This window comes from Flavobacterium endoglycinae (assembly GCF_017352115.1).
GTDB lineage: Bacteria > Bacteroidota > Bacteroidia > Flavobacteriales > Flavobacteriaceae > Flavobacterium > Flavobacterium endoglycinae.
The window spans coordinates 57,672-173,014 of sequence record NZ_CP071448.1; the positions used below are offsets into that span (position 1 = coordinate 57,672).

General features: G+C 35.2%; 97 protein-coding genes, 1 pseudogene and 1 riboswitch (2 of these 99 cut by a window edge). Of the genes and pseudogenes, 52 read left to right on the forward strand and 46 right to left on the reverse strand.

Annotation, left to right across the window (positions count from 1 at the left end):
• The 6 genes from J0383_RS00235 to J0383_RS00260 all read right to left on the reverse strand — a co-directional run.
• Positions 1–123, reverse strand: the 5' end (the start) of a protein-coding gene (locus tag J0383_RS00235; RefSeq protein ID WP_207296453.1) for a VOC family protein. 885 nt of this gene lie to the left of the window's left edge; only the first 123 of its 1,008 coding nucleotides appear in the window; its start codon is at positions 121–123; the stop codon falls past the left edge of the window.
• 82 nt (positions 124–205) lie between these two features.
• Positions 206–1,063, reverse strand: coding sequence for an SDR family oxidoreductase (locus J0383_RS00240; protein ID WP_207296454.1), 858 nt, complete (start codon positions 1,061–1,063; stop codon positions 206–208).
• A gap of 161 nt (positions 1,064–1,224) precedes the next feature.
• Entirely contained in the window at positions 1,225–1,803 is a 579-nt protein-coding gene (locus tag J0383_RS00245) for a Crp/Fnr family transcriptional regulator (RefSeq protein WP_207296455.1), read from the reverse strand.
• Positions 1,804–1,867: 64 nt separating this feature from the next.
• Positions 1,868–2,890: an LLM class flavin-dependent oxidoreductase gene (locus tag J0383_RS00250; RefSeq protein ID WP_207296456.1), complete on the reverse strand. Its 1,023-nt coding sequence runs from the start codon at positions 2,888–2,890 to the stop codon at positions 1,868–1,870.
• 48 nt (positions 2,891–2,938) lie between these two features.
• The gene (locus J0383_RS00255; protein WP_207296457.1) at positions 2,939–3,400 is read right to left on the reverse strand and encodes a MarR family winged helix-turn-helix transcriptional regulator; all 462 of its coding nucleotides are present in this window, start codon (positions 3,398–3,400) and stop codon (positions 2,939–2,941) included.
• Positions 3,401–3,475: 75 nt separating this feature from the next.
• The gene (locus tag J0383_RS00260; RefSeq protein WP_207296458.1) at positions 3,476–3,835 is read right to left on the reverse strand and encodes a VOC family protein; all 360 of its coding nucleotides are present in this window, start codon (positions 3,833–3,835) and stop codon (positions 3,476–3,478) included.
• Between the two features lie 213 nt (positions 3,836–4,048).
• Between J0383_RS00260 and J0383_RS00265 the strand changes: the two genes are divergently transcribed.
• The 4 genes from J0383_RS00265 (at position 4,049) to J0383_RS00280 (ending at position 6,109) form a co-directional block, all read left to right on the forward strand.
• The gene (locus J0383_RS00265) at positions 4,049–4,306 is read left to right on the forward strand and encodes a hypothetical protein (RefSeq protein ID WP_207296459.1); all 258 of its coding nucleotides are present in this window, start codon (positions 4,049–4,051) and stop codon (positions 4,304–4,306) included.
• Positions 4,307–4,488: 182 nt separating this feature from the next.
• On the forward strand, positions 4,489–5,490 hold the full coding sequence (locus J0383_RS00270) for an SDR family oxidoreductase (protein ID WP_317196718.1): 1,002 nt from the start codon (positions 4,489–4,491) through the stop codon (positions 5,488–5,490).
• A 23-nt stretch (positions 5,491–5,513) separates the two neighbouring features.
• Entirely contained in the window at positions 5,514–5,720 is a 207-nt protein-coding gene (locus J0383_RS00275; RefSeq protein WP_207296460.1) for a DUF2188 domain-containing protein, read from the forward strand.
• A gap of 23 nt (positions 5,721–5,743) precedes the next feature.
• On the forward strand, positions 5,744–6,109 hold the full coding sequence (locus J0383_RS00280) for a hypothetical protein (protein ID WP_207296461.1): 366 nt from the start codon (positions 5,744–5,746) through the stop codon (positions 6,107–6,109).
• Positions 6,110–6,211: 102 nt separating this feature from the next.
• Here J0383_RS00280 and J0383_RS00285 read toward each other — a convergent pair whose 3' ends face one another.
• The 3 genes from J0383_RS00285 to J0383_RS00295 form a co-directional block, all read right to left on the reverse strand.
• A complete protein-coding gene (locus tag J0383_RS00285) occupies positions 6,212–6,649 on the reverse strand; it encodes a hypothetical protein (RefSeq protein ID WP_207296462.1) in 438 nt (145 codons plus the stop codon).
• A gap of 50 nt (positions 6,650–6,699) precedes the next feature.
• The gene (locus tag J0383_RS00290; protein ID WP_207296463.1) at positions 6,700–6,990 is read right to left on the reverse strand and encodes a hypothetical protein; all 291 of its coding nucleotides are present in this window, start codon (positions 6,988–6,990) and stop codon (positions 6,700–6,702) included.
• Positions 6,991–7,109: 119 nt separating this feature from the next.
• Entirely contained in the window at positions 7,110–8,891 is a 1,782-nt protein-coding gene (locus J0383_RS00295; RefSeq protein WP_239023198.1) for a mechanosensitive ion channel family protein, read from the reverse strand.
• 349 nt (positions 8,892–9,240) lie between these two features.
• Between J0383_RS00295 and J0383_RS00300 the strand changes: the two genes are divergently transcribed.
• Positions 9,241–10,134 (forward strand): hypothetical protein, encoded by an 894-nt coding sequence (locus J0383_RS00300; protein WP_207296464.1) that lies wholly within the window; start codon positions 9,241–9,243, stop codon positions 10,132–10,134.
• A gap of 139 nt (positions 10,135–10,273) precedes the next feature.
• Here J0383_RS00300 and J0383_RS00305 read toward each other — a convergent pair whose 3' ends face one another.
• From J0383_RS00305 to J0383_RS00315, 3 genes are all read right to left on the reverse strand, one after another.
• Entirely contained in the window at positions 10,274–11,698 is a 1,425-nt protein-coding gene (locus J0383_RS00305) for a SusD/RagB family nutrient-binding outer membrane lipoprotein (protein ID WP_207296465.1), read from the reverse strand.
• Positions 11,699–11,710: 12 nt separating this feature from the next.
• The gene (locus tag J0383_RS00310) at positions 11,711–14,902 is read right to left on the reverse strand and encodes a SusC/RagA family TonB-linked outer membrane protein (protein ID WP_207296466.1); all 3,192 of its coding nucleotides are present in this window, start codon (positions 14,900–14,902) and stop codon (positions 11,711–11,713) included.
• A 685-nt stretch (positions 14,903–15,587) separates the two neighbouring features.
• Positions 15,588–18,527, reverse strand: coding sequence for an Ig-like domain-containing protein (locus J0383_RS00315; protein ID WP_207296467.1), 2,940 nt, complete (start codon positions 18,525–18,527; stop codon positions 15,588–15,590).
• Between the two features lie 588 nt (positions 18,528–19,115).
• Between J0383_RS00315 and gndA the strand changes: the two genes are divergently transcribed.
• From gndA to J0383_RS00335, 4 genes are all read left to right on the forward strand, one after another.
• On the forward strand, positions 19,116–20,525 hold the full coding sequence (gene gndA, locus J0383_RS00320; protein ID WP_207296468.1) for an NADP-dependent phosphogluconate dehydrogenase: 1,410 nt from the start codon (positions 19,116–19,118) through the stop codon (positions 20,523–20,525).
• A 30-nt stretch (positions 20,526–20,555) separates the two neighbouring features.
• Positions 20,556–22,085 (forward strand): glucose-6-phosphate dehydrogenase, encoded by a 1,530-nt coding sequence (gene zwf / locus J0383_RS00325; RefSeq protein WP_207296469.1) that lies wholly within the window; start codon positions 20,556–20,558, stop codon positions 22,083–22,085.
• Positions 22,069–22,785 carry a 6-phosphogluconolactonase gene (gene pgl, locus J0383_RS00330; RefSeq protein ID WP_207296470.1) on the forward strand — a complete coding sequence of 239 codons (717 nt, stop codon included), beginning with the start codon at positions 22,069–22,071 and terminating at the stop codon, positions 22,783–22,785. The genes zwf and pgl overlap by 17 nt, the downstream gene beginning before the upstream one ends.
• Before the next feature lie 90 nt (positions 22,786–22,875).
• On the forward strand, positions 22,876–23,424 hold the full coding sequence (locus J0383_RS00335) for a GNAT family N-acetyltransferase (RefSeq protein WP_207296471.1): 549 nt from the start codon (positions 22,876–22,878) through the stop codon (positions 23,422–23,424).
• A gap of 4 nt (positions 23,425–23,428) precedes the next feature.
• Here J0383_RS00335 and arr read toward each other — a convergent pair whose 3' ends face one another.
• From arr to J0383_RS00375, 8 genes are all read right to left on the reverse strand, one after another.
• On the reverse strand, positions 23,429–23,848 hold the full coding sequence (gene arr / locus J0383_RS00340) for an NAD(+)--rifampin ADP-ribosyltransferase (RefSeq protein WP_207296472.1): 420 nt from the start codon (positions 23,846–23,848) through the stop codon (positions 23,429–23,431).
• Between the two features lie 85 nt (positions 23,849–23,933).
• Entirely contained in the window at positions 23,934–24,389 is a 456-nt protein-coding gene (locus J0383_RS00345; RefSeq protein ID WP_207296473.1) for a hypothetical protein, read from the reverse strand.
• Between the two features lie 168 nt (positions 24,390–24,557).
• A complete protein-coding gene (locus tag J0383_RS00350; RefSeq protein WP_207296474.1) occupies positions 24,558–25,193 on the reverse strand; it encodes a hypothetical protein in 636 nt (211 codons plus the stop codon).
• 169 nt (positions 25,194–25,362) lie between these two features.
• Positions 25,363–26,583, reverse strand: coding sequence for a DUF763 domain-containing protein (locus J0383_RS00355; RefSeq protein WP_207296475.1), 1,221 nt, complete (start codon positions 26,581–26,583; stop codon positions 25,363–25,365).
• Between the two features lie 97 nt (positions 26,584–26,680).
• Entirely contained in the window at positions 26,681–26,875 is a 195-nt protein-coding gene (locus J0383_RS00360; RefSeq protein ID WP_207296476.1) for a hypothetical protein, read from the reverse strand.
• Between the two features lie 92 nt (positions 26,876–26,967).
• On the reverse strand, positions 26,968–27,306 hold the full coding sequence (locus J0383_RS00365) for a nuclear transport factor 2 family protein (protein WP_207296477.1): 339 nt from the start codon (positions 27,304–27,306) through the stop codon (positions 26,968–26,970).
• A 29-nt stretch (positions 27,307–27,335) separates the two neighbouring features.
• Complete coding sequence (locus J0383_RS00370; RefSeq protein ID WP_207296478.1) at positions 27,336–28,250, reverse strand: helix-turn-helix domain-containing protein; 915 nt, start codon at positions 28,248–28,250, stop codon at positions 27,336–27,338.
• Positions 28,251–28,293: 43 nt separating this feature from the next.
• Positions 28,294–29,100: an SDR family oxidoreductase gene (locus J0383_RS00375; RefSeq protein ID WP_207296479.1), complete on the reverse strand. Its 807-nt coding sequence runs from the start codon at positions 29,098–29,100 to the stop codon at positions 28,294–28,296.
• 183 nt (positions 29,101–29,283) lie between these two features.
• On the opposite strand from J0383_RS00375, the gene J0383_RS00380 reads away from it, so the two are divergent.
• Complete coding sequence (locus J0383_RS00380) at positions 29,284–30,708, forward strand: FAD-dependent oxidoreductase (protein WP_207296480.1); 1,425 nt, start codon at positions 29,284–29,286, stop codon at positions 30,706–30,708.
• 81 nt (positions 30,709–30,789) lie between these two features.
• Here the strand turns inward: J0383_RS00380 and J0383_RS00385 are convergent, their stop codons facing one another.
• On the reverse strand, positions 30,790–31,392 hold the full coding sequence (locus tag J0383_RS00385; RefSeq protein WP_207296481.1) for a murein L,D-transpeptidase catalytic domain-containing protein: 603 nt from the start codon (positions 31,390–31,392) through the stop codon (positions 30,790–30,792).
• 299 nt (positions 31,393–31,691) lie between these two features.
• Between J0383_RS00385 and J0383_RS00390 the strand changes: the two genes are divergently transcribed.
• Entirely contained in the window at positions 31,692–32,048 is a 357-nt protein-coding gene (locus J0383_RS00390; RefSeq protein ID WP_207296482.1) for a hypothetical protein, read from the forward strand.
• A gap of 46 nt (positions 32,049–32,094) precedes the next feature.
• Here J0383_RS00390 and J0383_RS00395 read toward each other — a convergent pair whose 3' ends face one another.
• The 6 genes from J0383_RS00395 to J0383_RS00420 form a co-directional block, all read right to left on the reverse strand.
• Positions 32,095–32,610, reverse strand: a complete 516-nt coding sequence (locus tag J0383_RS00395; RefSeq protein ID WP_207296483.1) for a PPC domain-containing DNA-binding protein — start codon at positions 32,608–32,610, stop codon at positions 32,095–32,097.
• A 41-nt stretch (positions 32,611–32,651) separates the two neighbouring features.
• Positions 32,652–33,272: an alpha/beta hydrolase gene (locus J0383_RS00400; protein ID WP_207296484.1), complete on the reverse strand. Its 621-nt coding sequence runs from the start codon at positions 33,270–33,272 to the stop codon at positions 32,652–32,654.
• 15 nt (positions 33,273–33,287) lie between these two features.
• Positions 33,288–33,578 (reverse strand): GNAT family N-acetyltransferase, encoded by a 291-nt coding sequence (locus J0383_RS00405; RefSeq protein ID WP_207296485.1) that lies wholly within the window; start codon positions 33,576–33,578, stop codon positions 33,288–33,290.
• Between the two features lie 12 nt (positions 33,579–33,590).
• Positions 33,591–34,529 carry a ring-cleaving dioxygenase gene (locus tag J0383_RS00410; RefSeq protein WP_207296486.1) on the reverse strand — a complete coding sequence of 313 codons (939 nt, stop codon included), beginning with the start codon at positions 34,527–34,529 and terminating at the stop codon, positions 33,591–33,593.
• Positions 34,530–34,696: 167 nt separating this feature from the next.
• Positions 34,697–35,149 (reverse strand): response regulator, encoded by a 453-nt coding sequence (locus J0383_RS00415; RefSeq protein ID WP_207296487.1) that lies wholly within the window; start codon positions 35,147–35,149, stop codon positions 34,697–34,699.
• A gap of 4 nt (positions 35,150–35,153) precedes the next feature.
• Positions 35,154–38,219 carry a PAS domain S-box protein gene (locus tag J0383_RS00420; RefSeq protein ID WP_207296488.1) on the reverse strand — a complete coding sequence of 1,022 codons (3,066 nt, stop codon included), beginning with the start codon at positions 38,217–38,219 and terminating at the stop codon, positions 35,154–35,156.
• A gap of 208 nt (positions 38,220–38,427) precedes the next feature.
• On the opposite strand from J0383_RS00420, the gene J0383_RS00425 reads away from it, so the two are divergent.
• Positions 38,428–39,306, forward strand: coding sequence for a diacylglycerol/lipid kinase family protein (locus J0383_RS00425; RefSeq protein WP_207296489.1), 879 nt, complete (start codon positions 38,428–38,430; stop codon positions 39,304–39,306).
• Between the two features lie 42 nt (positions 39,307–39,348).
• On the opposite strand, the gene J0383_RS00430 is transcribed toward J0383_RS00425, so the two are convergent.
• The 10 genes from J0383_RS00430 to J0383_RS00475 form a co-directional block, all read right to left on the reverse strand.
• Entirely contained in the window at positions 39,349–41,619 is a 2,271-nt protein-coding gene (locus tag J0383_RS00430; protein WP_207296490.1) for an ATP-binding protein, read from the reverse strand.
• Positions 41,619–42,212 (reverse strand): biliverdin-producing heme oxygenase, encoded by a 594-nt coding sequence (locus tag J0383_RS00435; RefSeq protein WP_207296491.1) that lies wholly within the window; start codon positions 42,210–42,212, stop codon positions 41,619–41,621. The genes J0383_RS00430 and J0383_RS00435 overlap by 1 nt, the downstream gene beginning before the upstream one ends.
• A gap of 85 nt (positions 42,213–42,297) precedes the next feature.
• Positions 42,298–43,728, reverse strand: a complete 1,431-nt coding sequence (locus J0383_RS00440) for a glycosyltransferase family 2 protein (RefSeq protein ID WP_207296492.1) — start codon at positions 43,726–43,728, stop codon at positions 42,298–42,300.
• Between the two features lie 11 nt (positions 43,729–43,739).
• Complete coding sequence (locus J0383_RS00445; RefSeq protein WP_207296493.1) at positions 43,740–44,561, reverse strand: hypothetical protein; 822 nt, start codon at positions 44,559–44,561, stop codon at positions 43,740–43,742.
• A 1-nt stretch (position 44,562) separates the two neighbouring features.
• Positions 44,563–45,777 (reverse strand): YaiO family outer membrane beta-barrel protein, encoded by a 1,215-nt coding sequence (locus J0383_RS00450; RefSeq protein WP_207296494.1) that lies wholly within the window; start codon positions 45,775–45,777, stop codon positions 44,563–44,565.
• Positions 45,774–46,139, reverse strand: a complete 366-nt coding sequence (locus J0383_RS00455; RefSeq protein ID WP_207296495.1) for a response regulator transcription factor — start codon at positions 46,137–46,139, stop codon at positions 45,774–45,776. The genes J0383_RS00450 and J0383_RS00455 overlap by 4 nt, the downstream gene beginning before the upstream one ends.
• Before the next feature lie 73 nt (positions 46,140–46,212).
• A complete protein-coding gene (locus J0383_RS00460) occupies positions 46,213–48,201 on the reverse strand; it encodes a GAF domain-containing hybrid sensor histidine kinase/response regulator (protein ID WP_207296496.1) in 1,989 nt (662 codons plus the stop codon).
• Between the two features lie 147 nt (positions 48,202–48,348).
• On the reverse strand, positions 48,349–48,987 hold the full coding sequence (locus tag J0383_RS00465; RefSeq protein ID WP_207296497.1) for an NAD(P)H-binding protein: 639 nt from the start codon (positions 48,985–48,987) through the stop codon (positions 48,349–48,351).
• A 117-nt stretch (positions 48,988–49,104) separates the two neighbouring features.
• Positions 49,105–51,384: a T9SS type A sorting domain-containing protein gene (locus J0383_RS00470; RefSeq protein WP_207296498.1), complete on the reverse strand. Its 2,280-nt coding sequence runs from the start codon at positions 51,382–51,384 to the stop codon at positions 49,105–49,107.
• Positions 51,385–51,411: 27 nt separating this feature from the next.
• Positions 51,412–52,608, reverse strand: a complete 1,197-nt coding sequence (locus tag J0383_RS00475) for a cell surface protein (protein WP_207296499.1) — start codon at positions 52,606–52,608, stop codon at positions 51,412–51,414.
• A gap of 311 nt (positions 52,609–52,919) precedes the next feature.
• Positions 52,920–53,126: riboswitch (cobalamin riboswitch) on the reverse strand.
• 268 nt (positions 53,127–53,394) lie between these two features.
• On the opposite strand from J0383_RS00475, the gene J0383_RS00480 reads away from it, so the two are divergent.
• Together J0383_RS00480 and J0383_RS00485 are read left to right on the forward strand one after the other, a co-directional pair.
• Positions 53,395–54,378, forward strand: a complete 984-nt coding sequence (locus J0383_RS00480; protein ID WP_207296500.1) for a hypothetical protein — start codon at positions 53,395–53,397, stop codon at positions 54,376–54,378.
• Between the two features lie 2 nt (positions 54,379–54,380).
• Positions 54,381–55,028 (forward strand): hypothetical protein, encoded by a 648-nt coding sequence (locus J0383_RS00485; protein ID WP_207296501.1) that lies wholly within the window; start codon positions 54,381–54,383, stop codon positions 55,026–55,028.
• Here the strand turns inward: J0383_RS00485 and J0383_RS00490 are convergent, their stop codons facing one another.
• Positions 55,029–56,210 carry a serine hydrolase domain-containing protein gene (locus J0383_RS00490; protein WP_207296502.1) on the reverse strand — a complete coding sequence of 394 codons (1,182 nt, stop codon included), beginning with the start codon at positions 56,208–56,210 and terminating at the stop codon, positions 55,029–55,031.
• A gap of 200 nt (positions 56,211–56,410) precedes the next feature.
• On the opposite strand from J0383_RS00490, the gene J0383_RS00495 reads away from it, so the two are divergent.
• From J0383_RS00495 to J0383_RS00535, 9 genes and pseudogenes are all read left to right on the forward strand, one after another.
• Complete coding sequence (locus J0383_RS00495) at positions 56,411–57,169, forward strand: response regulator transcription factor (protein WP_207296503.1); 759 nt, start codon at positions 56,411–56,413, stop codon at positions 57,167–57,169.
• A gap of 395 nt (positions 57,170–57,564) precedes the next feature.
• Positions 57,565–60,756, forward strand: a complete 3,192-nt coding sequence (locus J0383_RS00500; RefSeq protein ID WP_239023199.1) for an RHS repeat protein — start codon at positions 57,565–57,567, stop codon at positions 60,754–60,756.
• A gap of 13 nt (positions 60,757–60,769) precedes the next feature.
• Positions 60,770–64,255 carry a DUF6443 domain-containing protein gene (locus J0383_RS00505; RefSeq protein ID WP_239023200.1) on the forward strand — a complete coding sequence of 1,162 codons (3,486 nt, stop codon included), beginning with the start codon at positions 60,770–60,772 and terminating at the stop codon, positions 64,253–64,255.
• Positions 64,256–64,262: 7 nt separating this feature from the next.
• A complete protein-coding gene (locus J0383_RS00510; protein ID WP_207296505.1) occupies positions 64,263–64,832 on the forward strand; it encodes a hypothetical protein in 570 nt (189 codons plus the stop codon).
• Positions 64,833–65,168: 336 nt separating this feature from the next.
• Positions 65,169–65,453 (forward strand): annotated as a pseudogene (locus J0383_RS00515) (IS1/IS1595 family N-terminal zinc-binding domain-containing protein); the annotation flags it as partial.
• A gap of 140 nt (positions 65,454–65,593) precedes the next feature.
• Complete coding sequence (locus tag J0383_RS00520) at positions 65,594–65,845, forward strand: hypothetical protein (protein WP_207296506.1); 252 nt, start codon at positions 65,594–65,596, stop codon at positions 65,843–65,845.
• A 6-nt stretch (positions 65,846–65,851) separates the two neighbouring features.
• Entirely contained in the window at positions 65,852–66,490 is a 639-nt protein-coding gene (locus J0383_RS00525; protein WP_207296507.1) for a hypothetical protein, read from the forward strand.
• A 322-nt stretch (positions 66,491–66,812) separates the two neighbouring features.
• The gene (locus J0383_RS00530; protein WP_207296508.1) at positions 66,813–67,178 is read left to right on the forward strand and encodes a hypothetical protein; all 366 of its coding nucleotides are present in this window, start codon (positions 66,813–66,815) and stop codon (positions 67,176–67,178) included.
• A 10-nt stretch (positions 67,179–67,188) separates the two neighbouring features.
• Positions 67,189–67,728 carry a hypothetical protein gene (locus J0383_RS00535; protein ID WP_207296509.1) on the forward strand — a complete coding sequence of 180 codons (540 nt, stop codon included), beginning with the start codon at positions 67,189–67,191 and terminating at the stop codon, positions 67,726–67,728.
• A gap of 473 nt (positions 67,729–68,201) precedes the next feature.
• Here J0383_RS00535 and J0383_RS00540 read toward each other — a convergent pair whose 3' ends face one another.
• The 7 genes from J0383_RS00540 to J0383_RS00570 form a co-directional block, all read right to left on the reverse strand.
• Positions 68,202–70,019 (reverse strand): alkaline phosphatase, encoded by a 1,818-nt coding sequence (locus tag J0383_RS00540; protein WP_207296510.1) that lies wholly within the window; start codon positions 70,017–70,019, stop codon positions 68,202–68,204.
• Between the two features lie 195 nt (positions 70,020–70,214).
• On the reverse strand, positions 70,215–71,750 hold the full coding sequence (locus J0383_RS00545) for a RagB/SusD family nutrient uptake outer membrane protein (RefSeq protein ID WP_207296511.1): 1,536 nt from the start codon (positions 71,748–71,750) through the stop codon (positions 70,215–70,217).
• A gap of 19 nt (positions 71,751–71,769) precedes the next feature.
• A complete protein-coding gene (locus tag J0383_RS00550) occupies positions 71,770–75,066 on the reverse strand; it encodes a TonB-dependent receptor (RefSeq protein WP_239023201.1) in 3,297 nt (1,098 codons plus the stop codon).
• A gap of 137 nt (positions 75,067–75,203) precedes the next feature.
• Positions 75,204–76,124 (reverse strand): FecR family protein, encoded by a 921-nt coding sequence (locus J0383_RS00555; protein WP_207296513.1) that lies wholly within the window; start codon positions 76,122–76,124, stop codon positions 75,204–75,206.
• Positions 76,125–76,238: 114 nt separating this feature from the next.
• The gene (locus tag J0383_RS00560; RefSeq protein ID WP_207296514.1) at positions 76,239–76,796 is read right to left on the reverse strand and encodes an RNA polymerase sigma-70 factor; all 558 of its coding nucleotides are present in this window, start codon (positions 76,794–76,796) and stop codon (positions 76,239–76,241) included.
• A gap of 327 nt (positions 76,797–77,123) precedes the next feature.
• The gene (locus J0383_RS00565) at positions 77,124–77,939 is read right to left on the reverse strand and encodes a helix-turn-helix domain-containing protein (RefSeq protein ID WP_207296515.1); all 816 of its coding nucleotides are present in this window, start codon (positions 77,937–77,939) and stop codon (positions 77,124–77,126) included.
• A 202-nt stretch (positions 77,940–78,141) separates the two neighbouring features.
• Positions 78,142–79,134, reverse strand: a complete 993-nt coding sequence (locus J0383_RS00570; protein WP_207296516.1) for an SDR family NAD(P)-dependent oxidoreductase — start codon at positions 79,132–79,134, stop codon at positions 78,142–78,144.
• Between the two features lie 203 nt (positions 79,135–79,337).
• Between J0383_RS00570 and J0383_RS00575 the strand changes: the two genes are divergently transcribed.
• The 11 genes from J0383_RS00575 (at position 79,338) to J0383_RS00625 (ending at position 91,920) form a co-directional block, all read left to right on the forward strand.
• Positions 79,338–80,075, forward strand: coding sequence for a CPBP family glutamic-type intramembrane protease (locus J0383_RS00575; protein ID WP_207296517.1), 738 nt, complete (start codon positions 79,338–79,340; stop codon positions 80,073–80,075).
• A gap of 61 nt (positions 80,076–80,136) precedes the next feature.
• On the forward strand, positions 80,137–81,303 hold the full coding sequence (locus J0383_RS00580) for a sensor histidine kinase (protein WP_207296518.1): 1,167 nt from the start codon (positions 80,137–80,139) through the stop codon (positions 81,301–81,303).
• Positions 81,303–82,007 (forward strand): LytR/AlgR family response regulator transcription factor, encoded by a 705-nt coding sequence (locus tag J0383_RS00585; protein WP_207296519.1) that lies wholly within the window; start codon positions 81,303–81,305, stop codon positions 82,005–82,007. The genes J0383_RS00580 and J0383_RS00585 overlap by 1 nt, the downstream gene beginning before the upstream one ends.
• Positions 82,008–82,109: 102 nt before the next feature.
• On the forward strand, positions 82,110–82,703 hold the full coding sequence (locus J0383_RS00590; protein ID WP_207296520.1) for a hypothetical protein: 594 nt from the start codon (positions 82,110–82,112) through the stop codon (positions 82,701–82,703).
• A gap of 206 nt (positions 82,704–82,909) precedes the next feature.
• Positions 82,910–83,269 (forward strand): hypothetical protein, encoded by a 360-nt coding sequence (locus tag J0383_RS00595; RefSeq protein WP_207296521.1) that lies wholly within the window; start codon positions 82,910–82,912, stop codon positions 83,267–83,269.
• Positions 83,270–83,494: 225 nt separating this feature from the next.
• Positions 83,495–84,586 (forward strand): efflux RND transporter periplasmic adaptor subunit, encoded by a 1,092-nt coding sequence (locus J0383_RS00600; RefSeq protein ID WP_207296522.1) that lies wholly within the window; start codon positions 83,495–83,497, stop codon positions 84,584–84,586.
• Positions 84,587–84,635: 49 nt separating this feature from the next.
• Positions 84,636–87,752 carry an efflux RND transporter permease subunit gene (locus tag J0383_RS00605; protein WP_207296523.1) on the forward strand — a complete coding sequence of 1,039 codons (3,117 nt, stop codon included), beginning with the start codon at positions 84,636–84,638 and terminating at the stop codon, positions 87,750–87,752.
• Positions 87,753–88,002: 250 nt separating this feature from the next.
• Entirely contained in the window at positions 88,003–89,490 is a 1,488-nt protein-coding gene (locus tag J0383_RS00610; RefSeq protein ID WP_207296524.1) for a TolC family protein, read from the forward strand.
• 327 nt (positions 89,491–89,817) lie between these two features.
• On the forward strand, positions 89,818–90,378 hold the full coding sequence (locus J0383_RS00615; RefSeq protein ID WP_207296525.1) for a Crp/Fnr family transcriptional regulator: 561 nt from the start codon (positions 89,818–89,820) through the stop codon (positions 90,376–90,378).
• Between the two features lie 265 nt (positions 90,379–90,643).
• Positions 90,644–90,970, forward strand: a complete 327-nt coding sequence (locus J0383_RS00620) for a DMT family transporter (protein WP_207296526.1) — start codon at positions 90,644–90,646, stop codon at positions 90,968–90,970.
• Positions 90,971–91,473: 503 nt separating this feature from the next.
• Positions 91,474–91,920 (forward strand): GNAT family N-acetyltransferase, encoded by a 447-nt coding sequence (locus J0383_RS00625; RefSeq protein WP_207296527.1) that lies wholly within the window; start codon positions 91,474–91,476, stop codon positions 91,918–91,920.
• A 1-nt stretch (position 91,921) separates the two neighbouring features.
• Here the strand turns inward: J0383_RS00625 and J0383_RS00630 are convergent, their stop codons facing one another.
• Positions 91,922–92,785: a LysR family transcriptional regulator gene (locus J0383_RS00630; RefSeq protein ID WP_207296528.1), complete on the reverse strand. Its 864-nt coding sequence runs from the start codon at positions 92,783–92,785 to the stop codon at positions 91,922–91,924.
• A gap of 62 nt (positions 92,786–92,847) precedes the next feature.
• On the opposite strand from J0383_RS00630, the gene J0383_RS00635 reads away from it, so the two are divergent.
• The 18 genes from J0383_RS00635 to J0383_RS00720 all read left to right on the forward strand — a co-directional run.
• Positions 92,848–93,369 carry a GNAT family N-acetyltransferase gene (locus J0383_RS00635; protein WP_207296529.1) on the forward strand — a complete coding sequence of 174 codons (522 nt, stop codon included), beginning with the start codon at positions 92,848–92,850 and terminating at the stop codon, positions 93,367–93,369.
• Between the two features lies 1 nt (position 93,370).
• Positions 93,371–94,258 carry a DMT family transporter gene (locus tag J0383_RS00640; protein WP_207296530.1) on the forward strand — a complete coding sequence of 296 codons (888 nt, stop codon included), beginning with the start codon at positions 93,371–93,373 and terminating at the stop codon, positions 94,256–94,258.
• A 125-nt stretch (positions 94,259–94,383) separates the two neighbouring features.
• The gene (locus J0383_RS00645) at positions 94,384–95,250 is read left to right on the forward strand and encodes a helix-turn-helix transcriptional regulator (protein ID WP_207296531.1); all 867 of its coding nucleotides are present in this window, start codon (positions 94,384–94,386) and stop codon (positions 95,248–95,250) included.
• A gap of 562 nt (positions 95,251–95,812) precedes the next feature.
• Positions 95,813–96,382, forward strand: coding sequence for a Pvc16 family protein (locus J0383_RS00650; protein ID WP_207296532.1), 570 nt, complete (start codon positions 95,813–95,815; stop codon positions 96,380–96,382).
• Complete coding sequence (locus tag J0383_RS00655; RefSeq protein WP_207296533.1) at positions 96,379–97,212, forward strand: hypothetical protein; 834 nt, start codon at positions 96,379–96,381, stop codon at positions 97,210–97,212. Before J0383_RS00650 ends, J0383_RS00655 begins: the two co-directional genes overlap by 4 nt.
• Before the next feature lie 35 nt (positions 97,213–97,247).
• Positions 97,248–98,825, forward strand: coding sequence for a phage tail sheath family protein (locus J0383_RS00660; RefSeq protein WP_207296534.1), 1,578 nt, complete (start codon positions 97,248–97,250; stop codon positions 98,823–98,825).
• A gap of 50 nt (positions 98,826–98,875) precedes the next feature.
• Positions 98,876–99,346, forward strand: a complete 471-nt coding sequence (locus J0383_RS00665) for a phage tail protein (protein ID WP_163411038.1) — start codon at positions 98,876–98,878, stop codon at positions 99,344–99,346.
• Positions 99,333–99,803 (forward strand): phage tail protein, encoded by a 471-nt coding sequence (locus tag J0383_RS00670; protein ID WP_207296535.1) that lies wholly within the window; start codon positions 99,333–99,335, stop codon positions 99,801–99,803. The genes J0383_RS00665 and J0383_RS00670 overlap by 14 nt, the downstream gene beginning before the upstream one ends.
• Before the next feature lie 5 nt (positions 99,804–99,808).
• Entirely contained in the window at positions 99,809–99,979 is a 171-nt protein-coding gene (locus tag J0383_RS00675) for a DUF5908 family protein (RefSeq protein ID WP_207296536.1), read from the forward strand.
• Between the two features lie 11 nt (positions 99,980–99,990).
• Positions 99,991–100,668: a CIS tube protein gene (locus J0383_RS00680; protein ID WP_207296537.1), complete on the forward strand. Its 678-nt coding sequence runs from the start codon at positions 99,991–99,993 to the stop codon at positions 100,666–100,668.
• Positions 100,665–102,464 (forward strand): type VI secretion system tip protein VgrG, encoded by a 1,800-nt coding sequence (vgrG, locus tag J0383_RS00685; protein ID WP_207296538.1) that lies wholly within the window; start codon positions 100,665–100,667, stop codon positions 102,462–102,464. Before J0383_RS00680 ends, vgrG begins: the two co-directional genes overlap by 4 nt.
• Before the next feature lie 18 nt (positions 102,465–102,482).
• Positions 102,483–102,782, forward strand: coding sequence for a PAAR domain-containing protein (locus J0383_RS00690; RefSeq protein WP_207296539.1), 300 nt, complete (start codon positions 102,483–102,485; stop codon positions 102,780–102,782).
• Between the two features lie 19 nt (positions 102,783–102,801).
• The gene (locus J0383_RS00695) at positions 102,802–103,209 is read left to right on the forward strand and encodes a GPW/gp25 family protein (protein ID WP_239023202.1); all 408 of its coding nucleotides are present in this window, start codon (positions 102,802–102,804) and stop codon (positions 103,207–103,209) included.
• Positions 103,206–106,925, forward strand: coding sequence for a baseplate J/gp47 family protein (locus tag J0383_RS00700; protein ID WP_207296541.1), 3,720 nt, complete (start codon positions 103,206–103,208; stop codon positions 106,923–106,925). Before J0383_RS00695 ends, J0383_RS00700 begins: the two co-directional genes overlap by 4 nt.
• A 3-nt stretch (positions 106,926–106,928) precedes the next feature.
• Positions 106,929–109,661: a hypothetical protein gene (locus tag J0383_RS00705; RefSeq protein ID WP_207296542.1), complete on the forward strand. Its 2,733-nt coding sequence runs from the start codon at positions 106,929–106,931 to the stop codon at positions 109,659–109,661.
• Positions 109,648–113,358, forward strand: coding sequence for a contractile injection system tape measure protein (locus tag J0383_RS00710; protein WP_207296543.1), 3,711 nt, complete (start codon positions 109,648–109,650; stop codon positions 113,356–113,358). Before J0383_RS00705 ends, J0383_RS00710 begins: the two co-directional genes overlap by 14 nt.
• 53 nt (positions 113,359–113,411) lie before the next feature.
• Positions 113,412–115,316 carry a hypothetical protein gene (locus J0383_RS00715; protein ID WP_207296544.1) on the forward strand — a complete coding sequence of 635 codons (1,905 nt, stop codon included), beginning with the start codon at positions 113,412–113,414 and terminating at the stop codon, positions 115,314–115,316.
• 20 nt (positions 115,317–115,336) lie between these two features.
• A protein-coding gene (locus J0383_RS00720; RefSeq protein ID WP_207296545.1) for a hypothetical protein crosses the window boundary here: on the forward strand, positions 115,337–115,343 show its 5' end (the start). 827 nt of this gene lie beyond the right edge of the window; the window shows 7 of its 834 coding nt (coding positions 1–7); it begins with the start codon at positions 115,337–115,339; the stop codon falls past the right edge of the window.

Below are 115,343 nucleotides of genomic sequence, written 5' to 3' on the forward strand. Positions count from 1 at the left end.
GATAATTCGCGCATTAGTTTGTGCCACTGTTTTATCCGAAGCAGAAAATAGTATTAATAAATTAAGCATTGCTGCTGCTGAAGTTTGTACTTTTTTATTTGATTTTTTATGATTTATTTTCATGACTATATTTATTATTGTTATTGATATTCTTATTGATATTGATATTGATATTGATATTGATATTGATATTGTATTTTGATATTTAGTTAGTGTAAGCAGCTACCCATTTTGCTTTAATAGCAGCACGGGCCTCTATAAATTCTTTATCGGTTCCTTGTGCAATGGCATCAAGTGGAAAACGAAGTGGTCTCTCCCCTTTTTTCATGCTTACCAATTCTAAAATACCATCAGCAATGGTTTGCGGATTCATCTCGAACTGCGCCATTTTACCAAATAAGGCTGTGCCTAATGCATTGAATTTTTCGGTTGCTCCTTCTCCATATTCTTCTATAATTTCGGTTTTGTCGGCGTGAATTCCAGCTTTAGAACCGTTATTCATTTCTGTTGGATAAACTCCCGGCTGAATGCTTACGTTTTCAATTCCGTAATCTGCCAATTCATCTTGTAATCCTTCTGTAAAACTTTCAACAACCAATTTTGATGCGATGTACGGAACCATAAAAGGAAGTGTATGTCCGCTTGCCCCAGTTGTAATGTTAATCACGAGTCCGTTTCTTTCTTTTCTCATAGAAGGAAGAACCGCCTGATACATACGAAGTACGCTATAAACGTTTACATCGAACATTTTACGAACTTGATCAATCGAATAACCTTCTAAAAGACCAAAACCGCTCACGGCTGCGTTATTGATTAAAACATCAATTTTTCCGTATTTAATTACTACTTTTTCTATTGCTTTAGTAACTGATGCATCATCAGTAACATCAATATCTACTACTTCAATATTTTCGATTGCTTCTAATTCTTTCGCAGCAGCGGCATTTTTATCATTTGTATTGCGCATTCCTGCAATTACTGAATGACCTGCGTTTGCTAATGTTACAGCTGTTAATTTTCCAAAGCCTGTACTTGTTCCTGTAATGAAAATTGTTTTTGACATGATTTCTAATATTTAAATGTTTATAATGTTTGTTTCTTTTGAACATTACAAAGTTGCGACGAATGCAAAACCTGTACATTGATTAGAAATAAGTAAAAACTTGATATAGATCAAGAGTTTGGAAAAGGCATAAAAAAAGGAGCTTTTAAAGCTCCTATATATTATTTCTTTGCGGTTTGTTTCCGAATACGGCTCAGTGTTTCTGGTGTCATGCCTAAATATGAAGCGATCATAGTTTGCGGAATCCTAGATGCAAATCCTGGATATTTATTGATAAAGTTTAAGTATTTTTCTTCAGCAGTTAAAGTCAATGTGGCTTGAATTCTGTTTTGCGCTGCTATAAAACTCCTTTGCAGAATAGCATTGACTATATTATTAAAAGCTGGAATCTCTTTGCAAAGCAATTCAAAATTTTCATGAGTAAAAAGTACCAGTTCTGTATCTTCAATAGCATCAATATTAAAACGTGACGGCTGCTGCATCATTAAACTTTCACGATCACCTGTCCACCAATTTTCGATACTAAAGTTATTTACATGCTCTCCTCCTTTTTCATCAACTGTATAAGTTCTGAGGCAGCCTTGAGTGATAAAAGCATCATATTTCCAAATATCGCCTTCCTGCAATAAATATTGTCTTTTTCGGAGCTTTTTAATAATGGCAAATGATTGTATACGTTCTGATTCTGCTTGTGTCAGCTCGGCTTTTTCTTCTAGATACTTTTGGAAAATTTCATACATAAGAATGTAAAAGTATATAAAAGCCCTCTTATTTAAAAAGAGGGCTTTTATTTTTTCATAAAATTTATCGCCAGTCTAATTCAGGGGCAATATATTCTAAAATAGATGACAATACATGTACATTATAGTCAACACCTAACGTATTAGGAATCGTCAATAATAAAGTATCGGCTTCTTGAATGGCTTCGTCTTCTGCCAATTCTTTAATTAGTTGATCAGGTTCAGCGGCATAAGTTTTACCAAAAACAGCTCTTTTATCACGTTCTATATAACCAAAACTATCAGCTCCTTTTCCCTGCCCTCCAAAATAGTATTTATCTTCATCGTTGGTAATGGCAAAAATCGAACGGCTTACTGAAACTCTAGCTTCACGATCGTGTCCTGCTTTTTTCCATGCTTCCTTATACAATCTGATTTGTTCTGCTTGTTGTACATGAAAAGGTTTTCCGTTCTCATCGTACTTAAGAGTAGAACTTTGAAGATGCATTCCATTTTCTGCTGCCCATACGGCGGTGGCATTAGATGCTGCTCCCCACCAGATTCTTTCTCTTAATCCTTCAGAATGCGGCTCTATACGCAGTAATCCAGGTGGATTTGGAAACATTGGGTACGGATTTGGTTCTGCGAATCCTTCACCTTTCAATCCTTCTAAAAATGCTAATGCTTTTTGACGTCCCATATCGGCATCAGTTTGACCGTTTTCGGGTTCGTAACCAAAATAACTCCAGCCATCGATAACCTGTTCCGGCGATCCTCTGCTTATTCCAAGTTGTAAACGTCCTCCTGAAATCAAATCGGCTGCACCGGCATCTTCCAGCATGTACAATGGGTTTTCATACCTCATATCAATAACACCAGTTCCAATCTCAATTTTACTGGTTTTGGCTCCAATGGCAGACAGCAAAGGAAAAGGCGACGCAAGCTGTTGTGCAAAATGATGCACGCGATAATAAGCGCCGTCGATACCTATTTCTTCTGCTGCTACAGCCAAATCAATAGATTGAAGCAATGTATCTGCTGCTGTACGAGTCTGGTAAGAAGAATTATGTGACCAATGCCCAAATGATAAAAATCCTATTTTCTTCATATGGCTTATTTTTTAACTTTCTCAAAGATACGCCATAAGTATGGATATTTACTCTTCTTTATTCTGTTCAATCAAATTCACCATATTCTCATTAAACGAGCTTAGGTGGTTTCCTAAACCTGAAAAGAAATCTATATCGGCGTTTTCAATTGTGGTTAATGCTTTCTGCAGAACTTCAGATCCTGCTGGTGTTAGTTTGATTACTTTGGCTCTTGTATCGGTTGGATGTTCTTGTCTGCTTATAAATTCTTTTTCCTCCAAAGTTCGAAGTACTTTAGAAACCATCATTCTATCGGCATTTCCTTGATTGGCAATATCTATCTGGGTAACATTTTCATTTTCGCGTGAAAGCCAGCCCAAGGCAGCCAGCAGTACAAATTGCGTTTGTGTCAAATTTAACGGATCCAAAACTTTCTTTTGTTTGCGCTGCCACAATAATGTCATTTGTCCTAACAAATAACCAGGACTTTCATTGGGACTTTTAAACTTAAATTCTATTTTCTTTTCCATATTAATTTTGATGCATTTGCCTTGGATAAATATATAGCTTTACTTTTTATTATTAAACTTCTTGTATTTCAACTTTTATTTTGTTTCCAAAAATGTGAGTTTATAACCATCCAGATCTTTTACATGAAATGCTCTTCCAAATGGTGTTTCTATAATTGGTCCTGCAGTCGTTATACCATTTGCAATGTATTTTTCTTTTAGTTCGTCTACGTTTTCGGTAACCGCAAACCAGAGTGCTACACCAATTCCTAATTCTTTTCCTTTAATTGGTTCAAGCGGTGTGCGAATAGCAAAGCTTGCTTCTCCTTGATTATACTTAAATATACAAGCTTGCGGATTGGTATCGCCAATTTCAAAACCTAATTTTTGAGTGTAGAAGTCTTTTGATGCTTCTAGATTTTTTACTTGCAGTGATGCAAATGTTAACTGTTTCATCTTTATAAATTTTTTATTGTTGTCGCAAATATAGTATACACGACAACAATTTACAAATATTTTTAATGTATTTCAAATTGGGTATAAATGAAAATTTAGAAACTTCAGATGAAAATTATATAAGAAAGGTATTAAACAAAGAATATAAATTAGAGTTCCTTATCTAGAGAAAAATTTGACGCGAACACTACTATTAATTTAAACTGATTTTATATGATATCTGATAACTACTTTAATTTAGACCCACAGGAAAGCGATCTGACTTCATACGAAGAGCAGCTTTTGATAAACTACGATAATTATTTGGAGAGCAACAATGCAGATTCATTAGCCGCCAATCATTATGGACTAAAGCTTGATGATCTTCGAGAAGATTATCTTGATGATGATTATAATTCAGAATATGATGAAAATGATTGGGAAGAAGAAGATTATAATCTGATGGGAGATTATGATGAGAGTAAGCTCTAAAAAAAATACAGTAAAACATTTTAGCCAGTGCAATCACTGGCTTTTTTTTTATCCATAAAAGATGTAAGATATTCATTTTAAGGCGTATTATGTAAATCGAAAAACTAATCATATAAAACACTGGAAATCAATATCATTAATTTTAACTATTCAAAGAAAATATTAATTTAAGATTTGAAGTTATGGATGATAAAAACAAAATATCACGAAGAACTGCTTTAACAGGAATGGGAGCAATTTGTTTAACAACTGCTTTCACACCAGTCATTGGAGCTGATTTTTCTATGAAAGAAGAATGGTCTACACTCCCCGAAGATCCAACCACAAAATATCCCCGTCCGCCCTTTAAAGAACAATCGCAGCCTTGGCCGGGACTTGTTAGTAAAATGGATCCGCGTCCTGATCATGGAGAAAAGAGTTATAAAGGTTCTGGCAGATTAAAAGGCCGTAAAGCTTTAATAACTGGTGGTGACTCAGGTATGGGAAGAGCAGCAGCTATTGCCTATGCCAGAGAAGGTGCCGATGTAGCAATAAATTACTATCCTACTGAAGAGGAAGATGCAAAAGAAGTTATTCAGCTTATTAAAGCAGAAGGACGAAAAGCAGTAGCAATTCCGGGAGATTTAAGAGATGAAAATTTCTGCAAATCGTTAGTCGAACAAGCCGTAAAAGCGCTTGGAGGTCTGGATATTGTTATTAATAATGCTGCAAGACAGCAAACTCATGATTCAATTCTAGATATTTCGACAGAAGATTTTGATGCGACCATGAAAACAAATATTTATGCTCCTTTCTGGATTATAAAAGCAGCACTTCCTCATCTAAAGCCAGGTTCTTCGATAATAGGGACAAGTTCAGTTCAAGCTTATGCTCCTACTGAAGATTTGTACGATTATGCACAAACAAAAGCAGCAACTACCAATTATATTAAATCACTGGCCCGACAACTAGCTCCTAAAGGAATACGCGTAAACGGAGTGGCTCCTGGTCCTGTATGGACGGCGCTTCAGGTAAGCGGTGGTGCGACAATGGAAAAACTTAAGAATTTTGGTTCACAAACGCCTATGGGAAGACCCGGACAACCGGCAGAGCTTGCTTCCATTTATGTTCAGCTGGTAGCTGAAGATGCGAGTTATGCGACTGGACAAATCTATGGTTCCAGCGGTGGTGAAGGAAATCCTTAAATAACCCATTTAATTTTTAAGTCATGCCTTGGTATTCCGGAGATTATCCTCCCTCCTATAAAAATCAGCCGAAAGAAATTCGGGAAAAAGCTGTTGAAATAGCCAACGCCCTGCTTCAGGATGGCGCTGAAGAAGGAGTTGCAATTGCAACAGGATTGAAACAAGCTCGTGAATTACTTACAAGTCACAAAGAGAAAAACAGTAGAACAAACCATACAAAAAAGAATTAAGTATCACATTAAAACTAAATATTATGTCAAGAGAAAATTATGATAATTACGATCAGGAAGATTTTACTTATCAAGCAGCAGATCACGTTGCCGGAGATTCTATTAATTCAGAAACGATGGAAAAAAAAGATCCAGCAATTAATCAGCATCAAAACGAATCAGACAGACACAGTCATATACCACATCATGATGAGGATAGCATAAGTGAACATTCTGATGAAAAAGAAAATGACACTTCAGATCCTTTCTTTCAAAAAAATGCCTCTATAGCTCAAGATTTAGATGAGGATCTTAAAGATGAAGATGACGACGATGATTTTGACAATGATGCTAATAGAAGAACATTAGATGAGACAAAACCCGATGAAGACGAGGATGACGATTACTAATGTCACAAATTAATTATCGAATAAAAATAAATCCTGAAAGGAATCTAAATAGTTTCTTTTCAGGATTTATTTTTTAATGATCCGAATTGTATAGCATTGCATTTAATCAGCTGCATATTTATTATTCCAATACAACATCAATAAAAGGGTTACAATGATACAAGATGCTGTTCCTTCAAAAAACAATGAAAGACAATACGTGGTAACGGAAGGTTCTCCTCCAAACATAAACGCTTCAGATAAGGATTTTACATAACGGTCACCTCCTTTGGCATAACTGTAAATAAGAAGTGCCACAATACTTACAACTACTGCTGTAAATGAAGTAACCATAGCTGAAATGGCATTGGGTACAAATCCGTTTTTTCCTTCGGCAAGATTCATTTTCAAACTTCGGTTTACACCGTAGAAAATAAATAAAACATTGAGAAGCCTTAAATAAAATAAATTTGAAAGGTTTAATAGTTCCATTAGAAGGAAGAATAATGCTATCCCTACGAAGATCAAAAATCCATTAGTAATTTCTTTAGGTAATTTCATAATTATTATTTTTAATTCAACAATAAAAATCTAATTTCAACACTTAGAGATTACTTTTTAATGGAATCTGTTTTTATATTTTGATTCCCTTTTTGAAGCGACCCATCGGTACCCGATCCGGTTGAACCTTCGCCTGTAGCCCCTGTAGTTCCGTACTTGCCATGCTGCTCAGGATCTAAGGTTGCAGATGAATCAATAGATGGACCAATGGTATCGACAGACATATCTAATGTATCTTTCTGATTGGCATCGACAGTATTATTCTCATTCTTTTTACATGAAAATAGCGCTGTCGAAGCAAACAGCAGTATTACGATTCTTGTTTTCAAAAGTGTTTTCATAATCCAGTAGTTTGAGTTTATAAATTTTAAAAACAAAATTAAAACTCTGATTATCAAAACAGTTACAGGATTCCGTTAGTCAGTTACAGAAATCATAGATTTTACCTGTATTTTGTAATTTATTCTTCTTCTGGTTTATAACTGCCTTCCTCTGGATATTGTACACTGCCTTTTAATTCTTCAACACGTTTTGGGTCAAATTTTGGCAATTGCAATTCGTTGTTTTCTTTCCATTTTTTAACCGTTTCTGAAACTTCAGCTGCTTTTTCGGCTGAAAAAGGAGTATCCCGTGCCATATAAAGTGTTTGAGATGGATAAGCCAAAGCAGTACCACTTTTCTCGATTATGTCCATCATGCGCAGTAATAAATCTTCTTGTACTTCCTGTGATGTTTCAAAATTTATGGATTCAATGTAAGCTGTAATTTCAACCTTCAAAGCGTCGGTGGTAATTCCGGTAAAGCGTACTACTGGAGGTGAATTTAATACCGCTGGATGAGAATACAATAAAGACCTGAGTTCTATCAGCAGGTATCGCATTTGATCGGGTGTTGTTTCCATTCTGAAATTAAAAATGGGATTAAAAATAAAACGGTCGCGATGGGCAAAATTTTCGATTTTACTGGCAGAGAGCTGTCCGTTTGGAATCGTCACAATCGTTCGTGCTGAAGTGCGTAAAGTTGTCGAACGCATTCCTATAGATTCTACGGTTCCCTTAATATCATCTACACGGCAATAATCGCCTACTCTTAATGGCTGATCTGCAATAAGGCTCACACTTCCTACAAAATTTTCAATTGTTTTTTGTGCTCCCAATGCCAATGCGATACCTCCAATTCCCAGAGCTGCAAGCCCAGCAGTTACATCTACACCAATGATTCCAAGTATAGCAATAATACCTATGAATACAATTGCGACTTTAGTGGTACGGCTTAAAAACAAAATTGCCGAAACCGCAGAAATTCGTCCGCGTCTGTTCATTCTGCTTCTGGTAAACATGCTCACAAAATCGGTCATTCGCCAGAGCAGAATTAAAAAAGCAACAATTCCAATGGTGATGATGATAATACTAAAACGCTGTCTTACTACTATGGAAATTCCCATTCTCTGAGTAAAAGCTACAAACAAAATTACCGTCAGATACATCTGGACTGGTAATGTAAAAGCATCTATAATGGCATTTCCTTTTTCGGTATCTGCCTTCTTCCATAATTTTTGGAGTAGAAAAACAAACACAAAAATCAGCAGTCTTGACAGTAAATAAGAAACGATAGTCATTACCACAACTACGCCCCAATGTCCGATGGGTACATTTCCCAGTTTTTTTTCTTTTAAAACATTGGGAAGTACTCGGTCTAAAAATGTTTTTTCTCCTCTAATATCAGCAGATACAATCGATTCTATTGTTTCTGCCGAAAAAAGCCATAAAGGCGGCTGACTGTCATCTGACTGGTTTTCGACATAAAGCGGTATTGTAGTTTTGTCACTTGATATATTTCCGACCAAATCGACACCTGTTGCTAGATCATCGTCTATACGGCCGGTTTCTTTATTGCTGATAATGGAAGATGGCGATAAATTACCTCCCTGATCCAATAACTGCTGAAATGTTTTGGCGATTCTGATTCTCTCAGCGGTTTTGCGGTACGAACGTTTGCTTAAAACAAAATACTGGCTGGCGCGCAGGTAATTTTGATCGGCGAGTGCTTTAATAAATCCGTTAACTGTTCCCTGAGGCGTTCTTCTTCCCAAAGAATCATCAGGAGTTTTGGCTGGTTCTTCAGTTGTGGTTTTGGCTGATCCCAGCAGCTGGGCTTTCATATTGTGCGGCGTGATAAAACTGATCATCAACAATACAAATGGCAGTAAACGCTTAATTCCTAAAATCATAATTGCATTCATTTTTAATGATTCAATCTATTAAAAATAAGAAATATAGAAGAGAAAAGAAACCTTTACTCAGGAAATAATGAATTTAAAATTATCTAAATCTTCTCTATTTCCTTAAAGTTTCTGTATGGATGCAATTCACTTATACACAAAACCGACTCAGCGTATTAAAAAAAATTAGTACTCTTTTCTAGAAAATAAATAACGCAGCAAGTAGGGTAATTGATCTCATAGTTGTTTTACAATTGATCGCTAAAGAATAAAATGTAAAAACAAAGTATCCCCCTTAGAACTTGAAATATAAACTGCTGTTGCAGTGTACTATATTTTTTCACTTTTCAATAACCTAAATTAAATTACAATGAAATTACAACAAATCAAATTCGCTTTAGCTGCTGTTATCATGACTACCCTCTTTCAAAGCTGCAGCAGTGACAATAGTAATGAACCTACTCCAACCCCAGAAGCAAAAAAAGAAATCAACCTTGCTACGAGTACAACATTAGGAACCTATCTTACAGACAAAGATGGAAGATCTTTGTATTTTTTCTCTACTGATGCTAATGGCCAATCTTCTTGTACAGGAGGATGTGAAGTAGTCTGGCCGGTATTTTTTGTAGATAATTTAACTGCTGACAAATTAGGCGCGGGATTGACATTTTCTGATTTTGGTTCTATAACAACAGGATCTGGCAAAAAACAATTAACATACAAAGGCTGGCCCTTATATTATTATGCTCCAGTAACTTCAAGTGACGGATATGGTGGAGTAAATAGCCCTGAAGCTCCGGGTAAAACTACTGGAGACGGAGTGGGCGGTGTTTGGTTTATTGCAAAACCAGATTATTCTATAATGATTGTAAGAAGTCAGCTCGTGGGACATGACGGCAAAAACTACAAATCAGATTATACTGTTGGAGATGGATTAACGACTTATTTTACAGATGCAAAAGGAATTACGTTGTATACTTATAAAGGCGATAATTTCAATAAAAACAATTTTACAAAGGCTGATTTTTCAAACAATGGCGTATGGCCCATTTATGAAACCGATAAAATTGTAGTGCCATCTGCTCTTGACAAATCTAAATTTGCTGTTATTACTGTGTTTGGAAAAGCGCAAATTACTTACAATGGCTGGCCATTGTATTATTTCGGACAAGATGCGAGCGTAAGAGGAGCTAATAAAGGAATCAGTTTCCCAAGTCCTGGTGTTTGGCCTGTTCCAGTAAAAGATATCGTACCAGCAATATAAGTAACATTTTTTCTAAAATTTAGATCTAAAAATAGTAAAGTCTAGAAAAGCAGATATTTATTACTTAAAATTGAAAAGCCCTGTATCAATTTGATACAGGGCTTTTTGATGAAATTTTGTGCTAATTTAGAATAAGCGCTTATTTAGCATCAAACCATAATTTAGTTGTCAACAAGTCTTTTCCTTGAACAGCAATTGCAGCCTGATAACTAGTACCGTTCAATGATTGTTCTGTTCCAGGATAGAAAAAACGTGAAGGAATTTTTCCGTCTAAAACAGTTGCTGGACCTGCTGTTAAAACAGGATAATCAAGTCTTCTCCATTCTGTAAAAGCATCAAGACCTTGTCCGAAGAATGCAATCCATTTTTGTGTTCCAATTGATTTTGCATAATTGGTTGCATCATATTTTACAACTGCCTGATTAAGGTAATTCGCAATAACCGTTGGATCTGTGATTCCAAATTGATTAAACGATGCTATAATGGCGTTTCTATAATACTGCTCTGCATCTCCTGCAATATAACCACGTGCAGCAGCTTCGGCAAGATTGAAAAGCGTTTCAGAATAAGAAGCGATTACAGCAGGTGATGCTGATGTAAGGAAATAAGTTCCTGGTTTGGATGTTTTAGCAAATCCTTGGCTATTAGCATCACTGTTTGATAATCCGTTTGCTCCTCCAACATATTTACCTACACTTGCATCTGACGGCAATTGTGCGTAAACCGGTAAACGCGGATCTGAAAATTCATTTAATTTATCTACCATTGTTTTTGAAATACGGAAATCATCACGTGTTTCAAACCATGCAGAAGCTGGATTTTGCTGAGGTGAACTTGTATAAGTAAATTTAAAAGTATCACTGTTATTGCTTAAAACGCCAGCAGCATCATTTGTAGCCTCAATAGCCGCTTGTTTTGCTAAAGCAGGTTCTTTGTCTGAAATTCGTAAAGCAATACGCAGACGAAGTGAATTTACAAATCTTTTCCATTTTCCAATATCTCCTTTGTACACTAAATCTCCAGTTACAGCACCGTTTGAAGTATTTAATAAAGACTGTGCTTGTTTTAAATCTTCTAATAATCCTGTGTACACATCTTTTTGCGTGTCATAAGCCGGAGTTACTTTTTGACCTGCTTCTTTGTACGGAATATTTCCGTAAGCATCTGTCAAAAGTAAAAAGGTCCATGAACGTAATGTCAATGCAATACCTTTATAATTTGAATTGGCTTGTGCCTCTGGGAATTTCAGAATAGTGTTTAAATCTGTGATCAAAGTTGCATATCCCGTATTCCATAAAGAAGTAAACGAAGTATTCGATACATCATATCGGTCTGGTTCTGTATACTGAATTTTAGCCCAATGTTGTACAAACAACAAAGATGAGTTAAAGTTATTCGCATCTCCCCAGTATAAATCAGCACCTTGTTTTAAAGTCCCTGTTAAAAGATATGGAGCCAATGGTGTTTCGGTTGCATTTGGATTTTTATTAATATCATCCAGACTATCACTGCAAGAAGTCAGTGTTAGTGCAAACAGTGTTGTATATAATAGTTTTTTTAACATGATTTCTTGTTTTTAGAATTTAAGATTAACATTCAAACTGAAGTTTCTGGTAGTTGGAAGCGATAAACTTTCCAATCCTTGTGCGTTTCCAGTATTGAAAGCTGTTTCAGGATCAATATTTGGCGCATCTTTGTAAATAAATAATAAGTTACGTCCCGCTGCTGTAACACTCGCGGCTTGAAATCCAAGTTTATTAGCAAATTTCTTGTCGAAATTATACGTTAATTTTACTTCTCTTAATTTTACAAAAGTTGAGCTGTAGATGTATGCTTCACTAATATTGTATGATGCTTTGTAATATTCCTGCGCACTGATTACTTTGTTATTTGCAGTTCCATCAGCAAAGACACCATTAAAGATCATACCGTCATCATAAACCGTTACACCACTTGGAGGAGTTCCGCCTACAACCAATGTTTTCGGATTTGCAGTATTGTTTCCTGGATAATAGTAGCTTAATCCTCCATTTTCAGCACCACGACCCGGAAGAGTTTGTGCTAATACCCCTGTATAATTTCCTGTTCTGTTTGTTCCAGAAAACAACTCACCTCCTACACTTGCATCCACAAGGAACGAAAGTTCAAGGTTTTTGTACGTTATAGTATTCGTAATACCGGCTAAGTAATCAGGAGTGTAATGTCCTAAAACCTTTTTCTGCGGATCAGCTTTTGGTAATCCGTTTGCACCTACTACAATATTTCCGTTTTCATCACGCTGATACGCTGTTCCGTAAAGTGCACCATAAGCTTGTCCTACAGATGCCAACACATCAACACCTCCTGAAGAACCAATAGTATAGTTTTTAATTAATCCATCATAATCTAAAACTTCTACTTTACTTCTGTTTCTTGAGTAATTCAAGCCTACATTCCATTTGAAATCTTTACCTTGAACTGGAGTTCCATCTAATTGAACCTCAATACCACGGTTGTTGATTTTTCCAGCATTGATCAACTGAGAATTGTAACCGCTTGAAGCTGTTGTTTTGATTTCCAAAATCTGGTCAAAACTATTTGTGTTATAATAAGCTACATCAAAGTGAAGTCTGTTTTTAAAGAAAGAAGATTCAATACCAAACTCCGTAGAACGTGTAGTTTCTGGTTTTAAGTCTGGATTCAGTTTCTTTTGAGAAGAAGTCTGAATAGGATTTCCATCAAATGCTGTTTGGAAATTATAAATCGTAGACAATTGGTAAGGATCTGCATCATTTCCAACTTCAGACCAACCTCCGCGTAACTTTAAGAAATCAAGCGTGTTGCTTTTAATATTTAAAGCTTCAGATAAAATTAAACTACCATTAATCGATGGATAGAAATAAGAACGGTTATTGCTTGGCAATGTTGAAGACCAGTCATTACGAGCTGTTACGTTTAAGTAAGCATAATTTCTAAATCCTAATTGTGCCGATGCATAAACACTATACACTTTTAATCTTGATAATAAATTTGATGATGTTAATGGATCACGTGAATTGGTTAATGTATACAAATCCGGTACCGCTAAACGTGGTGCTTTTTGATAGTTATTGGCATCATTACGGCTGCGAACATTAAATCCTGCAAGTGCATCTAAAGAGAAATCTTCGCTTAATTTTTTATCATAATGAAAAATACCCTCTGTATTTCTTTCATTTACCGTGTAAGCATCTTCTGCATACGAACCATAAGGAGTTCCATTTGTACCGTATTTAATAGTGTACTTTCTTCTGTCATTGTAGTAATCAACGCCTGTACGGAATTTAAAATCAAGTCCTTCTGCTAATTTTGCTTCTAAATGGATATCTCCAATTAAACGGTTACGCTGCTGGCTTGTGGTATTATAATAGGCATTCCAGTATGGATTGCTGTAGTAGCTGTTGTTCCAGTTCACATTTCTGTTATTTCTAAGCTGATTGATATCAACTTGGCGTCCGAACCAAAGAAACTGAAGCATTACACCTGCAGCACGGTTACCTGATGGACCACCCGGAAGTGCAGGAGCATCTGTAACAATATAATTACCTGTTACTCCTACTTTGATTCTGTCTGAGATTTGGTAATTAGAATTAATCGTAAAGTTAGTTTTATTGACTTCACTGTTTGGTACTGTTCCTAATTGTTTTTGATTGTTTACACCTAAACGGAAATCTGATTTGTCGTTTGATTTCGCAACCGAAATACTGTTATCAAAAGTATATCCATTGTTAAAGAAGTCTTTTACGTTATCTGGATGTGCTACAAAAGGAACTGCTTCACCATTTGAATAGAATTGCGGAATAAGACGACCGTCCATTCTTGGTCCCCAGCTTTCGTCAACTCCGTCATTTACACCGCCTCCTTTACCATCTACATAGCTGAATCTTCCGTTAGAACCTTGCCCAAATGTATTTTGAAATCTAGGTAAAGTAGCTACTTGAGAAATTGTGATTCCGGTATTAAAGGTGATTCCCAATCCTTTTTGTCCTTTTCCTGATTTTGTAGTAATCAAAACTACACCATGCGCGGCACGAGAACCGTATAAAGCAGCTGCGTTTGGTCCTTTTAATACGTTTATCGATTCGATATCCTGCGGACTCAAATCGGCAATTGCGTTTTTAAAGTCACGAGTAGCTCCACCAACGCTTCCTAGTTGTGAGTTATCTACTGGAATTCCATCTACTACAAATAAAGGCTGATTGTTTCCTGCAATAGAAGTTTCTCCACGAATAACGATACGAGAAGATCCCATATCACCTTGTGAATTTGTAATACGAACCCCTGCCAATTTTCCGGTAAGGTTGTTCAAAATATTGGTTTCTTTCGTATTTTCTAAGTCTTTAGTTTTAAGTGACTGAGTAGTATATCCTAAAGATTTCTTTTCTTTTGAAATTCCTAATGCCGTAACTACAACTTCTGATAATAAATTCTGCTCTTCAGTTAAGTTGATTGTAACTGGATTTTCATTAGCAACAATTTCAGCTTTTTTATATCCTAAATAACTTACTATTAAAGTATATGGTAATTTTTGTCCCGTTTGGAAAAAGAACTTTCCATCAAAATCAGTAATAACTCCGTGTGTAGTTCCTTTTATATTTACAGAAGCCCCAATAATAGGCTCTTTTGTAACAGCATCAACTACGATTCCTTCCAGTTTGGACTGAATTAACGGTTTGGTTTCTTGTGCCTTAATCCCTATGGAAATCAAGAAAATACATAACCATGCATATCTATTTAATTTTTTTTTCATTACTTTGTTTTAGTTTAATAAATAAGGTGAGCCGAAAAGGATTTCTCCGTTCTCGCTTTCCTTATAGAGATGTATAATTTCTTTTAAGCTCCGCCATTTCTGCTGCAACAGAAATGGTTTTTTATTTGCTGCACATTCGTTTTTTCATTTTACTTTTATTTTGGATTATTATTTTGTGAATTAGTCATGAGATTTCTGCCCTATTGCTAAGGATGTGTCTTATTAAATTTTAAATGAAATTGTGATTGAAGAATTTAATAGCAGTGATCCATAAGGCATAATGAGCCCATCATTCCCCGCATGTTTAAAAATGAAGTATATGAAATAGTTTTTAACCTTTGCATTTTATTTAAATTCTACTAATTTGATAGAACAAAGGTAAATTAAAAATTTCAGTCCCAAAATTTTAAGAGAACTTTTTGCAAAAAAAATGTTAATCAAATCAGCAATCAAAAAACAAACACCTGAAAAACAACAACTTAAATAAAAGTATAATTTTAAAATCTATGTAAGATTTTTTTTAAAACGACGCAAATTGGATCATTTTGAAAGCCTTTTTTAATCCCAATAACAAGAAAAGAAGCATTAAAAAGAATGCGAAACGATCGCAAATCGTCGTTTTTTAAACAAAAAAAATGCTAAACATGACGTTTAGCATTTTCTATTTATTTTAATTTATGACCGATTATTTCACAATGAGTTTTTTCGAAATAGAAAAATCATTAGACTTGATCGTTACAACATATATTCCTGCCGCCAGATTGTGACTAATTTTTCCTGATTCCTGAAGCTGATTTACTAAAACCTTTCTTCCGTTAATATCAGTAACCGTAATTTCGGCTGTATCGCCTTGCTTTAATTCTGGCAGCGCCACATTAAACTCATTATTTACTGCTGGATTCGGGTAAATACTTACTGCTAAATTTTGAACTTCTGTCTCAACAGTACTTACTCTTTTTGACGCTGTTGTATTTTGAAACTGCCATTGTGCACTTTCCCAGTTATTTTGAGCTCCAATATATTGCGCAGAACCATTTAGATTTTCAATATGAATCATACTTCCTGTCTGCCATCTGTTTTTAATTCTTACCCAAGTTCCATCCACATTTTCAGTAGACCATTGTGCACTCCACCAACCTGTAGAACCTGCTGTACACTGCACTGCTCCATTCAAGTTTTCGATATGCATAATATCGCCAGTACCTACATTCTTAATGATAAAATAAGTAGCATCTACAGCCACTTTTTCCCATTTGTAATTGTTATTGGCCACAGTTGGTCCGTATCCAACATTCGCTCCTGCGTCGTATAAATAATTATTCGTCCATTTGTTTTTAATCGCAAAATAATTTCCAGAAGCTGTACTTACTGTAACAGCACATGTACTTGTTTTGTTTCCGTCAGCAGTAGTAACGGTAATGGTTGCTGTACCATTTGAAACTGCAGTTACCAAACCAGAAGAATTGACAGTTACTACTCCAGTATTATTTGAAGAATAACTAACTGATTTATTTGTTGCATTTGATGGAAGTACAGTCGGTGTCAATTGCTGTGTTCCTCCTACCGTTAACGACGCAGTCGACGGACTAAGACTTACACTAGTTACCGCAACATTTGAATTGTTTACGGTTATTGCAGATACAGCAGTTTTTGCACCATCCTGAGTCGTAACCGTAATAGTTGCTGATCCTGAAGCTACTGCCGTAACTAAACCAGATGAATTTACCGTTGCTACTCCCGTGTTGTTTGAACTGTACGAAACTGTCTTGTTTGTAGCATTGGCAGGTGTTACTGTAGGAGTTAACTGCTGAGTGCTTCCAACGCTTAATGTTACCGTACTTGGCGTAAGTGTTACACCTGTTACAGCTACATTTGATGTTGAGCAGTTACTGCTTTGCGTCCATGAAAACGTACCAATAGCACTAGTTTCTTCATTTGCCGCTGCATTACCGCCTCTGTTGGAATAATTCATATTACAATACGTTCCATTTCCGCTTGGAGAACCCGCAATTAATACAAAATATCCTCTTCCCCAGTTTCTATTTAAGGCATTATTGTTTGGATATTCTTTACCTGTTCCATTAACCGTTATGTCTTTAAATGAAAGATTATAAATTCCGTCTCCTGATCTTTTGCTGATTGAAATAGCATCATTTCTTGAATCTAAAATATCAAGATTGTATAGCTGAACATTTTTAACCTGAGATCCGGCATTAGTTGCACTAAAAATATCTACAGCTGCTACAGGATTATTGTATGTATCATTAAAAGTTCCGCAGGTGGTGATCGTGATATCGTGAATTTCGTGCATCCCATCATTATTAAATGGAGCACCAGGAAAATTATTACTAACTCTAATTCCTGCTTCTAAATTATCTTTGATAATCAAATTGTAGGCTTTGTTATTTTTTCCTCCATAAATAGCAAGACCACAAGCACGCCAGCAGTTTTCAGAAGTGTTGTATCTAAACGTATTATTAATACATTCTAATCCGTCTGCAGACCAAATTGCTTGATCGTCATCACCATTATTTCTAAAGTTACAGTGTTCTACAATAGCATTTGCAGTTCCTTTACAAAGGTTAATTCCATCAGCATAATTATTTCTAAAACGACAATGCGACATCGTAAATCCATCAGCAATTGCAGGTCCTCCCACATTGTATTGTGCAATCCAGGCGCCGCATTCAAAATGCTCTGCCCAGATATTTTTGATAGTAGATCCCGATGTAAAAACCCCATTTATCGCTTTATATGAATTACTTCTTGAAGCCGAATTGGTTGTTAAATACAAATCGCTGAATGAAATATTACTCGCATTTGCACGTAATCCGCCGTTTAAACTGCTTGTATTGGTAAAATTAATTTGCGTATACCACATTCCCGCTCCAATTAATGACGTATTAGCAGAACCAAAATACAATTCGCGGTTAACATTGATTACACCGCTTGGAATAAATATCTTTTTCCCGCCGTTGGCATCAATAAATGTCTGTAAGTCACTTCCGTTTCCAGTATACGTTACAGAACCTGCTGGAGCGGTAATAGCAGCAGGAACAGATTCCATTTCAGCAAAATCCACATGAATATTTCCTGATTCTCTTACTAATTTTAAAGTTCCTGATACTGCAATTTTTGATGGAAGCTTATAACGCACTTCGTCAAATCGCATTCTTGGATTTTGATTGGTAATTCCGTTGTTGTTAGGATTTCCATTACTCCACAAGTACTCCCAAGACCAAGTTGAAGTCAAAGTAAGAGTTGTAAGTTTAGTGCTTCCATTGTACACACCTAAAGTTCCGCTTTGTCCGTCTGGAACGCTGTAGCGAATTACAAGTCCGTCTGCTGCTTCAGTGAGTGTCCATTGCACAGTAGCATTTGTTGCAGACATATTAACACACTGCTGGTCTGAAGCTTCTGATTGTAAATCAGATTGTACATATGATTTTGAAGTGGTAGAAGCACCATTTGACAATTGGCCCAGATTTGCTTCATATCTTTTATACGGAGCATCATAATAACCTCTTTGTGCTTGTAAGTTTGAAGTGAAGAGTATTAAAAAAATCCACATTATGAGACAATATCTGTCTCGTTTAAAAAAAACATTGAGTAATTGACTTTTCATAATTTTTCGGTTTTTAAATTAGTTCTATCCTAAATAAGGGTGTAACGAAACTAATCCTAAAACAAAAAAATAAAAAAAGATGTGTTAAAAATCAAGATTCTTACAACGTTTTTGCTAATTTAAATCATTAATAATCAATATCTTAAACAAAACTACCGGATTACAAAATCAAGAATATGTTTAGATGAAAAATTACTGTTTTAAGACAAAATCAATGAGAATTTCCAAAAAAATAACTTTATATTTTACAATATTCTCTTTTAAAAACATCAATATTAAAAAATTCATTTTTATGAATTTAGCAATACCATAAATTAACCCTAATTCACTGGTGTTTCATAATATCCAAAAGCAAAAATAAACGTGTTTTTAACACATAAAAAAGTATCACAATAAACACTTAAAGACGACTATAAATCGCATCGTTTTTCATCATTTTTCTCTAACTTAGCACACTGCAATCTTATCATGTAAGATTAAAACAAACCTTGTTTTTTCGCAAAGAACTGAATGAAAACAGATTACTATATTTTTTCTTACAATCTTTTAGAAAAAGCATTTTTCTAATAATTTAGTTAATTAAAAACTATGAACAAATTTGATTTTGGAATTGTAGGACTCGGCGTAATGGGCCGTAACTTACTTTTAAATATTGCGAGCCATAACTTTGCGGCCGCAGGTTTAGACTTAGATACAGAAAAAGTCAACTCTCTTCAACAAGAAGCCGGTCCCGGCGATACTATCGAAGCTACTACAGATGTTAAACATTTCGTCGAACTTATCCAGCAGCCAAGAGCAATTATGCTTTTAGTTCCTGCAGGAAAACCAGTTGACAGCGCTATTGCCAGCTTATTACCGCATTTAGATAAGGGAGACATCATTATCGACGGTGGAAATACTTATTTTACTGATACTGACAGAAGATTTTTAGAATTATCTGAAAAAGGAATTCATTTCTTTGGAATGGGAATTTCTGGCGGCGAAAAAGGAGCTCGTTTTGGTCCTGCTATGATGCCAGGCGGCGATCAAAAAGCATATGAAAGACTTCGCCCAATTTTTGAAGCGATTGCAGCAAAAGTTGACGGTGAGCCTTGTGTGGAATATTTAGGAAATGGATCTGCTGGAAACTACGTAAAAATGGTTCACAACGGAATCGAATACGGAATCATGCAGTTAATCTCTGAGATTTATGACCTTATGAAAAGAGGTTATAATCTAGATGATGAAACAATTCAAAAAACTTTTGAAGAATGGAACCAAACTGATGATCTTAGATCGTATTTAATTGAAATCACTGGAAAAATCTTAAAACAAAAAGATGAAGACGGCACACAATTAATCAACAAAATCTCAGATTGGGCAAGATCTAAAGGCACAGGGAAATGGACTTCGCAAAACGCAATGGATTTACAAGTTCCAGTTCCAACAATCGACGCGGCAGTGAACATGCGCGACATGTCTAAAACAAAACCAGAACGAATTGAAGCGGCTAAAAAATTAGTTTGGAATGCTGATGAAACCAATGTTTCTCATAGCGAAGCTATTGCTTCTTTAAAATCGGCATTATTCTTTTCGATTGTGGTGACTTATGCTCAAGGTTTAGCACAGCTTCACACGGCTTCTAAAGAATACAACTACGGATTAAACCTAGAAACGGTTGCTAAAATCTGGCGTGGCGGATGTATCATTCGTGCTACCATTTTAGAAGATTTCAGAAAAGCGTATGTAGCAAAAACAGATTTGCCAAACTTGCTTTTAGATACCGTAATCGCTTCAAAACTAACAGAAAACCAATCAGGAATGAGAGCTGTTATTCAATTTGCAGTTCAAAAAGGATTACCAGTTTCAGGATTAATGAACTCGTTAGCGTATTTTGATGCGTATCGTTCTGCTAATCTTCCAACCAATTTAATTCAAGCACAGCGTGATTATTTTGGAGCACATACTTACGAGCGTATCGACAAAGAAGGTGTTTTCCACACGCAATGGGCTGAATAAACAATTAAAGCAACACAACTACACCACATAATGACTAAAAATAAACTAAAGAATCCAACGATTATAGTAATTTTTGGAGGAACTGGGGATTTAGCAAAAAGAAAGCTCTTCCCCGCTTTTCAAAATCTGTATCTTGACGGACGTATGTCTGAAAAGTTCCAGATTATTGCTCTTGGTAGAGCAGAAAAAACCAATGAAGATTTTCGCGCATATGTTTTAGAAAACCTTAATCTTTTCTCAAGAAAAAAAGGACTTTCCGATTCAGAAACTGAAAAATTTCTTTCACACATTACTTACCACAGCCTTGATATTGACAAAGAAGAATCGTATATCGGATTAAATGAGAAAATCAACAATTTTGATCTGGCTTTTGGCGAACGCGCTAACCGTCTTTTCTATCTTTCGATTACACCTTCTTTCATTTCAACAATTTCTAGCAATATCAAAAAAATTGGTCTTGCTGCCAATCCAAAACAGGATCGTATTATTATTGAAAAACCTTTTGGATACGACAAAGCTTCTGCAATTGAGCTGAATGAAATGCTTTCGCAGACTTTTAAAGAAGAGCAGATTTATAGAATCGATCACTATTTAGGAAAAGAAACAGTTCAGAATATTTTAGCTTTCCGTTTCGGAAATTCGATGTTTGAACCTTTATGGAGCCGTAATTTTATCGATTTTGTTCAGATTACTGTAGCAGAAGAAGTTGGCGTTGAGGAACGCGGCGGATTCTACGAAGGTGTTGGTGCCTTAAAAGATATGATTCAGAACCATTTGCTTCAAATTTTATGCATGACAGCAATGGAAGCACCAGCATCATTAAGTGCAGATGATATTCGTAACCGTAAAGCTGATGTATTAAAATCGATTCGCCGTATTAAACCAGAAGAAGTAGACCATTATATTGTAAGAGGCCAATACGATGCTGGAGAAATCAAAGGCGTTCCAGTTCCTGGTTACCGCCAAGATAAGGGCATTGCACCAGATTCTAATACCGAAACTTATGTGGCAATGAAAATCTATTTGGATAACTGGAGATGGCAGGGAATTCCTTTCTATTTGCGTTCAGGAAAAAGAATGGAAGAAAAACAATCTTCAATCATTATTCAGTTTAAACCTGTTCCGCATTCTTCATTTTCATATGGAAAAGAAGGAATGACACCAAACAGATTGATTATTAATATTCAACCTTCGATGGATATTAAACTGCAATTTATGACCAAAAAACCTGGTTTATCAATGTCTCTAAGACCAGCCGAAATGGTTTTTGATTATTTTGCATGTTCTACAATGTCACCAGAAGCCTACGAAACCTTAATCGCAGATGCATTATTAGGAGATCCTACTCTATTTATGCGCTGGGATCAGGTGGAAGAAGCTTGGGACGCAATTGATACCATTCAGCAAGTTTGGAAAACAACTGCTCCAAAGAATTTTCCAAATTACAAAGCAGGAAGCTGGGGACCTGAAGAAGCTGATGAATTATTAGCACGTCAAGGGCACAAATGGATTCCGAACACACAAACAAAAGAAGAACTTATAGATGATACAGATATATAATACTACAGACGAAATCAATACAACGGCGGCAGATCTTTTTGTGTCATCTGCTCAAAAGGCAATTGCCGAAAAAGGCAAATTTACCGCTGTACTAACAGGTGGTTCATCTCCTGCCGGTATTTACAAATTATTGGCGTCTGACGACTATAAAAACAAAATTGACTGGAATAAGGTATTTATTTTCTGGGGAGATGAACGCTGGGTCCCGCTTAACGACGATTTGAGCAATGCTAAAATGTCTTACAGCACTTTACTAAATCATGTTTCTATTCCGAAAGAAAATATCTTCGAGATGTACAAAGATGGCGTTACACCAGAAGAGTATGCCGTAACGTACGAACAGTCAATTAGAAAAGTTTTAGGTGAAGAAGGAAAATTCGACCTGATTTTATTAGGAATGGGAGATGACGGACATACAGCTTCTCTTTTTCCAGGTGAAGAAGTTTTAAAAGAAGAAACCAAATGGGTAGACGCTTATTTCCTTGCACCGCAAAACATGCACCGTATTACACTTACGGCTCCTTTAATTAATAAAGCAGAAAAAATTGTTGTCGTGGCTTTTGGAGAGAAAAAAGCACCTGCCTTGAAAGAAGTAACAAAAGGAGAATACAATCCAACTACATATCCGATGCAACTCATCAAACCAGTTTCTGGTGAGTTATTGTTTTTGGTAGACAAAGCTGCTGCTGGAAGTAACTAAGAATTTTTCCAGTTACTCAAATAAAAAAAGTTTATGCTCAAAGTATAAACTTTTTTTATTTTCATAATTTAACTCATTCAAATAATTAAAATGAAAGAACTCAAAATACAAACCTCAAGATTACAAATAAGACATCTCCGTATTTCTGATTTAGAAGATTTTCATATTTATCGTTCTAATCCTGAAGTCACCAAATATCAAGGTTTTGATGTTATGACTTCAAAAGAGGCTGAAGCTTTTATACAAGAAAATGCCATACACTATTTTGGAGAACCGGGACAATGGATTCAATACGCTATTGAAAACAATGAAACCAAAAAAATTATTGGCGATTGTGCTATAAAACTGGATTCTTACGATCCTCGAATTGCAGAAATTGGCATAACCATTTCGCATCTTGAACAACAGAAAGGATATGCAAAAGAAACTTTACTGGGAATTATGAAGTTCTTATTTGAAGAAAAAGATATTCATAGAATCGTTGAAATCGTTGATGCAGAAAACGAAGCTTCTATAAAATTACTCGAAAGTACCGGATTTAGACGCGAAGGTCATTTTATTGAGAATATCTTCTTTAAAGGAAAATGGGGAAGTGAATTTCAATATGCTATGCTGCAGAAAGAATGGAAAAAATTATAATTACTTAATTTATAATTTCTGCATCAGGATTTGCTTTGAGATTTGACAGTCTTTCCTGCCACATTTTATATTCTTCAGGAGTTAATCGTTTCCAGTCTGTTATTTCACCAATTATTTTTAAAGGCTCCTTACTTCGATACGATTTTGTGGGATTACCTGGAAATTTTTTATCAGTCACATTCGGATCATCTTCAAAACTTCCTGTGGGTTCTACAATATAAACACGTGGCGAACCTTTTCCGGATACAATTTCTGCCGCTAAACCTGCTCCATTCACCAGTGAAGTAAAATAGACATGATTCATAATAACATCACTATGATAATTCGATCTAAAGCCTGCTGTTAGAAAATCACCAATTTTTAAATCGGCCTTAGTGCCATGATAAAACGGTCCATTGTCTAAAATCGTTATGCTATTTCCCATAGATTATATTTCTTTGACTTGTATTAAAATAAAAAATCTCCAAAATCAATGACTTTGGAGATTTAAATTTATATTTCAAATGCTATTACATTTCGTTCAATTCGTTGAACTCGTGTAACGATTTCAATGTATTTTCGTAGAATAAGATAGCAGCGATAAGGTTACCTTTATCTGAATATGGCATCATTTTTCTTTGGAATTCTACTGTAGTATCTAAGAAAGTTGATGTACCTACTGCCTGAGCATCTAACACTTTTTTGTGTTCGTTATCGTCTGGAATACCTAAGTCTGCCATCGTAACACCCGGTTTTGTAACCAAAGCAATATAAGGAAGAGTCTTCACTAAAACTTTAATACGTTCAATGTATAATTCCAGAAGTTCTCCTTTTTGCATACCGCTTAATTCTTTTTGATCGTGGTATTTACGGATTAGAGCTGTTGTACTGATTATACTTCTTGGGGCATTTTTTGCCTGAGCTGATGCAGCTGCAGATATGATCAAGAAGAAAAGGACACTTAGTAAAGTAATTTTACTCTTCATTTTTTCTATTTGTAATTGGTTGTTAATGAAAACAAAAATATATAATTTATGTTAAATACCAACTTTATTATTTTCTTTTTTTCAAAAATATAATTTAACGGGTCTAATCTGCTAAAATCGATGTAATAAGAGGTGTTTTTAAAAGATTTATTAAATAATTACTGCTTTTTAGGATTTAATAATTCTAAAACGTCCTGGATATTTAATCCAAATACTCTTTTTATTTCCGTAATAGTCCATAAATTCTTCACAGATAAATACTGCATGTGCTGTTGACCACGCCACGACACCGCAGAATTCGCTTCCAGTTTCTCTTTTTAATTTCTGAATCTGCTTTCCTATTCTAAATCCTAGATATTTATATATTGTAGGTGTATAAACTGTGCCATCTTCTAAATCTTCTAAAGCTTTATCAAAAGTAGATTCTTTATCAATAATTTGTTTGTATTTAGCCATTACAGCATACGTTAAAACGGCATATTCTAATATTTTTTCGCTTTCGCAATTGTCTTTTATAAATACAAAACCTGCAGATACTCTGGCTTTTTCTAATTCCTCTTCTTTTAGATTAAAGGAAGCATTATTTTTAAGGGTGATTTTATAGAGACTATCATTTACCTTCTCGTTTACGAAAAGATTATCCAATCCGTAAACATTTAAAGCGGCTTTGATAAAAGCAATTGACGAACAATTGGTGCGTTCTCCTTGTTTAAAGCTTTCGAATATTTTATCTGCGCTTAGTTGTGAATAAGAATTGGTACAGGTAAAGAGTAAGAATAAAAAAAACGAAGTAACAGATTTCATTGTAATTGCATTTTATATTTGTTCTCGGAAATTTTGAGAATGTAATAGATTATACAAATCTATAAAAATCAAATCATATTTTTTTTCTGCTTTTTAACTTTTCTAAAATTTTTATAATCGATACTAAAGGTGATTTCGATCTTTTTGAATTTGTAAATACATTTATGCTTTAAAATAACTCAAGCTGGTTATTGGGTGGCTTAGGCTTATCCTTAGGAGGTTTTGCATCTCCAAATACCGTTCGACCGCCGTATAAGTGAGATTCTCTGCGTTCTTTCTCAATTAAAGCGTCAAAATTGGAATTGGGTGTAAAGCTTTCTTCTGCCCTTCTTGAGATTTCAGATAATTTTTGAATAGCGCTTATTTTATCACTATTTCCAATTTTAGCACGGTTAATGGCTTTCTGCAAAGTAGAAATCGTTTCGTCATAAATCTTTAAGGGAACAGGAAACGGGTGACCATCTTTTCCTCCGTGGGCAAATGAAAAACGGGCAGGATCTTCAAATCGGGTTGGAGTTCCGTAAATTATTTCACTTACCAAGGCCAGCGATTGTAAAGCTCTTGGTCCCATACCTTTTAAAAGCAGAAGCTCTTCAAAATCTTCTGGTTTATTTTCATGAGTTGTCCAAAGCATCGCTCCCAGCCTTTTCATATTCACATCTTCCATCCTTACATCATGATGCGCAGGCATAGACAGATACTGCATTTCTTTTATGATTTTTACTGGAGATTCTTTTACCAATTCCAAAATACCTTCTCTCGATTTGGAAGCAGCCTGAGCGGTAAGATTCAAAATAGAACCTTGATTTTCACCATAAATAAAAGTATGTGGCTCGTTTATAAATGATTGTAAATCTGGAGAATGCCAGTGATATCTTCTCGCTGTTTTAGAATTAGGATTCATTCCCTGCTGAATAACAGCCCATTGTCCTTTATTATCGACAATAAAATTATGCTGATACAATTGAAATCCATCTTGAATGGCCGTGTTGTCTACTTTAGCCGTTAACCTGCTGCAGTTTGCCAGATTAATTCCGTCAAGTCCTGTTTTTTCACCTACAAATAAAAGCTCTTGAGGCGTTGCAGTTGAATGTTTTCCTTTGCCTCCGCAGATGTAAATACCCAGTTCTTTAGAATGCGGATTTACTGATTTTTTTAAAGCTCCAAGTACCGAAGTTGTAATTCCTGAAGAATGCCAATCCATTCCCATTACTGCACCAAAACTCTGAAACCAAAACGGATTGCTTAATTTACTGATTACTTCAGATGTAGAAAATTCCATAGCAATCGTTTCTACTATGGCCAAACCCAATTTTGACATTCGTTCAGAAAGCCACAACGGAACTTGTCCGTAATGAAGAGGAAGATCTGCTGTACCTGAACGTTTCATGTATTAGATTTTTTTTGTTATGCAAAAATACGCAAAATACCATCGAAAAACGGTTTACTAAAAAACGTCTTAAATAGAAATCTAAGACGTTTTTTATTTACTTTTTTTCTTCGTTATTCATTTTATCATCGAAATCTGGGTCTTCACCTTTAAACTTCTTTGTATCGGCATCATAATTTTCATCATTTGTTAAGACTTCATCATGATCTCTATATTGGTGTTTTCTGGTATCACTTCGATGATCGGCACCATTCTTATTGGTGTTTTTCGGGATTTGATTATTTGATTCCATAATTTCTATTTTTTAATGTTTAGTAAAATTAGCTGAAACCCAGATTTTTTTAATTACATAATCCTTTATAAAAATTATAAAATAATGATTGATTAATGAATTAAATCAGCTTTGGCGAAACTGATTTTCTCATCTTTAAATCTTAAATCGAAAATTCCTCCCAGTTTTCCTTCAGAGAAATCTCCTGTAAATTCGACTTCTATATGAAGGCTTTCTTCATCTGTCTTGTGGAAATGAACTAATTTGGTATGCGTGTTATAACCTATAAAGTAACTCTCGAAATAATCTTTTATCTCTTTGTGTCCTGTAAATTTTCTGCCTACTGAAGGATCATCCAAAACAGCATCTTCATGATAAAATTGGAGGTACTTTTCGGTATCAAATGCATTTCCTGCTTCAATCCAATCCTTAATAAAAATATCTATGTTCATTGTAATTTTTGTTTGTTTTAATTGAAAGTCTAATTCAGAAGACTTTTTTTATAATCTGAAGGCGATAAGGCGGTTTTACTTTTAAAAAGTTTAGTAAACGACTGCGGATGTTCAAAACCTAATTGATAGGCTATTTCTGCAATTGTCATTTCGTCTTTGGTTAGATATTCCCTCGCCTTTTCTATTACTTTTTCATGTATAAACTGCTGTGTATTTAAACCAATCAGGTTTCGCAGCATATCGCTTAAATAACGTGGCGTGACATTCAAAATTTCGGCAAGCGAATTAACGGTTGGTAATCCTTTCAGCACTGTTTTTTCTTCCTTAAAATAATCTTCAAGCAGTTTTTCCAATTTGGTCAGCATATCATGGTTTACCACTTTTCTGGTTATAAACTGTCGGTCGTAAAAGCGGTTGGCATAATTAAGCAATACTTCAATCTGAGAAATAATAACATCCTGACTAAATTTATCGATCCGCTCATTTAACTCATCCTGAATAAATTGGTAAATACTCAAAATGGTTATTTTTTCTTTTTCAGAAAGATAAAGTCCTTCCGAAGCCGAATAATTAAAGAAACCGTATTGTTTAATCTGGAAATTCAACGGATAAGATCGCAATAAATCAGGATGAATATGCAATGACATGCCGCTGTAGTCAGCTTCTTCATCCTGCATGCGCAGCAGCTGGCCGGGAGACACAAAAGACATTCCTCCTTCCTCAAAATCATAAAATCCCTGTCCGTATTTTAATTTTCCTGAGAATTTTGTTTTAAAGGAAATTTTATAAAAGTTAAGAATAATTCCGTTTTCAAAGTCTTTAGGTTCAAACTTCGCTTCACCATAATTTATAATACTGATAAGCGGATGCGGAGGCGCTCCTATTCCCATTGCTTTATGCAATTGAGATAATGAATTGAATATAACGGGCTGCTTTTTTTTCATGGTGCCAATTTAATTATTTCAAATAATAAAAATCATTCTAAAGTTACATTAAAAACTGAGAACGGATTTTTTGAAACTGCTGCTCTGGAGTCAGCGATAAACGTTCGTTATACAATTCGTTGGCGTCATTTCCAGCAATATAACGAAGCTGGCTTTTTTCGTCTGAAGCGGCATTATAAATAATTTCTGCAACGGTTTCGGCTTTGGTATAATTAGCAATTTGTTCTTCGCTGTAGCCTTCACTCACTTTAGCTGTTACATCCTGATACGCTTCATGCAAACCTCCTTGAAGTGATCTTCCGGCAAAATCAGTTTGCATTCCGCCTGGAGCAACTATTTTTACTTTAATTCCAAACGGAGCCAGTTCATAAGCAAGTCCTTCCGAAAAACCGTCTACACCAAACTTTGAAGCGTTGTAAATCGAACAAGTCGGATATCCTAATAACCCAAAAGTTGAAGTGATATTAATAAAAGTGCCTTGTTTTCTTTCTCTAAAATTCGGCAAAAAAGCTCTAGTTACATTGATAACTCCAAAAAGATTAGTTTGAAATTGATTCAGAATTTGTTCTTCATTAAATGATTCCAAAGGTCCAATAAGTCCATAACCGGCATTATTAAGAACCACATCTACAGGTTGTTTGGATAAAACATTATGTATTGTCTGTATAATGTCAGCAGAATTGGTAACATCTAATTTTAATACGGTAACATTTTCTAGTTGTGTTAATTCCGTTTCATTTTCAGGTTTACGCATGGTTGCAATAACGTTCCAGCCATTTTGTTGAAATACTTTGGCTGCTGCTTTTCCCAATCCTGATGATGCTCCTGTAATAAAAATTGTTTTTCTCATATGTATTGTGTTTAATTGTACACTGCAAAATTGTTTTAAATACAACTTTTAGAGGTAGCCAAAAAGGTGAAAAAGTAAGCCGAAATAACGTCTCCAAATTCTCATGGAGACATACTAATTATAGATGTAAACCTAGGAAATAAAATATATTGCCTAATTTTGCGCTGTATTTAGCATCTATTTATGTGGATTATCTGCCATGAATGTCAGGGACGCGGAAAGAAAAACCGCGGACTAACTAAAAAAGCAAAAGAGAGTTATCAATCAGCCGTTGCCGAATTTGAAAAATCAGGACATACGGGAATCGCTCCTGTACGTCCCAAAGCACATCTTCATACTTGCACAACATGCTCTGGAACCGGATTATTACCTTCTGACCATTATCTTCCTGCCGATTATAAAAATCTTCCGAATGTTGCTATTATTGGAGGCGGTATTGGCGGAACTGCTTTGGCTGTCGCTTGCCTGCATCGTGGTATTCCTTTTACGATTTACGAACGCGATGCTAGTTTTGATGCCCGTTCTCAAGGGTATGGACTTACTCTACAGCAAGCCAGTAAAGCAATTGAAGGTTTGGGGATTTTTTCGCTGAAAGACAAAGTTATTTCAACACGACATGTAGTACATACGGTTGAAGGAAAAGTAATTGGCGAATGGGGAATCAGGAAATGGCTTCAATCAGATGGAGAAAATTCTCCTAAGCGCACCAATATGCATATTGCCCGTCAATCACTTCGTTTAGCACTTTTAGAAGAATTTGGCGGTCATAATGCTGTACAATGGGGACATCAGCTTTTGGATTTTAAAGAAGATGAACAAGGAGTCGTTTTAACTTTCGATATAAATGGAGTTCTAAAAACGGCCAAAGCGGATCTTGTTGTGGGAGCAGATGGTATTCGAAGTTCAGTGAGAAAATTGTTAATTGGAGATGATGTTGCGCCTCTTCGCTATCTGGGCTGTATTGTTATTTTAGGTATTTGTCCTTTAAGTGCGATTGAAGGCAATAATAATCCTTTGTTAGATAAAGCAACGGTATTTCAAACCGCCAATGGAAACGAAAGAATCTATGTAATGCCTTATAAAGCTGACTCTGTAATGTGGCAGCTCAGTTTTCCAATGGACGAAGATGAAGCCAAAGCATTAAGCGCAAAAGGAACTCAGGCATTAAAAGAAGAAGCTATTCGCAGAACAAAATGGCATGCGCCAATTCCGCAGCTTTTAGAAGCCACTCAGGAAGCACAGATTTCAGGTTATCCAGTTTACGATCGCGAACTGCTTACGCCAGCAATTCTAAAAAAGGGAGAAAAAGCAACTTTAATAGGCGATGCAGCACACCCAATGAGTCCGTTTAAAGGACAAGGAGCCAATCAGGCTTTATTAGATGCACTTTCTCTTGCCCGTTCTATCACTAAAGGATGCAAACCTTCATCAGAATGGAGAAAACATGGCATACGAGAAAGGGTTTTAAATGAATTTGAAGCTGAGATGCTGGAACGAAGCGCCGTAAAAGTGAAAGATTCAGCAGAAGCAGCAAAGTTTCTTCATTCTGAAATTGTACTTCTCGAAAGTGACGAACCAAGAGGAAGATGTCTTAAAAGAAATAACTAACTTTCAGCAGCTATAACTTATATAAAACAAAAAAAGAGCTTTTCAGCTCTTTTCTTGTTGTTATAACTCAATTAACCTTATTTAATAATATACATAAAGCATAATTTTTGAATTTGAACTGTCGATAATTTTCTCAAGTCTTTTGAAAAATATCTCGTTCACCATTGGACAGCCATGGCTGTTTGTAATATAATAATCCTGCTCTCCATAAGGAACTGCCGAATATTGGTGTAATACAATAGCTCTTTTTAAAGCATTATTGTTTGATTCATCAAGACCGTTAAGTCTAAAAGCTTTTCCGAAAATGCCTTTATAGGATTTCTCAACAGAATATCTTCCTAATGAAGTACAGTTTGAATTAGGCATATTGCTGAATTTTAATTCATCACCTCTTATTCCTGTTTCAGAACCGCTTCCGTGCGCTACCAATCCTTGATCGAGGATTTTATTATTCTTAAGGTCGTATACAAAAAAACGATTCTTTCCTGATTTGATTTTCATATCTACAAGAAACGCAATCTTGCTGTTGTATTTGTGGTCTGAAGCAGTAAGTGCTTTAATTTCATTTACGTGGTCAGTAAGCCTTACCAGTTCAAGTTCAGATAATATTTCTTCATTTTCCATTACATTGTAGGTGGTAAAAGAGGTTAAAGAAACAAACAATACCAAAAAAAACATTTTCATTCTCATTCGCAAATCAATATAAAAGTTAGTAGTAGATTGGGGGGATTATCAGTTTCAAGTTTCCATCACTTGATTTTTGATGTTGCAAAATTATGTAGAAATTTTATACAATTCCCATGTCGGATGTGTTAAACTTTTCATAAATATCTAAAAATGTGATACTTAACAGAAATATAATTTTATAAAAACAGCATGAAAATTTAGCAGCTATCTTCAAAAATGGTATAAAATAAAGGGCTTTAAAAACTTTAATTTTAATAAACATTAAAAGATATATCTACTAATTAAAATCAACTATTATGATTACAGATACACATATACCGCATTACGATTATGATGATCGTAACGACACAGCAGATCAGCAAAATTATTCAAATCAATATCAAGAACCTTCAGATGATAATACGTTTGAAGAGATTCAATTGAGTGAGAACAATTATTTGGATAATGAATTTTCGAATGCCTTAGACCGAGATGACAGCGATCCAGAACTTGATTATCAGCCAGATGAATCAGAAGATGATGATCTTTATGAAGATGAAGATGAAGATGAAGATCTTGACGAAGATGATCTTGATGATGATTTAGTTGAAGATTATGATGAAAACGACCGTGAGCCTGAAACTTTCTCAGACGATGGTTATAAAATTGATTAATTCAATTTATTCATAAAAAAAGTGCTGATTAAAATCAGCACTTTTTTTATTTATTTAAGCATGGAAGCTGTAACACATTAGCGTTTAGCGGTTGTTCTATTTTTCTTTCTAACTTTTCATTATTGAGTGTAATGTAAATTTCCATAGAACCTGTTCCTACTTTCATTGCCAGAATATGTCCGCCATAAGCATCAAATTTATCATCTGTGGCTACTCCGTGAATGTGCAGAGAAGGTTTTCCATCACTCCATGCAATTGATCCAGTAAGACTTCCCATTTCAACTTTATTGAAGGTTTTGGGATGGAATTTCTTTTGACTGAAATCATAAAACCCGAAAGTAACTTCTTGTGCAAAACCAATTCCGGTAAAGTTTGCCGAAAGAATCTGCTGTTCTTTTACTAAGTTTTCTATCGAAGCCAAAACATTATCGCCTTCCCGTAAAACCATTAAATATCCTTGTGACGTCTTGGTATAGCGGCATTTTTGAGTATCATTTTGTGCGTGCATAAAATGTGTTGTAAAGAAAAACAACAACATTCCTATCTTCATAGCAGACTTCATATTCTATATTTTTAAAGTTATTACCTTAAAGATAGGAAATCTTACTCTTTCCCGAAAATTAGAGCATTCACAATATCTATTTCATCCTGGCTTATCGTATGTCCCATATCTGGATATATTTTTTTAGTAACCGCAGCACCCATTCTTTTTAAAAGTTCTTCAGAATCATTAACTCTTTCAACGGGAACATGAAAATCGGGATCGCTAGTGCCTACAAAAATGGGTGTGTTTTTGAAATCGCCTGTGTAATGGTTTTCGTAAACTTGATCGCCAATTAAACCACCTGTAAAAGCAATAATTCCTCCGTATTTATCGGCATTTCTGCTGGTATATTCTAAAGTAAGGCAAGCTCCCTGCGAAAATCCTAAGAAATAAATATTTTCTCTTTTGATGCCGTTTTCTTCAACCGAAGCTACAACCTGTGAAACCGTTTTAAGGGAATTCGATAAAAAAGGTTCATTCTCATTAATTGGTGCCAAGAAAGAATACGGATACCAAGTTCTGCCTTCTGCCTGTGGCGCAATCAAAGCAAAATCTGAAACATTTAAATATCGGGCAATTGAAAGAATGTCGTTTGCTCCAGCACCTCTTCCGTGAAGCATGATTAAGGCTTTTTGGGCTTCTTGCAAAGGAACTCCGCCTGTTATATATGATGCATTCATAAGTACGATTTAAAATTATTTTTTCCAAATATCCTGATATTCATCGGGATGTCTTTTGAATTGCGCATGAACATAGGGACACAGCGGCAAAACCATCAATTTGTTGGCACGAGCATACGAGGTCATTTCTTCCAGAAGCTTTTTCGCATAGCCTTTCCCTTCGCCTTCTGGTTCTACTCCTGTGTGGTAAACTGTAAGTAAATCAGGTTTTAGGCTTATGGTCATTTCGCCTAGTTTTTTACCCTCAACATACAAATTGAAAGCTCCGTGTTTTTTTTCGTCTAATTCTAATTTTATTTCTTCCATGATCTTTTCTAATTAATTAATTTTTACCAAATGGGCTTCAATTTCTGCTCTATGTGGCTCATATTGAGCTGGCAGTTTCAAATTTTGTCCTAATTCTTCCAAGCGTTCATCTACAGTAAATCCAGGATTATCGGTAGCTATTTCGAATAAAACTCCACCTGGTTCTCTAAAATATAAAGAATGGAAATACTGTCTGTCAATTTGTGGTGTAATTGATAATCCGTATTCTTCAACTTTTTCACGAAAGTGCATTAATATTTCATCGTTTTGTACACGGAAAGCTACGTGATGAACAGAACCATTGGCTACTAAACCTTTTCTTTCATCAGCCAATTCTACTAAATCTACAATTGCCGCATTTTCTATGGCATCAGTAGCATAGCGGTAACGGTTTACTTCTTGAGCGATTAATTTGTAACCAAATATTTCCGTTAAAACTGCTGCTGTTGGTTTTATATCGTTTAAAGTCAGTGTGATGTTGTGAAATCCTTTTGTAGCGGCGTCTGCTTTTACTTCATCGGTTTCCCAGCCTTTTCTGCTGTCTTCTGTTTTAGATTCAATTAATTCTAGTTTTAATCCGTCAGGATCTAAGAAAGTAAGGTATTTTTCTCCAAACTTTTCGGCTGGTTTGTTATAGATAACATTGTATTTTTCAAAACGCTGCTGCCAGAAATCCAAACTACCTTTTGGAACAGAATAGCCTATTTCTGTCGCCATTCCTGATCCTTTTCTGCCTTGTTGTATTCCTTCTCCCCAAGGGAAAAAAGTTAAAATTGTACCGGCACTTCCCACTTCATCGCCAAAATAAAAATGATATGTTCCAGGATCATCAAAATTCACTGTTTTTTTAATGAATCGCAATCCTAATATTTTTGAATAAAAGTCAAAATTACGTTTGGCATCGCCTGCAATGGCAGTAATATGGTGTAAGCCTAAGATTTTATTTTCCATGGTATTTTATGTATTAAAGTTGTTCTTGATTTTCTTTTACAAATTTACCACCGTTATACTTCTTGATCGATTAATCTAGATTAAGAAATAAAAACGAATAAAATGGAAACTGGCTGACACCATTAACGATTAGAAACTAGTGAATTAAAAATCAACACATTACGGTTTTATCCTAAATAAAATACGTGGCGTGAACCACCTGAATGAAGGCTGAGAATCGTGTCTTTTAAACTGCTTTCAAGATTTGAGGTTATAGAATGCAGTACTTGTTTTAAATCTTTAAAGTTATTGGGTTTTACGAAATAGCAGATTGCACCGAGTTTTGATGCTGTGTCCATATCGTTTTTATGGGAAGAAGTCGAAATCATTATAACAGGCACATCTTTATATCGTTTATCCGATTTTAATTCTTTCAAACAATCCCAGCCATTCATAATGGGCATATTTAAATCCAGAAAGATAACACTTGGAGCTTCATCAAGAGTGTTTAATATTTGCAGTGCTTCACTGCCATTTTCGGCACAATGACATTTAATGTTTTCATCTATTTCACCCAATGCTTCACAAAACATCTCTGTGTCATCTCTATCATCATCAGCAAGTAAAATTATCTTTTTCATTGTTTTAAATGTCATTTTCCTTTTGCTCAAAAGGGAGTGTTATAATAAATTTAGCTCCTTCATTAGGAATTCCCGATGCCATAATGTTTCCGCCATGGCGTTCTGTTATTTTTTTACAAAGCGACAATCCTAATCCTGTTCCTTCATAACGGTCTTTTGAATTAAGGCGTGTAAAAGTTTCAAAAATACGTCGGGTTTGATCGTGTTCAAAGCCAATTCCATTATCTTCTAAAGTGATCACAGCTGTTTTTCTGTCGTGCTGGTTAACTGTTGTTGAAGATATGGTTATTTCTGGCGGAATTCCTTCTTTGGCAAATTTGATGGAATTGTTTATCAGATTATAAAAAAGCTGATACAGTAAAACTGAAGCACCTTCCAGCACTGGAAGATCATGATAATAGATTTTTCCGTTAGTTTTCTGCAGGGAAATCTCTAAATCAGTTTCGATATTTTTAATGGTTTCATTTAAATCTACTAAAGTCGTTTTCTGAGAATCGGCATTTATTTTAGAATACGCCAATACTCCGTCGATCATATTAAACATACGATCTGCAGCTACATGAATTCTGTCAATATACTTTGCTGAAGATTCGTCTAACTGCCCTTGAAGATGATCTTCGAGACGGCCAACAAATGTCTTTATTTTGCGAACTGGTTCTTTTAAATCGTGAGAAGCCACATGCGCAAATTGCTGTAAATCTTCATTAGAACGCTGTAATTCTTTAGTACGATCTGTTACCAAGATTTCCAGTTTTTCGGTAATAGATTTCTGTTCGTGTATATCCGTGCAGGTTCCAAACCATTTGGTTATAGTACCTTCTTTATCTCTAATAGGAACTGCTTTACTTAAAAACCAACGATATTCTCCTGTATAAGCGTTTTTTAAGCGAAATTCAAGCTGATACGGAGTTCCGTTTTCGACGCTTTTATACCAAGTTTGAGTGACAAATGGGACATCATCTGGGTGCAGTCTTGGAACCCAGCTTGAATCGCCATATTCACTTTCGTCAAAACCGGTGTATTCATACCAGCGTCTGTTATAATAATCTATAAAACCATCTGGATTTCCGGTCCAGATAATCTGAGGTACAAGATCTGCAAGCTGTCGGAACTTTTCTTCACTTTCTCTGATAACTTCATGAAGTTCTTTTTCTGAGGTGATATCACTTGCCGCACCAAACCATTCAATAATAGTACCTTGATCGTCGAGTATAGGAACAACTCTCGAAAAAATCCATCCAGTTGAACCATTCTCGTTTATTATACGATGTTCTAGTTCAAATATACTTTTCTCTTTTATGGATTTGGCAATAAGATGTATGGCTTTTTCACGATCATTAGGATGAGCATATTTGTCAAGCCAATTGAGTATAGGTTTTTGCGAATCTAAAGAAAAATCATCTCCTTCGAGACTGTACATAATTCTCCAATCTGCATCCATACGGTATACTTCATCAGATGAAGCGTTTACTAAAGCTCGAAAACGGCTTTCACTTTCTTGCATTTTTTCTCTAGCCAAGACCTGCTGTGTCACATCAACCGCTACTTGAATCATTCCTGTAATTTGTCCGTCTTCAATCAACGGACGATAGGCAAGATTGTAATAATAGTCTTTTATTTCACCTGTACGGTTATGAGGTACCAAAACTTCGCTTTGGTCAAAAGGAATTCCTTGGTTGTAGACATTTTGAACCTGTTCCCAAACATATTGCCCTTCGAGTTCCGGCAGCACTTCGATTAGCGGCCTACCAATAATTTCAGGTCCTCTGCCAATCATTTCAAGCATGTGTTTATTAACCTGCTCAATAACCAAATCGTCACCTTTAAGAACTAATGTTGGCGCTGGAGTCTGTTCAATCATCGATTTTAATCGGCTTTCACTATCTTCGAGTTTTCTTCTGGCTAAAACTTGTTCAGTTGCATCAATTGCCATATGAAGAACGGCGCCTGTATCGCCATCATCTTGAATGTAATCGTATGAAAAATTAAAATAACGACGCTCGAGATTACCATTTATAATTAAATCAACAGGCTGTTCATCGCCTCTAAAAGGAATACCTGTTTTTTGAACATTTATAACAGTTTCCAATGCCGGCTGATCCTGCAATTCTGGAAGTGCTTCGAGCATTTTTTTTCCAACGGCATCTTCTAACCCTTTTTTGTTCATGAATTCCAGCATTGGTTTATTGATAATCTCCACTACTACATCTTCTCCTCTGGAAAGAAGCATTGCTATTGGGGATTGTTCAATCATATTTCGAAAACGGGTTTCGCTCTGCTGCAATTTTTCTTCGGCTTGTTTGATTTCGGTAATATCTCTGGTAGTTCCTGCAACGGCTTCTACTTCTCCTTTTTCGTTTAAAACGGGAACGAAAATATAATCGTAGATTCGGCTTCCTAATTCGGCATGCGGAAAAGAAACTGTACCTCTAATCGATCTTTTTTCAGCTACAACGGTATCAATTTCTCTTTCGTGCATAAGAGCATGCCATTCTTCATAACCATTTTCACGTAAGCCGCGTCCGATAGAATCTTCGGCAGATTTTCCCCACATTGTCAACAAAGCCTTATTGGCATATGAAAAAGTATAATCAAGATCAAAAACATAGACCAAATCTGGTGTAGTATTGATGATAGACTCGTAAAATCGTTTTTGTTTTTCGGCTGCAATAAGTGCCTCATTTAGGGCTGAATCTGCCTGCTTTTTTTCGGTTATATCTTCTACATTCAAAATCAGCAGTTCGTCTTCTTTTACAATTGTAATCCGAAACCACTTTATCTGATTATTTTCTTCATAACATTGCTCGAAATCAGCAGTAATTCCAGTTACGGCTGTATCAATACTATTTTTAAGAATTCCGTTATCAACAGCTTTAGAAAACACTTCGCTTAAACGTTTCTCTCTGTAGTCTGAAACATTAATCCATTCAAGCAATCGCGAATTGAACTTTAATATTGAAAAATCTTCTATCTGCCCTTTGTCATTATACAATGACTTAAGAACTGCAATACCATTTGGCGCAGCATTAAATATGGCTTTAAAAAGATCAGGATTATTTACTAACTCCATCGCATCAGCTTCGTAGATTAAAAAATTTGCTTTTAGAAAATCAAGCTTTGAGCTGTATCTCCTAATCTAAATTAATAAATAAAACCCTATTGTTCCTAATTTACGAGAATAAATCTTATGAATTTATTGTACTAAGGAAATAGAAATTCAAAATTAATTCAGAATTGAATGGTAAAATTTGCGGTTTGTAATAACCTTTGAATTGATAATGACTTACATTCATTTTATAATTAATCCTATTTCAGGAAGCGGAAAACACAATTTAACTCCAGAACTCATTCAAGAACATTTTCCTGCTGATCTCTATACCGTAAAAACCGATTATACCACACGTAAAAAACATGCTGTAGAACTTACTGCGGCGGCAGTACAAAATAATCCAGATTATATAGTGGCGTGCGGCGGCGATGGTACTATTAATGAAGTGGCTTCATGTTTAATTGGGACATCCATTATACTGGGTATACTTCCAGTGGGTTCAGGAAATGGACTGGCCTCGAATCTAAATATTCCTCGTGATTTTAAAAAAGCGATTAACATTATCAAAAAGGGACAGACAACATTAATTGATGCTGGAAAAATAAATGGAAGTTATTTTTTTAGCAACACCGGAATTGGTATTGATGCCATGATTATAAAAAAATATGAAAATTCAGGACGCAGGACATTAATTTCATACATAAAATCTGCCTTGATTTCTAGTTTTGAATTTAAGTCTGAGTCTTCCATTATTTCTTTTGAAGGACAAACGATACCTACAAATCCTTTCATGGTTTTTATATCCAATTCAAATGAAATGGGATATAATATGAGTCTGACTCCAAAAGCTTCTTTACATGACGGATTACTTGATCTCGTTATTATACCAGAATTATCATTTGTAGAAAAGTTAGTTTTAGGATATTATGTGCTTCGAAATTCAGTTCAAAAATTCAAAAAAGCAAAGCATTTTCTAGTTACTGATATTCATATTGAAATACCTTCAAAAATATTTACAGATGCCCAGATAGATGGTGAACATTATAAACTTAAATCAAATAAAATAGATGTTTCTATACTTCCTCATTCATTAAAAGTAGTGGTTTAACTTCCAAAAGATGTGATAAAAAACTGAAATCCTGAGATACGTTTAAATAAGCGTATCTTCAGGATCACAAGGAAAATAAATTATAATATCGGTGCCTTGATTGGGTTTTCCTTCGGCATGAATATCTCCTCCTACTGCCTGCATGATTTTTTTACATAAAGCAAGTCCAATACCTGAACCAGCATATTGTTCCTGATTATGAAGTCGGGTAAAGACTTTGAAAATTGACTCGGCGTATTTCTGTTCAAAACCAATTCCGTTATCCGAAAAACGAACCCAATGGCAGTGCACTTTATACAAATGACGCATTATGACGGGTTCCTGCGAAGCGGTAATTTTGATAACCGGTGTTCTTTCTTCTGATGCATACTTTAGAGAGTTCTGAATGATATTCATAAACAGCTGCTGCATTAAAAAGCCAATGGCGTGAATTTCAGGAAGATTTTCAAATTCAATTACTGCATTTTTCTGTGTAATGACTTCCTGCAATTCCTTTATGGTAGATTTTAATACTTTATTTAAATCTACTAATTGCAACGCTTCTTTGGCATTTTTGATTCGAGTGTACTTCAGAATATCTTCCAGCAGACCTCTCATTCTACTGGCCGATTTTGAAACGCGTTTTAAAGAAGCTGCAATTGATTCTTTAGAAACTACATCTGGTTCAGTAAGCATTTTGGAAGTAATAAGCTGAATTTTACGAAGCGGTTCCTGTAAATCATGCGTACTAATCCAGTTGATGTTTTCAAGCTCTGAGTTGGTTTCTTTTAAGATTTCACTCTGTGTACGGTATTTTTCTTCTTCTTCACTCAGCATTATCATAATCAACTGATTGTGAAGAGCGTGCGCATATTGAATCGCTGCATTAATTTCGTACCTTTTCCATTTTGTACTTTGGTTTTTAACAATCTGTTTCCAGATATTAAATGAGTTTCTAGGATGAAGTCCGTTTTTGTCTTTTACGATGCTTTTTTCAGGTTCACCTCCCCAGTTTATTTCAGAAATGGTTTCGGGTCTAAACCAAATTATATGGTCGTTATTTCCTAAAGAATGATATATACATCCTGCAAAATCAGAATCGGTTTCTATTTCAGGAAAAGAATTACTGATGTTATTGGTGGTGAATACGCTGTTTGTGCTTTCATTACCAATAAGTTCAATCAGTTTTATGATTTTTTCATCAGATGGTGTTAAACCGTTTTTGTAGATTTTATCTCTTGAAACAATTGAAACGCCTGACGCATTTGATAAATCCAATATCTGCGGTGTTTTTACAACAAGTTCTAATGAACTTTGTAAAAGCGGTATTTCGAGTCCGGTTAATTGTTCTAATGCTAAAGAGGCTTTCTGTACACTTACATATTCATCGTTCGATTGCCTGATATCGATTTGAGAAGTTATAAATTGTCCTTGAAGTTTGGCTGCTAGTCTAATTTCGGGTGAAATATTCTTTTTTGAATAATGATGGCAGGCAATTAATCCCCAAAGTTTGTCGTGATGAATTAACGATATAGTAAGCGTAGCGCCTACTCCAATATTCTTTAAATATTCAACGTGAATTGGTGATGTGCTTCTTAAAATAGAAAGGCTCAGATCAAGGTTTTTATTTTCTTTATCATCTACCGTAAAAATTGGAACAGGTTCATAATCAACATCTACAATAATTCTGAGCTGATTTTTTATATATAATTCTCTTGCCTGTGCTGGAATATCAGTATGCGGGTAATGCAATCCCAAAAAAGGCTCAAGATCATCTCGACGGCTTTCAGCAAATACTTCTCCATTGTATTGTTCATCAAATCGATAAATCATTACGCGATCGTAACCTGTTATTTTGCGGGTTCCTTCTGCTACAAGTGCACACAAATCTTTAAGTGACTTGGTCTGGTTCATCTGGGTTACAAACTGAATAGTCTGTGTATATACATCGGCCAGTTTTTCTTTGTCTGGAAAATGCGGTTCGGCTTCCAGAACATAAATACCGTGGCTTTGGTGTATACTTACTTGAAAAAGTTTCCCTAAAAGTTCTATTTCGAGAGGAAATGCATCCTGAATTTTATCTGTATTAAGGTAATCTAAAATCTTCTGTTCGGCATCAAAACCAAAAACAGCGGCAAAGTTTTGTCCTAATGCTTCTGTATAAGAAACAGCGATAAAGTCAGCAACATTATCAGTACAAAAATCAATTTTCCAGTCTGCAGTAACACCTATCAAAAATCCGTGAGGCTGAATTTTGCCTGGAATATGAATAGGTTCATGTTCACAATTGGTAAGTGTAACAATGTCGCGGTTGACTATATCTTTTATCTTCATTATGCGTTTTGAAAATGATTATAAATGCTTTCAAAAGCATATTTTGCACCTTTTATAATTTCATCTCCACAATTATAATCTTGTTCGTATTCGGCTAAAACATTTAGAAACGTTTTCCAGTAACTTCCTGTTTTGTCTCCGTACCCATTAAAATAAGAAACACCTTTATCTGTAGAGAGTTCAGGCAATTTTGAAACATTTTTCAAAATAAATCGTCCGCCAAGTGTCGATCCTTCCATTACATACAAAACTCCCAAAGCAAAAGGAATACTCATGTTTGTTATTTCAAATACTTTGGCTGAATTAATTTTAGTGTGATGAAGAAAAGAAAGATCATTTTCTATAAGATGTTTCTTTTTTCTGTGTTCTAAATCTTCAACAATACCTGAAAGCAGTGGATAAACAATATTTTCTGTATCGTTGTGAACATCATGCATTAGACTTAAATAATGTACATAATTTTCTATTTTCATGTCTGGTGAAACAATAGACATTGAAATTGGAAGTTGTTCTAATTTTGTATGTGAATCTGCGGTGTGCGTTTTGATATCAGTAAGAAAACCTGAAGATATTGAAGTTGAATTTGTACTCATTTATTGGGTAAATATTATGGCATTAGGAGAGTTAACAGCAACTTCTCTGTAGCAAATTTAATAAAAAAATAAAAGCTGATTTTTATTATTTCTTGGTAAAGCCCTTTCTGGTCATTTCTCCCCATCCTTTTGTGCCCATGATTTTTTCTTTATACCCCACCAACGCTGCATAAACGGTAAGCGGATGAAAATATAAAGGTTCTATAAAAGCTGCCATTAATAATTTAAAAAAGTCAATTTGTTTTGGGTATTTATGATACGTTCGCTCTTCGCTATACAAAGCAATAACCGAAAAGAAAACTGCAAATGTGTATACAAAAAGCAAAAGAAGCAGGAAAAAATGCCAATTTAACTGTCCCAAAACTATAAATATAATTGTTATCACCAAACCAATAAACTCTATCCCTGGAGCGAGAAATTCAAATAATGTCCAATACGGAACACTAAGCATTCCTAATAATTTGTATTTGGGATTCAGAAACATCTTTTTGTGAAAATCAAGGGTTTCAATGGTTCCCCGCATCCAGCGGCTGCGCTGTTTTTTAAATATTTTAAAACTTTCCGGAGCTTCTGTCCAGCAGAGCGGATCAGGAATGTAAGCCACAGAATACGGAAGTTTATTTTCTAACATATAACGGCGCATTCTCACAATCAATTCCATGTCTTCGCCTACTGTTTTAGTGCTGTAACCTCCAGAGAGTACTGCAATTTCTTTATCGAATGCACCAAACGCACCGCTGATAAGCAGCAATCCGTCGAGCCTTCCCCACGCCATTCTTCCCAAAAGAAATGCTCTCAGGTATTCTAAAACCTGAATTCTAGGCAGCATCACATCTGGAATGTTCACTTCAACCAAACGTCCGTTTTTAATCACACATTGATTCGCAATTCTCACTACGCCGCCAGTTGCGATAATTCGTTTTCCATGTGACTCTAAAAATGGTTTTGCCAGTTTTAAAAGAGAATCTTTATCGAGAATACAATCAACATCAATGCAGACAACATAAGGGTTCTGCGCAATATTAAGACCTACATTTAAGGCATCTGCTTTGCCTCCGTTTTCCTTGTCCACTACGATTAGCTTTTTGAAAGCGGCATTTCTGGATGTGTAAATTCCTCTGATTTTTTTGGTTTCAATCTGCGGATGAAAATCTAAATCGGTCAAAACAAGATCGTAGGTTTTCATTAAGATTTCCATCGAATTGTCTTTACTTCCATCATTCACAACAATTACCTGATAGTTATTGTAATTTAAGGAAAGTAATGATTTTACATTTTCTTCTATGGTAAAACCTTCGTTGTAGGCAGGAGCAATCAGCGAAAGTTTAGGTGCAAATTCGCTGGTAAGCAGTACTTCGTAATCTACGAAACTGTTTTTTTTAAGATAACCTCGTAATTCTTTAGTCGAAAGATAGGCTAACACAAGATACGACGACATGATTAATATTGCATAAGCAAGTATAAGGATGATGTATACATCTATAAACCAGGTTACTTCGCTATTAAAAAAAGTCATTTGTTCTATTGTTATACTGTTAAGGTTTGTAATACGTTCTGCGCTTCGTATTTAATGGTTAAATTTGGTGTTTGAGCGGCTAATTGTGCTACAAACGGAACTTTTTGTGTTAGTTTGAGTTCTTTGATAAGTTTTAATCCAAGGGCAATTACAGTTGTATTCTGCGATTCTAATAAAAGCTCAACTCCGCTAATATCGCCAATATCGTGTTTTTTAAAAGCATTTATAATATTCACTTGTGTCCAGTCATCAATAGGATCTCTGTGCTGGGTAAGATGTACAATGCCTTTTATTCCTGCGAGTTTAATACAAGCGTTTATGGCGGTAATCTTTAAAGTTTTGTTTCGGGCTTTTGCAAAAATGATGATCTTGTCGAAAGCCTCTATAATATTAAACTCGGCTAGTTCTGTAATTCCTTTGCATTTTACTTCCCATTTTAAGCTTTTGAGTTTTCTAAATGAGTCTTTTATCAATCCCGATTCTTTGTAAAATTGTTCCAGCTTCTGGGCAAAAACACCTTCGTAATTTTTATGCAGATTGATGATCGATTCTATGACAACTTCTCTGTAAAAAGTGGTATCAAAAAGTACTAGAAAATTTTTGTCTTCTTTAAAATCTGAATAAGTTCTATCTTCAAAAATAACAGATGAAAGTAATCTTTCAATTTCAATGTTGTATTCTTTTCGAAGTCTTTCTCTTCTAATATTTCGGCTTCGGCTCCAAACAATAATTAAATACAGCGTAAAGGAAGCCAATACAAACAAATAGATTGAAAAAGTTAGAAATGGCACTACCCAATGACTGTTTTTATATAGTTCCCAGATTTCTGCCATATTAAAAACGTTTGGTTACAATTAACTGTACATTAAATCTATTTCGATATTGTCCAGGCGTATATTCTTCATCTTCATAAAGAAAAATGGGGCGTACAAAAAATGAATCTCCAAAACGATGCTGGTATTGCAAACCAATTCTATAGGCTTTTAAAGGCTGTGTAAATCCATTATAGAGATACAAATACGGTACGTTTCCATATTGAAGTTCGAGTCTTATGATGCGTTCTTTTTCTTCATTGCTTCGCTGTAAACTTAAAACATGCGAAAATAATTCGTTTGAAGTGTCATAATACGGTCTGTAAGCCAGTGTGTAATTTCCTGTGTTATACGCCAGCTGACCTGTAACGAGCGTAATATCATCGGTATCAAAATGCATAAAACGGGCTCCTAAAGAGTAATCGAAATTTTTATGCGGTTTAAAATAATATTCTAATCCTGCCTTTGCTACTGGAAAAATTGTTTCTCCAGTCGAAACTCCAGCGTTGGCATACAGATAACTTTTGTTGGAAAATGTCTGGTAGAAATCGGTTTCAAATAACATTTGGGTATTATCAGAAACGTTTCCAATATTGGCTCTTCCCACAATAGCTGATTTTGAAAATTTATGTGAATATTCGACATATCCGTAATGAAATGGAGATTGTCCTGGATCTGATGTTGAAATATTCAGATAAGAAGCCGATACTGCATTTTTAGCCTTACGCCCAATTAGTGTGCGGATTCCTCTAAAAGCCTGAGTGCTGTTTTCGATATCAGATCTTGAAATGATGTCCAACGCTTCTTGATCTCGGTTTAGTTTTTCAAGACAGGTTACTTTTATTTTTAGTACTTCTGTATCTTTTGGATTCAATGCTAAATATTTATCGCAGTATGTTATGCATTTTTCGAATTGTTCCGACCAAAAATAGGTGTTTATCAGGGCTTGTAAAGCTTCTGGATTTGGATTAACTCTGTCTGCCATAGGCAGTAGTATTTTTGCAGAGGCAGTATAATCTTTTTTCCAGCTGTAGATTCTTCCAGTGTAGATTTGAATATCTTCATTTTCAGGAAATTTTGCACGTAAAGGCTCGATTAAAGACAATGCTTTATCGAAATTATTCTTTTCAACTTCTTGTTTTACTTTAGACAGCGTTTCATCGATATTGATTTCCTGCGCAATTGCGATAGAGGAAATAAACAACAGTAAAATTGAATAATAGATATACTTCTTCACGATCGGATATTTAGTAATTTATTAATTCGTACCAAAAGAACCGCCGGACTAACTGGTTTTGCAATAAATTCATTGGCTCCAATATCAAAAGAGTCCAGCTCTGTTTGTTCTACTCCCGAAGAGGTTAATATAATAACAGGTACGTTTGATTTTAATGTTTCTCGTATATATTGTGTAATCTGCATACCGCTGATGCCGGGCATGTTTATGTCCGTTAGGACCAGATCATAAGTATTTGTTTCAATGGCATCCAGTGCGTCTTTTCCATCCGAAAACTGATCGACACTAAATCCTTTAGATTCTAAGAAAAAAGATAACGATTTGCGTAGGATATCATTATCTTCTGCTAAAATAATTCTCATTTTTATTATTATTTATCTTGAGGCAACCTTAAATTATAACAATAGAATTGTAAAACTATTGTGTAAATTCTCTCTAATATAACTCTTTTAAAACTTTTACGACTTCTATTATCCCACAATGCAGAATTTCAATTTTGTCTATACTTTCTGTGGTGAATATTCCAGCTGATGCTTCTTGTTCGAGAATAGCCGCACAGTTGCTAAGATCTTCCAACAGGAATATGTCCAAACTGGATTTCATATTGTGTGCCACTTTTTTGACTGTTTCATGATCTTCGTTTTTAAAAGCTTCTTGAAGCTCAGCGTCTTGTTCTGGAATTTTTTCTAGAAAGATTTCAATCATGTCTTTCTTAAAATTTTCATCGCCGCAGGCCATTTCCTCTAAGAATGATAAATCGACAGTACGTTTTTTAGTTAGTACAGCATCTGTATCCATTACTGTTTTTATGGCTTTTAAAAGTACTGCCTGCTTAAATGGTTTTGGTACATAAGCATTCATTCCTACTTTGTAACAACGTTCCTGTTCTCCAACCAATGAATGTGCGGTCATGGCAACAATAGGAATTGTCGATTTTAGTTCATTTCTGATGAATTCTGTGGTCTGATAACCATCTTTCACAGGCATCTGCAAATCCATTAAAACTAAATCATATGTATTTTTAGATAATAATTCAATACCTTCTTCTCCATTATTAGCAATATCTAGATCGAAACCAAAATTATTAATTACGCTTTTTGCTAGTTTTTGGTTTAAAATATTATCCTCACACAAAAGTATTTTCAGTTTTCCTAAATCATTTTGTGATGTTGATTTTAATGAAAGTGATACCGTTGTATTTTTTTTATAAGTCAGTGTAAAATAAAATTCAGAACCACGGTTTAATTCGCTTTTTACATGAATTTCAGATTTTTGAAGTTCAATAAGCTGTTTTACAATGCTTAATCCAAGACCTGTTCCGCCAAAAGTTCGCGTAGTACTTTCTTCGCCTTGTGTAAAACGTTCAAAAATGGTTTTCAGTTTATTTTTGGGTATTCCTATTCCAGTATCTTTAACTGAAAATTTAAGTGAATAGGTATCATCTGTTTCTTCTGTTTTTTTGACCGAAACAGTGACTGCACCTTCTGAAGTAAATTTTAGTGAGTTGCCTATCAAATTCACCAATATCTGGTTAAGTCTTCCTTGATCGCCAATAATCATATCCGGCAGATCGGCATCTAAAAAAAGATCAAATTCCACATCATTCTGCACTTTCACTTTCAACAGATTGTAAACGTGTTTTAGGGTTTTCTTGATATTAAAAGGTTCTGATTCAATGGCGAGATTTCCAGATTCGATTTTAGAAAGATCCAAAATATCATTTACAATCAAAAGCAGATTTTCGCCTGCAATCTGCACACTTTCAATATAATCACGTTGCATTTCATCTAACTCTGTCTGCGCAAGAAGATCTGTAAAACCAATAATTGCATTTAAAGGCGTTCTGATTTCATGGCTCATATTGGCCAAAAAACTATCACGCGCCAAAACGGCTTTTTCGGCAATTTTTCGCTGTTCTTTCAGTTCAATATTTTTGGTCGACAATTCTAATTGTGCGATTACGTGTTTAGCAACAATCGAAAGGGCATTTTTTTGATTTTCATCGAGTTTTTTGACTATATGATCGACAGCACACAAAGTTCCAATGTTATAACCATCGGGAGTCGTCAGTGGTACTCCAGCATAAAAACGTACGTTGAAACCTCCTGTTACATTGGGATCGTCTTTAAAGCGTTCGTTTAAATGTGTGTCATTTATTTCAACCATTTCAGTGTCTAAAATGGTATAACGGCAGAATGTTATTTCTCTAGGCACTTCAGATATGCCAATACCAATTTCAGATTTAAACCATTGTCTATTTTCATCTATAAATGAAATATGAGCAATGGGAACTCCACAAATATATGAAACAAGCTTTGTGGCATCATCAAAAGCATTATCCGGAAGCGTGTCTAATATATTGTAGCGTTTTAGTGCGGCTAAACGCTGCAGTTCGTTATCTGGAATTGGAAAATCTTTATTCATTTTAATATAAAAGTAAAGTGCATAAAGGTAAGACAATTTGGTATAAAACCCTAGAGTAATTGTACTCTGCGGTGATTCTTTAACCTCTGTTGAAGATTTCCAGAACTTCTTTTTTTAACTATTGTAAAGAGTATTAGGAAGTAAAAACTAAAATTTAAGAATACGATCGAGTTCTAATATTGTGATTCCGAGTGGAAGTTCTTTTGGAGCTTTTCTTAATTTTTGGGCTAAAAAGTAAGTCGAAATAGGTTTTATATTCTTAAACAAACCCAATGCATTCAAGACTTTAATAACTTTTACGGCTATTTTTTCTCCCAAACGATCTGTGTCTTTTCGAATTAGCGGACCAGGTCTGAAAATGATATATTGACGGAAATCAAGTTTGGCAATATAATCTTCTAATTCGCCTTTCATTTTAGAATAAAAAACACTGCTTTTTGCCGAAGCTCCATAAGAGGAAACCAAAACAAAAGATCCAACTTCATTTTTTCTGGCAATTTCAGCAAATGCTACAGGAATATCAAAGTCGATTTTCCATTGGTTTTCTTTTGATCCAGCGGTTTTTAATGTGGTGCCGAGACATGAAAAGAGAATATCTCCCGTAATTATATCTGAAAAAGATTTGGGTTTTGAAAAGTCAACAATATATTCTTTCAATTTAGGATGAGATTTTCCTGTTGAACGTCTTACAAAAAGTACCACTTCGGTATAATTACTATCATCAAGAAGCTGATCTGTTAAATCGTGTCCAGTAGAACCTGTTGCGCCAATTAGTAATGCTTTCATGTTATAATTTATTTTAAGAGCAGAACTTGTGCTGCTAAAAATTAATTTCTATCAAATATAATTAAAAACCCCTTTGCCAAAGTCAACAAAGGGGTTTCTTTTGAAATAAAAACAAATTTAATTCTTGATAAATTTATGGGTAAAATTCCCTTTATCTGTGCTGATAGTAATGATGTACAAGCCTTTTGCAAAAACACTCACATCGACTTGGTTGTTGTTTATTACTGTATTTACTGCTCTTCCAGCAACGTCGTATATTATTATGCCTTTTAATTCATCTTGAGTTTTAATGTTCAAATAATCGGAAACGGGATTTGGATAAATTGCCACTTGTATTCTTTCAAACTGATCTGTTCCTAAAGTGCTAGTGGTAACGGTTATCGTTTTTTCGATTATTTTACCATTCGAATTAAAACTAATTACAACTGCTGCATTTCCTGAAGCTTTTGGAGTTAGAACCAATTCGTCATCTGCATTAATTTCTGCTGCAACAATTTCTGTATTACTAATTGATTTTACCTTTTTTACAATCGCCGCACTTAGATTATCTTGATCCGAAACTACCGTTTTTAAATCAATTACCAAATTGTTGCTTAAGGAAACTTCAGATGCTAAATCTGTACTTAAAACCGGCAAAGCATTATCTGGGAAAACCGTTATGGCTGGAAACCAGTAATAATCATTTAATGTTTTGGTGCTGATTAACGTTCCAGAATTACTAAAAGTATGTATCCAGTTTTTCTGGTAATGAGCGCCATAACCGCTTTCAGTAGTATTCAGAATCAATTCATCAGAAACTGGATCAATACGCAAGGCCGCTCCATACGGAATTTGCTTATAAGTATCAGTCTGTCCAGGAATTACCGCAAAGTTTTCATTGAAAGTTTTGGATGCTGCATCAAATTTTACAATTTGTGTTCCCGAATTGAAACTATTGATTGAGTTAATCCAGTATAACGCATTTTCTTTATTGCTGTAGGTAAAACTTCCTGCATTCCATGCTCCCCACGAACCTAAATATTTAGTAGTTGGAATGGCATATTCGGTTACATCAAAATTTACTGCGTTGATGTTTACCAATTTCTGGTTTTGAATCGCCCAGACACTCCCGTCTTTTGCTTGTGCAATAGAATGAAATGCACCTGAAATAGTTTTAATTACCGTATTATTTTTTGGATCGATGATTAAAACTCCTGCGTTTTGTTTTACTGCAAATACATATTTTGAGGTACGAATCATATTCCCTATTTGTCCAGCATACTGACTTCCTCCGCCAGTTCCTGTTATCATATCGCCTACTTTCATATTCGCAATATCAAATGCAAAAATTCCGTTTGAAGCGCCAATGTAGCCTGTATTTTCATCTACACCAATAAACGAGCGTCCGTCTCCTCCACCGATATTATCAAAAGCAGCGATTTTTTTCATTGTTAAAGCATCGGCAACTACCAATCTTCCGCCTGGAGTATATTGACTATCACCGCCATCGGCAGCTTGTTTTGAAATGAAATAGAATTTATCGCCATAAATAGTTCCGTATTGTGTTGTAGCGCCAAAAGCCTGATTGCTGTTGGCTGCGCTGTAAACACGATAATTGATATTTCCTTCATTGTCTACAAAATTTACAGAACCATTCGTGTGTCCAAACCATTCTTCGTTTACTACAAAATAGCCTTTTGTAAAATCTACCACATTTACATAAGGATCAACAGGAGTAAATTCTGTTGAAATATCAATGGTATTAAATTCTGGATTGAAATTCCAAACATCCCAAGAACCATTTTGTAAAGCACGACTAGACGCTCCCAAACCCGAGTACCCAAAATCGCTATCGATGTCATCTTTTACCCAATACGACCAATATCCTTTTGACATCCAGCCAGACTGCCAGTGATCTTCTGCATCTATTGGTGTGTATTGATCAAAATCGTAAGCAGTTGTGTTTACAATACCACTTACAGGATAATACGGATAGGTTACATTTTCATCTTTATAAAGTCCGTTCGTGTTTTTTCCATTCAGGTCAAAACCAAATCCTCCAATAGCAGAACCAAATTGTGTTCCTTGATACAGCAACGTAAAAAAACGGTGATCTGCTTTTGCAATGGCTTTTAGCATATCTTCTCCTGTTGCATCGCCATCCCATTTAAATCCCCATACTAAAGCATCAGAATTTTTATCATCATTCCATTGTACGACAAAAGCGGCTTTGTTGCTTCCTGTTCCCACCCAGTATTTTATATCATCAAAAGTGATGGTACCGGCTGCTTTTTTGGATTGCTTTTGTGTTGTTATTTTTTGTTTTATGTCGCTTCTTGGCACGCCCTGAACGGTAATCTGAGCATTCGAAAAGAGTGCAAAAAATAACAACAGTATTAAAAAGTAGTTTTTCTTCATAATTTGTATTTAGGTTAAAAATTTTATTTAGTCAAAGTATAAATCATAAGCGCCGGCTACTTCTGTCGAAACTTCTCCAAGCCAGCCCGCTTCCTGATTAATTCCTGTATAAACTTTAATGAAATCAATTCCTGGAAGTTTTACGTAGTTTCCGTTTTTATCAACAGCCCATGAAATGTCAATGCTAGAAGCGTCATCATTATTGGGCGCATTGTCGGCATAACCAAATTCAAATGATTTACCGACCCAATAATTTCCGGTGCCGCTTTGGTCATAAAAGTTATTCTCCATTCGGGTTCCTTTGAGCGTGTAAGATGCGTCTGAAATCCAAAGCGGATAATAACTTTGAATATGAAAATTGTTTTTGGTCTTATAGCCTGAATTTCCCAAATTGTCCTGCCATTTAATGTATTCAACATCAGTCTGCCAGAATTCATTTCCTGCTACTCCGGTTTTAGATTCGTCCGGTTTAAAATAGGTTATGCTGTAGTTTTTAAGTGTAGTGTTTTTAAAATATTCACTTCCTGCTATTTCGTACCATTCGTCTTCATCAGGTTTTCCGTTTTTATTTTTGTCGTAAGCGACTAGAATAATTCCGGGTTCACATGATCCTGAACGAGCTTCATTGGCTTCATTTCCCCAAAATGCATTTCCTAAAACTTTAAAATCATTTCCTTTCAAATTGGGAATTGTATGATCGAAACCAAACACAACATAACCGCCAAAACCACCTAAAGAAATCATTGTGGTATTAGAACCTACCAAAGATTTTTTGGCCAAAGCAATCACTTGAGCTTCTGTGTTTCCAGCTGCATACTGCGGAATTTCATTGGTAAACTGCCCCACTGCTGGACGAAAATCAAATACGTTCGAAATGTATTTACTATATGTTCCTGCTTCTTTAATGACATTAATTTTAGATTCATAAATCTTCAATACGCCATTTTTTTCTACTTCTAAAAACAAAGGATAACTTTTTAAATACGGACTGATAAAATCCAGTTGCGCTGTATTTGAAATTACAGAATCATTAATACGCCATTTTATTTTGGCATCAGCAGATAAATCAAGAGCAATGTTGAGTACTTTAAATCGATCAATTGTATATGATTGTTTTAATACTACTATCGATTCGGTTTCTTCATCTTTATCGGTTTGGCAGGCTGTTATTCCAAATAGAAAAAGAAATAAAAATGTGGCTTTTAGAATTTTAGTTGAATTCATTGTTTTTTTAAGGAAGATGTGAAATGTGAAAAGCAGATTTGAGATTTTATTTGATAGAACATAACTGATTCAACAGATTTAGGAAAAAATCTGCAACTGAATAATTGGAAAATTATCACGAGAAATATTCACATGATGTATGTTCAGCATTATTGCTTGAAAAGAAAATAAACGAGTTTGCTGGATACGACGCATTACCTATTAATTTTAAAAATTAATTTCGGGAACGTAACCAAACAACAATACGAAAAAAGACCCGCTACAAAATAGCCGGTGCAGTTATTGTCTTCAACTTTATTCCTCGAAAGTTTTAAACTTATGTGATTATGGCAGGTCTCCTGACTTGTTCCATCTTTAAAACAGCCTTCTCATCCGCGGCAGCGAACAATGGCATAAGTAACGTTTAAAGACTTAATAGAACTTACAGTAGCGGGTCTGTTCAGGATTTACACCTGATTCCCTTTTAACTGTTTTTCTTAAAAATTGAAAAAAAACAGACCAAAATCTGTCGCAAAGGTAGAACTATCTTTATAAAAACAATAACTATTTTGTACAATTACGGTTTTCTCACTTTAAGAAAACAACATTGAATATTGTGCATTTTTTCTTTTAAGAATGGTTTAATATCTATTTCATAACAAAAAAATTTTGTGATACAATTCTTATTTCCTTAAATTTGAATGATACCATCTGTAGAAAAACCTTATAAATTCATAAGCGTTTTTTAGATTTCAAATGAAAATACATGCCAAAAATTATTTTATCTAACCCAAAATCTTGTAAGCAATGAAAAAAAATCTTGCCTTAACCTTTTGGGCACTTTACATGCTCTTTTTTGCTATTCCGTTTCCCATGTTTTTGTATTACAACATTAAAAGCGAATCTGATATTGATGCTTTAAAAGACGGAAATCCTTATCTGGCTTTAGCTTATCTTGCTCTCTCTATAGTACTGTGGGTTATTCTTTTAGTTGGTTATTTTAGAAAATGGATTCTACAGCTTTTTATTACCAGAAAAAATATGGCAAAAATAAAAGCGCATGGAGTACTTCGAGAATCTAAAATTTTAAATGCTCAGAAAATTTCAAAAGCAACTTCAGTTTACAACACATACGAACTTGAATTGTGTTTCAAAAATTTATCTGATTCTGAAATCACACACAAAACGACTATAACCGATCTAAAACCGCTGGCAAAACGTTTTGAAAGTGGCAATAAACTGAATATCTTATTAGATCGGGATATGAACCAGCCGCCTTATATGATGATTGCTTCATCTGAAGCTTCTATAAATTTTAGAAGTTTTGCTTTAAGAATATTAGGTTTTGTTATTCTTTCTATTGCAGTTATAGCGTATTACATTTTTTCATACCGAACAGAAAGTTACGGTATGGGCTGGCGATTTCTAGCTTTCTGGCATCCGCTCATTCTCTGTCCAGCCATATTATTGTTTTATCGTATACTTGTAGGCTTTATATTTAGAAAAATAACGGGGTTAAGCGATGATTCACTAGTAATTAAATTTAAAGGAATTAAAACTTCAGCCAAATTAATCAAGGTAAGCCAGACCGGAACGTACATTAACGAACAACCTATGATGCGATTTGAGTTGGAATATACAGATACTCACAATCAGCTGCATCGCAGCAGTTTGAAAAAAGTAGTGGGACTGCTTGATCTAGATATTACGAAACAGGAATACATTTCTATCTTTTATTTACCGGAAAATCCAAGCCAAATTGCCTTTACCTCAGATTTAAATACTCTTTAATAATGAAAAAACTGATTATTGCAACGATTATTTGTTCGATACTTGTAAGCTGTCAGCAGATAAAACAAAGTATAAATGAAACTTTTAAACCTAATGATACTGTTGTCGAAAAAGAACATGAATTAGTACAAGAACAAAAATTCGAAACTTCAAATTCTGAAACTACAGCAAACGAAAAAATAGTTCTTTTAGAGCATCCAGAAATTTTGCAAAAAGCGGAGGAAGAATTAAAAAAATTACCACAGTATGCCGGAAAAGAAATATTTGTTTACTCTACGGTATATTTTTATAATTACAGGAGCATAAATGTATTATTACAGCATCCAAAAAATCCAAAATACGTTGATACGTACGAATACAAAGACGGTAAATGGTCGGAACCAAGACCGGTTCAGTTATCAGTGCATGACGATATTAAAGGCCGATTGGTTCCGCTTTCTAAAATAAACTTTGTAAATGCTTCAAAAGTTGCCGAAATCTATAATCAAAAAGCAAGCGAAATCGAAGGTGCAGAGCCTTTAACAAGCGTGTACATTTCGATTTGGAAAAATCAGATAAAATGGTATCCAACAAGCATACACGGAAGCCGCGAAAGGTATTCGATACAATTTAATGATGATGGGTCTCTAAAAGAATTTAAACAGGATTAACTATTTTTTATCATACGGAATATATTGATCCCACTGCCATGGTGTGAAAGTATCTTTTATTCCCGTTTCTAATAGATATTTTATAATACTGTCTGTGTTATAACTATTAGACATAATGAGCATTCCGATTCCTTTTTCAGGGAAAATAATTCCGTAGTTTTGAAAACCCGAACCCTGCCCTTCTTTAAAAGCGCCAATTCCGTATGGCGACTGCAGTATTCCCCATCCTAAACCATACGAAAGCTGAATGTTATCGTTCCAATTTCCGTCTTCAACCGCACCCGGACCAAATTGTGTTCTGGAATGAATTCTAATCTGCGGACTAAACATTTCTTTATATGATTTTTCTTTTAGAAGTTTTTTACTCAGCAAAGCCGAAAGAAATTTACTGTAATCTTCTAAAGTCGTTTCAAGTGTTCCTGCTCCTCTTGGCGCATTGTCTTTGTCTTTTTCCTGAAGCGAATTATCATGTTCGTAGCCGTACGCATAATCTTTTTCAAATTTATCCTGCCATTTATAACTAGAATTCGTCATTCCAAGAGGCTTAAATACTTTTTCCTGAGCCAGTTCTTCCAGAGGTTTTCCGGTAATTTTTTCTAACACCACCTGAAGATACGTAAGTCCTTCTCCCGAATAACTGTATCTTGTTCCCGGTTCAAATTTAATGCGTAATTTTTCATCCGATTCAAACCAGCGCCAGTTTGGAAAACCAGTTGTATGATCCAAACACATACGGGCTGTGATTTTTGTATATCTCGGATCTGATTTTAATTCTGTAAAATCTTCATGCCATACTTTGTGTTCGTATTCATAAATAGGTTTTGGCAGATAACTTTGAAGCGGTTTATCTAAAGTTATAACGCCTTCTTCAACCAGTTTCAATACTAAAACAGCAAAAACGGCTTTACTTAAAGAGGCACCGTATAAATTAGTATTGGTTTGTAATTCTTTTTGTTTTTCAACATTGCTGTAACCGAATGTTTTCATAAAAACCGGTTTCTTAGAATTGAAAACGGTTATTCCAATTCCTTTTACATTGCCTTTACTCATAAAGGTTTTTATCGCATTGGTAAGACTATCCGCAGAAATCGTACTGCCATCAAGTCTTTTTATAAGAGAAGCATTTTGTGCCGAAACCGAAAAAATACCGGCAGAAAAAAGAATAATCAGAAGTTGTTTCATAAAGGTTATAGTTTTGGTTAATTCAACAACTTTAAGATCAATTTAGCTGAAGTAAATTGATAATAAGTCGAATACAAAAAATAAGAATTTCAGAATTAGTTTAAATCCCATTTTAATTATTATATTTCCGTCTAAAATTTCACACAAATATATTTTCTATATACGCAGAAGACAATACTTATAAATAACCATTTTTTTGAATGAAGAATATCAAAAATGATTTGAATATACAATTGTTACAACAGCCTATTTCAGGTAATTCAGAAAGTGATGTGCAATTGAAAAAATGTCAGCAAATTGCTCAAAATTTTGCCGAACTAGAAAACGGAATTGCTGTTTTGAGCGACCTGTACCATAATAAAAGTTATGTGTACTCTGGAAAAATTGCCAACGAACTGGCCATTTTTCAATCAAAACAAATGCAGGAAATAGAAACCATCTGGGAAGAAGAATTGTTTAACAAATTAAATCCCGATGATGTGCTTCAAAAATATGTTTTAGAACTCAAGTTCTTTCAGTTTATTAAAACCATTCCAATTGATGAACGCCATGATTATTGTGTAATAAGCCGTTTGCGGCTTATTGACAAAAATGCCGATAAATCACTCCTGCACAAAATGTATTATTTTTCAAATCCTGAGCACGAAAATATAGAACTCGCTTTGTGCCTCTACAATTTTGATTTCCTGCAAGCTTTAAATTATGAAGGCGCAATTGTAAATACAGCTGACGGAAATATCATCAATCAAATTGAAACCGAAAACAATACTTTTCTTTCCAACAGAGAAAAAGAGATTTTAAAAATGCTCCAAAAAGGTAAACAAAGTAAAGAAATTGCTTCTCTTCTTTTCATCAGCATTAACACAGTCAGCCGACACAGACAAAATATCCTCGAAAAAATGAAAGTTAATAATACCACCGAAGCTTGTACGCTGGCACAGAAATTAAAATGGATATGAAGGTAAAAAGTTTGTAAATACTTTTTTGTAATTAATCAAAAAGAAATTAAAGCAATTTATATCCATTGGAATTTTGATAAGTTAATTTCTTTTTAATTAGCGATTACTAATTTTAATTTCTTATCATTTTATGAGATAAAAAACTATGCTTATTTAATTTTTCTTGTAATTTTTTCAAAATATTTTTTCTTTACACCAAACAAAACAACTGATTAACAAACAGATAAAACTCATTAATTTTATTTTTTTTACAATATTTCAATAGGTTCAGTATTAATGTGGAATCCCGTAAAAATCTGAACATCTAATCGTTTAGATTTGCGAACCAATTTCAATCTAAAAAAATGAACCTTTTCCATTTTGAAAAAATATCTCAGAGACTTATAATCTTATTGATGATTCTTTTTTCCTCAGCCACAAAGGCGCAAAACTCTGATGAATCAGATAAATTTGCTCCAAACTTTATTCCACCATCTCCAGCAGCAGCTGGTTTAGGAAATTATGGTAATATTCCGGTAGGAATGTCTACTGGATCACCTAATGTAAATCTAGATCTTTACACGTTAAAAGAAAATGGGATTTCAATTCCAATTTCTCTGAGCTACAGTTCAAATGGAGTAAAGATTGATGCTGTCTCAAAACAATTAGGGATTGATTGGGATTTAATTGCAGGCGGAGTTATAAGCAGACAAGTAAATGGTGATGACGATTTTAAAGTTGCTTGGTCAACTCCTGACGAACTAAGGCTTTGTATTCCTTCTGATCTTTCTGCTATTGCATTAAATGCACACCCACCTCAAAAAGATATTTTTAGTTATAGTGCACCAGGAATTTCAGGAAAATTTATTCTTGATGGAAGCTCTTTTCGAGAATTGAATGTTTCTGATAATAAAATCGAAATGTTTTTCGTACCTAATTCATCAGGGGAAAACGTTCGCACTTTTAAGATAACTTCTATTGACGGTACTGAATATTATTTTGGAGAAGGATCAGCCAGAGAAAGTTCCAGCAATGTCAATTATTGCGGCCTACCAGATCCAAGCTCTAGTGAAACGGCTTATTTATTAACTAAAATAAAAACAGCCTTAGGCCAGGAGGCTTATTTTAAATACACATCACAACTATTTACATCTACTAATTATCAACAAAAAGGAAGTTCAATGGTTATTGGTACTGCTTTACCGTCAACTGCTAGTATAGCTACTCCATGTAATTCGATTGAACGACACACCTCTTACTTTTTGGAATCGATTGAATTAAATGATAAAAAAATAACATTTGAATATTTTGATCTGGAAACTAATTTTAATTATCAAGAATCAAAACAATTAAAAAAAATTAAAATTTACTCTGGATTAAATACTCTTTTCAAATCTTATGAATTCAGCTATTATACGATTTTACCTAATACTAATTCTGATGGATTAAATTCATTTACTAAAACTGATAAGAAAAGATTTTTTTTAAAGGACATAAAAGAATATAATAATATAGAAACTATAAATTTTACAAAATATAGTTTTGAGTATTACACTCCTGAAGGATTGCCTCCTAGAAATTCTTATTCTAAAGATATTTATGGGTATTATAATGCAAGAAACAATAAAAACATGCTTTACAATAATCTTTCACCTTTAAGCAATTTTTATAAGGTTTTTAAAGATGCAGGTACAGCAGATAGAAGCCCTAATGCCGATGTAGTAGGATATGGGATGTTGAAAAGTATTACTTACCCAACTAAAGGTAAAACAGAGTTTGTCTACGAACCTAATTCAGTGTATATTGACAAAACATTTTATCCTCCTAAAACTGTTTATTCTATAGGTCAGGAAGCCGCCACAACGGCTAAATCTATTGATTCACCTGTCTTTAACATTCCTTATGCACAAACTGTTACTTTATACGGAGAAGCGGAATTAATGTATATTGGGACCGGAATCTGTACTGAAGAATCTTATCCAACACATTGGAATCCATACGCGACTGTATCTTTAATTAATCAGGCTAATAATCAGATAGTAGCTACCTTGCGTTCCGATAATAATCCAACAATAGATGCCAGTATTGGTGCTGGAAACTACTTTTTAAGAGTTACTTCAATACGAGCATGTCTTAATATATATGGTTCAGTTACTTATACCTTAACCCAGCCTTATACTGCTAAAGTGAATGATCCAGTAGCCGGGGTACGAGTAAAGAAAACCTTAGATTATGACAATAAGGGAAATGTAAATATCAAAAAATACTATTATGGAACACAGGATTGCCTGAACTGTAGTTCAGGTACATTTGCAGTAGGAAATCCTGATTCTGTTGGTAACACAGACCTTTTTATATCTAGTGCTAGGCAGACCTATACCATGTTTTCTAATTCAAAAGTTCCCTTAAATTCATTTGATGGACCGAATTTTAACTATGGCAGCGTTATTGAAAGTTTTGGAGAAGATTTTGAAAACGGAGGTACTATACATTATTTCATAACAAGATCTGATGAACCTTCAGTGGGAATTTGCGACGAATATATCAGAGGAACACCTTATTCGAATGGTTTTCTAGGCGGAACCGAATACAAAAATATTACTTTTAGAAAAAACGGCAATAATTATATTTATCTGGCACAAGAAGAATCAATTTTCACCCATGATGAATCATATGATTTTGTGGCAAATAATTACACTTCAAGATTGTATCAAATTATTACAAATCCTAGTTCATCAACATCAACACCAATAACCGATTATTATTATAATTTCAATATTTATCAAACAAGAAGCCAGCGTCATTATTTATCAAAAAAAATATCGACCATTTATGATTTGAATGGGCAGAATCCTTTCACAACAACAACAAACTACAATTACAGCAGCCCCAACCATAAACAGATGACCTCACAGGTAAGCACAAGTTCTAATGCAGAAACTATAGAGAAAAAGTTTTTCTATGCCAAAGATCCTGAAATGTCTTCAAAACCATTTGTAAGCCAGCTTATAACAGCCAATATGGTGGGTACTCCTCTGGACACGCAAAGTTTTAAAGCCGGAACAAAATTATCCGAACAGCTTACTATTTATGACCGAAGCACTTCGACAGGTAATTTGCTGCTGCCTAAAACGGTTTATGCCGCTAAATTCCCGAATGCACTGCCCAATATAGCCGCATCTTCAATCGGACAGCTAGAGAAAAAAATCACTTTCGACCAGTATGATGCTGCCGGGAATATTATCCAGTACACCCTTGAAAACGGCACCCCCGTTTCAGTGATCTGGGGCTACGGACAGACACAGCCTATTGCCAAAATTGAAAACGCTCTTTACAGTGCGGTTTCGTCTTACTCAGCCAATCTGCAGACCAAATCTGACAGCGGTACAGAGGCTGCTCTCATCACCGATTTAAATGCCCTGAGAGCCGCATTTCCTAATGCCATGGTGACCACTTACACCTACAAACCGCTTGTTGGCATAAGCACCGTGACAGATCCTAAAGGAGAGAAAACTACTTATACCTATGACAGTTTTAACAGACTTGAAACCGTAAAAGACAAAGACGGAAACCTGCTTACAGAAAACCAGTACAATTACAAGCCGTAAAACCAGAAGCAATATGAAAAACATACTAAAACTCCTTTTGGTTTTCTTTCCTATATTGGTAAAAAGCCAGACACAGACCGAAAATTATATTAAAACAGTTACCTATAAAACAGCCAGTGCTGTTAAAATCACTGCACCAACTATTTTACAGGCTGCACAGACTGTCACTTACTTCGACGGACTGGGAAGACCTGTGCAGAAAATTGCAGGACAGCAGTCTGCTGCAGGAAAAGACATTGTAACACATATCGAATACGACAGCTTCGGAAGACAGCCTGAAGAATACCTTCCTTTTAAAGCCGAAACAACCGGAATGGCTTTTGATGCCTCGGCTAAAACTAAACTGATGTCTTATTACAGCACTCCAAATGCTTCGCTAAACGGAAATCCGGCTCTGGAAGCCACCAATTATCCTTTCAGCCGTAAGGAGCTCGAAGCCTCTCCCCTTAACCGTGTCCTGAAGCAGGCTGCTCCGGGAAATGACTGGAGATCAGGCTTGGGACATGAAATAAAAATGGACTACCAGACCAATACAGCCAATGAAGTAAAGAATTTTACAGCTGTTACAGCATGGAATACTTCCACGGGACTATATGAGATTTCTTTAGGAAATGCGGCCGGAAATGTTTATTATGCTCCATCACAGCTCAGCAAAACAGTCACTTATGACGAAAACACTGCTGCTGTCCCTTCTGAAACAAATGGATCGACAGTGGAATTTAAAAACAAAGAAGGACAGGTCGTTTTAAAAAGGACCTATGATGCCGGAGTGAAACACGACACTTATTATGTCTATGATCTGTACGGAAACCTTACCTATGTAATTCCGCCGAAAGCAGATGCAGCTATTACAGCAACAGTTTTAAACGATTTGTGCTACCAGTACAAATACGATTACCGCAACCGTCTGGCCGAGAAAAAACTGCCTGGAAAACAGTGGGAATTTATAGTGTATGACAAACTTGACAGACCTGTGGCTGCAGGACCTGCCAATTCTCCGTTCTCGGATTTAACTACTGCTGGATGGACAGTAACCAAATATGATATCATAAACCGTCCTATACTAACAGCATGGATGCCGGGAACTGTTACAACTGCAGACCGGAAAGCATGGCAGGATGCACAGAATGCCGTAACCACAAACCCAAGCGAGACTAAAACTGCTGCGGCTACAGTAATGCCTCCGGCTACGGGAGTAAGTTTCAGGTACAGCAATCTGTACTGGCCTACATCCGGATATCATGTGCTCACAGTTAATTATTATGACGATTATGATTATCCAAATACTCCGGTGATTCCTGCCACAGTTGAAACACAGCCTGTTTATTACAACAATACCGTAAAACCTAAAGGACTTGCCACAGGAAGCTGGACACGTATTCTGGAAACCAGCACGCTATATAGAAATGAATCTTCATATACGCTGTATGATGCTAAAGCAAGACCGGTAAGAGCATACACCGCAAACCATCTGGGAGGCTACATGTATACCGACAGTAAACTGGATTTTTCTGGGAAAACCGAATACAGCATCACCAGACATAAAAGATTAAGCACTGATGCAGAACTGACCACTAAAGATGTTTTCACCTACTCTGCCCAGGACCGTTTACTTACACAGACCCATCAGATAAATGGAGGCACTGTTGAATTAATTGCGGCTAATACTTATGATGAATTAGGGCAGCTGGTTTCTAAAAAAGTGGGAAATACAGCTGCAGCACCAGCCCAGAAAGTGGATTACACCTATAACATCCGCGGATGGCTGACAGCCGTAAATGATATAAACACGCTTTCTAAAACCGGAGACCCGAAAGATCTATTTGCTTTTAAGATTAACTATAACAATCCAACATCCGGAGGAACTGCGTTATATAACGGAAATATCAGCCAGACTCATTGGAAAACTTCCGCTTCAGAGAGTGTAACCAGAAATTATAATTATACTTACGATAAGCTGAACAGACTTGTAAATGCTGATTTTAGAAACAATACTGCCACTGCCCAGAATTCAAGCTATTTTGAAAAAGTCCAGTATGACAAAAATGGAAACATCACCTTCCTGCACCGTTCAGGTGATGTGGTCGCTCAGGCCAATCTGGAATGGATGGATTATATGTTTTATTATTACAATGGAAACCAGCTGACAAGAATAAAAGAGGAAGGAAATAACTATTTTGGTTTCACCACCCAGATTGCCCAGACCAACACGGCAGACCAGTACAGCTACGATGCTAATGGCAATATGACCAGAGACAATAACAAAAATATTACCACCATAACCTACAACCACTTAAACCTGCCAGCCAAAATAACTTTTGCCACAGCAGGAAACATTGTATATATTTACAATGCTGCAGGGCAGAAAGTGCAGAAGATTGTAACGGTTACTTCGCCGGCAAGTGTTACAACCACTGATTATCTGGGAGGTTACCAGTATGATAATAGTTCATTGAAATTTTTTCCAACTGCTGAGGGTTACGTTGAACCTGTTTCTGGGGCCTATAAATATATTTACCAGTACAAAGATCATCTCGGCAGTGTGCGTATAAGCTATGACAAAACACTTGCCATTAAAGAAGAAAGTAATTTCTACCCTTTCGGGCTGAAACAGGAAGGATATAATATGGTTAAAACCGGCGTTGAGAATAAGTATAAATACAATGGAAAGGAGCTCCAAGATGAGCTGGGGCTCAATATGTATGATATGGATATGAGACAATATGACCCAGCAATTGCAAGATGGGTAGTGCATGACCCTATTGTTCATTATGATAAATCTCCTTATAGTGCATATGATAATAATCCTATTTATTGGGCTGACCCAAGTGGAATGGACGGTGAACATTATAATTGGAATACAGGTAAATATGAAAATGATAAAGGAAAGGAAGTATCTTTTGAAACAGCACTAGCAAGTGTAACTGGAAAGTCACAATCATCAGAAGACACTGCTGAATCAGAAAGCGCGAGTTCAGACGTTGAAAGTAATACCAACGACATTCATCCAAGAGGCAATGATTTTAAAAATAGACCTAGAACTACTAAGGTACTTGAACAATTATATGGATATGTTAAAAACCATCCTAGTGTTTTAGAGACTTTGTCAGACTATTCAGGCTGGTCAACAATGGAAGTCCTGCAGCAACTGAAATATAAGCAAGGAAATGTTATTTTAGGAATTGAAAGTTTAACTTGGGACAAGCGTTTACCTGACGGAATTACTATGAGTTCAAAAGATATAAGACTAGAAATTGTAGATTCGAACAATTTAGAAAAAGCTAAAACTAACGAACAGATTCAAGCTTGGTCGTTTTTTGTTGCTGTTACGGTATTACATGAAGTTGTCCATGCTGGTAGATTGGCAAATAATATGGATGGAGGAAAAGAAAAGGTAGAAAAAGGTTGGCAATGGGAGTATAGAGTATTTGGAAATACAACAACTCCAAAAAATATGAATGAGATGTATAAAACTTATGATTGGAATTTTAAATATTAAATTTGATATGAAAAAAAATATATTAAATAGAAAGAGTATTTTTTCTTTATTAATCATTGTATTTTTGTCTTGTACTAATAAAGTTAAATTAGAACAGCAATTTATAGAAGAAAATTTCTTAAAAATTGTAGACACATTACCGTATGACACGGGAACATTTGTACCACTAGAAAAAGATACTATTAAATTTTCTGAATTGGCTCTTCATTTTAGTCAGAAGATTGACTATAACAAAAAAATAGATGAAATTACCACAGGTTTTTTTGAAGATAATAAGCAGTTAAAATCAACATTTCAAAGTGTGTTAGAACATGGAACTAATTCAGAATATTTTTTAGACTCAAATTTTCCTAAAAAAATTGGGAAGTATCGAATTTATTTTAATGAAAATCAGATTGATAAAAAAATCAAATTTGCTGGTAGAATTGATATTGAAAATTTGAAAATTTATAATGATAAAGCTATTTTGATTTTATCAGAGTCAGTTCAGCGATTTGGTACGACATATATTGTTTTTCTTGTCAAAGAGAAAGGAGAATGGAGAGTACTGGAACGTAAGGTTTTATATCAAAGCTAATTTTTATTAGAACAATTTTTGTTTTATAAAAGTTTAAAGCCATTCGGTAGTGTTTCAAAGTTAGTGATATGAGATTTTGAAATTCTAACCTTTAGAAATTGAATAAATTTTAGAAATAAATAATTTAAAGATGAGCAGTAATGCTCATCTTTTTTGGGTAGTGTTTCAAAGTTAGTGATATGAGATTTTGGAACTCTAACCTTTTGAAATTGAATAAATTTTAGAAATAAATAATTTAAAGATGAGCATTACTGCTCATCTTTTTTGTTTTAATATTGCCTTAAATGAGCTAAAATGAATAAAAATGCGACATAATGTTCCAAAGTTAGTGATGGTATGAATTGTTCAAAATGTAAAGAGCAGAAGGTTATTAAAAATGGGAGAACAAAAAATAATAAACAGCAGTACTATTGTAAAATGTGCTCTCACCGTTTTATAGAATATTATACAAATCAAGCTTACAAATTAGATATTAATGAAAAGATTGTTCAATTAACCAAAGAGGGATTAGGAATAAGAAGCACTGCAAGAATACTGGAAATATCAGCCACGACATTATTGAAAAGAATTGTCTGCATTGCGAGAAATATAATCAGACCAAATATCAGCAGAGGCAAAACCCGATCGCGCAGATATATCGACAACGATCGCGCGGATTTGCAATCCGTGCCCACAAAGAATATAAACCGCAACCGTAAAAAGTTGTAGTTTTGGTTTTTATAAATGGATGGAATTTTACTATTAGACTTGTTAAATTTGGGATGGGCACGGATTGCAAATCCGCGCTATCTGATGAATTGAATAAAAAGACGGATGTATCAACAACTACATACAAAGGAACATTCAATACTATTGAAACTAGCACCTATACTCTTACGACACCTCATGGTAAAAAAGAACCATCATCGGCAGGCTCTACAAATTCTATTGTAGGAGACGCATTCAAAATTTTGTATGGTCTTTTTACAGACCATATGGATTATACTATTAGAAATTTAAATAACTTAAATTAATTAATTATGAAAAAAATAATCTTTTTAAGATTGTTATTTATTCCCATTATGTTTGCAAGTTGTAATGGTCAAGTAATAAGTAAAGAAGATATTAACGAATATATTAAGAGTAAGGGTGAATTTGACAAAATTTTAACTTCTCATTTTCCAAATAAACTTGTTGCATATCCATATACAATTATCAACAATAAAAATAAATCTAAAAATGATATTTGTTTCATGTTGTATGAGAATGATGTAGATTCATTAAAAATTGATTCAATAATAAATAAATATTACTTTGTTGCAAAATATACATACCAAGATTCGTGTCTTTTTTTAATTAATAGATTTGAAACAAAAAATACATACGAAAATAGGAAAAAGGTTGAAATATTAGATTCTCTATTAGTAAATAGAGACTGCTATAAAATGAAATATCCAGTACCAAATTTTAAGGTTTATAATCTTACAGATGGAAGAGGCTTAAAGCTAGATGAGAGTTTTAATATTTATGTATTAGATGCTAAATCAGGAAATCGCTTTGAAAATTTCAATTTGCTTCCTAATTTACAAATGCCACCTGAATGGCAAAATGGATATTCAAAAGGAATAGCATGTAGTAAAAAAGATAAAACTTTAATATACTGGGGTATTATTTGGTGAATAACCCGATCACGCAGATATATCGACAGCGATAGCGCAGTTTTGTAAACCGTGCCCGCAGAGAACATCCACTGCCAGCGCGAGCGTTGCGCTCGTGAACACAATCAAAGCAAAGCCATTCCAGTATGGAATGGCTTTTGGTTTTTAGAGTTGTTAGTTTTTAACAAATATATAATTATTCAATTGTTGTTTTTGTAGACAGTGCAGCCAGCACGGGGTAGATGATTACAGCTATGATGCTAATGGTAATATAACCAGAGACAATAATAAAATATCACAGCTATTGCCTACAATCATTTAAACATGCCAACCAAAATAACTTTTGCCACAGCAGGAAACATTACATATCTTTAAAACGCTGCAGCGCAGAAAGGATAGTAGTAACATTTTGTATAAACCTAAAGGTTATGAAAGTCATTGGCAACATTCACAAGTTTTGTATAACAATGGTAACAATACAAGTTGGCCTACTGATGGAGTAAACGGAATTAAAGAAGTCAATTCAACTTTTGGAAGATTCTATACATCTGGACAACTGATAAAATGGTTTGGAAATACAATGGAGGAAATATTAAAACAAAAAAATGAGAAAGAAAATAATATTTACGTTATCAGTTATTTTGCTAATAAGTTGCAACGAGCCGAAATTAGAAAAAAGAAGTATATTTTACTTCAACCTTTACAATAATAAAAACATCTTGATTGAAAAGAATGTTTTTACTGTAGAATCCAAAGAGTTAAATTTATTTGATTCAATTAATGTATTTAAAAATCATGAAAAAGTTTTGAGTTTTAGACAAGCTTATGATAATGAGAAAGGTATTTATAGATATATTTTGAATAAAAAAACATTGACACATAATTTTAAAGATTCAATAACTCTAGCGACTAATTACAACAATAAATCTTTCGCTCCTTTCATTAATAAAGAAACGACACTGATAAACCATAAAACATATAAGATAGGATTAGAGAGTTTCAAAATTTACCATTTTTCAGAGGAACAAAGTAATCATAAAGGTTTTGATAGTTATTTTTTAGAAAACGTAGGTTTTATTTGTTACTATAATTTCAATACTGATAATTACATACTTTGTGATTCAATTAGTAATAAGCCAATAAAGATTAAAGAAATTACTAGAAGACTTGTAAAAGATGAAACTTTTTTTGCTCGATTTACGGTCGCAAAATTATTTCCAAATTATTATCGTGAAAATAATAGTTCAAAACGGCTTTAGCTTTATATGAACTATTGTTCCACTATTATAAAAGCCATTCCATAATGAAAATGACCCAAAAATTTAGACGTTATTTGGGGCATTTTTTATGGAAAGAAAAGTAAAATATGACTTTGTATTTAAGCTGGAATGTATAGAATTGTTTGCCTAGCATGTATCTTCTTAACGCTTCAATATCCAAATCGGGTAATATATCAGATGGGCGGTTAATCATTGCCTCTAACATTTACAGAAAATCAGATATTTGTAGTGATATCGCATAAAAATTAAGACAGCCTTAGGGCTGTTTTTTATTTTATAAATCGAAAAAAAATTAGTCAAACCAATAAATTTATGATGGTAATCTATAAAAGTATAATTAATTCAAAATCATAATTTATAAATTGTTCTAAACTATCTATTTCTATATTGGTAAATAAAAAACCTCTGTAGATCATGCAGAGGTTTTGAATTTTATTTTAGAAATCAAAAAATTACTTTTTAGAAACCAATTCCATAATTTTAGAATAGATTTCAGTGTTTTGGTAAACGCCTGAGAAATTCTGAGATCCCGGACCATATGCAAAAACCGGAACCGGAACTGCTGTATGATCGTTGGTGCTGAAACTTCCGTGCACGTAGCCTTTTTCGATACTTCCGTCGATTAATGAAAGTCCGCCTGTTTCGTGATCTGCAGTTACAATTAAAAGTGTTCCAGGGTTTTGGTCTACAAAAGCCATTGCCTCTCCTACTAATTTGTCAAAATCCAGCATTTCGCGAACTACGTATTCTACGTTTGTCTGGTGTCCGCCGTAATCAATTTGCGCTCCTTCGGCCATGATGAAAAACGGATTTTTTGTTTTCGAAAAAGTGTTGACTGTTTTAGAGAACGATTTGGTTAGAAAGTCTCCTCTCCCATTTTTCATTGAAACTACTGCAGCGTCTTCTAAAACTACAAATCGGTTGTTTTTGATCGTGTCCAAACTCGCAAATTTATCTGAAAATGTGTACCCTTTTTCAATTAATGTTTTTGCTAAATCTTTACCGTCTTTTCTTGACATAAATTCTTTTTGTCCGCCTCCAATTAAGATATCAGAAGGATTTGAAAGAAAATCATTGGCAATTGGTTCGCTTAAACTTCTTTCTGGCTGATGCGCGTAAAAAGCAGCTGGTGTTGCATCTGTAATATTTCCAGCAGAAATAATTGCCGTCTTATAATTTTTCTTAGCCAATTGCTGTGTGATTAATTCCAGCGGTTTTCCCTGCGTGTCAACGCTTATAAAACGATTATTGGTTTTATGTCCTGTTGCCATAGCCGTAGCGCCCGCAGCCGAATCGGTAATGTAACTGTCTGATGCTTTGGTAATCGAAAATCCTTGTGTTGGAATATTAAACAAACTCAATTGTCCTTTATTCGCAGTATAACCTGAATAGATTTGAGTTAATCCCATTCCGTCGCCAATAAGGAGAATTACATTTTTCGGACGTTTGTTTTTGAAGTTATTTTTAGGAATATACGCTTGGTGAAATTCCGTATTCTGGTAGAATGTCGTTTTGATATTGTTGATGAACTGCGCCAATTCAGCTACTTTATCTGTTCCTATAAAATCGACTTTTAAATTCATTAAAGTCATATAGGTATTGACATTGTCCTGTGTTGCCCAGAATCTGATTTTTTTATTCTGATCGTGTACTTTTTTAATGATTGCTTGAATTTTTTCAGAATCTGGCTGGGTTAGAACACCTTTTCCATTCCAAACCGTGATTTCTTTTACATCTTCACTAATCATTTCAACTCGTGCTAATTGATCTGATGTGTAATTTTCGGTTAATCTTCCATCAAAATAAATGAAATCCGGGTATGTTGCCCAAAGTGTTGCAACAGGTCGGTTTCCAGAAATAACCACTTTTATATTTTTATTCGAAATAATATCTGGAAATGTTTTTAATTGCTGCGTAATGGCTTTTAACGTTGTATCAGCATCCGACTTGATGTCGATCATCAAAATCAAAGGTTTATTACTTGGATATGCTTTTCCTTCCAACGTTTTTAGTTTAGAAGAAAGTGGTTCCAAATACATACTTTTAAGGGTATTATGGGCTGTAATTTCTTTTGAAGTATGCGCTACAAATAATTCGTTGTTTACTAAAAAAACATCGGCTTCGATAACACCCGTTTCATTTGAATACGCACCATAAAAAGGTAGTTTGCTTTCGTAATCGTTATGTGAATGAATGTTTGATGAACTGTATTCTTGTGCTTGTACAGCAAAGAAAAAAGAGAGGCAGAAAAGGGTGATTATTTTTTTCATCGAAAATAGATTTTATTTCATAAAGCCGTAGGTAACTTTATGAAAACTGATTTAATTTTTTATACACAAACCAGTCCTTAAAAAAGACTGGTTTATGAAATACTATAACTCTGTTTATTTGTTTTTTACCGCAGCAGGCTTTGGTACTAAGCCTGCGAAGTAAAAAAAACTAAACAAACAAAATGAAACTACTGATTACCAGCCTTGATTTTGAAACAAGGCGCCTTTGCTCACTGCGATTTCATCTGGTGGTATTGGCCAAACGTGGTGTACAGCAGGATTAAAATTACGAGCCGGATAAATTACGGTTCCGTTATAATGGTGCAATGGTTTTGCATATGCTTCCTTCGCATCTCCCCAGCGAACTAAATCAAAATGACGATCTGTCCATTCGCCTGCTAATTCGCAGCGTCTTTCTCTTTTTAAATCAACCATTGTAGCTCCCGAAATATCTGCAAGACCTGCACGGTGACGGATCATATTGATTTCTGTATCGGCATTTTGACCTTTCATTAATTTCGCTTCTGCCAGCATTAAAATAACATCTGCATAACGTAAAAGCGGTACGTTTAAAGCTGTTGAAGGTTTATCTCCATTTGCATTTACATAACGAATATCTACTCCGCCAGATGTTGTTTTTGGATAACTGAATGGTTCCATGTATTTCTTAAACTGATAACCGGTTCTGTTACTTGAACTTACTACATGATTTCCTTCGTTAAAAGTTACTTCTTCTCCAAAATACACAAACTTATCTCCTTTTTGTAAAATCGTAGCGCTGCGTCTTTTATCATTTGGAGCATACGTATCGAATAATTCTTTTGTTGGATAGAAATTTCCCCATCCGTTGTAAACTCCCCATCCTTTATCTTCTAAACAAACTCCTGGAAAAATAGAACCTAAAGAAGTATTTTCGGCACTTGAAGTTACTGACCAAATGTACTCTGAAGACCAGTTGTTGCTGATTTTAAATACATCTTCAAAATTATCAAGCAGTTTGTGTTTGCCGCTTGCTACAATCATATTCGCATATTTTATAGCGTTGTCCCAGTCTTTTGCATACAAATACGTACGAACCAAATATGCCCAAGCAGCAGTTTTGTGTGCGCGTCCGTAATTGTCAGAAGTCATTTCGTTAAAATATGGCAATAAATCAGCCGCTTTGATTAAATCGGCAGCAATGTATGCGTAATTTTCGGCTACGTTTTTAGCACGAGGCACGTAGACATTGGTTGGATTTTCTCTGTCTTGAATTGGAATTCCGGCACGATCATCTCCATAATGATACGCTAATTCTAAATGCATTACCGCATGATTAAAATAGGCTTCACCCAACATTCCGTTTCTCGTTTTCTCATCCAAAGCAATATTAGGAACGTTACGAATTACGTCGTTGCATCGTTTCATAATTTCGTAGTGAATTCTCCAGATATCTTTGGTATCTGATTCTGATCCATCAACAATAAAGTTTTTGATACGTTCTGCGTTTTGTCTTGGTTTTGTTCCAATGTCATCACTGGCATTGTTCAGCCAGAAGAAACCACGACCGTACATATTATCGTCCGAATACAAAGCATAAATGGCATTTACTCCTGCTTTTGCATCTGCTGGGGTTTTCCAGAAATTTCCGCTTGAAGGCGCTCCCTGAGGCACTACATCAAGTTCGCTTTCACAAGCCGAAGTACCGGCCAAAAGCAGTAAACTCAATACTAAAAGACTTATTTTTTTCATTTTGAATTGTTTTTATTTTTTAAAAAGTTGCATTAACACCCGTCATGTAAATACGTGAAAGCGGGTAACGTCCTAAGTCCATTCCGAAGTTTTTAAGACCAACTTCTGGATCCATTCCTGAGTATTTTGTAATCGTAAATAAGTTTTGTCCTGAAATAAAGAATCTCAGTTTTGCTTTTCCGTTTAACCAATTTTCTTTTACCGTATACCCAATCGAAACGTTTTTCAATCTAAGGAAAGAAGCGTCTTCGATATACAAATCAGAAATACGTCCGAAATTGTTATTGTTATCTGTAGAAGAAAGTATTGGAACGTTCGTATTGGTATTAGTTGGTGACCATGCATTTTTAGAATCCGCTAGTAAATTATATCCTGGGAAAGAAGCATTTAAACCCGTATATTTCACAGCATTGAAAACACTGTTTCCTGCTGCACCATTAAAGAAAATGTTCACGTCAAATCCTTTGTATTTGAAATTGGCATTTAAACTGTATGTTGTTTTTGGAAACGGACTTCCCAGCACTACTCTATCGCTATTATTGATGACACCGTCACCATTTTCATCTTTAAATTTAATGTCTCCGGCAACTGCATTTGGCTGATACGCCACACCTTTAGAGTTCACGTATGCTTTTGCTTCTTCATTACTTTGAAATAACCCGTCTGTTGCATATCCGTAGAAAGCACCAACCGGACTTCCCACTTGATAAATATTAGCCAAAGGCAAACTACGAACACGGCTTAGGTTTAATGGTTCTAATGAGGTTAAATCGTCTTTAATCGAAACAATTTTATTGGTTAAGAATCCTGCATTTGCGGTAATGTCATACTTAAATTCTCCTTTTGTTTTTTGGTAGGTTAAACTTACCTCGATTCCTCTGTTTTCAACATCTCCTGAGTTTACAATTCTTCCTTGCGGCGTTCCTGATACTCCTGGTAATTGATCACGAACCAACATGTCTTTGTTTTTCTTTATATATGCATCAACAGATCCTACTAAACTGTTGTTAAGCATGGTGAAATCTAAACCAACATTCGTCTGCTCTGAACTTTCCCATTTTAAATTTGGGTTTGATAATTCACTTTCAGCATATCCGTAATTGATCGTTGGTGTTGCTCCAATTAACGCTTGAGTTTGTACCAAAGGGACACTGAACTGATACGGTCCAAGGTTTCCTAAATTTCCAATTTGCCCCCAGCTTGCACGAAGTTTTAAATTGCTGATGATTGGTTCTAAACCTTTCATGAAATTTTCTTCAGAAATTAACCAACCTGCCGAAACAGAAGGATATACTTTCCAGCGGTTTTGCGATAATAGTTTTGAAGTTCCGTCACGGCGTACAATTCCCGATAATAAATATTTCTGGTTATAATCGTAGTTTAACCTTCCAACATAAGAAGAAATAATTTCGTCTGATAATCCTGCTCCTGTCTGCTGGATTAATTTTGCATTTAATAAATAACGCTGAGATGGATCTTCGTTGTCAAAACCTGTTCCTTCAATTGTATAGAAATCTTTTTTAGTTTCTTGATACGTATATCCGGCTAAAGCTTTAAGATTGTGGTTTCCAAATGATTTCTCATAAGAAATAGTCTGCTCGCTTAATAAATCGGTAATCGTCAACGATTTTTGAGTCAAACGGTTAAAATCGAATATTTTTCCTGGCTCTGTAACTTTTACAGTAAAATCTTTTGCATTATCTTGAATTCTGGTGTAACCCCAGTTTGTTTTCAATTTTAATCCCGGAATAACTTCCCATTCTGCATATGGATTGATCAAAATGGTAGAAATTGGATTTTTATTGTCCAGCCTTTTTAAATACGCTACAGGATTAATAACGTCTCCGTAAGAACCTATATATTTTTCCGGAACACCACCAAATTGTCCAGAACCATCTTCTCTGTAAATCGTCGCGTTAGGCGGATACAAAATTGCGGCTTGAATGGCTCCTGTATAGGAACTTGCTGTATTTGCCGTCTGTCCATTTGTTAAAGAGTATGATAAATTTTCTCCAATAGTAAAATTATCGGCCAGTTTAAAAGATGAATTGGCTCTTGCTGTGTAACGTTCACTGTATGTATTCAACAAAATTCCTTCATTTTTTCTATAGCTTCCTGAAAGAAAGAAATTTGATTTTTCTGTTTTTCCATTTATCGAAAGAGATAAATCCTGAATTTCTCCTGTATGGAAAATTTCATCCATCCAATTTGTTTTTGTTGTTCTTGCCGTTGGTTCAAAGGCAGGATCAAATGCAGGAATTCTTGGTAAACCTGCATTGTCTCTAGCAAGGTTCATGGCATCAGCATATTCTGCGGCGTTTAAAACCTTTAGTTTTTTGGCCACATTCTGAAAACCTCCTTGATAGTTTACATTGACATTGATTCTATCTGAAATTCCTTTTTTCGACGTAATTAAAATTACTCCTCCCGAAGCTCTTGCTCCGTAAATTGCTGCAGAAGCCGCGTCTTTCAAAACACTGATCGAAGCAATATCATTTGGATTTAAAGTATTTAATGAACCACTGTAAATGATTCCGTCTAATACAATTAACGGTGTTTCGGCATTTAAAGAACCAATACCACGAATGTTGATTGTTGGCGCAGCTGTTGGGTCTCCACCATCGTTAATTACAGTAACTCCGGCAACGGTTCCTTGTAACAATTCGGCAGCGTTATTGTAGGTTCTGCTGGATGCTTCTTTCATAGAAACCGCACCTACGGCACCTAAAACTTCGTTCTTTTTCACACTTCCGTACCCCATTACTACAACTTCTTGAAGCTGTTTCATATCGGCAGCCAATTTTACAGTAATAGTTTCTGATTTGCTTACTTTGACTTCTTGAGTGACATAACCCACATACGAAAATTCAAGTACAGCCTCAGGTGCATTGATTTCCATTTTAAAAGTTCCGTCAAAATCTGTTGCAACAGTTGCATTAGAGCCTTTATCTCTAATTCCAACACCTGGTAACGGCATATTGTCATCTCCTCCGAAAACAGTACCCGAAATGGTAATTTTATTCTGATCTGCTTTTTGGTTTTTCTTGATTACGATATTGTTGCTTACAATTTCATATCGCAATGCAATACCGCAGATTTTATCCAATGCTTGTTCCAGCGTTACGTTGTTTAATTTTAAGCTTAATTTCTGGTTGGTGTTTACCTGACTGCTTTCGTACATAAAATGCACGTCGACTTGGTTTTCTATCTTTTGGAAAATGTTTTTTATACTTTCATTTTCAACCTTTAAAGTCACTCTTTTGTTAATGTCAACATTCCCGGCTTTTACTGTCAGTGCTGCAAAAAATAAAGCCATAAACAGGAATATATTTTTTCCTATTGTCCTTATGCTTTGACACTTTACGGCATACCGCATTTGTTTTTCATTCATAGTTTTTAGTTTTAATTGTTTTGTTTTTGATTATCTGATCTACGTAGTTTATTTTTGATGTTTTACTGAATTGTATACACTCCCGAATCCAATTTGTAATTGGCATTGATGATATTGCATACCAAACCAATTACTTGATCTGCTGGTAATTCTTTAAAATATGCACTGATTTTTAGTGTGCTCAAATTCTTGTTTTTAATTTCGACAGCTACATTGTAATTGCGATTGATAGTTGCTATTACTTCTGGTAGAGGTGTGTCTTCAAAAACCATTATATTTTTTCGCCACAGCGAAATGGTATTCACTGGAATATCTTTAAAAGCCTGAAGTTTATTATCGTGGGATTTAAATACGACTTTTTGTCCCGGTGTTACATATACATTTTCTTCGGTAACTGTTGATTTCACATTTACTCTTCCCGTCATAACCGAAACTTCCTGTGTCGTTTGATCTGGATAAGCCTGCACGTTAAAACTGGTTCCGAGTACTTTGGTATCCATTTTATTAGTGTGAATGATAAATGGATGTTTCTTGTCTTTCGCAACATCAAAAAAAGCTTCTCCTGTTAAGTATACTTCTCTGGTATCGCCTTTAAATGCTGTAGGATATTTTAAAACACTTCCGGCATTTAACCAGATCTGGGTTCCGTCGCTTAGTTTTATTTCGGCATGTTCGCCCAACTTTACTGTCAATTGTTTGTTTTCTACAAAAGCAGATGACTGATAAAAAAACACAGATAATCCAATTAGAAAAACAACAGAAGCCGCAGCAAGCCAGTTTTTATAATGAAGCGGAATAACGCTGTTTGTTTTTTTGATGTTTCTTAATTCTTTTTGCAATTTCGAACGGCTGGACTTCATCATGTCTATATTTTCAGAAACTTCCTCCGGATTGTCGAACCACTTGTTCCACATTTCTTGTCCTTTTGGAGAATATTTTCCGTCTAAAAAATTCTTTACTTCTTTATGTAAATTGTCAGGCATTATAATTTCTTTATGTCTTTAATAGTATGTCTTTGGAATTATGTTTTGAGGTAGGTGCATGAGGTTACGCTTCTGTTAAGAAAAAAGCCGACTTCTTAATCTGAATTTTACGTTTCAATTAAATTCCCCCAGATAGGTGCGCATGAATTTGAGCGCATATGTGATGTGATATTTTACCGTATCGATTGAAACGTTGAGTTCGTCGGCAATTTCTTTGTTGGTATACTGTTTAACCCGGCTCAGAATAAAGACCTCTTTTGATTTTTTAGGAAGAAGCATCGCTGCTTCGTCTACCGCCTTTTGCAGTTCTTCATAATAAATAGAATCTTCGGTAGCATTATGACTCGTATAGGAAACGGTATTTTTATCTAAAACCTCTTGTATGTATTGATCGGTAACAGTATGCGATTTTATATAATCTAAAGTCATATAGCGAACCGAAGTGTAGATGTAAGCCGCAAATGTTTTCTGAATGACCAGCGTTTTACGTCGTTCCCAAATACTGGTGAAAACTTCCTGAACAATCTCTTCAGAAATAGGTACTGATTTCATTCTGACGTATACAAAACGAACCAGTGAATCTCTATACCGAAAATACAATTCGTCGAAAGCTTTCTCTTTTCCCTGCTTCAATAATTCTACAAGAATTTCATCGGTTAATTCTTTATACATAACAAGTCACTTTGGTTTTGATTGGCAGATAAAAAGCGTTTGCAGAAACACTAAAATGAATTGTTTGGGGAAGAAGATTTCTTTTTTTAAAAGAGGACATATACTACGTATTTTGTTTTATTATATGTCTTCAAAATTAGACCTGAGGGTAGGTCAGTTAAGTTACGTTTACATTAATAAAAAGCCAGGAATAGAAACATAATATTAACAATGAAAAGGAATTGTTACCGAAATCTGAAGTGGTGATTTTTGTTTTGCAATTCTTTCAGCAGAAAAAACTCAGGCATAAAAAAAGATGCTGTTAAGCATCTTTTATAAAAGTAAAAATTAGGTCCTCACCCGCTCTATCAATTCAGTTGGCGCATAACCGAACTGTTTTTTGAAAGCAAAAGAAAAATGAGATAAATTCTCAAATCCTACTTCGTAACACACATCAATAGGTTTCTTTTTCTTTTCTACAAATTGATAATGCGCTAGTTCCAAACGTTTCTGCGTAAGCCAGCGCTGCGGAGTGGTATTGAAAATTCTGCTGAAATCTCTTTTAAACGTCGTAAGACTTCTTCCGGTTAAATAGCCAAACTTTTCCAATGGCAGATTAAACATAAAATTCTTCTCCATATAACCCGCTAAATCAATTTTACCAGGTTCTTCAAAATTGGTAAGAACGTTATCAATTCCTTTGTCAATTGCCCTTAGAATACTAATGGCTTCTGTAATTTTAAGTGAAGCGATATTTTCCGGCAGATCTTTCATTTCAAAATACGGAACCAAAGAAGCCAGACAACTTTCCAGTAACGGATGATTGTCAAATGAATATATTTTTTTTGACAACAAAGCTTCGGGTTTCACCTCAAGATTCGCATAAAAATCCCGTAATCTTTCAACCGACAAATGCATCACAACTGTTTTGTGCGGTTCGCCATCTTTAGGATAATTAATAATCGTCGCCAACTGATTTCTCGGAATTAAAAAAATATCGCCTTTTTGAAATACATAAGAAGCATCCGCCTGAACGATTTTAGTCTCCCCCGAAATAAACCAAATCAGCATATGGTGTTCAAACATAATATCTGATTTGAAAAACTTATCCTCATAGCAAGAAAGTTTTATATCATCGGTTATATACTTGGCTTTATATTCCATAACACAGCGGTTTAGTGCATTTTGTAATTACAAAAATAGTTTTTTTTCGGTTTTGGGTTTTGGGTTTTGGGTTTTCGGTTTTCAGTCGCAGTTTTCAGTCGCAGTGTTCAGTTTTTACTTTTTACTGTTTGCTAATTAGTATTCACTGTGACTGAGACTGAAAACTGAGACTGAGACTGAGACTGAACACTGCGACTAAAGCCTAAATACCAAAAGAAATCCCCGTCACTTCTTCACTCCATTTCCATAAATCTTTGGCATTTTTTTCGTCTACTGCATATTCTCGAACACCTGGAGTTATCGAAACTGTTGTGGCTAAAGGAGCAAAATTTACATCTTCGCAATATACACCGCCGATATTTTCTAGCTGCGGACTAACCGCACACCAAACTGTCGTTGCCGCTCCCTGCGGAATTGTTTTTAAAGAAGCTGCAACCTCTGGTAATATATTCCCTTCTGTATCTACATAACCTAATTTTTGAAACAATTCTAATGGCGCTTCTCTTGCTAATTCAGTTCCGCCAATCGAACCCGGATGAAGCGAATATGCTCTTACATTGTGGGATTGCGCGCGATAATCCAATTCTACTGAAAACAAATTCACCGCAGTTTTCGATTGTCCGTAACCTAATAAAGTTTCATATTCACGGTTTTCAAAATTAGGATCTTCAAAATCAAATGATCCAAATTGATGTCCTTGGGAAGAAACATTAATAACCCTTGCGCCATTTGCTTTTTTTAATGCCGGCCATAATCGAGCCGTCAGCTGAAACTGCGCCAAATAATTAACTGCAAGTTGTGATTCAATCCCTCGGCTGTCTTTGCGAAGCGGTACCCACATAATTCCCGCATTGTTAATTAATAAATGAAGTGGTCTTCCTGATGCCAAAAACTTCTCAGCAAATGCATCAATTGATTCTGGGTTTACCAAATCTATTTTTTCAATTTCAATAGGAAGCGAATCCGGCAGGTTTTTCTTTGCTTTTTCTACATCTCTCGCGGGAACAATTACAGTTGCTCCAGCCGAAGCCAATGTAATAACGGTTTCTAAACCAATTCCGGTATTACCACCCGTTACGATCGCTGTTTTTCCCGTTAAATCAATTCCCTTAATGACATCAGTTGTGGTTGATGAAGCGTTAAAACCTGAATTTATCGCTTTCTGTAATTTTCCTTGATAATTGTCTTGTCTCATTTTTATAAAGTTTTAATTGTTATGAATGAGACAAAATTAGATTGTGACTCCATCTTCGACTTTGTTTAAACGTCCGAATAAACTTTGTTTAAACGTCTTTTTTAGAATAGTCCAATTTTCGTCGGTAAAAAAACTATTCTCGTCGGTAGGTTTTTCAAATCTTAGGCAATGAAAATACTTTTGACGTATAAAATTAATCAACTATGTCACTACTTACTCCTTTCCTCTGGATTTTATTACTACTTCCGTTTATTATTCTGGCTTTCGTTACCAGCAAAAAAACCAATCTAAAATACCTGTTGTTCTTCCTACTGTATTTTTTAACCGATTGTTATATTCAGCAATTAAGCCATCAGTTTATTTCATTGAAAATTATAGGTTTAAAATTTGCATGGGCGGGAAAATTATTCAGTCTCATTCTTTCACTTGTTATTATTTTCTCAGTAAATACAACAGAACGCCAGTTGATAGGTTTTACAAACAAAACCAATTCCACAAAACAGCTTCGATTTGGAATTTTGGTATTTCTAGGTTTTCTACTATTTGATTGTATTTTTAAAATGATTTTGTTTCCAAAAGGCGCCACTTTCGATTTAGAAACATTCGCTTTCCAGGCTACAATGCCAGGTTTGACCGAAGAATTGGCTTTTCGAGGAATTGGTTTCTGGCTTCTCGACAAAGCTTTTGAACCTAAATGGAATTGTAAAGGAATTCAATTCGGCTGGGGATTTATCATTGTTACACTGTTATTTGCTGTTGCACACGGAGCGGTTTTAACCGAAGATTATCAGTTTAAATTTGATCTTATCACAATCATTTACCTTACTTTGATTTCTTCTTTAAGTGTAGGTTTGCTTCGAAAATTCTCTGGAAATAGTATTCTTCCAATTCTCGGACATAATTGTATTAATCTCATGAATGCCGTAATTAGAATATTATAAATAAAAATGAAGAAGCAGATTCAAAAAAACTATCTTTGAATCTGCTTCATAAATAGAATACATGCAGGAAAAAAAAGTCTTCGCCGATCATTTAGCCCAAAGAATAGCGGATTTTAATTTTGATCATTTTTACAGCAAAAGAAACCGAATACTATTGCACTTAGCAATGTGGTTTGGCTTTTCATGTCTACTGTTTTTAAGTTATGTTCTCGCCTATCATCTGTCGTATCAAAATGCATTGATTCTCACAATTCGAATGACAACGGTCAATGCAGTGGTATTCTATTTGTTCTTTTATCTATTTCTGCCAAAGATTTTTTCCGGCAGTGGTTTTAGAATTATTTTCTTGTTGTTGATAACCTTTCCAATCTGCATTTTTATATGGATTGCTATTACTTATTTTATATCATTACTCTATCATTACATTGGTTTTGAAATACCATCAGGAGAATTAAAAGGTGCTATCAAGATGGCGGCAGATCAGACTTTTGCGCAGGCCGTATCGCCGAAACGCCTTATTTCACAAGCCTTTATTGTTATATCCATCCTCTCTCCTTTCTTCTTTGTTAAGATACTTTTTGAAATTTCAAGGCTTTATAATAAAACATTGAATATCCAAAACCAAAAAGCGGCACTTGAAATCCAAAATATCAATATAGAGAAACAGTTTTTAACGGCACAACTCAATCCGCATTTCCTTTTTAATACGCTGAATAACCTATACGGACTATCTTTAAAAAAAGACGATCAAACACCCGAAGTTATTTTGAATCTTTCGGATATTATGAGTTATACTTTGTATGAATCCAGTAATGAAAAAGTATCGCTGGAGAAGGAACTCGACTTTATAAAAAATTATATCGAGCTCGAAAAAATGCGTTATACAGCAGATAAAAATATTCAATACAAAATTGCATCAGGAAAAGATTTATTCGGGCATTTTGTACCGCCTTTACTTACATTTACTTTTGTAGAAAACGCTTTTAAATATGGTTTAAAAAACAATGATGATTCATTTCTATTGTTGGAAATAAAAGTCGAAAACAATCAGCTTTTCTTTAGTCTTGAAAATGACAAGGATAAAGAACAAACTCAAAAAGAATTTGGCGGAATAGGGATTACAAATGCACGTAAAAGATTGCAGCTTTTATATCCTGACAAACACGAAATACATATCGAGAATCTGGAAACTAAATTTAGTGTTTCTTTAAAAATAGATTTATACTAATGGAAAAAATCAGCTGCATCGTTATTGATGATGAACCAATTGGACGAGAAGTTATTGAAACTTTTGTAAAAGATATTCCATTTCTGAATCTTTCGGCTTCATTTGGCGATCCGGTTGAAGCACTTACTTATTTACAAGAAAACCAAGTTGATCTTGTTTTCAGCGATATTCAAATGCCTAAAATCAACGGAATGGAATTACTTCGTTCCTTAACCAATCCGCCGCTGGTTATTTTCATTACGGCACATCGTGATTTTGCTTTGGATGGTTTTGATGAAGGTGTCACCGATTATTTGATAAAACCCGTTCGCTTTGACCGATTCCTAAAAGCCGTTAACCGCGCCAAAGAACGTGTTTCTAACAAACAGCCATTAATTGAACAAGCTCTAAACGATAAAATATTCATTAAATCAGAAGGAAAGTTAGTGCGTATTTTACTTAACGAAATTCTTTATGTAGAAGCTCGGGGCGATTATTTGAAAATCGTACTTCCAAATGCCGAATATTCGACACAACTAACTTTAAAATCAATGGATGAAATTCTGAATCTGCCCACCTTTTTTAGAGTACAGCGATCTTTTATCCTTAATCTTGAAGCGGTTAAAAGTATCAATCGAAATATGGTAGAACTTATAAACGGAAAAAACATCTCTATTGCACTGAATAAAAAAGAAGAACTTTTTAGTCTGCTCGGAATCAAATAAACTGATTTATATAATTCCCACAAGGGCAATAAATACCTTAATTACTTGTTATTATTAAATAAAAGCCTATGTGTTTAATTTATTAGTATCAAGTAAAAAAGTATGAAAAAAATATTGTTTTTAATTATTACAATCGGTCTTTCGCTGCGAGGATTTGCACAGGAAGAAATAAAGGGAAAATACCAGCCGGTTCAATCTAAAACTCCAGAGAGTAAAGAAGTTATTCCGCCAAAGGAAACGCCTCCTGCTACAGATCCAGCACTTCCAAAAGACCCGATCGTTTTAAAAATCAATCCAGATGAACTTTTTAAAAACAATACCTTTTATAAAAGAGAAGCCAATGTTGAAGGTATATTTTACAGACGAAATGAATATTTAGGAGCTTTTGTAACCCATTCAAATACTTCTACTGTCCGCTACCGTGATGCAGCTTATGTCGATGGCGATAAAATCAGAGTCTGGTTAAATGAAAAAGTTATTGAACCCGAAGTAAGTCTGGTTGGAGAGTTTAAAGGTTTTAAAATCAATTTGGAAAAAGGAATGAACAAAATAGATTTTGAAGCTTTGAATGAAGGTTCAGCCTCACCTAATACTGCTGAATTTCAGGTTTTTGATGATACTGGAAAAGTCATCGAAGCCAGCCAGTGGAATGTAGGAACCGGCTATAAAGCGACTATCATTTTATACAAAGAATAACCGAATAAAAATTTATGAATTGAAATAACGATTCTTAAAAGAATATGTAAAAATCAACTTCCAAAGTTATCATATTTTTAATTCTGCATAGTTTTAGAATAAAATTAAGAATCGTTATTTTTCAAATTGCTATATTTGGCGCACTATCAACCATTATAAGCCTTGTTTTCCAAGTAACAAATTATATAATTTCTGCTGTGCCATAAATGAAACCTTATAAGTTCATATATATCGTTTTACTTTCGCTGCTTTCCTTCTTCAGAGGCACCGAAACTTATAAACTGCCCGCACATTTCGGCCATTGCATAACACTTGACAGCGTTGCGGCCGACGATACTCAGATTTTTTCTTCGGATTTCTCTTCTTCAAAAAATCTCGAAGTTCACTACAATCTCAAAAAGAAAATAAAATCCAGAGCTACTACTTTAGAACAAAGTACCATCAAAGCTCCGTATTTCAGCAGCTTAATTAACTTCAAGCTTTACAAAAAGAGCTTAATATATGGTATAGCTTCTATATACCAAATTCAAAGGCATACCCACCTTCACTTGTACCAATTATTCTAGGTTTTACAATCTCGTTGTTTTTATAGTTTCAGAAATTCTGAAATAATACCTCATTTGCGTATGCGAACCGAGCTGTTATTTCTGTAAAAACAGTTCCCCAAAATAGCATTTCCTGAAAACGGAAACATCCAGCTATATTTTCATATCCAATTTCAACATTATCTAAATCCCTAAATCCAAAGAATAAGGGAGAGAACCTATTTATTTAAAAATTAGAACCTAATCATGAATAGTTATAAAAATTACTTTCTATTATACACTTTAGCATTATTTGTTTTAGTCTCGTGCGGCGATAAATCCCAAAAAAATGCCAATAAAATCAAAACACTTCCAGTTTATAAAATCACCTTAAAAGACACCGTTGTTGCCAGCAAATTTGTTGCCGATGTCCACGCCAAAAACAATGTAGAAATTCATGTCCGTATTCCGGGACTTCTCGATAAAGTATATGTAAGTGAAGGACAAAAAGTTAAAAAAGGACAAATCCTATTTAAAATAAGCGATGTGGAACTTCAAATCCAGCTTTTAAAAGCCGAAGCCGTTTACAAAAATGCAATGGCCGATTTACGAATCGCAACAGTAGAATTAGAGCAGGCACAAACCCTTTTCAATAAAAAGGTAATTGCCGACAAAGAATTAGAATTATCGAAAGCAAAACATGACGCCGCTTCCGCGAAAGTGGCACATGCAAACGCAGAAAGAAAAGCCATCAACCAGCAGATTAGCTTTACCACTATCCGCGCGCCATTTGACGGCACAATTGACCGTATTCCGTTTAAAGAAGGAAGTTTAGTAGAAAACGGTTCTTTATTGACCACTGTTTCCCAATTAGACGATGTTTACGCGTATTTCTCAATTCCTGAGAATACCTATTTCCAAATGATGGAAGACAAAACTCTAAACACGCAAGGTGATATTAAATTAGTATTGCCAAACGGACAAGTTTACGATCAAAAAGGAGAATTACGTACTGCCGACGGAGAAATCGACAGACAAACGGGATCAATTCAATACAAAGCAAAATTTCACAATCCGCAGGGATTTATCAAACACGGAACTTCTGGAAAATTGATTATTTCAGAACCAAAAACCAATGCAATTTTAATTCCGCAGAAAGCTGTTTTTTCTATTCAGGACAAACAATATGTTTTCCGCGTGAACAAAGATGGAATAGTTAAAATGACCAATATTACAATTGCGACTACTCTTGATGATGTTTACATTTTAAATGAAGGTCTAAAAAGCGACGACCTGATTGTACAAGAAGGTACACAATCATTGAGAGACGGTGATAAAATCAACATTAAACAAATGTAGATTTTAGCCTTGTAATCAGTTATTTAATTATTTATCTAAAAAAAATAGAATGATAGAGTTATTTATCAAAAGAAAAATATTGTCATTAATCATCTCGGTAATGATAGTTCTTTTGGGATTACTGGCGTTGTTCCAGCTTCCCATTACCCAATTTCCAGATATTGTACCACCGTCTGTAACCGTTACAGCAAAATATACAGGTGCCAACGCAGAGGTTTCTGCTAATGCCGTGGCACTTCCGTTAGAAAGAGCGATCAACGGAGTTCCCGGAATGACATATATGTCAACCGTAACCTCAAACGATGGTCTGACTTTAATTCAGGTTTTCTTTGAAGTCGGGACCGATCCCGATCTGGCTGCCGTAAACGTACAAAACAGAGTTACAACAATTCTAGACGAACTTCCCGAAGAAGTAATTCGTGCCGGAGTTACAACCGAAAAAGAGGTAAACAGTATGTTGATGTACTTGAACATTACGAGTACCGACAAAACTCAGGACGAACAGTTTATCTTCAACTTTACGGATATTAATATTCTTCAGGAATTAAAACGTATTGATGGTGTTGGACGTGCCGAAATCATGGGACAGAAAGAATACTCAATGCGTGTCTGGCTGGATCCGCAGAAGATGCTTTCGTATAATATTTCGGCAAATGAAGTAATTAGTTCGCTTCAAAAACAAAACATTTCTGCTGCTCCGGGTAAAGTGGGTGAAGGTTCAGGACAAATGAACAATCAGTTGCAATACGTAATTAAATACGGCGGAAAATTCTTTGAACCCAAACAATACGAAGAAATCGCTTTAAGAGCCAATCCAGACGGAACGATCTTACGATTAAAAGACATTTCCAATATCGAATTTGGAGCGATGAGTTACGGAATGGTTTCTAAAACCGATGGAAAACCTTCGGCATCAATTATGTTGAAACAACGTCCGGGTTCAAACGCTTCTGAAGTTATTGCCAGTGTAAAAGAAAAAATGGCAGAATTAAAAGAAACGTCCTTTCCACCGGGAATGGATTTTAATATTGCGTATGACGTTTCTCGTTTTCTTGATGCTTCTATTCATGAAGTAATCAGAACCTTAATCGAAGCCTTTATTTTAGTAGCGTTTGTGGTTTTCATTTTCCTTCAAGATTGGCGATCTACGTTGATTCCAGTTTTGGCAGTTCCAGTGGCACTTATTGGTTCGTTTACCTTTATGTCGATGATGGGATTCTCGATTAACTTATTGACCCTTTTTGCCTTAGTCCTTTCAATTGGAATTGTAGTCGATAACGCCATTGTCGTCGTCGAAGCCGTTCACGTAAAAATATCCGAAGAACATATGGCACCGTTAGAAGCGACTATTAGTGCGATGAAAGAAATTACTGGAGCCGTTATTGCAATTACCATTGTAATGGCTGCTGTATTTATTCCGGTGGCTTTCTTGAGCGGGCCGGTTGGAGTTTTCTACAGGCAGTTCTCTCTGACGATGGCCATTAGTATTGTGATTTCGGGTATTAACGCCCTTACCCTAACTCCTGCCCTTTGTGCTATTATGCTGAAAGCTCACGATCCAAACAAAGAAAAAAAATCACTATTAGACCGTTTCTTCCATGGATTTAACAATTGGTTTGATAATGTAACTTCAAAATACATCAAAGTATTAGTGAAATTTGCCAACAGAACTACTGTTACAATTGGTTTATTGGTTCTTTTCTGTCTGTTTACTTGGGGAACAAGCAAGTTTTTACCATCAGGATTTATCCCGTCTGAAGATCAGGGAATGGTGTATGTGAGTGTGACAACACCGCAAGGAGCAACTGTAGAACGAACTGAAAAAGTTCTCGACGAAGTCACCCGATTGTCAAAAAGTATTAAAGGAGTTGACAACGTTACCACTCTTGCCGGATATAGTATTGTAACCGAAATCGCCGGAGCTTCTTACGGAATGGGAATGATTAACTTGAAAGACTGGAGCGAACGTGATATTTCTGTAAATGACTTTATCGCACAGCTTTCCGAAAAAACAAAAGGTATTGCCGATGCCCAGATCGAGATTTTTGCGCCGCCAACTGTTCCCGGTTTTGGTAACACGAGTGGTTTCGAACTTCGTTTATTGGACAAATCTGGAGGAAGTATTACAAATACCGATAAAGTAACCAAAGAATTCATCGCAGAATTAAATGCTTCACCAGAAATTCAAAATTCATTTTCAAGTTTTGATGCTACTTTTCCGCAGTATTTAATTCATATTGATTATGATTTGGCTGCCAAAAAAGGAATTTCGGTTGAGAATGCGATGAGTACTTTACAAACGATGTTAGGATCTTTTTATGCGACTAATTTTATCCGTTTCTCGCAGATGTATAAAGTTATGGTTCAGGCGAGTCCGCAGTTTCGTCAAAATCCAGAAAGCATTTTAGATATGTATTTGAAGAATGAAGCGGGCGAAATGGTTCCGTTTTCAACATTTATCAAATTAGAAAGAGTGTACGGCCCAGAGGTTTTAACACGTTACAACATGTATATGTCGGCTATGATCAATGGTGAACCTGCTGAAGGTTACAGTTCAGGAGAAGCCATTGCTGCCGTTGAAAGAATCGCTGCCGAAAAATTGCCAAGTCGTTTTGAACTTGAATGGTCAGGCATGACACGTGAAGAGATTCTTTCGGGTAACCAAACGATATATATTTTTGCACTTTGTATACTTTTCGTATACTTATTATTAGCGGCACAATACGAAAGTTTATTGCTTCCATTTCCAGTATTATTAAGTCTTCCTGTTGGAGTTTTTGGGTCTTATTTTGCCCTTCTTTTAGTCGGATTAGACAATAATATTTATGCTCAAGTAGCACTCGTCATGCTGATTGGTCTTCTCGCCAAAAATGCCATTCTGATTGTAGAATTTGCTATGGCGCAGAACAAAATCGGACGTGATATTGTCGAAGCTGCTATTGAAGGAGCCCGACTTCGTTTCCGACCTATTTTGATGACTTCTTTTGCTTTTATTTCAGGATTAATTCCTCTGTGTATTGCTACAGGTGCAGGTGCTGTTGGTAACCGTTCAATTGGAACTGCCGCCGCCGGAGGAATGCTGATTGGAACTGTGTTTGGTCTTGTGATTATTCCAGGACTTTACATACTGTTTGCAAAATTGGAAAAACGAATGAGTAAATCTTAATGTTTAATTTTTTTTTAAAACACATAGAAACATAGGATTTTGTAGGCGTGAAAAGGCGTTTCACTTAGCTTAAACAAACATAGCTGAGTGGTAATTACAAAAAAACAAAGTTGAAACTTTAGCTTATGTTCACCTAACTATGTGTTAGAAACTAGTTTCTTTCCATTTCCTTCTACAAAAAGAAAAAATCTATGCTTCTATGTGTTAAAATAAAATTGTAGACAACGGGAGAATAAAATAAATTAAAACAATGAAATACATAATAAATCAATATAAAAATACTGATCTAATAAGGACAACTCAAAGTGCCATTATAATTACTGGCATTTTACTTTTAACAGCTTGTTCGGCACCAAAAATCACAGAGAAATTAGATTCTGTAAAACTCCCGGAAAATTTTGACGCACAGAGAAAAAATTCCGCAGATAGTTTACAGCCTTTTATTCCGCTGAAAACAGAAACCTTTTTTAAAGACCCAAAATTAGAGGCGTTATTAAAAAAAGCCGTTGCCAAAAATCCTGATTATTTAATAATGCAGGAAAGAATTTTAATTGCCAATTCACATTTAAAAGTGGCGAAACTGGCGCTTCTTCCCTCTTTAGATCTTGCACTTGATATTTCTGGAACGCATTACGGAAAATATACGATGGATGGTGTTGGTAATTTTGACACCAACTTTTCACAGAACATCAACGAAAAACAAAGAATCAACGAAGATGTTACACCTAACTTATTTTTAGGCGGAAAAGTTTCTTGGGAAGCCGATATCTGGGGAAAATTGAGCAATCGTAAAAAAGCAGCACAGCAGAGATACTTTGCTTCACAAGCCGGAATGCGATTGTTACAAACCCGACTTTTAAGTGATGTTGCTGATTTGTATTTCAAACTTATCGCATTAGACAAACAAGCAGCGATTTACGATAACAACTTAAAAACGCAGGAAAAAGCGCTTGATATTGTTTCAGCACAAAGATCTGTTGGGAAAGCGACAGAACTCGCTGTACAACAATTTAATGCACAAAACAATAACATTCATGCCGAAGCTGCCGAATTGCATTTAAGCATCGATCAGACTGAAAAAGCGTTACTAACGCTTTTGGGAGAATTGGGTGGAAAAATCGACAGAAGCAGTGATTTTCTATCTGGACATTTGGAAGTTTTAAACCAGAAAATCAGTGTGGATTCTATCATTCATAAAAGACCAGACGTGTCTGAAGCATATTTCGAATTATTAGCCAGCAACGCTGATGCAAAAGCGGCTCGCGCTGCCTTCTTCCCAACTTTAAACTTGGGCGGATATGCAGGATTTAATTCGTTTTCTTTCAATACTTTTTTTGACACTGGTTCTTTCGCTTGGCAGATATTAGGCGGATTAACGGCTCCTGTTTTCAATAAAGGACAAATCAAACAGGAATTTTATGTTTCGAACAGAAAACAAGAAATTTCATTTCTACAATATCAAAATACGATCACCACAGCTTTTAATGAATTAAGTGCATTACTGCATCGAAACGAAGCTTTTGAAGATGTTTTGAAATACAAATTAAAAGAAATTGATCATCTCGAAATTGCAGTAAATGTTTCAAATGACTTGTATTTGAGCGGTTATGCCAATTATCTTGAAATAATCAATGCGCAAAAAAACAAACTGCAGGCAGAACTTGATTTTGTTGATATTCAGCTTAGGAATGCAAATTCTCAAGTCTTATTGTATAAAGCTTTAGGAGGAGGAATATAATTAGTTAATATTGGTCAATAATGCTGCAAATCCTTTGAATTAGTACGTCAAATTCTGCAGTTGTAAATCCCATTTCAAATTTGAAATGGGATTTTTTATTAAGATAAACTATATTTTTACAGTTTACTTTTTACCTTTATCACATAAAAACAAAGATATTTTATCTCAAAAAAGCGAGCAAAAAGAGACAAGTTTACATATATAGATGGCTATTTGCATTTTAATTAGTGAAATGCCTTTTTTTAAATGTTAAAAACTATGTTTCTATGTGTTGAAAATAAGTATCCCAAAAGATTACCTTTATTCTAAATTCCTAAAGTCCCATCAATGGAAATTTCCATTATTCTTGATCAAATACACGAACTGCCAGAAAAATCTAAACTGGCACTTCAGAATAATATTTCAGAAATCTCTTTTCCGAAAGGACATATATTACTCAAAGCCAATAAAGTAGAATCGAATATTTATTTTATAAAAAAAGGATTGGTAAGGGCGTATATTCAAAGAGATAATGAAGTTACTTTTTGGTTTGGAAAAGAAGGTGAAACCGTAATTTCGATGAAAAGTTATGTTGAAGAACAGCCTGGATATGAAAACATTGAACTTCTGGAAGATTGTGAACTTTATGAACTCAAAACCAATAACCTAAAAAAACTGTTCAGCGAAGATGTTCATATCGCGAATTGGGGAAGAAAATTTGCCGAAAAAGAGCTCATCAAAACCGAAGAACGTTTGATTTCAAAACAATTCAAAAATGCATCAGAACGGTATCTAGAATTGATGCAAAACCATCCCGAACTGATTCAAAGAGTGCAACTCGGACATATCGCTTCTTATTTAGGAATTACGCAAGTCAGCTTAAGCAGAATTCGAGCAGAATTGAAATAACACCATCGATTGAATTATTTTTAACACATAGAAACATAGCTCTAGTAAACTTTAAAGAGGCATTTCACTAATTTCAAGACACATAGCTATGTGTTAAAGCTTGCTTTTTTTGTAATCCTAACGGCAGTAAAAAAATCTATGTCTCTATGTGTTAAAATTAAATTTTACGCTATTTAGTCAAACCCTAAAATAACTTCATTTTTTATCATTTGTTAAATTTTTTCTCAATTCTATAAAGGAACTTTGCACGACAAAATTTAACTCTATGAACTGGATTATTTTAATCATTGCAGGCTTATTTGAAGTAGCTTTCGCCTCGTGTCTTGGAAAAGCAAAAACCACAACCGGAACCGAAATGTACTATTGGTATATTGGTTTCTTGATTTCTCTAACCGTAAGTATGCTTTTATTAATGAAAGCAACCGAAACTCTTCCTCTTGGAACTGCATACGCTGTCTGGACTGGAATTGGAGCTGTTGGAACTGTTTTAGTCGGCATTTTTGTTTTTAAAGAACCTGCAGCTTTCTGGAGATTGTTTTTCTTAGCGACTTTGGTTGGTTCTATCGTTGGTTTAAAAGCGGTTTCGCACTAAAAATATATTTTACTTTATATTCAACTTTGTCAAAGTTTCGAACTTTGGCAAGGTTTTTTTGTTTTTAAACACATAGAAACATAGAATTTTCTCCCGCAAAAAAGAAAATGGAAAGAAACTAGTTTCTAACACATAGATACGTTTATTTAATTTCTACAGCAGAACTTTGGCAAAGTTTTTTTGTTTTAAACACATAGAAACATAGAATTTTCTTCCGCAAAAAAGAAAATGGAAAGAAACTAGTTTTCTAACACATAGATACGTTATGTAATTTCTACGGCAGAACTTTGTCAAAGTTTACTACAAATAAGATTTCTCGGAAAGTATTAAAAATAGCCCAAAGTTTCAACTTTGGTTTGTATTGTGGGTTTGGAATTTGGAATCTAAAATTTGAGATTTTTTAAAACTAATTAATGCAATTTCAGCATCACATGATAAAAAAATAGCATTTTACCACATTACTCTCTGTTTTATCTTTGTCAAAAAATAAAGCTAAGATTAAAATGACATTCAGCCATATCATCAGATCATTTGAAGAATTAACCAATCACGAAATGTACAATATGCTTCGAATGAGGAGCGAAGTTTTTGTAGTCGAACAAACTTGTGTCTATTTGGATTTAGACAATAAAGACCAGAAAAGTTATCATTTATTATATTATACTGATAATGAACTCGCTGGCGTAACACGTTTGGTTCCAGCTGGAATTTCGTATCCTGAAATTTCAATCGGACGTGTTGTAATTGCACCTTCACACCGCGGATTAGGTTTAGGAGTAAAACTGATGGAAGCTTCCATCGCGGGCTGTGAAGAAAAATTTGGAAAAGCAGATATCCGAATTAGTGCGCAATATCATTTATCCAAATTCTATCAATCGCTAGGATTTGTTGAACAAGGCGAAGTTTACGATGAAGATGGAATTCCGCATATCGAAATGTTACGGTCTTAAGTTACGGAATAATCAATTTTAGAACATTGCCTAAAACAGGATTATGGTCTTCGGTTCTCCAGTTGATATACAAATCGGTTTCTAAAGGCAGTTTGATAAATCGGATACCGGAGATTCCGTGAAAAAGATACGAATCCGGCAAAATGGCAATTCCGAGTCCTTTTCGAACCAAAGCAATAATTGCTGATCCAAATTCAGAATGAAGATATGCTTCGGGAGCATTTTCGAAAGAATTGAATAAACGCTGAATCAGATCGCTGTAACTGCTTCCTTCATCATTAGTAGGCAGAATAAACTTTTGAGAAGCAAGTGTTTCTTTCGTAAGATCAGCGGGAGTTTGATATGGATGATTCTCTGGAACCACAATGGCTAAATGATCGGTGTGGATTTTTTCTGAACGAATGTCTTTCGCATTATTAATATCTCTGGTAATGGCAAGGTCGATTTTATAATTACGCAGAAAATCCTGTTGGTTTTCGTAAAGAACCTGAACCAATTTGATTTTAAGTTTAGGAAAAGCCGCTGAAATACGCGATAAAATATCCGGCATAATCGAAGCCGAAATAGAATCAGGATGAGAAATAGTAATCGTACCGCTCTCTCCTAGCTGAATCTGGCGGGCCGATTGATGAATAAATTCGAGTTTACTCATTTCGACCTCCCATTTTTCTTTTAAAAACTGGCCTGCAGCAGTAAGTTTTACATTGCGTTTGTTACGCTCAAACAACTGCACCCCAAGCTGGTTTTCAAGAGACTGAATCTGACGGCTGAGTGCTGATTGTGTAATATTCATTTTTCCGGCAGTATTCCAGAAATGAAGTTCGCTGGCAAGAGCCAAAAAATATTTAATCTGCTGTAAATCCATTGATGCAATTTACGCATTTATTAAAAACAAAAAACAGCTTTTAACGCATTAAAAAAAATAAAATGAATACACTAAAAATAACCAAAGCCAGTACAAATGATGTAATACAATTACAAGCCATTGGCAGACAAACTTTTTCTGAAACTTTTGCTGATGCAAACAGTGAAGAAAACATGAATAAATATTTGGATAAAAGCTTCGCTCGTGAAAAACTAACAGCTGAACTTAACAATCCTTCCTCCTATTTTTATTTAGCTGTATTAGATGAAAAAGTAGTTGGTTATTTAAAACTGAATACTGGCGATGCACAGACCGAAAAAGAATCAGCTGATGCGTTGGAAATCGAACGCATTTATGTGGCAAAAGAATTTCACGGAAAAAAAGTCGCACAAGCATTATACGCGCAGGCAGAACATACCGCTGAAGAATTAAAAGCGTCGTATATGTGGCTTGGGGTTTGGGAAAAGAATTTCAGAGCAGTAAGTTTCTATACTAAAAATGGTTTTGTACAATTTGATACTCATATTTTTAAATTGGGAGATGACGAACAAACAGATTTAATGATGAAAAAAGTATTGATTTAAAATGGAAAGAAGACAGCTTTTATTGATTCTGCTGATTATAGGCACAGCATTTTGGGGAATTTCATATTCGATTACCAAAATGGCTATTGGAGATTATTCGCCAAACACTTTTTTATTTTATCGTTTTTTGCTGGCCGTAATTGTATTAAGCATTATTTTTTGGAAATACGTTAAAAACACGACTATAGAAGCTGTAAAAACCGGAGCTATTCTAGCTTTTCCTATGTTTTTAGGTATTCAGCTGCAAACGGTTGGGCTTAAATATACTGATGCTTCTCAATGTTCTTTTATTGCGGGATTAACTGTAATTATTATTCCGTTATTAAAACTGGCGGTTTACAGAACCAATACGTCTTTAAAAATCTGGATTGCCGCTTTAACCGCTTTAACAGGTTTGTTTATTATTGCTATTCAAGATAAATTTACCATAAACTTAGGTGATTTATTTACAATTGCCGGAGCATTTGCTTTTGCGGTTTACTTAATTGCTGTGGAAAAACATTCGGCTGCAAAGAATCTTTTGTATTCAATTGTTCCCATGTTCGCATTTTGTGCCCTGTTTACTTTTTGCCTCGCGCTTACAGATTCTAAATCCAATTGGTTACCTGAAAACAATACATTTTGGATGGGCGTGATTTACTGTGCCTTGTTTTCTACTGCATATATGTACACCGTTTCAAACATTTCGCAGCGTTATTTGTCTGCAGAACGTGTGGCGGTTATTTATTTGTTTGAACCAGTATTTGGTGCCATTGGAGCTTTCTTTATTTTAGGTGAAAACCTTTCCTGGCGCCTGCTTTTGGGCGGAAGTTTAATTTTTGCAGGAACCATTATTTCAGAAGTAAATTTTAGTTCCAGATTGAAAATAATCAACCGAAAATCGTCTTAAATAACCCTCAGAAAATTTCATGACAAAAAAAAGGCATCTTATGACATATTTTTCTTCTTAAACGCATCATTTCGGTAATTTAGGCTTCGTTTTCAAAAACCCCAAACTAATCAACCGAACCTGAAATGCTGGAAAAAAGATCAATATTGATTGGATGTGATGATACTTTGGTATTGACCAGAGTGCTGAACATTCTTGCTTCAATGTCTGATTTTGCTTTTTCAACTATATCAGTAACCAGAGCTTCCGATTTAAACAGTACAATCGATTCTTTACAACCGGATTTGATTATTTTATGTTTCAAAAAAAACCAAGCGATTATTCAGGACAGCAGTTTCAATTCGGAACATCTTGATATTCCAATTTTATGCTTAACGCAGAGTAATGAATGCGAATCATCCTGCTGGTCAAAAAACTGCATTGTTTTTACCTATTCTTTTAACCACCTTAATAATGCTGATTTTTTGATATACAGAATCAGATCGATATTTCTTCTAAAAAAAACAACTTCCAAAACTAAAACCCTTTCTTTTGCAGAAGCAGCTTATCAGAGAAACGATGTCAGCTATACCAAAGAATTAAGTCATTATGTAATGGAACTCGATCAGAAAGTCGAGGTTCTGAAAAAAGTAAAAGAACGTATTTCGTATCTTTTTCCTAATGTAAATGATTCTATTCGTCAGGAATTGATGTCGATCGTAAATTCGATAAAAGCAGTTGCAAACGACAATAAACTCTGGGACGATTTCAAAATCTATTTTGAACAGTCCAATCCTAATTTTCTTCTAACGCTTGCCCGAAAACATCCTTCCTTAAGTTCGAAAGATTTAAAATATTGCTGTTATATCAAGATGAACATGAGCAATAATGACATTACCAATCTTCTGGGCATCAATCAGGACAGCGTACGCACCCACAAATACCGCCTGAAAAAGAAACTCACCCTAAACAAAGACCAAGACATTATTTCCTACTTAAGAACAGTTTCTTAGGTTTTTTGGTTGTTGGTTTTTGGTTTTTGGTTTTTGGTTGTTGGTTGTTGGTTGCTGTTTGTTACTTGTTGTTTCTTGGCTGTTTTTTTGTTTTGGTTTTACGCTTCTTTTTCTTGAACTCTATAATTCCTGTTCTCAGTATTTAATCTTTATTTTTCTGGATTACTTTCCTCTTCAAAATAATTCAACCTTTCAACAATCAACACCAACAACTAACAACCAAAAACTATCAACCAAAAACCAACCACCACCACCCATCAAGCACCAACTATTAACCACAAACCATCAACTATCAACCATCAACCAAAAACCAAAAACCAAAAACCAACCATCAACCATATAAAATACACAACAATTCTCAAACTTTATAACTCATTTACGTAGAAAACGCACTCTTTTACGTAAAACACCAGATTTGTCTACAATTTGTCTACGGGAAATTTCAAAATGTAGAAAATGTATACGAAAAGTGCATACGGTATTTCTTACTTAAAATGAAATGTAAAGTAATTTTACCATGTAGTCAGGGATATGCGCCCCAACATATAAAAATGACAAAAAAATGATAAATGATTCTTTATGGTTTACGAGTAAATTGCTGGGACAGTTTTTAAAAAACCGTCTTGCTGTCGACGACGATTTAACCGTCTTAAATTATCTTGTCGATACCAGTGGTATATTCCCGAAAAACAATAAAAATAAAGTCGTTTTATCGCTAATTAATATTGAGAAAGAAACCAATCAGCCTTTTTACATTCGAAATAAACAACTGAATGATGGAAGTTATTCGAGTTTCAATGAAACGGAAAGATACAATTTAGATCTTCTCATCAGCTGCAATTTTGACGACTACAGCGAATCTTTAAAAACGCTTGACGTTGTTATTAACTTCTTTCAGGTCAATAATTATATAGATGCCACTTCCTCTTCTTCAATACCATCGGGTTTAAACCGACTTGAATTTGAATATGAGAAAATATCCTATCACCAAATGCACAGTTTATGGACTGCCATGGGAGCGAAATATCAGCCTTCGATTATTTACAAAATAAAACTGATTAAAGTTCAGGGTCATGAAACTACTGAAATTATTCCGGGTGTATCGCAAATCAATAATACGGCAGCGCCATGAAACAGAGTCATTACATAAAGCTTCTTAATACTTCTGTCTATCATACCTTTTATGATAATACAAAATGCAATTGCCTGCATTTTATTCCAACAGACAAAACCGATAAGATATTGAAGAAATTCGGTTTTATGATCAATACTGTTTCCAACGGATTCGATTTATTTGCCAACCCAACCTCAACATTGTCAGACACTTTAGATTATATTTCTAAAACTGCTTCACAAGATTTTTTCGAATTTAATATTAAATGCAGTAATCCAAGCTTTCTTCTTTTTACAGATCTGCCGGTTAACTTTCTTGGACTGGTAAATTACAGCAGCCAAAAAACACAAAATGAAGAAAACACTTCTACTCTGGTATTAAACCAAAGTTTAGAAACAGCTCCAATTGCTCGCTACTTCGGAAATTTAAAAATCTATTTTGAAGATCTCAAAAACGTATCAAATAATCCTATTTTATATAAAATAAGTTTTGAAGCCAGAGCCACACAATGGCAGTATTATTTTATCAATAAAAATTCGCTGCCGTTAAACAATCCTGTGGTAACGCAGAAAGGTTCAATACAATTTAAAGGCCCGGAACAAGTCACGCTTCAAACGGGCGAAAAGGCACTGCTTTTTACTTCGGATACTACTAATATTCCGCTGAGCGAAAAACCCAAGTACAAGTTTGATCTCATCAATAAAAGTGAATCATCAGGAACCGATCAAGGAAACTCAAAAGGAAAAGTGATCATAAAAGGACTCCCCATACCCGATGTTTCCCGAATAAATATCATCAGCAATAAAGAACAAAACCAAGTTACATCACCCATGTATATTTATCTATAACAAAATTTAAAATGAACACTAAAAATTAAAAATCAATGAATTTATCTACCATTCAAACTCCTGGTGTTTATATTCAAGAATTAAATGCTTTTCCAAATTCGGTTGTAGCAGTTGCAACAGCAGTTCCGGCATTTATAGGGTATACACCACAGGCCTCTTACGAGGGAAAATCGTACGTTAATGTACCGGTTAGAATCACTTCGTTCTCTGATTTTCAAGCCTTTTTTTGTTTACCGGATCCTCCGCTTCCTGCAAGTCCGTCTAAACAATACAGTCCTGAATATTATTTAGTACAGCAGAAAAGCCAGCCGGCGAAAGGTGATTACATGTTAATTAACGGATCGTACTATTCATTAGTGCCAGATCCGAACACGATTTATTATTTGTACAATAGTGTGAGGCTTTTTTACGAAAATGGCGGTGGCGATGCTTATATCGTATCGGTTGGATCGTATGGAGCACCTTCTGGAAAACCTGGAACGCCGGGCACTCCTATTGTAAATCCAAATGTGCAGTTAAACGATCTTACAAACGGTCTTTCTTTATTATTGAATGAGCCAGAACCAACCATGTACATCTGCCCTGAAGCTACTTTGTTAAGTCTTGAAAATAACGGGACTTTAATGCAGCAAATGCTTTTACAATGTACACAAATGCAGACTGCTATGAGTGTTTTTGACATTATTGGTGGTGATGCTCCAGATCCTATTTTGTATACTGAAGATATTACGAATTTCAGAATGAATACAGGTTCTGTTGGGTTAAACTATGGTATGGCGTATTATCCGTTTATCGGAACAACCATTATGCAGAATACTGATATTGATTATACCAATTTATTTGGTGGTGATGTTAAGCAGCTGGAAACACTTTTGAATCCGCCAAGCGCACCAAATCAAAGTATTGCTACGATTATTGCTAATATCCAAAATCCAAGCAGCGGTTTAACCGTAACGCAGAATAATAACGCTCTCCTTATCGCCAGCCAAACGTACGGACAGATTATCAAACATGTATTAAACACTGCTAATATACTGCCTCCAAGTGGTGCAATGGCGGGTGTTATTACCACTACAGATAATGCGGTTGGTCCATGGCAGGCTCCTGCGAATACTTCTATTGTAGGTACAGCTTCGCTTCCTATTTACATTTCTGAAAGCCAGCAGGCCAATTTAAACGTTGATGCCGTTTCGGGTAAATCCATTAACGCGATCCGCAAGTTTAACGGACTTGGTATTTTAATCTGGGGATCAAGAACATTAGATGGAAACAGTCAGGATTGGAGGTATATTCCAGTTAGAAGAACCATGATTTTCCTTGAACAATCTTGTAAACTGGCTACTCAGGCGTATGTTTTCCAGCCAAACGACAAAAATACGTGGGAAGCTGTAATTGCAATGATCAGCAGTTTCCTTACTTCTATCTGGAAACAAGGCGGTTTGCAAGGAGCAAGTGCTTCTGATGCTTTTTCAGTAGCCTGCGGATTAGGTTCGACTATGACAGCAGATGATATTTTGAATGGTTTTATGAATGTTACTGTAAAAGTAGCGGTAGTACATCCAGCAGAGTTTATCGTGTTGACCTTTCAACAACAGATGGCAACTTCTAGTTAATCAAATCATTAATCTCTTAAAGAATTTCTTTTAAATAAAAATACAAGAATATGGCAACAGATGACGGAAGCGTACAAGGCGCAACATGGCCCATGCCAAAGTTCAGGTTTGAAGTAGACCTGGGAACTGAATTGACAAAAGTAGCTTTTCAAGAAGTTACAGGAATGGATGTCGAAAACCAAATTATAGAATATCGCAAAAGCAACAGCCCGCTTTTTTCTGTAGAAAAAATGCCGGGAATTACAAAATACGGCAACGTAACCATGAAGCGAGGCATTTTTGTAAACGATAATACTTTTTGGGACTGGCACCAGCAGGTGGTAATGAATACCATTAAAAGAAGAACGGTAATCATCAAACTTTTGGACGAAAAAGGCGGTGTAACCATGCAATGGACACTAAATAATGCCTGGCCAACCAAAATTACCAGTACTGATTTAAAATCAGACGGAAATGAAGTTGCAGTAGACACTATTGAAATTGCTCATGAACAATTAATTATTAAAAATGGCGGAAAATAATGATTATCCTGTAAGCTTTTATTTTACACTCTCTTTTTCGGGTGTGGATGCGGCTTTCAAAGAGGTGTCAGGAATTTCTAAAGAACTAAGTATAGAAGAAATTGTTTGCGGAGGCGAAAATAGGTTTAAATACCGCCTCCCAACAGTTTCTAACAGTCCAAACTTAGTTTTAAAAAGAGCCATTGTACCCGTAGGATCTTCATTAGTAAGCTGGTGTGCCAATTGTATCGATCAAGGATTGGCAATTCCTATCCAGCCGCACAATGTAATACTAAGTCTGCTGAATGCCAGCGGTATTGTTTGTATGCAGTGGACTTTTAACAATGCGTATCCGGTAAAATATTCCATTTCTGATTTAAACTCTCAGGAAAGTGGTATCGCAATCGAATCTATCGAGCTTGCTTATACCTATTTCAATATTTCATCGAATACCAATTTTGACAAACTTTTTAATTAATCATCATGCCCATCGAAATAAGAGAGCTGGTTATCAAAACTGAAATTGTGAGTTCGCACAACAAAAGCAATTCGGCTGCAAAAGAAAAAGAACTTTCCTTGCTTAGAAAACAAGTTTTGGAAGAATGCAAAAGATTAATCTCTGAGAAAAATCAGGAGAACAGTTACAAACGTTAAAAAACAAGCCCATGGCAAGTCTGGAATTATTAAAAATGACTGGTTATACCGATGAAGAGTTTCAAAACAAACTCTCAGGGAATCCGTATACCGTTATGATAAATCCAGAAAACATTAAACTGGAAAAAGCCATCGAATACAACGAACAACAGGCTCCGGCCACAAGTTCGACTTCGCAGAAGTATAAAAGCACCCCAAGCGATAAACTGAATTTTGAAATTGTAATTGACTGTACCGGAATTGTGGATCCAAAACGCATCAGCATGTCTCAGGAAATTACAGCGCTGGAAACCATTATTTACACGTATAATGGTAAAATTCACCGTCCGAACTTTGTAAAAATACAATGGGGACAAGACATTACCTTCAGCGGAGTTCTCAATTCAATTGATATCTCTTACACTTTATTTAAACCAGACGGAAGTCCGCTGAGAGCCAAAATCTCACTGTCTTTCAGCCAATACGTTTCTCCGGAAACTGTAACCCGAACAGACGCTCCCGAGTCACCAGACCTTACGCATATCGTAACGGTAACCGAAGGAATGTCTCTGCCTCAGCTTTGCTTAAAAACATGGAATGATGATTCCTATTACGTACAAGTTGCAGCGTATAACAAACTAAACAAATTCAGAAACCTAAGTGGTATCGACAAATTAATATTTCCACCTTTAATACCCTCCAAATCATGAGTACTTCTAACAACATATCAAGTGGTGGAATCGCTACATTCACAGTTAAAGTAAATGGTGCAACTGTACCAGACGAATTAAGCGTGTATGCTATTCACGTTGAAAAAAGAGTAAACCGAATTTCAAGTGCCAAAATTACAATTCTAGACGGTGATCCTACTGTTCAGGATTTTACAGCAAGTTCCTCAGACACTTTTGTTCCAGGCGGCACTATCAGTATTGAAGCCGGTTATGACAATACAAATACGGTCATTTTTAAAGGAATCATCATGAGCCAAACAGTTCGTGTTGACTCTCTAATAGGATCTGCTCTGGAAGTAGAATGCCGTGATGAAGCCGTAAAAATGATTGTAGGACGAAAAAGTCTTACCTATTCCAAACAAAAAGACAGTGATATTATAAGCTCAATTATAGGAACTTATTCAGGATTAACACCAAGCGTTGCGTCTACCTCAACACAATGGCCGGAACAAGTACAATATTATGTAACGGACTGGGATTATATTTTATCGCTTGCTGAAGCCAATGGATTAATCGTAACTACTATAAACGGAACCGTTTCCGTTCAAGCTCCAGATAATACGACTACCTCAGTGGTGACAGTGACTTATGGAGATAATTTATATGAATTCAATGCCAAGTTAAATGCCGTTACACAATTAGGAAGTGCAACTGCCAACAGCTGGGATTTTAAAACTCAGGCTGTTGTAAATGGTCAAGCCTCAGCTAATGTAAGCGGAGCAGGAAATTTGAGTACCAAAAAATTATCTGGTGTTGTAGGACTTTCGACCTTCCAACTCCAAACCACTGCACCTTTAGAAACTGCTGATTTAACCAATTGGTCAAAAGCGCAGATTATTAAAAGCGAATATTCTAAAATAACAGGCGAAGCCAAATTTATAGGAACCAGTTTAGTTGATCCCGGAAAGTACATGACTTTTGCAGGTCTTGGAAGCCGTTTCAATGGTGATTACCTTATTGGTGGCGTTGTTCACGATCTATCTCAAGGAAATTGGGTTACAGAAGTTCAATTAGGACTTTCCCCGCTTTGGTTTACCGAAGAACCAGATGTTATGGCACCTCCCGCTTCAGGACTTATTCCCGGAGTAAGAGGGTTATTTAACGGTACGGTAAAACAAATGTCTGAAGATCCAGACAGTCAATTTAGAATTCTAGTTAATATTCCGTTGTTTGATCCTAACGGACAAGGAATCTGGGCAAGACTTTCTAACTTTTATTCAACCAACGGTGCCGGCGCTTTTTTCCTTCCAGAAGTGGGAGACGAAGTTATTCTTGGATTTCTTAACGAAGACCCTCGTTATCCGGTAATTTTAGGAAGTATGTACAGCAGCAGCGGCATAAAACCTTTTACAGGATTAACACCGAATAACAAAAACTCCACCAAAGCCATTGTATCAAAATCTGGAATTTCAGTTGAATTTGATGATGAAAACAAAGTTTGGACAGTAGCTACTCCAAGTAAAAACACCATTATTATAAGCGATAAAGACAAAAAAATCACCATTCAAGATCAAAACAGTAACAGTATTGTAATGTCGGAGAGCGGAATAGATATTTCCAGTCAGAAAAACATCAATATTTCGGCACAGCAAAATGTAAATATTAAAGGAACACAAGGAATTACTATTCAGTCCAGCGGCGGTGATGTTGCTACAAAAGGACTAAACATTAAAGAAAATGCCGATATGCAGTACTCTGCTCAAGGCGCACAAATGGCTCAGGTACAAGGCGGTATGCAGTTAACGCTTAAAGGAGCCATGGTAATGATTAATTAATTTTTAAAAATAAAAGATATGCCACCAGCAGCAAGACTTACAGATTTTCACGAATGTCCAATGATAACTCCAGGTCTTCCGCCAATCCCTCATGTAGGCGGACCAGTCGTAGGCCCAGGAATGCCAACCGTTTTAATAGCAGGATTACCTGCAGCTAGAGTTGGTGATATGCTTGTTTGTGTTGGACCACCAGATTCGATTATACAAGGATCATCAACAGTAATGATTGGCGGTATGCCCGCCGCAAGAATGGGAGATAAAACCGCTCACGGAGGAACTATTATTCTGGGAGCATTTACCGTAATGATAGGTGGATAGCATCAGTAAAAAAGAGAGTTTGTTTTTAGGTTCGGGATGGTCGTTTCCCGTATCATTTTCTGCGGGTAATTATCAGCTTAATTTATCTGCAAATGAAGCCAATATAAACGAATCTATCAACATTATTCTCAATACCCGCAAGGGTGAACGCACTTTAGAATCAGATTTTGGATCTGGTTTGCAGCAGTTTATGTTCAGAAAAATTGATAATGCCCTAAAAGGAGAAATTATTGAAACGATAAAATATGCCCTGCTTCGTTACGAGCCCAGAATACTGGTTCAGGATGTACAAATTGCTTCAACAGATGTCTTAAACGGACTCATCGAAGTGCTGATTATTTACATCTATTCACAAACTAATACAAGACACAACTATGTATTTCCTTTCCATTTAAAAGAAGGAACTAACCTAGCCCGAAAAAAATGATTGCAATTGATCAAAATAGTGCTTTAAATTCCATTAACGAGTCACTCGTTCCAGCTCCGCATTTAATAGACGGAAGGAAAGAGCATGACTGGCTGCATTTTCTTGCGGAATTTAGCAGACTGATCAATTTTTACAATGACCAAAATGCAATCGAAGGCAGCTGGAATCCGTTTTTATTGAAAGATCCCGTTTTTTTAGTGGTTTCTATTTCCAAAACCAATTATAAAAAACTGCATTCGCAATACAAAACAAACTGCAACGAAGTACAGAAACTAAATCAAACAAAGGCTGCAGCCAATCAGACTTCAACTGCTTTAAACAAACTATTTGACCATCTTACTGAAACCTACAAAATAATAGAAAGATGGACGTATTATATGCAGATGACAGATGAGATGTACAATCTCAAAAAATATATGCTGCATGAAGTACAAAATATGCTGAGTGCCGATTTCTGGGCCGTTCAGTCTTTCCGTCAGTATTTGTACACGCAATCATTAAACGCTGGATTTGCTGGATTACCAAGCAATACGTATGTCGATATTAATGATGATTTATGGAATAGCAACAAAGGCAAAAGACCTTTCTGGGAAGTCTTTGGTTTTGATACCGAACAAGTTTTTCTAGAAACAGGAAATAAAAATGCTGCTTCCTTAAATGCATTAACCATAACGGGAGATCGATTATACAATTTTCTGGAAACAACCATTTTTCATGCCTTAACAGAATTTAAAAACCTAAGCAACAGAAAAAGCCGTTATCCAGACACCACCCTTTTGCGTTCTTTTATCGATCTTTTAAAAGTACAGCAGGAACAGTTAAACGGTATTTCTCAAAAACACTTGGATTTTTATTATTCTGATATTTTAAAACAAACCAATTTACCTGCTTCTGCCGATACAGCTTTTTTAAGTGCTACGCTTTCACAGTCAGATTCGGTTTATGTTTTGCCAGCCGGAACATTGTTTAATGGAGGCGTTGATGCACAAAAAAATCCGATATTATTTGCCGCTCAAAAAAACAGCGTTTTAAATCCAGCGATTGTTACGAGCGCCTATACGCTCAATTATCAAAATCTGCTGAATGGAGCGTATAATTTACAACCCATTGCGAAACCGACAGCAATTCAAAAAGATGAAGATGGCAACGTAATCAGCTGGTCTACATTTGGAGAAAACAATCCTGCCATTCAAGCTTTACCTTTAGGAATTGCTTTTGCATCGCCTATGCTTTTACTGCGTGAAGGAGATCGAACAATAACACTTGACCTTAGTTTTGATGCACCTATTAGTTTAAGTCTTTTGCAAAATGCCCAATATTTTCTAAGCACACAAAAAGAATGGCTCCCAATAGTACTGACTCCTTCCAATTTTGTAGTCAGCGGAGGAAATACAGTAACTATCACTATTAAAATTGATCCTTCGACAATTGCAATTGAACCATTTTTGGTAAATCCTGACGGTTTAACAACCAGCTGGCCAATGCTGAAAATTCTATTTAAAAATATTGATAATCCAAAAGTTTCACCTAAAGTAACAGCCATAACCATTTCTGTAAAAGTAACCGATGTTACTACTTTACAGCTTTACAATGATTTTGGTGAATTGAATACCAAAAATCCCTTTCCTCCTTTTGGGCCAATTGCTTTAGAGAATTCGAATTTTATTATTGGCAGCAGCGAGATATTTAGCAAACCGTTGAATAATTTCAGCATTCATATTTACTGGGATAAACTGCCAACTGATTTTTCAACTTATTATGATTCCTACAACAGATATTTGTCAAAATTAGTTCCGCAGCCCATACCGCCAAAAGGGCCGCCAACAACAAAACCTATTACCGAACCAAATCCTACGGCTTCTAGAATCCCTTTAATCAGGCTTTTTTCAAAAAAGACAGCATCCGAAAATGTGAATTTGTATTTTGCGAATTATTCTTTTACGGTTGATTTTGATTTGCTTGAAAATAAATCATGGAACGAAATTGAATTGTACAAATACGATTATACAGGTCCAAATTGTGTATTTGTACCCACTACTCCTGCCGTAAATCCTGTTTATTTGTTTGATGTTGATCAGGAAAAGAATGCTGAAGCTTCTACAACAGATTCCAGCAGCCATTATATTTATATTGCCCCTCAGGGAAATACAAATACGGTATTAAAAGGAGATCCAAATATTCAGAACGAGCCTTTAAAATTTACAGATGGAAGTTCATCAGGTTTTATCAAAATGCTTTTGTCAGGACCAGAATATGGCTTTGGTTCAGAAATATATCCGAACGTTGTAGCGAGTATTGCGCTGCAAAACGGAAGTCTTATTGCTACTGCCAAAAAAGATGACACTCTGGATTTTATACCATCGGCAAATCCGCCCTTTTCGCCTAAAATCAAAACAATAAAAGCCGACTATTCGGCCAGTAAAACCTACAAATTTGATAATTCAGCCGAAGATTATCCACTCGAATATTTCTTATACTCGCCATTCAGCAGTTATAAAATATATGACAGTGATGCACAAGCGACTGTTTCTATCAATACAGCCATTACAGGTACTTCAAACGATACATCGGGAGGCGTGCCTCTTTATCCTTCATTTGAATATTCAGGAGCTTTATTTATCGAAATGGAACAGTTAATCTGTAACAGCACCTTAAATCTCTATCTCGAATTATCCCGAAATTCAATTACGGTAACCCCAGAAAACAGTATTCAGTATTTCTATTTAAACGATTATGGCTGGAAAGAACTAAAAGTACTTTCCGATGGTACCAATCAATTTAGATGTTCTGGTATTATTGAACTTTCTATTCCTGCGGACTGCAACAATACGGGAGTTTTTATGCCAGGAAAAAACAATTGGATTTCTATTGTCGTTTCCGGCAGTCCAGACGCGTATTCACAAACCGTTTTTGTACAAACCAACGGATTCAGTGTACAGCGTACAGGAACCTCTTTTCTTCTGGATACCACAATTCCGCAAGTTGGCAGCAGTGTTATCAGCAAACCGCAGACAGCAATTCCTAAACTAGCCGTAATCTCACAGCCATTTCCTTCTTTTGGAGGAAAAGCTGCAGAAAACGACACGCAGAGAAACCAGCGCATCAGCAGTAGTATAAAAACCAAAAACAGAGCCGCCAACCCTGCCGATTTTTATACGCTTATCACAGAAAATTTCAGCGACATCTATTACACCAAAGTGGTGAATCATAACAAGTCCAATACTTGCAAGGTGTATTTAGCCAAAAAAATGTCGGTTGCTACAGACAGTAATGCTTTTATTCCGCTGGTAAACAATTGTCTGGAAGATCAGGTTGAAGCTTTTTTAAAAGAAAATGCCTCACCTTTTTTAAATCTTAACGTTTCCAATTTCAATCTGGAATATGTGATTGTTTCGGTTCAAATTGAAGTTCTAAACGGTTATCAACCCACTTTGGTACAAAAAAATGTCAATCAGGCTTTGAAAATATACTTGTCACCGTGGATTGAAAGCAGCCAGCGTCAGGTAAAAATTGGTCATGAACTTATTAACGCCAAAGTCAGTTCTTTTATTCAGAGTATTGAAGGCGTGGGAATAGTCAACAACCTTTCGTTTTCAAGTTATTTAAATAACAGCAAAGCCGATAAATGCATTATTAACAGAACATCGCTTAAAGCAGAAGGATCAGGAACCTTATTGGTTTCGGCTCCACAGCATCATATTACTTTTTCAAACTAAAAAATGGATACAGTCAACTACATAGTAAAAGATCAGCTTCCGCTCCATCAGGATTTTACCGCCCTGAAAGAGAAAGCGCTTGGCTATATCCAAAGTCATATTGGGTACGAATGGACGAATTTTAATCCGTCAGATCCCGGAATTACTATTTTAGACCAAATCTGTTATGCCCTTACAGAATTAGGTTATTGTACCGATTTCAGCATACCAGATATCCTGACTAATTCCAACGGAAAAATTGAAATCGAAGACCAGTTTTATCTGCCGGCAGAGATTTTAACGACCGCTCCGTACACCATAAACGATTATAAAAAATACCTTATCGATGCTGTACCAAACATTGATAATGTGCTTATTACGACTTTCAACAGCAACAATTATCCGTTTAACAAAGTCTATCAATTTTATCTTTATATAAGTCCGCAAATCAGCAATGATTCTGATCGTGACAATGTTTGCAATGAAGCCTATTATTATTTGAACCAAAGCCGAAATTTAGGCGAATTATTCAATAAACCTATCGCGCTACAGCCTATAAACTGCTTGATAAGCTGTTTAATCGAAATTCAGAAAAACATTAATCAATATGATCTTTTACTGGAATTACAGGATAAAATTCGTTCGTTTATTTTCGCCAAAGTAGTACAAACAGGTTACGAAAGTGCTTTAATTTCTGAATACACAACTGCCGAAATATATGACGGCCCAAACTTAAAAAACGGCTGGATTCCTGACAATGAACTGACTTTAAAAACAGATTCTGTACAAGTAATCGATTTGATTCCGATAATTGAATCCATCAGCGGCGTGGTTTCGGTTTCGGGATTACAACTGCTTCAGGATGGAAAAGCGGTTTCTGTTTTACAATCACAAATCAATCAGATTATTGCTATTGATGTTTTAAACTCTTATCAAACCAATAATCTTGTTTTAAGCTGCAACGGTAAAAATCTGCCTTGCGATATTACTGTAAATGCTTTAAATATTGTTGAAGATACCTACGAGAAAACCACCGCGATTCTCAATAAAAAAGAAACCAAAAAACTGCCTAAAAGCAGTTTTAGAGATATTAACACCTACTACTCTATTCAGCATACTTTTCCTGAGCAGTATGGCGTAGGCGCAGATACTATAGAAGATCATTCGCAACCCGTAAAAATTGCACAATCACGCCAATTAAAAGGTTATTTAACCTTGTTTGATCAAGTTTTAGCGAATCAGTTTTCGCAGCTGGCAAATATTTCGAAACTATTTTCTTTTAAAAATTCGGTTTGTGGCGCACCTTCAGACGAAGAAACTTTTTATGCTGTAAAAGATAAATATCAGCAGAAACATCTTGAATATCCAGTTCCGTACAAAATGTTTTCGCCGAGTTATTTTTATCAGTCCTTGTACAATGTTCCGCATATCAAACCTTTATTAAAAGACAATAAAACGTTTAGTTATTCGACAGGAAATGAGTCTGAAACCGAACTAAAAGAGAAAAGCTGGTTCGAATACCAGCAAGATCCGTACAATCCGTACATCTTTGGTTTAATGAAGATTATGGAGGAAGAAGATACCAATTTGGAACGAAGAAACAAACTGCTCAACCATCTTTTAGCCCGACATGGCGAATCACCTAAAGTAATCGATTCGATTATTGACGATACAATTTATACCGGCGATAAAAGAAAAGACCAGATTATTGTAAAAAGTCTGTATCTGCAAAACTTAGGATTATTGTCCTACAACCGTCAAAAAGCTTATAATTTCCTAACAGCACAGACAACGGAAAGAAAACCTGATGAAACTTTCTTTCAGATGAAAGAAAAGCATTTTCAATACATAAATGAACACACCACTGATTTTATTTTTAAATCAGAAGAACTCAACAAAAAAGAAAAAATACACCAAAACGATTTCAACAATTTTTCAGGAATTGAATTGAAACTAAACTTGTTGTTTGGATTGAAAAACATTTATTCCAATTTTATAAATGCCCAATTCGAAAGTCTGAAAAGCAATCCAGAAAGTACCGATTCTAATGTGTATATGACGGTTCAGAAAACGTTGTGGTTTATCGAGAAAAGAAAAGGAAGTATTTTTCTGGAAACAGCACTTCTTTTAAAATCACTGTTTTTTAATCTTCAAATTATAAAAGAAAATCAAGAAAACACTGTTTTATATCAGTCTCAAAACCTTGATTTTCAAACCATTTCTCAGTTAAATAGTATTTTAAATACTTCTAGTGAAACGGTATTAGATCAAGAATTACAAAATGGTTATTTGTCCTTTTCGGGAACTCAATTTGCGTTTACATCAGAAACTGAATCCATTATAGAAAACCAAAAAGAATTCATAAAATCTAAAGTTTCTAATTATGCTTTCAGAATAAGTATTGCCTCTGGCGACGGAAGTGTTTCGATGAATTCGAAAGTATTTAAAAAAGACCTGTTGATTTTGTTTCCCGATTTTGTGCCGGCTTTTCAAACCAAGGAATTCAAACAACGATTGAAACAATTTTTAAAAATCAGTCTGCCTGTCAATGTAAGCTTCAAATGTGTCTTCATAAACAGTCAGGATTTTGGCGCCTTTATTCTCAATTACATCAATTGGCACAAAAGCCTGCGATTTAAGGATTTGACCTCATTAAGTCAGGCAGAAGCTGCGGTGCATTTAAAACCTGTTCAGCCTGCCCTGAATGTTATTAGTAGTTTAAACCAAATTTTAGAGTCAAACCATGGAAGAAATTAACCGCCATATTGTATCGAGTCTAAAGTGGAACACTACTTTTGACCAAAGAGAAGAAGGATTTAAACTTCAGGAGCGATTGAGCCACTGGAGTAAAATTTCCCTTCCGGGAGAAGCTGCATCTGTATTTAACGAATTATGTCCGCCTGAACAAAGCTGGCGTATAGAATCGTTAGAAATCGATTTGGGAATCTGTGATTACAGTGATCTCGAATTTGACTTGAGTACCAAAATACGCACGCTTTTAAAAGAAAAAATCGAAGAACTGATTATTTATCAGAACCATCAGAAACAGAATTTAATATCGGTTTACAACAAAGAAAAATCAATTCTGGAAAACCTGACTGTTTTTCTAATTGAGGGATTTTTACCGTGGAGTTACCAAAACAAAGAAGGTTCTGTAAACCAAATTATGGCAGAACTGCTTCAGAACAATCTGGCTGAAATTATTGCCATTATCAAAAAAGAAGGAATCAAACACGAACAAGTCCGCAAAAGAATTTCTTGGCAGTTTGATGAAAAAAACGTCAACAAAATAATTACGGCGCTTGAACCTAACAACAGCGATACGATAATAGAATTTAGTTCGATTATTACAACGCTTCAGGTGAAGGAAACGATTATACAAACGAGTACGGCAAGTTTTAGAAAAAATCTGTATTTCTTTATTTTAAACTTCCTGCTTTTGGAACGCGGAACGCTTTTTAATAAAGTCGCTTTTATGAAAAGCAGTATTCTGCAAATGGCCAATCATTACAATATTGCCTATGCCGAACTGATTGTTTTGATTGAAAATACAGTGGTTAAAATATCCGACAATACCACGAGAAACAACGATTTTATATACACTTTAAAAATGCTGACTCAGGAATATGAAGCACAAAAAATGCATCATGCTGTTCCGCAGGTTCAAACCAATTATTGGCATCTTTTAGAAAAACTTTTAATACATAAATCAGAGCGTAAATTGAGAAATCAGAAAAACGATCTCAACGAACTGATTGCGGTATTGAATTCTGAAAATCCGTCGAAATTCAAAACGTTGCTGAGCCGTGTATTGCAAAACGAAACGGCTGTTTTTGCTCTAATTGAAGATTTAGATGAAAATGCCATTAAAATACTATTTTCAAAACTAGACAGTGATTCTTCATCTTTAAATCTAGATTCGGTATTGTATTTAAATGCATTGAGTTCGGTATTAAAACTAAAAAACAATCCGAAATTCCTTTGGCAGACGTCGATTGCTTTTCTCATCAAAAATAAAAATGCAGCTCATACTACTTTTTTACTGCACTGTATTACAGAACTGAGCAAAGCAAATCATAAAGAACCAGTTCAATTATTGGGATCATTTACCAGCGCTGTTGTTCCGGTAACGGCAAAAAATAGTAATTCGGCTATACTTTACACGCGTTTAAACAGCATGTACTGCCATGAAATCGACAAAAAAAATTCGAATTATCCGGCGGTTCATTTTAAAAATCTGGTGGTAAAACTAGAAACCGAATTCCAAAAAAGTGCTTCAAAAAATACGGTTTTTAAAGACTTGCAGAAATCATTAATTAAGAATATTTATCTGCATCCTAAAACGGCTTTTGAAGTGATGCTTTCGTATGAAAACAAAGAATTTATCAAAAAAATCATTCCGTTTCTTTTAAACCGAGAGCTTTTGCAATTGATTATCAAAACGGCCAATTACAAGAAAACCAAACTGATACAAACGGTTCAAATGGTATATGAAATATTAAATTCAAAAGAAAAATACGATCTGCCCGAAGAACTTTTAACAGATGATCTGCTGCTGTTTAGTATTCAAGAAATGTTATTGCATCCAGAACATAATTCGTCTGTGTTTCTTGAAACGGTTATTCTGCAATTATCCAGAAAAACAACTGCTGTCAAACACATTGATTATTTTAGGTTTATTACCAAACTGCTTCAATCCAAAAGAATCAAAGCGTTTGGAATTTCCATTAAAAGAAGCTTTTTAATCCAGCTGAAAAACAACAATTCGATAAACATTATCGAGCTGGCTTTATTAATACAAAATACATCGCAGCAAGCACAAACTTCGCTGGCAAATGTACTTACAACACATTTTCATGATCCTAAATTTTCTTTGGTACGAAAACAGGACAAAAAAGAAAGCGATGCCATAATCGAGTATTTTTTAAAGAACGGAAAATCGCTGAAAATCAATTGGATTAAGGAAAAAACAATCTGGATTGCAAAATCAAAATCAATTTCGAATGCACGTATTACGGTAGATTTAAGCGAGATTTTCTGGACTGTTATTTTAAATTATAATGCGTACAAAGGAAATCAGGTTCTATTTCAAAAATTGATTGAAAAAGCATTTACAACATATGTGAAAAACAAATTCGGCATTGATTCTCAAAACATCGAAATCAAAAAAACGAACGAAGAAACAACAGGTAATTATCTGAAAGAAAACGTATTGGATACTTTCAATGAAGAAACTGCAAATGATGCATTTCTAGATGAAAATACGTTTGAAAATCCCGTAAAATCAATCTCATCAGAATCTTTATTCTTTGATCAAAAAGTTTCTGCTAAAGAAAAATACGATTGGTATGTTTCAATTATCTGTCAGAAAGAAATTCCGCTGTTATTTCATCTTTCGGAAAACATTGAAATCAGTGATTTACTAAATCAAATTATTGCCGCCGACACTAAAATATTCTTTCAGATTTTAAAAAAAGAATTTGTTTCTGAAGCACAAACAGACTGGCTGAGCCGAAATATTCATTTCAATGTTCTGTGCACTTCTGTAAGCAAATTGGATCAGAGCAAAGAATCGTATTTGCGTATTCTGGAAAAATTCTATCACACTTTGGGCCGCATTACTATTAAAGGAATTCATGCCAAAGATTTACAAAGTCTGCTGTTGCGAAAAGTACTTAACGCTGCCGCAAATGACAATTGGAGATTAATCTCGATTGATAAAATCTGGAATGAATTAATCTGGGAAGTCGTAACTAAAAAAGGAATTTCTAAAAAGAGTTTCCTTATGGATATCGAAAAACACATTTATCAATTTCCGCTGTCGCTTCAGTTGAGTTTCAGGGAAATTACACAGGTAGAAAAACAAACTATTAAAACAAAAAAGAATATTGAGATGCTTTCAGAATTTGAAAAACAAAAACCCGTTAAATCCACAAAAACTACTGTAAAAGAAAGTATTCCCGTTCGAAATGCTGGAATCGTGCTTTTGAACAGTTATGTCCATATGCTTTTTGAAAGGTTAAATCTGGTTCACAATAACGAATTTACCAGTATTGAAAATCAGATAAGCGCAGCACAGTATTTACAATATGTGGTAACCGGACTTACCGTAACCGAAGAGAATTTTTTACCGCTGAACAAAGTCATGTGCGGACTTCCGCTTAACCAGCCAATACCCGATGAAATCGAAATTCCGGAACAAAACAAAACCTTAATTACCGGTTTAATCACTGCCGCAATTTCGTATTGGGATGCGATTGGAGATTGTTCTATTGATGGTTTTAGAGGAAACTGGCTTGTAAGAAACGGTCTTTTAACCGAGCATGAAGAACGCTGGGAACTTGTCGTAGAAAAAAGAGCTTACGACATATTGATTTCCAGATCGCCTTTTGCTTTCTCAATTATTAAATATCCCTGGATGGCAAAACCGCTTCATGTAGTCTGGCCTTACTAAATCTAAAAATAAGATCCTATAAAATAAGTAATTAATCAATAAAAAGAACCATTATGAACACCTACAATGAAAATTTACATTCTAGTGTTTTAACTTCATTAGAAAGTCAGCAATTGGGTAAAAAACAACTCGATTCGCAGTTAAATGCCTCTATGTTTACGCTGTATTACGCAGAGGGCGCCGAGATTGTAGCCAATGAAAAACTGGACGCTACAACTAAAATGTACGAAGACAAACAGCACATTAACAGTGTGGCTGTCAAAAACAAAAACATGTCTGATAACCTTTTACTGTCTGCCAACCAGCAAAAAACGTATACCTCTCAATCTGTAAACAACGTAGCGGTTGCTGCAGCAAACATACAAGTGGCGACCAATGCGATTGTACGTTTGGCAAGCGATGTAGGAAGCATTTTTAGTATTATAAACGCTGCCGATTACGGATCTCAGATTTACCGTCAGAGTGAAGAAGTGTATAGTTTAATGAACAAAACAGCGTACAATGCCGAGTTAACTTCGCAGCAAGCTATGGAAGCATCAGCCTCTATTGCAGAAGTAACTTCGGGAGTTGTAGCCGATGAAGCAAAAGTAACCAGCGATTCTGTAAACAGTCTGCTTCAGGTTACCACAGCAGATTTGACTGCGATTACGGCGATTTTAACAGCCGATAATGATACGAAGTCGCAGGCAAGCATGACTACTCGAAGTGCCGAAGGTGCTATTAAATGCAGTAAAGTGGAATACGAAGCGGCGAAAAAAGCGTATGATATCAATAACAAAAATTTCAACCAAAATTTAGTGGTTACGGTACCCGTTCCATTTGATTCTGTTAAAAAAACGTTTACCGTTTCATTCGATTCTTTTAAAAGTCCTTTTTCATTTAGAGATGCGGCAAATCAGGTTATAAAAGATCCGGTAAGAAGCTATAATATCATTATCGTAAAAGAAAGTAAAAAATCCTTCTTTACGATTTCTACTGCCGAAGATTTACTGCGCAATTCTTCACAGTATTTTAGAGTTCCTACGCCATCAAATCCTGATCAGGAATTAAAAGCTGTGATTGCCATGGAGAATTTGTTAGACTCAGACAATCAAGCTATTGTACTAGGAGAAAAATATGTTGCTTTTTTACTAATCCAATTTACAGAAGATTACAAAAAAGAAATCAACACATTTGACGATTATCTTTCTGTGGCATCTGAATCTTTCAAATTAACGCATACGTTACACAAAGCTGACAAACCTGTACGTTCAAAAATATACGATTACGAGTTCAAGGTTAAAAAAGATGCTTTAGTAAGCGATAAAAATATTGATTACAGATTCATTCTTCTGCCTTATCCAGATGATTTGTTGACGAATGAAGATTTAACTACGCTGGAAGATAAAACCGAAATTTTACAGCTAAATGAAACTATCGAATTATTTGATAATGAAATTAATAAGCTGAGTCAGGAAGTAGATAATTTGAATGCCAACATTAAGCATTTAACAGCTGAACTGGCTAAGGATCCAAAAAATGCAGCTGCAAAACAAAACCTTTCGAATTTTAAAAATTCATTGGCAGAAGCAAATACAAGACTTAGTACTGCCAAAAATCAGCAGAAATCTAAAAAAGAAGAATTAGCAGAAGTAGAGAAAAATTATCCAAAACCAATTCAAAACAGCGGTGCTTTCTTCTTCAACCTAACTCTTGCCGAGAATGTTCCAGCGGGAAGTTACATCTCTGCCGTTCCCGCTAAAGGTGAAAAAGCAGAGAATGCTTCATTCGACACCTATGATGTAAATATTGATGGTACAACAACGGATAATTTTGGAAATCCATTAGTGGATCAAAAACAATATATTCCTGTAGTTCTTTCCTATTTCAATGGCAATAAAATTAACAGTGCCCAATATTCCAACAATCTTTCTGACTGGGAAAACACAGATCTTATCACTTACAATTTAAAATCATAAATAATTAATATTCTAAAAATATGGAAG

What these genes read in the sequence shown, in the direction of transcription:
- J0383_RS00380 (WP_207296480.1), top strand. Translation starts at nt 29,284, where the DNA reads ATGTGGATTATCTGCCATGAATGTCAGGGACGCGGAAAGAAAAACCGC.
- J0383_RS00290 (WP_207296463.1), bottom strand. Translation starts at nt 6,990, where the DNA reads ATGAAAACACTTTTGAAAACAAGAATCGTAATACTGCTGTTTGCTTCG.
- J0383_RS00595 (WP_207296521.1), top strand. Translation starts at nt 82,910, where the DNA reads ATGAAACCTTATAAGTTCATATATATCGTTTTACTTTCGCTGCTTTCC.
- J0383_RS00495 (WP_207296503.1), top strand. Translation starts at nt 56,411, where the DNA reads ATGAAGAATATCAAAAATGATTTGAATATACAATTGTTACAACAGCCT.
- J0383_RS00305 (WP_207296465.1), bottom strand. Translation starts at nt 11,698, where the DNA reads ATGTTAAAAAAACTATTATATACAACACTGTTTGCACTAACACTGACT.
- J0383_RS00455 (WP_207296495.1), bottom strand. Translation starts at nt 46,139, where the DNA reads ATGAGAATTATTTTAGCAGAAGATAATGATATCCTACGCAAATCGTTA.
- J0383_RS00655 (WP_207296533.1), top strand. Translation starts at nt 96,379, where the DNA reads ATGAAACAGAGTCATTACATAAAGCTTCTTAATACTTCTGTCTATCAT.
- J0383_RS00550 (WP_239023201.1), bottom strand. Translation starts at nt 75,066, where the DNA reads ATGGCTTTATTTTTTGCAGCACTGACAGTAAAAGCCGGGAATGTTGAC.
- J0383_RS00625 (WP_207296527.1), top strand. Translation starts at nt 91,474, where the DNA reads ATGACATTCAGCCATATCATCAGATCATTTGAAGAATTAACCAATCAC.
- J0383_RS00545 (WP_207296511.1), bottom strand. Translation starts at nt 71,750, where the DNA reads ATGAAAAAAATAAGTCTTTTAGTATTGAGTTTACTGCTTTTGGCCGGT.
- J0383_RS00525 (WP_207296507.1), top strand. Translation starts at nt 65,852, where the DNA reads ATGAAAAAAATAATCTTTTTAAGATTGTTATTTATTCCCATTATGTTT.
- arr (WP_207296472.1), bottom strand. Translation starts at nt 23,848, where the DNA reads ATGGGAAATAGCATAACGATTTTAGACAATGGACCGTTTTATCATGGC.
- J0383_RS00660 (WP_207296534.1), top strand. Translation starts at nt 97,248, where the DNA reads ATGAATTTATCTACCATTCAAACTCCTGGTGTTTATATTCAAGAATTA.
- J0383_RS00710 (WP_207296543.1), top strand. Translation starts at nt 109,648, where the DNA reads ATGGAAGAAATTAACCGCCATATTGTATCGAGTCTAAAGTGGAACACT.
- J0383_RS00590 (WP_207296520.1), top strand. Translation starts at nt 82,110, where the DNA reads ATGAAAAAAATATTGTTTTTAATTATTACAATCGGTCTTTCGCTGCGA.
- J0383_RS00560 (WP_207296514.1), bottom strand. Translation starts at nt 76,796, where the DNA reads ATGTATAAAGAATTAACCGATGAAATTCTTGTAGAATTATTGAAGCAG.
- J0383_RS00615 (WP_207296525.1), top strand. Translation starts at nt 89,818, where the DNA reads ATGGAAATTTCCATTATTCTTGATCAAATACACGAACTGCCAGAAAAA.
- J0383_RS00250 (WP_207296456.1), bottom strand. Translation starts at nt 2,890, where the DNA reads ATGAAGAAAATAGGATTTTTATCATTTGGGCATTGGTCACATAATTCT.
- J0383_RS00410 (WP_207296486.1), bottom strand. Translation starts at nt 34,529, where the DNA reads ATGGAAAATAAAATCTTAGGCTTACACCATATTACTGCCATTGCAGGC.
- J0383_RS00375 (WP_207296479.1), bottom strand. Translation starts at nt 29,100, where the DNA reads ATGAGAAAAACAATTTTTATTACAGGAGCATCATCAGGATTGGGAAAA.
- J0383_RS00300 (WP_207296464.1), top strand. Translation starts at nt 9,241, where the DNA reads ATGAAATTACAACAAATCAAATTCGCTTTAGCTGCTGTTATCATGACT.
- J0383_RS00715 (WP_207296544.1), top strand. Translation starts at nt 113,412, where the DNA reads ATGAACACCTACAATGAAAATTTACATTCTAGTGTTTTAACTTCATTA.
- J0383_RS00315 (WP_207296467.1), bottom strand. Translation starts at nt 18,527, where the DNA reads ATGAAAAGTCAATTACTCAATGTTTTTTTTAAACGAGACAGATATTGT.
- J0383_RS00480 (WP_207296500.1), top strand. Translation starts at nt 53,395, where the DNA reads ATGAAAAAAAATCTTGCCTTAACCTTTTGGGCACTTTACATGCTCTTT.
- J0383_RS00605 (WP_207296523.1), top strand. Translation starts at nt 84,636, where the DNA reads ATGATAGAGTTATTTATCAAAAGAAAAATATTGTCATTAATCATCTCG.
- J0383_RS00430 (WP_207296490.1), bottom strand. Translation starts at nt 41,619, where the DNA reads ATGAAGATAAAAGATATAGTCAACCGCGACATTGTTACACTTACCAAT.
- J0383_RS00275 (WP_207296460.1), top strand. Translation starts at nt 5,514, where the DNA reads ATGCCTTGGTATTCCGGAGATTATCCTCCCTCCTATAAAAATCAGCCG.
- J0383_RS00365 (WP_207296477.1), bottom strand. Translation starts at nt 27,306, where the DNA reads ATGAACATAGATATTTTTATTAAGGATTGGATTGAAGCAGGAAATGCA.
- J0383_RS00260 (WP_207296458.1), bottom strand. Translation starts at nt 3,835, where the DNA reads ATGAAACAGTTAACATTTGCATCACTGCAAGTAAAAAATCTAGAAGCA.
- J0383_RS00610 (WP_207296524.1), top strand. Translation starts at nt 88,003, where the DNA reads ATGAAATACATAATAAATCAATATAAAAATACTGATCTAATAAGGACA.
- J0383_RS00460 (WP_207296496.1), bottom strand. Translation starts at nt 48,201, where the DNA reads ATGAATAAAGATTTTCCAATTCCAGATAACGAACTGCAGCGTTTAGCC.
- pgl (WP_207296470.1), top strand. Translation starts at nt 22,069, where the DNA reads ATGATACAGATATATAATACTACAGACGAAATCAATACAACGGCGGCA.
- J0383_RS00395 (WP_207296483.1), bottom strand. Translation starts at nt 32,610, where the DNA reads ATGAAGTCTGCTATGAAGATAGGAATGTTGTTGTTTTTCTTTACAACA.
- J0383_RS00350 (WP_207296474.1), bottom strand. Translation starts at nt 25,193, where the DNA reads ATGAAATCTGTTACTTCGTTTTTTTTATTCTTACTCTTTACCTGTACC.
- J0383_RS00630 (WP_207296528.1), bottom strand. Translation starts at nt 92,785, where the DNA reads ATGGATTTACAGCAGATTAAATATTTTTTGGCTCTTGCCAGCGAACTT.
- J0383_RS00640 (WP_207296530.1), top strand. Translation starts at nt 93,371, where the DNA reads ATGGAAAGAAGACAGCTTTTATTGATTCTGCTGATTATAGGCACAGCA.
- J0383_RS00510 (WP_207296505.1), top strand. Translation starts at nt 64,263, where the DNA reads ATGAAAAAAAATATATTAAATAGAAAGAGTATTTTTTCTTTATTAATC.
- J0383_RS00585 (WP_207296519.1), top strand. Translation starts at nt 81,303, where the DNA reads ATGGAAAAAATCAGCTGCATCGTTATTGATGATGAACCAATTGGACGA.
- J0383_RS00555 (WP_207296513.1), bottom strand. Translation starts at nt 76,124, where the DNA reads ATGCCTGACAATTTACATAAAGAAGTAAAGAATTTTTTAGACGGAAAA.
- J0383_RS00645 (WP_207296531.1), top strand. Translation starts at nt 94,384, where the DNA reads ATGCTGGAAAAAAGATCAATATTGATTGGATGTGATGATACTTTGGTA.
- J0383_RS00265 (WP_207296459.1), top strand. Translation starts at nt 4,049, where the DNA reads ATGATATCTGATAACTACTTTAATTTAGACCCACAGGAAAGCGATCTG.
- J0383_RS00420 (WP_207296488.1), bottom strand. Translation starts at nt 38,219, where the DNA reads ATGGAGTTAGTAAATAATCCTGATCTTTTTAAAGCCATATTTAATGCT.
- J0383_RS00505 (WP_239023200.1), top strand. Translation starts at nt 60,770, where the DNA reads ATGAAAAACATACTAAAACTCCTTTTGGTTTTCTTTCCTATATTGGTA.
- J0383_RS00580 (WP_207296518.1), top strand. Translation starts at nt 80,137, where the DNA reads ATGCAGGAAAAAAAAGTCTTCGCCGATCATTTAGCCCAAAGAATAGCG.
- J0383_RS00295 (WP_239023198.1), bottom strand. Translation starts at nt 8,891, where the DNA reads ATGAATGCAATTATGATTTTAGGAATTAAGCGTTTACTGCCATTTGTA.
- J0383_RS00310 (WP_207296466.1), bottom strand. Translation starts at nt 14,902, where the DNA reads ATGAAAAAAAAATTAAATAGATATGCATGGTTATGTATTTTCTTGATT.
- J0383_RS00565 (WP_207296515.1), bottom strand. Translation starts at nt 77,939, where the DNA reads ATGGAATATAAAGCCAAGTATATAACCGATGATATAAAACTTTCTTGC.
- J0383_RS00255 (WP_207296457.1), bottom strand. Translation starts at nt 3,400, where the DNA reads ATGGAAAAGAAAATAGAATTTAAGTTTAAAAGTCCCAATGAAAGTCCT.
- J0383_RS00705 (WP_207296542.1), top strand. Translation starts at nt 106,929, where the DNA reads ATGGATACAGTCAACTACATAGTAAAAGATCAGCTTCCGCTCCATCAG.
- J0383_RS00390 (WP_207296482.1), top strand. Translation starts at nt 31,692, where the DNA reads ATGATTACAGATACACATATACCGCATTACGATTATGATGATCGTAAC.
- J0383_RS00345 (WP_207296473.1), bottom strand. Translation starts at nt 24,389, where the DNA reads ATGAAGAGTAAAATTACTTTACTAAGTGTCCTTTTCTTCTTGATCATA.
- J0383_RS00475 (WP_207296499.1), bottom strand. Translation starts at nt 52,608, where the DNA reads ATGAATTCAACTAAAATTCTAAAAGCCACATTTTTATTTCTTTTTCTA.
- J0383_RS00370 (WP_207296478.1), bottom strand. Translation starts at nt 28,250, where the DNA reads ATGAAAAAAAAGCAGCCCGTTATATTCAATTCATTATCTCAATTGCAT.
- J0383_RS00490 (WP_207296502.1), bottom strand. Translation starts at nt 56,210, where the DNA reads ATGAAACAACTTCTGATTATTCTTTTTTCTGCCGGTATTTTTTCGGTT.
- J0383_RS00680 (WP_207296537.1), top strand. Translation starts at nt 99,991, where the DNA reads ATGGCAAGTCTGGAATTATTAAAAATGACTGGTTATACCGATGAAGAG.
- J0383_RS00240 (WP_207296454.1), bottom strand. Translation starts at nt 1,063, where the DNA reads ATGTCAAAAACAATTTTCATTACAGGAACAAGTACAGGCTTTGGAAAA.
- J0383_RS00415 (WP_207296487.1), bottom strand. Translation starts at nt 35,149, where the DNA reads ATGAAAAAGATAATTTTACTTGCTGATGATGATAGAGATGACACAGAG.
- J0383_RS00520 (WP_207296506.1), top strand. Translation starts at nt 65,594, where the DNA reads ATGGGCACGGATTGCAAATCCGCGCTATCTGATGAATTGAATAAAAAG.
- J0383_RS00675 (WP_207296536.1), top strand. Translation starts at nt 99,809, where the DNA reads ATGCCCATCGAAATAAGAGAGCTGGTTATCAAAACTGAAATTGTGAGT.
- J0383_RS00500 (WP_239023199.1), top strand. Translation starts at nt 57,565, where the DNA reads ATGATTCTTTTTTCCTCAGCCACAAAGGCGCAAAACTCTGATGAATCA.
- J0383_RS00690 (WP_207296539.1), top strand. Translation starts at nt 102,483, where the DNA reads ATGCCACCAGCAGCAAGACTTACAGATTTTCACGAATGTCCAATGATA.
- J0383_RS00355 (WP_207296475.1), bottom strand. Translation starts at nt 26,583, where the DNA reads ATGAAACGTTCAGGTACAGCAGATCTTCCTCTTCATTACGGACAAGTT.
- J0383_RS00245 (WP_207296455.1), bottom strand. Translation starts at nt 1,803, where the DNA reads ATGTATGAAATTTTCCAAAAGTATCTAGAAGAAAAAGCCGAGCTGACA.
- J0383_RS00485 (WP_207296501.1), top strand. Translation starts at nt 54,381, where the DNA reads ATGAAAAAACTGATTATTGCAACGATTATTTGTTCGATACTTGTAAGC.
- J0383_RS00405 (WP_207296485.1), bottom strand. Translation starts at nt 33,578, where the DNA reads ATGGAAGAAATAAAATTAGAATTAGACGAAAAAAAACACGGAGCTTTC.
- J0383_RS00650 (WP_207296532.1), top strand. Translation starts at nt 95,813, where the DNA reads ATGATAAATGATTCTTTATGGTTTACGAGTAAATTGCTGGGACAGTTT.
- J0383_RS00280 (WP_207296461.1), top strand. Translation starts at nt 5,744, where the DNA reads ATGTCAAGAGAAAATTATGATAATTACGATCAGGAAGATTTTACTTAT.
- J0383_RS00270 (WP_317196718.1), top strand. Translation starts at nt 4,489, where the DNA reads ATGGATGATAAAAACAAAATATCACGAAGAACTGCTTTAACAGGAATG.
- J0383_RS00465 (WP_207296497.1), bottom strand. Translation starts at nt 48,987, where the DNA reads ATGAAAGCATTACTAATTGGCGCAACAGGTTCTACTGGACACGATTTA.
- J0383_RS00620 (WP_207296526.1), top strand. Translation starts at nt 90,644, where the DNA reads ATGAACTGGATTATTTTAATCATTGCAGGCTTATTTGAAGTAGCTTTC.
- vgrG (WP_207296538.1), top strand. Translation starts at nt 100,665, where the DNA reads ATGAGTACTTCTAACAACATATCAAGTGGTGGAATCGCTACATTCACA.
- gndA (WP_207296468.1), top strand. Translation starts at nt 19,116, where the DNA reads ATGAACAAATTTGATTTTGGAATTGTAGGACTCGGCGTAATGGGCCGT.
- J0383_RS00445 (WP_207296493.1), bottom strand. Translation starts at nt 44,561, where the DNA reads ATGGCAGAAATCTGGGAACTATATAAAAACAGTCATTGGGTAGTGCCA.
- J0383_RS00385 (WP_207296481.1), bottom strand. Translation starts at nt 31,392, where the DNA reads ATGAAAATGTTTTTTTTGGTATTGTTTGTTTCTTTAACCTCTTTTACC.
- J0383_RS00635 (WP_207296529.1), top strand. Translation starts at nt 92,848, where the DNA reads ATGAATACACTAAAAATAACCAAAGCCAGTACAAATGATGTAATACAA.
- J0383_RS00575 (WP_207296517.1), top strand. Translation starts at nt 79,338, where the DNA reads ATGTCACTACTTACTCCTTTCCTCTGGATTTTATTACTACTTCCGTTT.
- J0383_RS00600 (WP_207296522.1), top strand. Translation starts at nt 83,495, where the DNA reads ATGAATAGTTATAAAAATTACTTTCTATTATACACTTTAGCATTATTT.
- J0383_RS00285 (WP_207296462.1), bottom strand. Translation starts at nt 6,649, where the DNA reads ATGAAATTACCTAAAGAAATTACTAATGGATTTTTGATCTTCGTAGGG.
- J0383_RS00665 (WP_163411038.1), top strand. Translation starts at nt 98,876, where the DNA reads ATGGCAACAGATGACGGAAGCGTACAAGGCGCAACATGGCCCATGCCA.
- J0383_RS00700 (WP_207296541.1), top strand. Translation starts at nt 103,206, where the DNA reads ATGATTGCAATTGATCAAAATAGTGCTTTAAATTCCATTAACGAGTCA.
- J0383_RS00335 (WP_207296471.1), top strand. Translation starts at nt 22,876, where the DNA reads ATGAAAGAACTCAAAATACAAACCTCAAGATTACAAATAAGACATCTC.
- J0383_RS00440 (WP_207296492.1), bottom strand. Translation starts at nt 43,728, where the DNA reads ATGACTTTTTTTAATAGCGAAGTAACCTGGTTTATAGATGTATACATC.
- J0383_RS00360 (WP_207296476.1), bottom strand. Translation starts at nt 26,875, where the DNA reads ATGGAATCAAATAATCAAATCCCGAAAAACACCAATAAGAATGGTGCC.
- J0383_RS00670 (WP_207296535.1), top strand. Translation starts at nt 99,333, where the DNA reads ATGGCGGAAAATAATGATTATCCTGTAAGCTTTTATTTTACACTCTCT.
- J0383_RS00400 (WP_207296484.1), bottom strand. Translation starts at nt 33,272, where the DNA reads ATGAATGCATCATATATAACAGGCGGAGTTCCTTTGCAAGAAGCCCAA.
- J0383_RS00435 (WP_207296491.1), bottom strand. Translation starts at nt 42,212, where the DNA reads ATGAGTACAAATTCAACTTCAATATCTTCAGGTTTTCTTACTGATATC.
- J0383_RS00425 (WP_207296489.1), top strand. Translation starts at nt 38,428, where the DNA reads ATGACTTACATTCATTTTATAATTAATCCTATTTCAGGAAGCGGAAAA.
- zwf (WP_207296469.1), top strand. Translation starts at nt 20,556, where the DNA reads ATGACTAAAAATAAACTAAAGAATCCAACGATTATAGTAATTTTTGGA.
- J0383_RS00470 (WP_207296498.1), bottom strand. Translation starts at nt 51,384, where the DNA reads ATGAAGAAAAACTACTTTTTAATACTGTTGTTATTTTTTGCACTCTTT.
- J0383_RS00570 (WP_207296516.1), bottom strand. Translation starts at nt 79,134, where the DNA reads ATGAGACAAGACAATTATCAAGGAAAATTACAGAAAGCGATAAATTCA.
- J0383_RS00540 (WP_207296510.1), bottom strand. Translation starts at nt 70,019, where the DNA reads ATGAAAAAAATAATCACCCTTTTCTGCCTCTCTTTTTTCTTTGCTGTA.